The sequence below is a fragment of the Paraglaciecola marina genome (assembly GCF_004360155.1).
In the GTDB taxonomy this organism is placed as follows: Bacteria; Pseudomonadota; Gammaproteobacteria; order Enterobacterales; family Alteromonadaceae; genus Paraglaciecola; species Paraglaciecola marina.
Map to the genome: position 1 here is coordinate 403,701 of NZ_SAIS01000001.1, position 115,343 is coordinate 519,043.

Annotated in this window: 107 protein-coding genes, 1 tRNA gene and 1 other RNA gene (2 of these 109 cut by a window edge); 53 read left to right on the forward strand and 56 right to left on the reverse strand. The window is 39.4% G+C overall.

The features are described 5' to 3' along the window. The 3 genes from EOK74_RS07855 to EOK74_RS07865 all read left to right on the forward strand — a co-directional run. Positions 1 to 579 carry the final stretch of an aminotransferase class V-fold PLP-dependent enzyme gene (locus tag EOK74_RS07855; RefSeq protein ID WP_133469432.1) on the forward strand. Its footprint begins 747 nt before the window's first position, so 579 of the gene's 1,326 nt are visible here — the last part of the coding sequence; its start codon lies beyond the left edge, outside the window; its stop codon occupies positions 577 to 579. A gap of 67 nt (positions 580 to 646) precedes the next feature. Beyond that, on the forward strand, positions 647 to 1,174 hold the full coding sequence (locus EOK74_RS07860; protein ID WP_133469433.1) for a RidA family protein: 528 nt from the start codon (positions 647 to 649) through the stop codon (positions 1,172 to 1,174). A 66-nt stretch (positions 1,175 to 1,240) separates the two neighbouring features. Then, positions 1,241 to 1,750 carry a cupin domain-containing protein gene (locus EOK74_RS07865; protein ID WP_133469434.1) on the forward strand — a complete coding sequence of 170 codons (510 nt, stop codon included), beginning with the start codon at positions 1,241 to 1,243 and terminating at the stop codon, positions 1,748 to 1,750. Positions 1,751 to 1,764: 14 nt separating this feature from the next. Here the strand turns inward: EOK74_RS07865 and EOK74_RS07870 are convergent, their stop codons facing one another. Together EOK74_RS07870 and EOK74_RS07875 are read right to left on the reverse strand one after the other, a co-directional pair. Next, positions 1,765 to 2,469 (reverse strand): SOS response-associated peptidase family protein, encoded by a 705-nt coding sequence (locus tag EOK74_RS07870; RefSeq protein ID WP_133469435.1) that lies wholly within the window; start codon positions 2,467 to 2,469, stop codon positions 1,765 to 1,767. Positions 2,470 to 2,948: 479 nt separating this feature from the next. Further along, entirely contained in the window at positions 2,949 to 3,422 is a 474-nt protein-coding gene (locus tag EOK74_RS07875) for a hypothetical protein (protein ID WP_133469436.1), read from the reverse strand. Positions 3,423 to 3,806: 384 nt separating this feature from the next. On the opposite strand from EOK74_RS07875, the gene EOK74_RS07880 reads away from it, so the two are divergent. From EOK74_RS07880 to EOK74_RS07925, 10 genes are all read left to right on the forward strand, one after another. Then, on the forward strand, positions 3,807 to 4,016 hold the full coding sequence (locus EOK74_RS07880) for a class I SAM-dependent methyltransferase (RefSeq protein ID WP_205964548.1): 210 nt from the start codon (positions 3,807 to 3,809) through the stop codon (positions 4,014 to 4,016). Positions 4,017 to 4,360: 344 nt separating this feature from the next. After that, positions 4,361 to 4,672 (forward strand): helicase-related protein, encoded by a 312-nt coding sequence (locus EOK74_RS07885; protein WP_133469437.1) that lies wholly within the window; start codon positions 4,361 to 4,363, stop codon positions 4,670 to 4,672. Positions 4,673 to 4,685: 13 nt separating this feature from the next. Next, on the forward strand, positions 4,686 to 6,167 hold the full coding sequence (locus EOK74_RS07890) for a type I restriction-modification system subunit M (RefSeq protein ID WP_133469438.1): 1,482 nt from the start codon (positions 4,686 to 4,688) through the stop codon (positions 6,165 to 6,167). Then, the gene (locus EOK74_RS07895; protein WP_133469439.1) at positions 6,168 to 7,478 is read left to right on the forward strand and encodes a hypothetical protein; all 1,311 of its coding nucleotides are present in this window, start codon (positions 6,168 to 6,170) and stop codon (positions 7,476 to 7,478) included. It begins immediately after the preceding gene. Beyond that, positions 7,475 to 8,938, forward strand: coding sequence for a type I restriction-modification system subunit M (locus EOK74_RS07900; RefSeq protein WP_133469440.1), 1,464 nt, complete (start codon positions 7,475 to 7,477; stop codon positions 8,936 to 8,938). The genes EOK74_RS07895 and EOK74_RS07900 overlap by 4 nt, the downstream gene beginning before the upstream one ends. Next, on the forward strand, positions 8,939 to 10,090 hold the full coding sequence (locus EOK74_RS07905; protein WP_133469441.1) for a restriction endonuclease subunit S: 1,152 nt from the start codon (positions 8,939 to 8,941) through the stop codon (positions 10,088 to 10,090). It begins immediately after the preceding gene. 2 nt (positions 10,091 to 10,092) lie between these two features. Next, positions 10,093 to 13,074: a type I restriction endonuclease subunit R gene (locus tag EOK74_RS07910; RefSeq protein WP_133469442.1), complete on the forward strand. Its 2,982-nt coding sequence runs from the start codon at positions 10,093 to 10,095 to the stop codon at positions 13,072 to 13,074. A 21-nt stretch (positions 13,075 to 13,095) separates the two neighbouring features. Then, positions 13,096 to 14,886 (forward strand): RNA-directed DNA polymerase, encoded by a 1,791-nt coding sequence (locus tag EOK74_RS07915; RefSeq protein WP_133469443.1) that lies wholly within the window; start codon positions 13,096 to 13,098, stop codon positions 14,884 to 14,886. Further along, positions 14,883 to 15,521 (forward strand): hypothetical protein, encoded by a 639-nt coding sequence (locus tag EOK74_RS07920; RefSeq protein ID WP_133469444.1) that lies wholly within the window; start codon positions 14,883 to 14,885, stop codon positions 15,519 to 15,521. The genes EOK74_RS07915 and EOK74_RS07920 overlap by 4 nt, the downstream gene beginning before the upstream one ends. 517 nt (positions 15,522 to 16,038) lie before the next feature. Then, complete coding sequence (locus EOK74_RS07925) at positions 16,039 to 16,521, forward strand: YcxB family protein (protein WP_133469445.1); 483 nt, start codon at positions 16,039 to 16,041, stop codon at positions 16,519 to 16,521. A 457-nt stretch (positions 16,522 to 16,978) separates the two neighbouring features. Here EOK74_RS07925 and EOK74_RS07930 read toward each other — a convergent pair whose 3' ends face one another. The 4 genes from EOK74_RS07930 to EOK74_RS07945 all read right to left on the reverse strand — a co-directional run bounded on the left by EOK74_RS07930 (position 16,979) and on the right by EOK74_RS07945 (position 19,824). Next, a complete protein-coding gene (locus EOK74_RS07930; protein WP_133469446.1) occupies positions 16,979 to 17,254 on the reverse strand; it encodes a helix-turn-helix domain-containing protein in 276 nt (91 codons plus the stop codon). Continuing rightward, a complete protein-coding gene (locus EOK74_RS07935; protein ID WP_205964552.1) occupies positions 17,251 to 17,619 on the reverse strand; it encodes a type II toxin-antitoxin system RelE/ParE family toxin in 369 nt (122 codons plus the stop codon). Before EOK74_RS07935 ends, EOK74_RS07930 begins: the two co-directional genes overlap by 4 nt. 426 nt (positions 17,620 to 18,045) lie before the next feature. Next, the gene (locus tag EOK74_RS07940) at positions 18,046 to 19,143 is read right to left on the reverse strand and encodes an L-dopachrome tautomerase-related protein (RefSeq protein WP_133469447.1); all 1,098 of its coding nucleotides are present in this window, start codon (positions 19,141 to 19,143) and stop codon (positions 18,046 to 18,048) included. Positions 19,144 to 19,179: 36 nt separating this feature from the next. Next, complete coding sequence (locus EOK74_RS07945; RefSeq protein ID WP_133469448.1) at positions 19,180 to 19,824, reverse strand: peroxiredoxin-like family protein; 645 nt, start codon at positions 19,822 to 19,824, stop codon at positions 19,180 to 19,182. A gap of 140 nt (positions 19,825 to 19,964) precedes the next feature. Here EOK74_RS07945 and EOK74_RS07950 point away from each other — a divergent pair, with 140 nt between their 5' ends. Further along, positions 19,965 to 20,528: a TetR/AcrR family transcriptional regulator gene (locus EOK74_RS07950; RefSeq protein ID WP_166638733.1), complete on the forward strand. Its 564-nt coding sequence runs from the start codon at positions 19,965 to 19,967 to the stop codon at positions 20,526 to 20,528. Between the two features lie 198 nt (positions 20,529 to 20,726). Here the strand turns inward: EOK74_RS07950 and EOK74_RS07955 are convergent, their stop codons facing one another. From EOK74_RS07955 to EOK74_RS07965, 3 genes are all read right to left on the reverse strand, one after another. Continuing rightward, positions 20,727 to 21,101: a hypothetical protein gene (locus tag EOK74_RS07955; protein WP_133469450.1), complete on the reverse strand. Its 375-nt coding sequence runs from the start codon at positions 21,099 to 21,101 to the stop codon at positions 20,727 to 20,729. A 22-nt stretch (positions 21,102 to 21,123) separates the two neighbouring features. Next, positions 21,124 to 21,711: a DUF6036 family nucleotidyltransferase gene (locus EOK74_RS07960; RefSeq protein ID WP_133469451.1), complete on the reverse strand. Its 588-nt coding sequence runs from the start codon at positions 21,709 to 21,711 to the stop codon at positions 21,124 to 21,126. Positions 21,712 to 22,688: 977 nt separating this feature from the next. Continuing rightward, on the reverse strand, positions 22,689 to 23,915 hold the full coding sequence (locus EOK74_RS07965) for a DEAD/DEAH box helicase (RefSeq protein ID WP_133469452.1): 1,227 nt from the start codon (positions 23,913 to 23,915) through the stop codon (positions 22,689 to 22,691). A 252-nt stretch (positions 23,916 to 24,167) separates the two neighbouring features. Between EOK74_RS07965 and EOK74_RS07970 the strand changes: the two genes are divergently transcribed. Further along, complete coding sequence (locus EOK74_RS07970; RefSeq protein ID WP_133469453.1) at positions 24,168 to 24,968, forward strand: hypothetical protein; 801 nt, start codon at positions 24,168 to 24,170, stop codon at positions 24,966 to 24,968. Between the two features lie 166 nt (positions 24,969 to 25,134). Here EOK74_RS07970 and ssrA read toward each other — a convergent pair. The 8 genes from ssrA to EOK74_RS08010 form a co-directional block, all read right to left on the reverse strand. Next, positions 25,135 to 25,492: a transfer-messenger RNA gene (ssrA, locus tag EOK74_RS07975) on the reverse strand. A gap of 264 nt (positions 25,493 to 25,756) precedes the next feature. Next, on the reverse strand, positions 25,757 to 27,616 hold the full coding sequence (gene sppA, locus EOK74_RS07980) for a signal peptide peptidase SppA (protein WP_133469454.1): 1,860 nt from the start codon (positions 27,614 to 27,616) through the stop codon (positions 25,757 to 25,759). Positions 27,617 to 27,864: 248 nt separating this feature from the next. Continuing rightward, positions 27,865 to 30,990, reverse strand: a complete 3,126-nt coding sequence (locus EOK74_RS07985) for an efflux RND transporter permease subunit (protein ID WP_133469455.1) — start codon at positions 30,988 to 30,990, stop codon at positions 27,865 to 27,867. Between the two features lie 43 nt (positions 30,991 to 31,033). Continuing rightward, complete coding sequence (locus EOK74_RS07990) at positions 31,034 to 32,338, reverse strand: efflux RND transporter periplasmic adaptor subunit (RefSeq protein WP_133469456.1); 1,305 nt, start codon at positions 32,336 to 32,338, stop codon at positions 31,034 to 31,036. Next, entirely contained in the window at positions 32,331 to 33,737 is a 1,407-nt protein-coding gene (locus EOK74_RS07995; RefSeq protein WP_133469457.1) for an efflux transporter outer membrane subunit, read from the reverse strand. Before EOK74_RS07995 ends, EOK74_RS07990 begins: the two co-directional genes overlap by 8 nt. A 162-nt stretch (positions 33,738 to 33,899) precedes the next feature. Next, positions 33,900 to 34,565, reverse strand: coding sequence for a hypothetical protein (locus tag EOK74_RS08000; RefSeq protein ID WP_133469458.1), 666 nt, complete (start codon positions 34,563 to 34,565; stop codon positions 33,900 to 33,902). Between the two features lie 37 nt (positions 34,566 to 34,602). Continuing rightward, positions 34,603 to 35,838 carry a M56 family metallopeptidase gene (locus tag EOK74_RS08005; RefSeq protein ID WP_133469459.1) on the reverse strand — a complete coding sequence of 412 codons (1,236 nt, stop codon included), beginning with the start codon at positions 35,836 to 35,838 and terminating at the stop codon, positions 34,603 to 34,605. Beyond that, entirely contained in the window at positions 35,831 to 36,205 is a 375-nt protein-coding gene (locus EOK74_RS08010) for a BlaI/MecI/CopY family transcriptional regulator (RefSeq protein WP_133469460.1), read from the reverse strand. The genes EOK74_RS08005 and EOK74_RS08010 overlap by 8 nt, the downstream gene beginning before the upstream one ends. 156 nt (positions 36,206 to 36,361) lie before the next feature. Here EOK74_RS08010 and EOK74_RS08015 point away from each other — a divergent pair, with 156 nt between their 5' ends. From EOK74_RS08015 to EOK74_RS08025, 3 genes are all read left to right on the forward strand, one after another. Then, on the forward strand, positions 36,362 to 37,306 hold the full coding sequence (locus tag EOK74_RS08015; protein ID WP_239024048.1) for an acetylxylan esterase: 945 nt from the start codon (positions 36,362 to 36,364) through the stop codon (positions 37,304 to 37,306). Positions 37,307 to 37,412: 106 nt separating this feature from the next. Next, positions 37,413 to 38,141 (forward strand): esterase family protein, encoded by a 729-nt coding sequence (locus EOK74_RS08020; RefSeq protein WP_133469461.1) that lies wholly within the window; start codon positions 37,413 to 37,415, stop codon positions 38,139 to 38,141. A 148-nt stretch (positions 38,142 to 38,289) separates the two neighbouring features. Continuing rightward, the gene (locus tag EOK74_RS08025) at positions 38,290 to 39,066 is read left to right on the forward strand and encodes a substrate-binding periplasmic protein (protein ID WP_133469462.1); all 777 of its coding nucleotides are present in this window, start codon (positions 38,290 to 38,292) and stop codon (positions 39,064 to 39,066) included. 318 nt (positions 39,067 to 39,384) lie between these two features. Here the strand turns inward: EOK74_RS08025 and EOK74_RS08030 are convergent, their stop codons facing one another. Further along, positions 39,385 to 41,703 carry a peptidase U32 family protein gene (locus tag EOK74_RS08030; RefSeq protein WP_133469463.1) on the reverse strand — a complete coding sequence of 773 codons (2,319 nt, stop codon included), beginning with the start codon at positions 41,701 to 41,703 and terminating at the stop codon, positions 39,385 to 39,387. A gap of 153 nt (positions 41,704 to 41,856) precedes the next feature. Here EOK74_RS08030 and EOK74_RS08035 point away from each other — a divergent pair, with 153 nt between their 5' ends. Continuing rightward, positions 41,857 to 42,549 carry a glutathione S-transferase gene (locus EOK74_RS08035; protein WP_133469464.1) on the forward strand — a complete coding sequence of 231 codons (693 nt, stop codon included), beginning with the start codon at positions 41,857 to 41,859 and terminating at the stop codon, positions 42,547 to 42,549. Between the two features lie 74 nt (positions 42,550 to 42,623). Here the strand turns inward: EOK74_RS08035 and EOK74_RS08040 are convergent, their stop codons facing one another. The 5 genes from EOK74_RS08040 to EOK74_RS08060 all read right to left on the reverse strand — a co-directional run bounded on the left by EOK74_RS08040 (position 42,624) and on the right by EOK74_RS08060 (position 48,436). After that, positions 42,624 to 43,361 (reverse strand): hypothetical protein, encoded by a 738-nt coding sequence (locus EOK74_RS08040; RefSeq protein ID WP_133469465.1) that lies wholly within the window; start codon positions 43,359 to 43,361, stop codon positions 42,624 to 42,626. 85 nt (positions 43,362 to 43,446) lie between these two features. Continuing rightward, positions 43,447 to 45,330, reverse strand: coding sequence for an alkaline phosphatase (locus tag EOK74_RS08045; RefSeq protein WP_133469466.1), 1,884 nt, complete (start codon positions 45,328 to 45,330; stop codon positions 43,447 to 43,449). Positions 45,331 to 45,342: 12 nt separating this feature from the next. Further along, entirely contained in the window at positions 45,343 to 46,920 is a 1,578-nt protein-coding gene (locus tag EOK74_RS08050) for an alkaline phosphatase (protein WP_133469467.1), read from the reverse strand. Between the two features lie 226 nt (positions 46,921 to 47,146). After that, entirely contained in the window at positions 47,147 to 47,884 is a 738-nt protein-coding gene (gene lpxH, locus EOK74_RS08055; protein ID WP_133469724.1) for a UDP-2,3-diacylglucosamine diphosphatase, read from the reverse strand. Positions 47,885 to 47,941: 57 nt separating this feature from the next. Further along, positions 47,942 to 48,436 carry a peptidylprolyl isomerase gene (locus EOK74_RS08060; protein WP_133469468.1) on the reverse strand — a complete coding sequence of 165 codons (495 nt, stop codon included), beginning with the start codon at positions 48,434 to 48,436 and terminating at the stop codon, positions 47,942 to 47,944. Positions 48,437 to 48,611: 175 nt separating this feature from the next. Between EOK74_RS08060 and cysS the strand changes: the two genes are divergently transcribed. Together cysS and EOK74_RS08070 are read left to right on the forward strand one after the other, a co-directional pair. Beyond that, on the forward strand, positions 48,612 to 49,991 hold the full coding sequence (gene cysS, locus EOK74_RS08065; protein WP_133469469.1) for a cysteine--tRNA ligase: 1,380 nt from the start codon (positions 48,612 to 48,614) through the stop codon (positions 49,989 to 49,991). Positions 49,992 to 50,197: 206 nt separating this feature from the next. Beyond that, on the forward strand, positions 50,198 to 50,668 hold the full coding sequence (locus EOK74_RS08070; protein ID WP_133469470.1) for a hypothetical protein: 471 nt from the start codon (positions 50,198 to 50,200) through the stop codon (positions 50,666 to 50,668). 86 nt (positions 50,669 to 50,754) lie between these two features. On the opposite strand, the gene EOK74_RS21020 is transcribed toward EOK74_RS08070, so the two are convergent. From EOK74_RS21020 to gloB, 4 genes are all read right to left on the reverse strand, one after another. Beyond that, positions 50,755 to 50,934 carry a methyltransferase family protein gene (locus tag EOK74_RS21020; RefSeq protein ID WP_239024049.1) on the reverse strand — a complete coding sequence of 60 codons (180 nt, stop codon included), beginning with the start codon at positions 50,932 to 50,934 and terminating at the stop codon, positions 50,755 to 50,757. Between the two features lie 47 nt (positions 50,935 to 50,981). Next, complete coding sequence (locus tag EOK74_RS21025) at positions 50,982 to 51,212, reverse strand: hypothetical protein (protein WP_239024050.1); 231 nt, start codon at positions 51,210 to 51,212, stop codon at positions 50,982 to 50,984. A gap of 11 nt (positions 51,213 to 51,223) precedes the next feature. Beyond that, positions 51,224 to 52,846 (reverse strand): LysM peptidoglycan-binding domain-containing protein, encoded by a 1,623-nt coding sequence (locus EOK74_RS08080; protein ID WP_205964576.1) that lies wholly within the window; start codon positions 52,844 to 52,846, stop codon positions 51,224 to 51,226. Between the two features lie 134 nt (positions 52,847 to 52,980). Further along, complete coding sequence (gene gloB / locus EOK74_RS08085) at positions 52,981 to 53,751, reverse strand: hydroxyacylglutathione hydrolase (RefSeq protein WP_133469472.1); 771 nt, start codon at positions 53,749 to 53,751, stop codon at positions 52,981 to 52,983. A 47-nt stretch (positions 53,752 to 53,798) separates the two neighbouring features. Between gloB and EOK74_RS08090 the strand changes: the two genes are divergently transcribed. Next, positions 53,799 to 54,563: a class I SAM-dependent methyltransferase gene (locus tag EOK74_RS08090; RefSeq protein WP_133469473.1), complete on the forward strand. Its 765-nt coding sequence runs from the start codon at positions 53,799 to 53,801 to the stop codon at positions 54,561 to 54,563. Between the two features lie 5 nt (positions 54,564 to 54,568). Here the strand turns inward: EOK74_RS08090 and EOK74_RS08095 are convergent, their stop codons facing one another. Beyond that, positions 54,569 to 55,042 carry a nuclear transport factor 2 family protein gene (locus EOK74_RS08095; protein WP_133469474.1) on the reverse strand — a complete coding sequence of 158 codons (474 nt, stop codon included), beginning with the start codon at positions 55,040 to 55,042 and terminating at the stop codon, positions 54,569 to 54,571. Positions 55,043 to 55,352: 310 nt separating this feature from the next. Between EOK74_RS08095 and EOK74_RS08100 the strand changes: the two genes are divergently transcribed. Together EOK74_RS08100 and EOK74_RS08105 are read left to right on the forward strand one after the other, a co-directional pair. Beyond that, positions 55,353 to 56,000, forward strand: a complete 648-nt coding sequence (locus EOK74_RS08100; protein WP_166638734.1) for a hypothetical protein — start codon at positions 55,353 to 55,355, stop codon at positions 55,998 to 56,000. Next, on the forward strand, positions 55,993 to 56,772 hold the full coding sequence (locus EOK74_RS08105) for a DUF3307 domain-containing protein (RefSeq protein WP_133469476.1): 780 nt from the start codon (positions 55,993 to 55,995) through the stop codon (positions 56,770 to 56,772). Before EOK74_RS08100 ends, EOK74_RS08105 begins: the two co-directional genes overlap by 8 nt. A 79-nt stretch (positions 56,773 to 56,851) precedes the next feature. On the opposite strand, the gene metG is transcribed toward EOK74_RS08105, so the two are convergent. Further along, positions 56,852 to 58,879 (reverse strand): methionine--tRNA ligase, encoded by a 2,028-nt coding sequence (metG, locus tag EOK74_RS08110; RefSeq protein ID WP_133469477.1) that lies wholly within the window; start codon positions 58,877 to 58,879, stop codon positions 56,852 to 56,854. Between the two features lie 254 nt (positions 58,880 to 59,133). Between metG and dcd the strand changes: the two genes are divergently transcribed. From dcd to EOK74_RS08135, 5 genes are all read left to right on the forward strand, one after another. Beyond that, complete coding sequence (gene dcd / locus EOK74_RS08115) at positions 59,134 to 59,724, forward strand: dCTP deaminase (protein ID WP_133469478.1); 591 nt, start codon at positions 59,134 to 59,136, stop codon at positions 59,722 to 59,724. A 60-nt stretch (positions 59,725 to 59,784) separates the two neighbouring features. Further along, positions 59,785 to 60,411, forward strand: a complete 627-nt coding sequence (locus tag EOK74_RS08120; protein ID WP_133469479.1) for a flavin reductase family protein — start codon at positions 59,785 to 59,787, stop codon at positions 60,409 to 60,411. 94 nt (positions 60,412 to 60,505) lie between these two features. Continuing rightward, positions 60,506 to 60,582 (forward strand) — tRNA-Pro (locus tag EOK74_RS08125). A 259-nt stretch (positions 60,583 to 60,841) separates the two neighbouring features. Next, positions 60,842 to 62,077, forward strand: coding sequence for an NHL repeat-containing protein (locus EOK74_RS08130; RefSeq protein WP_133469480.1), 1,236 nt, complete (start codon positions 60,842 to 60,844; stop codon positions 62,075 to 62,077). 238 nt (positions 62,078 to 62,315) lie between these two features. After that, positions 62,316 to 63,197 (forward strand): alpha/beta hydrolase, encoded by an 882-nt coding sequence (locus EOK74_RS08135; protein ID WP_166638735.1) that lies wholly within the window; start codon positions 62,316 to 62,318, stop codon positions 63,195 to 63,197. Between the two features lie 82 nt (positions 63,198 to 63,279). Here the strand turns inward: EOK74_RS08135 and EOK74_RS08140 are convergent, their stop codons facing one another. Continuing rightward, complete coding sequence (locus tag EOK74_RS08140; protein WP_133469482.1) at positions 63,280 to 65,175, reverse strand: putative bifunctional diguanylate cyclase/phosphodiesterase; 1,896 nt, start codon at positions 65,173 to 65,175, stop codon at positions 63,280 to 63,282. 410 nt (positions 65,176 to 65,585) lie between these two features. On the opposite strand from EOK74_RS08140, the gene EOK74_RS08145 reads away from it, so the two are divergent. The 3 genes from EOK74_RS08145 to EOK74_RS08155 all read left to right on the forward strand — a co-directional run bounded on the left by EOK74_RS08145 (position 65,586) and on the right by EOK74_RS08155 (position 68,051). Further along, positions 65,586 to 67,088, forward strand: coding sequence for a sensor histidine kinase (locus tag EOK74_RS08145; RefSeq protein ID WP_133469483.1), 1,503 nt, complete (start codon positions 65,586 to 65,588; stop codon positions 67,086 to 67,088). Positions 67,089 to 67,126: 38 nt separating this feature from the next. Further along, positions 67,127 to 67,501, forward strand: a complete 375-nt coding sequence (locus EOK74_RS08150; RefSeq protein WP_133469484.1) for a response regulator — start codon at positions 67,127 to 67,129, stop codon at positions 67,499 to 67,501. A 208-nt stretch (positions 67,502 to 67,709) separates the two neighbouring features. Beyond that, positions 67,710 to 68,051, forward strand: a complete 342-nt coding sequence (locus tag EOK74_RS08155) for a 5-carboxymethyl-2-hydroxymuconate Delta-isomerase (RefSeq protein ID WP_133469485.1) — start codon at positions 67,710 to 67,712, stop codon at positions 68,049 to 68,051. Here the strand turns inward: EOK74_RS08155 and EOK74_RS08160 are convergent. From EOK74_RS08160 to EOK74_RS08190, 7 genes are all read right to left on the reverse strand, one after another. Next, the gene (locus EOK74_RS08160; protein ID WP_133469486.1) at positions 68,026 to 69,045 is read right to left on the reverse strand and encodes an LLM class flavin-dependent oxidoreductase; all 1,020 of its coding nucleotides are present in this window, start codon (positions 69,043 to 69,045) and stop codon (positions 68,026 to 68,028) included. The two genes, EOK74_RS08155 and EOK74_RS08160, sit on opposite strands and share 26 nt — an antisense overlap. A 71-nt stretch (positions 69,046 to 69,116) precedes the next feature. After that, on the reverse strand, positions 69,117 to 69,536 hold the full coding sequence (gene fur / locus EOK74_RS08165) for a ferric iron uptake transcriptional regulator (protein ID WP_133469487.1): 420 nt from the start codon (positions 69,534 to 69,536) through the stop codon (positions 69,117 to 69,119). Between the two features lie 126 nt (positions 69,537 to 69,662). Beyond that, complete coding sequence (gene fldA / locus EOK74_RS08170; protein ID WP_133469488.1) at positions 69,663 to 70,187, reverse strand: flavodoxin FldA; 525 nt, start codon at positions 70,185 to 70,187, stop codon at positions 69,663 to 69,665. A 57-nt stretch (positions 70,188 to 70,244) separates the two neighbouring features. Beyond that, positions 70,245 to 70,454 carry a DUF2788 domain-containing protein gene (locus EOK74_RS08175; protein ID WP_133469489.1) on the reverse strand — a complete coding sequence of 70 codons (210 nt, stop codon included), beginning with the start codon at positions 70,452 to 70,454 and terminating at the stop codon, positions 70,245 to 70,247. A gap of 103 nt (positions 70,455 to 70,557) precedes the next feature. Further along, positions 70,558 to 71,289 (reverse strand): substrate-binding periplasmic protein, encoded by a 732-nt coding sequence (locus EOK74_RS08180; RefSeq protein ID WP_166638736.1) that lies wholly within the window; start codon positions 71,287 to 71,289, stop codon positions 70,558 to 70,560. A 117-nt stretch (positions 71,290 to 71,406) separates the two neighbouring features. After that, a complete protein-coding gene (locus tag EOK74_RS08185) occupies positions 71,407 to 72,186 on the reverse strand; it encodes an alpha/beta fold hydrolase (RefSeq protein ID WP_133469491.1) in 780 nt (259 codons plus the stop codon). A gap of 119 nt (positions 72,187 to 72,305) precedes the next feature. Continuing rightward, positions 72,306 to 73,943: an electron transfer flavoprotein-ubiquinone oxidoreductase gene (locus EOK74_RS08190; RefSeq protein WP_133469725.1), complete on the reverse strand. Its 1,638-nt coding sequence runs from the start codon at positions 73,941 to 73,943 to the stop codon at positions 72,306 to 72,308. A gap of 429 nt (positions 73,944 to 74,372) precedes the next feature. Between EOK74_RS08190 and EOK74_RS08195 the strand changes: the two genes are divergently transcribed. Together EOK74_RS08195 and EOK74_RS08200 are read left to right on the forward strand one after the other, a co-directional pair. Beyond that, the gene (locus EOK74_RS08195; protein ID WP_133469492.1) at positions 74,373 to 75,122 is read left to right on the forward strand and encodes an electron transfer flavoprotein subunit beta/FixA family protein; all 750 of its coding nucleotides are present in this window, start codon (positions 74,373 to 74,375) and stop codon (positions 75,120 to 75,122) included. Then, a complete protein-coding gene (locus tag EOK74_RS08200; RefSeq protein ID WP_133469493.1) occupies positions 75,122 to 76,048 on the forward strand; it encodes an electron transfer flavoprotein subunit alpha/FixB family protein in 927 nt (308 codons plus the stop codon). Before EOK74_RS08195 ends, EOK74_RS08200 begins: the two co-directional genes overlap by 1 nt. Positions 76,049 to 76,156: 108 nt before the next feature. On the opposite strand, the gene EOK74_RS08205 is transcribed toward EOK74_RS08200, so the two are convergent. Together EOK74_RS08205 and EOK74_RS08210 are read right to left on the reverse strand one after the other, a co-directional pair. Further along, positions 76,157 to 76,465, reverse strand: coding sequence for an isoamylase early set domain-containing protein (locus tag EOK74_RS08205; protein WP_133469494.1), 309 nt, complete (start codon positions 76,463 to 76,465; stop codon positions 76,157 to 76,159). A gap of 291 nt (positions 76,466 to 76,756) precedes the next feature. Beyond that, entirely contained in the window at positions 76,757 to 77,731 is a 975-nt protein-coding gene (locus EOK74_RS08210) for a GlxA family transcriptional regulator (RefSeq protein ID WP_133469495.1), read from the reverse strand. Between the two features lie 157 nt (positions 77,732 to 77,888). On the opposite strand from EOK74_RS08210, the gene EOK74_RS08215 reads away from it, so the two are divergent. From EOK74_RS08215 to EOK74_RS08230, 4 genes are all read left to right on the forward strand, one after another. Then, a complete protein-coding gene (locus tag EOK74_RS08215) occupies positions 77,889 to 79,706 on the forward strand; it encodes an acyl-CoA dehydrogenase (RefSeq protein WP_133469496.1) in 1,818 nt (605 codons plus the stop codon). A gap of 31 nt (positions 79,707 to 79,737) precedes the next feature. Further along, entirely contained in the window at positions 79,738 to 80,502 is a 765-nt protein-coding gene (locus tag EOK74_RS08220; protein WP_133469497.1) for an SDR family oxidoreductase, read from the forward strand. Positions 80,503 to 80,790: 288 nt separating this feature from the next. Continuing rightward, the gene (locus EOK74_RS08225; protein WP_133469498.1) at positions 80,791 to 83,295 is read left to right on the forward strand and encodes a S9 family peptidase; all 2,505 of its coding nucleotides are present in this window, start codon (positions 80,791 to 80,793) and stop codon (positions 83,293 to 83,295) included. Between the two features lie 102 nt (positions 83,296 to 83,397). Then, positions 83,398 to 84,630, forward strand: a complete 1,233-nt coding sequence (locus EOK74_RS08230) for an alginate lyase family protein (RefSeq protein ID WP_133469499.1) — start codon at positions 83,398 to 83,400, stop codon at positions 84,628 to 84,630. A 12-nt stretch (positions 84,631 to 84,642) separates the two neighbouring features. Here the strand turns inward: EOK74_RS08230 and rrtA are convergent, their stop codons facing one another. The 3 genes from rrtA to cysK all read right to left on the reverse strand — a co-directional run bounded on the left by rrtA (position 84,643) and on the right by cysK (position 86,921). Continuing rightward, positions 84,643 to 85,242, reverse strand: coding sequence for a rhombosortase (gene rrtA, locus EOK74_RS08235; RefSeq protein WP_133469500.1), 600 nt, complete (start codon positions 85,240 to 85,242; stop codon positions 84,643 to 84,645). A gap of 140 nt (positions 85,243 to 85,382) precedes the next feature. Beyond that, positions 85,383 to 85,838 carry a hypothetical protein gene (locus EOK74_RS08240; RefSeq protein WP_239024051.1) on the reverse strand — a complete coding sequence of 152 codons (456 nt, stop codon included), beginning with the start codon at positions 85,836 to 85,838 and terminating at the stop codon, positions 85,383 to 85,385. Positions 85,839 to 85,955: 117 nt separating this feature from the next. Then, entirely contained in the window at positions 85,956 to 86,921 is a 966-nt protein-coding gene (gene cysK, locus EOK74_RS08245; protein ID WP_133469501.1) for a cysteine synthase A, read from the reverse strand. 318 nt (positions 86,922 to 87,239) lie between these two features. Between cysK and EOK74_RS08250 the strand changes: the two genes are divergently transcribed. From EOK74_RS08250 to EOK74_RS08270, 5 genes are read left to right on the forward strand one after another with little or no spacing between them, the layout of a single operon-like run. Beyond that, the gene (locus EOK74_RS08250; protein WP_133469502.1) at positions 87,240 to 88,076 is read left to right on the forward strand and encodes an AAA family ATPase; all 837 of its coding nucleotides are present in this window, start codon (positions 87,240 to 87,242) and stop codon (positions 88,074 to 88,076) included. After that, a complete protein-coding gene (locus tag EOK74_RS08255) occupies positions 88,076 to 89,257 on the forward strand; it encodes a vWA domain-containing protein (RefSeq protein ID WP_133469503.1) in 1,182 nt (393 codons plus the stop codon). Before EOK74_RS08250 ends, EOK74_RS08255 begins: the two co-directional genes overlap by 1 nt. Positions 89,258 to 89,274: 17 nt before the next feature. Continuing rightward, a complete protein-coding gene (locus tag EOK74_RS08260; protein ID WP_239024052.1) occupies positions 89,275 to 90,414 on the forward strand; it encodes an RDD family protein in 1,140 nt (379 codons plus the stop codon). Positions 90,415 to 90,424: 10 nt separating this feature from the next. Next, positions 90,425 to 91,459 carry an XdhC family protein gene (locus EOK74_RS08265; protein ID WP_133469504.1) on the forward strand — a complete coding sequence of 345 codons (1,035 nt, stop codon included), beginning with the start codon at positions 90,425 to 90,427 and terminating at the stop codon, positions 91,457 to 91,459. After that, positions 91,449 to 92,036, forward strand: a complete 588-nt coding sequence (locus tag EOK74_RS08270) for a nucleotidyltransferase family protein (RefSeq protein WP_133469505.1) — start codon at positions 91,449 to 91,451, stop codon at positions 92,034 to 92,036. The genes EOK74_RS08265 and EOK74_RS08270 overlap by 11 nt, the downstream gene beginning before the upstream one ends. A gap of 54 nt (positions 92,037 to 92,090) precedes the next feature. On the opposite strand, the gene EOK74_RS08275 is transcribed toward EOK74_RS08270, so the two are convergent. Next, positions 92,091 to 93,686, reverse strand: a complete 1,596-nt coding sequence (locus EOK74_RS08275) for an amidase (RefSeq protein WP_205964558.1) — start codon at positions 93,684 to 93,686, stop codon at positions 92,091 to 92,093. 203 nt (positions 93,687 to 93,889) lie between these two features. Here EOK74_RS08275 and EOK74_RS08280 point away from each other — a divergent pair, with 203 nt between their 5' ends. The 3 genes from EOK74_RS08280 to glnS all read left to right on the forward strand — a co-directional run bounded on the left by EOK74_RS08280 (position 93,890) and on the right by glnS (position 97,265). Further along, positions 93,890 to 94,570: a rhomboid family intramembrane serine protease gene (locus EOK74_RS08280; protein ID WP_133469729.1), complete on the forward strand. Its 681-nt coding sequence runs from the start codon at positions 93,890 to 93,892 to the stop codon at positions 94,568 to 94,570. 234 nt (positions 94,571 to 94,804) lie between these two features. Continuing rightward, positions 94,805 to 95,278: an EF-hand domain-containing protein gene (locus tag EOK74_RS08285; RefSeq protein ID WP_133469506.1), complete on the forward strand. Its 474-nt coding sequence runs from the start codon at positions 94,805 to 94,807 to the stop codon at positions 95,276 to 95,278. Between the two features lie 325 nt (positions 95,279 to 95,603). Continuing rightward, entirely contained in the window at positions 95,604 to 97,265 is a 1,662-nt protein-coding gene (gene glnS / locus EOK74_RS08290) for a glutamine--tRNA ligase (protein ID WP_133469507.1), read from the forward strand. A gap of 90 nt (positions 97,266 to 97,355) precedes the next feature. On the opposite strand, the gene EOK74_RS08295 is transcribed toward glnS, so the two are convergent. After that, complete coding sequence (locus tag EOK74_RS08295; RefSeq protein ID WP_133469508.1) at positions 97,356 to 98,099, reverse strand: YciK family oxidoreductase; 744 nt, start codon at positions 98,097 to 98,099, stop codon at positions 97,356 to 97,358. 192 nt (positions 98,100 to 98,291) lie between these two features. On the opposite strand from EOK74_RS08295, the gene sohB reads away from it, so the two are divergent. Beyond that, a complete protein-coding gene (sohB, locus tag EOK74_RS08300; RefSeq protein WP_133469509.1) occupies positions 98,292 to 99,329 on the forward strand; it encodes a protease SohB in 1,038 nt (345 codons plus the stop codon). A gap of 344 nt (positions 99,330 to 99,673) precedes the next feature. Here sohB and fadE read toward each other — a convergent pair whose 3' ends face one another. From fadE to purM, 4 genes are all read right to left on the reverse strand, one after another. Then, a complete protein-coding gene (gene fadE, locus EOK74_RS08305; RefSeq protein ID WP_133469510.1) occupies positions 99,674 to 102,139 on the reverse strand; it encodes an acyl-CoA dehydrogenase FadE in 2,466 nt (821 codons plus the stop codon). A 175-nt stretch (positions 102,140 to 102,314) separates the two neighbouring features. After that, positions 102,315 to 103,043 carry a DUF3108 domain-containing protein gene (locus EOK74_RS08310; protein ID WP_133469511.1) on the reverse strand — a complete coding sequence of 243 codons (729 nt, stop codon included), beginning with the start codon at positions 103,041 to 103,043 and terminating at the stop codon, positions 102,315 to 102,317. After that, complete coding sequence (purN, locus tag EOK74_RS08315) at positions 103,030 to 103,686, reverse strand: phosphoribosylglycinamide formyltransferase (RefSeq protein WP_133469512.1); 657 nt, start codon at positions 103,684 to 103,686, stop codon at positions 103,030 to 103,032. Before purN ends, EOK74_RS08310 begins: the two co-directional genes overlap by 14 nt. Beyond that, the gene (gene purM, locus EOK74_RS08320) at positions 103,687 to 104,724 is read right to left on the reverse strand and encodes a phosphoribosylformylglycinamidine cyclo-ligase (RefSeq protein WP_133469513.1); all 1,038 of its coding nucleotides are present in this window, start codon (positions 104,722 to 104,724) and stop codon (positions 103,687 to 103,689) included. It lies immediately after the preceding gene. Between the two features lie 184 nt (positions 104,725 to 104,908). Between purM and EOK74_RS08325 the strand changes: the two genes are divergently transcribed. Beyond that, positions 104,909 to 105,994, forward strand: a complete 1,086-nt coding sequence (locus tag EOK74_RS08325; protein ID WP_133469514.1) for a DUF2066 domain-containing protein — start codon at positions 104,909 to 104,911, stop codon at positions 105,992 to 105,994. Next, positions 105,982 to 106,701: a DnaA regulatory inactivator Hda gene (gene hda / locus EOK74_RS08330; RefSeq protein WP_133469515.1), complete on the forward strand. Its 720-nt coding sequence runs from the start codon at positions 105,982 to 105,984 to the stop codon at positions 106,699 to 106,701. Before EOK74_RS08325 ends, hda begins: the two co-directional genes overlap by 13 nt. A gap of 195 nt (positions 106,702 to 106,896) precedes the next feature. On the opposite strand, the gene EOK74_RS08335 is transcribed toward hda, so the two are convergent. The 4 genes from EOK74_RS08335 to arsC are packed head-to-tail and all read right to left on the reverse strand — an operon-like array spanning position 106,897 to position 108,398. Next, a complete protein-coding gene (locus EOK74_RS08335) occupies positions 106,897 to 106,992 on the reverse strand; it encodes a VOC family protein (protein ID WP_133469516.1) in 96 nt (31 codons plus the stop codon). A 38-nt stretch (positions 106,993 to 107,030) separates the two neighbouring features. Further along, positions 107,031 to 107,456 (reverse strand): DUF2069 domain-containing protein, encoded by a 426-nt coding sequence (locus EOK74_RS08340; protein WP_133469517.1) that lies wholly within the window; start codon positions 107,454 to 107,456, stop codon positions 107,031 to 107,033. A gap of 1 nt (position 107,457) precedes the next feature. Continuing rightward, a complete protein-coding gene (wrbA, locus tag EOK74_RS08345) occupies positions 107,458 to 108,051 on the reverse strand; it encodes an NAD(P)H:quinone oxidoreductase (protein WP_133469518.1) in 594 nt (197 codons plus the stop codon). After that, positions 108,048 to 108,398: an arsenate reductase (glutaredoxin) gene (gene arsC, locus EOK74_RS08350; protein ID WP_133469519.1), complete on the reverse strand. Its 351-nt coding sequence runs from the start codon at positions 108,396 to 108,398 to the stop codon at positions 108,048 to 108,050. The genes wrbA and arsC overlap by 4 nt, the downstream gene beginning before the upstream one ends. A gap of 76 nt (positions 108,399 to 108,474) precedes the next feature. On the opposite strand from arsC, the gene EOK74_RS08355 reads away from it, so the two are divergent. Continuing rightward, positions 108,475 to 108,942, forward strand: coding sequence for a TlpA family protein disulfide reductase (locus tag EOK74_RS08355; protein WP_133469520.1), 468 nt, complete (start codon positions 108,475 to 108,477; stop codon positions 108,940 to 108,942). Here the strand turns inward: EOK74_RS08355 and bepA are convergent. Then, positions 108,928 to 110,382, reverse strand: a complete 1,455-nt coding sequence (bepA, locus tag EOK74_RS08360; protein WP_133469521.1) for a beta-barrel assembly-enhancing protease — start codon at positions 110,380 to 110,382, stop codon at positions 108,928 to 108,930. The two genes, EOK74_RS08355 and bepA, sit on opposite strands and share 15 nt — an antisense overlap. Before the next feature lie 110 nt (positions 110,383 to 110,492). Next, positions 110,493 to 111,065 carry a hypothetical protein gene (locus tag EOK74_RS08365; protein WP_133469522.1) on the reverse strand — a complete coding sequence of 191 codons (573 nt, stop codon included), beginning with the start codon at positions 111,063 to 111,065 and terminating at the stop codon, positions 110,493 to 110,495. Between the two features lie 139 nt (positions 111,066 to 111,204). Here EOK74_RS08365 and EOK74_RS08370 point away from each other — a divergent pair, with 139 nt between their 5' ends. Beyond that, the gene (locus tag EOK74_RS08370; protein WP_133469523.1) at positions 111,205 to 112,281 is read left to right on the forward strand and encodes an AI-2E family transporter; all 1,077 of its coding nucleotides are present in this window, start codon (positions 111,205 to 111,207) and stop codon (positions 112,279 to 112,281) included. Between the two features lie 64 nt (positions 112,282 to 112,345). Here EOK74_RS08370 and bcp read toward each other — a convergent pair whose 3' ends face one another. Then, positions 112,346 to 112,810 carry a thioredoxin-dependent thiol peroxidase gene (gene bcp / locus EOK74_RS08375; protein ID WP_133469524.1) on the reverse strand — a complete coding sequence of 155 codons (465 nt, stop codon included), beginning with the start codon at positions 112,808 to 112,810 and terminating at the stop codon, positions 112,346 to 112,348. A 42-nt stretch (positions 112,811 to 112,852) separates the two neighbouring features. Then, a complete protein-coding gene (locus tag EOK74_RS08380) occupies positions 112,853 to 113,389 on the reverse strand; it encodes a glycine cleavage system transcriptional repressor (protein WP_239024053.1) in 537 nt (178 codons plus the stop codon). Between the two features lie 156 nt (positions 113,390 to 113,545). Between EOK74_RS08380 and dapA the strand changes: the two genes are divergently transcribed. Beyond that, entirely contained in the window at positions 113,546 to 114,427 is an 882-nt protein-coding gene (gene dapA, locus EOK74_RS08385) for a 4-hydroxy-tetrahydrodipicolinate synthase (RefSeq protein ID WP_133469526.1), read from the forward strand. 9 nt (positions 114,428 to 114,436) lie between these two features. Beyond that, a protein-coding gene (gene bamC, locus EOK74_RS08390; RefSeq protein WP_133469527.1) for an outer membrane protein assembly factor BamC crosses the window boundary here: on the forward strand, positions 114,437 to 115,343 show its 5' portion. 200 nt of this gene lie beyond the right edge of the window; the window shows 907 of its 1,107 coding nt (coding positions 1-907); the start codon lies at positions 114,437 to 114,439; its stop codon lies off the right edge, out of view.

Sequence of the window (115,343 nt, forward strand, 5' to 3'; positions counted from 1 at the left end):
GCACAATCTTGGGGCTTGTTAGACTTTAAAATTACCGACCTTAACGTAGATTGGGCAGGGTTTAATTTACATAAATGGATTGGCAGCCCTGTAGGAGTAGGGGCTCTGTATATGAAACAAGGCAGCCTCACAAAAATTTCACCTTACCCTGGTGAAACAGACCCAGACAACACCCTAACTTACAAACGTGTACACACAGCTACTACCAATTTTGCAGCCACCTTAACTGTACCTACTGCGATAGATTTTCATCAATCAATTGGGCCCGCTAATAAAGATGCACGTTTACGTTATTTACATTCGTTATGGGCGACAGAAGCCAAAAAGATGCCTCACATAGAGGTGTTGGGTGGCTCTGATGCTGAATCAGCAAGCGGCATGGGAGCATTCCGTTTAACTGGCAAAACTAGCTTTGAAGAAGTTACCCAGTTACAAAAACGTTTAGAAAACGAATTTGGCGTATTCACCGTTGTTAGAAAGGGCCTAGCCAGTGGCTGTTGTATTCGAGTTACTCCGCAGGTTTTCGTTTCTGCTGCAGAAATCGCAACATTAACTAACGCATTAAGAAAGCTAGCTTGAACTTCAAGCTAAAGAATTTCGACACTATTAAATTAACCACATTAAAATAACGATAAATAGGCAACCCATGAAAAAATTATTACTAAGCAGCGTATTGTCACTAGGACTGCTTACACCATTTTTAAGCTCTGCAAACGACATCACTCCAGAGCAAAAAATTAAAGCAGCAGGCTTCACATTGCCTGAGCCAGTGAAGCCAATTGCTAATTATGTAACCTGGAGACGCTCTGGCAATACCTTGTATTTGTCTGGCCACGGTGCCTGCGAAGGTAAAAGTGTATTAGGTAAACTAGGTGACGACCTTAACATTGAACAAGGTTACGACGCCGCACAGCGAGTTGGCTTATGTGCTTTAGCCACAATAAAATACGCTACCGGTGATTTATCAAAGGTTAAACAAGTGCTAAAAATAACAGGAATGGTTAACGCCACTGACTCTTTTACTGGTCACTCAAAAGTAATTAACGGATTTTCAGACTTGTTTGTAACTGCATTTGGTGATGACGGCAAAGCTGCCCGCGCTGCAGTGGGTATGAGTAGCCTACCGGGTAATATGTCGGTAGAAGTCAGCGCCATTATTGAGCTTAAAGACTAACTTAAAAAGTAGTATCAATAGGGGCAGGGCACACCTGCCTTTATTGATGATTAACTAAGGAGCCACATGACCAAAGACGAAGTTATCGCATTACTAAACCTAGAGGGCCACTTTGAAGGTGGCTATTTTAGGCAAACCTTCAAAGCCACTCACAGAGAGCCTGTTATTACCGAACGCGGTAAACGCACCAGCATGACGGCCATTTACTACATGCTAAGTACAGACAACAGTATCGACCATTTTCACACTAAACACTCTGATGGTATTGAGTTTTATCATATGGGCTTGCCCATTACGTATCATATGATCCACCCAGATGGCCGTTATGAAAAAGTCGTAGTGGGCCCAGATATAAAAAATGGCCAACAGCTGCAATTAGCGGTAGCCGGTGGGACCTATAAAGCTGCAGAGTTGACCCCTGATGAGAGCTCGACTGCTGAACACGATTTTGGTTTAGTGAGTGAAGCTGTTGCCCCAGGGTGGGAGCCTGAAGATATGATAGAGGTTAGTGCCGCTGAGTTACTTGAAAAGTTTCCGCAACATAAAAATATTATCCAGCGTTTAGCCAGAAGTTAAGCTCAAAGTTTAAGTTAGGTGTCCGCATCTATCTTAAATACCTTATCTATAGGCTTGTGTGTAGCGGGTTTGTCAATACGACAGCCAACAAGACGTTGCGGAATATTTGGCTTTAGTAAGTCTGCAAAAACGCTTACATCTTTTAGGTTAGGGTCTAGCCACATATCAATAGTATCGTCATCTTGACTCAATATTAGTGGGCTAGCTTTAGTATGGTAGGGCATGAGCTTTTCGTGGGGAGGTAAAGTTATCACCGAACACGACAAGGCCGTTTCACCAGTAGTAGATTTTACCCATTCTCGGCATAAGCCACCCAAGGCAATAGCCTCACCTTTAATGGCTTTAAAGTCTGTATATTTTGCATCACGGCCTTTACCTTCGGTTTCACCAAAGCCGGATGCGGGAATAACACAACGAGACTGCCTAAACGCCTCATACCCTGCGCTTTGGGGCTTGTTTAGCTTGTCATATCGGGTGTTAAAGCTCGCCCACTTAAAATCAGGTTTAAAGCTATCGCCGTTTAAAGTTTGCAATAACCACCAACTGGCATTCGCGATAGTGCGCTGCTGCGCCACTTGCCTAACAATTGAAACCTCGCTACCCGCCCGAATAAAGCGCTCAAACCTTAAAGGCTTTTGCCCTACATCAATAGGAATGCCTAAAGTACCAAGTAAATCAATTACTCCAGGCGTATCAGTAACATTTAAACGGCCGCACATTAGGCAAGTATCAGTGGTTAAGAATGCCTAATAGTTTTGCATAAAAATCACAAAAGCTCATGCCATAACTTAAAGAGTTAAAAAGTAACTGCAAGAAAAGAGACGGCCCTACCAATTAATACATTTAAGCCATGTTCTTTCTAAAAGTGGCCAAGACATACTGTGAGTCAGATGGGACAAATTCGAGCAACTAAGCCTTATGGGGAACAAATCACAACGGCCTATATTTGGTCGCTAGCGCATCCTAAACACTTGATTGGTGCAGGGCTTTCTTATGAATTTTATCACTTTATAATTAGTGAATTCTTTACTGGGTGGTTAGTATGCAACATAAGAGTTACCTTGTTGTTTTGATTAAAAGATTCGACACCTTTATCAAAACGGGTAACTCTCTCTTTTTCAAAAAAATCTCAGATTAAGTCGAGACCAATTCACCTAATCAGTTTTAAGCCTCCAATTCAGGTAGCAAAGCTGTTTTCTTAGTAAGTCTCATTAATGTATTGCTCGGTGGTTTTAACATGGGTGTATTCCCCGTTTAAATTAAAGGCAACCACCACATCTACATAAGTCCCTGTATCCCACTTTGGCCCGTCTACAGCACGAAAATCGATTTCATATACTTGCTCTGTTGACTGGGGTTGTTCTGTTAGCTTAGTAAACCAAATTTCGTCATTATTAATCACATAAATATAGCTAGTTGATAGAGTCGTTATTTCTCTGTAGTTAACGTCTGCCAGAGTGACACTTGCTCTTAAATTAGAATCTGACTCTTCGCCACCTGGTTGAAAATCTCTCCAGAGGTAGGGAGCTAAAATGATAGTGTTTTCGCCAACGTCTGTTTCTGTACTGACTGAGTTTAGCTCAGCAATAGTAAGTTGAGAGTAGTCTTTGTCAGACTCACAGCTGCATAAAGTAAGCACAGCAAGCATTGAAACTAGTAATTTAAATGTCATTTTAATCTCCTGTTAAAGATTAAATATACTTAACCTAACTATTTGAAACTGTAAACATTTGTAATGCAGTTTTTATATTGAAAGTCTTGCTAATCATTAGGTTGTATAAGCAAAGCATAAGTGAAGGTGGTGAATGACTACACCCACAAAAAAGGCTTACCTTGCTACTTAAAGTCATTGTTATTTATGAATACTGATATCAGTTAGCTTTCAGTCTGTATTGATATGCGCAATGGCCTTTTGCAAATCACCTATGGTATTTCTTTTATCCGAAAACTTGTTAGGATGGTGTCAGTTAAGTAGATTAATTCCTCAAGAACAATGGGGAAGATCCTATGAAAAGCCTTGGTTTAACGGGCTTGCTGTTGCAATAAAAGGAATACAATGTCTACGGACTATTACAACAATCAAGTGAATGAGATTGCTCAGCAGTATTTGTCTGTCAAGTTTGAAGAGGTGCACAGTACTTGGTCACAGCATTTAACGCCTATCTTAGAAAAACCTAATGCCTCTATTTTAGATATTGGCGCAGGGGTGGGCCGTGATGTAAAACGTATCGCTGAACTCGCAGCAGCAATGCAAACCCCTAGTTAACAAACCATGGCAAAACAAACGTTTTTTCGCCGAGGCCAATATCGCCTTACCGGGATTAAACTCAAGCAATGAATCCATTGACGACTTGTTTGAAGCACTGGTGGTACAGCGTGGTAGGTTGAGAGAAATGCAGCAGTTGAGGGAGTGGTAGTTATTAGAACTGTTGAATGTGCTAGGTTGATTAGGGGGATTTGGGTTTTATATTTTGGTGGTTTTTTTTGATGTGGGCATGTAATTACTTTGTATTTCTTTTATTCAATAAGTTGTTACGATGAGTGTCCCGTAATTCATTTGGAAGAAATTGAGATGAATTTCAAAAAGGGGCAGAAGGAGAGTTTGACCTAATGTTATTATCGCCAAAAGCAGGCGGGGTAGGTTTAACGATTACAGCGGCTAATCATGTTATTCATCTAACCCGATGGTGGAACCCAGCTGTTGAAGACCAAAGCACTGACAGGGCATTTAGAATAGGACAAAACAAACCTGTCTATGTCTATATCCCTATTGCCATCCACCCTAAGTATGGTGATAGCTCTTTTGATGCAAACTTGCATAGGCTATTAACAAAAAAGCGTAGTTTAAGTATTAATGCCCTATTACCAGGCACTGTCACAGACTCCGAATTCAATGATTTATATACCCAAACGATGACCTAAGATTACAAACTAAATGACAACTGAAAAAATAACCCTCTCCCAGTTAGAGCAATACCTATCAAAAGCAGCATGGATCTTAAAAGGTCCTGTAGATGCTTCTGACTTTAAAGTTTACATATTCCCGCTACTTTTCTTTAAGCGAATATCAGATGTATACGATGAAGAATACCGGGTAGCACTAAAAGAATCAGACGGCGATGAAGAATATGCTGCGTTGCCAGAGATGCACCGATTTGAAATTCCTGATGATTGTCACTGGCAAAATGTGCGCGAAACGACCACGAATGTGGGTCAAGCAATAGAAAATGCATTACGAGGCATAGAGCAAACTAACCAAGAATACTTATATGGAATCTTCGGTGATGCCCAATGGAGCAACAAAAATAAGCTTTCAGATGCATTACTGATAAACCTTATCGAGCATTTTTCACAGTACACATTAGGTAATCAAAACGTTGATCCAGACATGCTGGGTAATGCTTACGAATACCTGATTAAGCATTTTGCCGATTTAACCAATAAAAAAGCAGGTGAGTTTTACACGCCTCGTTCGGTGGTGCATTTACTTGGTATGATTTTAGATCCACATGAAGGTGAAACTATTTACGATCCGGCTTGCGGTACGGGCGGTATGTTGCTTGAGTGTGTTGACCACCTTAAAGACAACAAAGAAGATTACCGAACACTCAAATTATACGGCCAAGAAAAAAACCTAACGTCTAGCTCAATTGCTCGTATGAACATGTTCTTACACGGTATTGAAGACTTCGAAATCTTACGTGGCGATACCTTACGTCACCCAGCATTTTTTGAAGCGGATGGTCTTAAAACCTTTGATTGCGTCATAGCAAACCCGCCATTTTCACTAAAAGACTGGGGCGCTGAAAACTGGGCTAATGATCCATACGGTAGAAACATAGCCGGAGTGCCACCAAAAGGTAATGGAGATATGGCTTGGGTGCAACACATGGTTAAATCTATGAACAGCACTGGCCGTATGACTGTTGTATTACCACATGGCGCATTATTCAGGAAAGCAGCCGAAGGTAAAATTCGTAAACAGTTACTTGAGCAAGACATGCTTGAAGCCGTTATCGGTTTGGGGCCAAACGTGTTTTACGGCACGCAATTAGCAGCCTGTGTCATGGTGTTTAAGCAAAACAAACCGGCCGATAAGAAAGGTAAAGTGTTGTTTATTGATGCCTCTTATCAAATTAGAGTAGGTCGAGCACAAAACTTCCTTGAGCCTAACCACGTTCAGCAAATTTACGACTGGTATCACAACTACCAAGATGTAGAAAACTACGTCAAAGTAGCTTCAATGGACGAGTTAAAAGAAAATGACTTTAATTTAAACATTCCGCTATATGTTGAAAAAATAATTGAAGATAACCTGCCATCAGTAGAAGAAGCGATGAGCGATTTAAAACAAGCATGGCAAGCAAGCCTTGAAGCTGAAGAGAAATTTAAGAAAGTACTAAAGGGATTTTTATAATTGAATAAGCACCTTAATATCTTTACAACTTACGCGAAAGATAACCGAAGTTACCAACTAGAAAATGATCTAACCCGCTCTTTAGCGATTTGCTTACAAGAAGATGCTTTGTTTTTTCATGAAGTGCTTAAATCTATTTTTAGTGATTCTGACTTGTTTAATCAATTATTTGAAGACCTTGATGGCGAGACTAGCGTGCAAGTCGAAATACAAAAGCAGGCAAGTCAAATTGCAGAGTTTGAGAAAATTTATGCGGTTACATTGAGTGAAGCTGCAATGTCCAACTTCTGGGAGCAAACCGATCATACAGAGTACGATCCCATTTGTGATTTAGTGATAACAGTGAATAATGTATTGATTGTGATTGAAGCTAAACGAGACAATATTGATTGTACTGCACAGCTATACAATCAAGTGTTCAATATATTTAAAAAACAGAGTAAGAAAATAAGTGATTACAAAGATGATATAACGCCATTTGACCTTAATTGGAAAAAGCTAATGTTGATTGCCGTTAAAGTCGCAAGCTTTGAAAGAACTACAAATAACAGAAACCGATTTCTTACTGACTTTATCCAGCTCGTAAAGAGCCACAACTTCAGTTGGCTACCTGAAACTCCTATCGGCTCACTACACAATGAGAATACTGAATCTATAGAGAGAAGAATTGAATCTGCTCTTACTCAATTCTGTAATGATGATGAAACTGTAGATAAATTAACTTATAGCGACAGGTTAGGTACTACCTTTTCAAAAGGTTGGTCAAATGAGCTCCTATTTGAAATCGAGCCAAAATCTGGTGATTTAGTGGTTGATATATACCCTGGAAATACTAAAGGTCAGGGCTACCATATTTTCCCTAGTGACTCTCAGTTCAATAATTCACTATTAATTGATGGTGAAACTTATTCGGCAAATAAACACTATCACATCAAATTCATGGGGCAGTCATACATAGCCGGACTTTGGTTAACCGATGAAGACTTTAATAAAACACTTTTTACTAAAGATAATTTTTATAACCATACAGGCAGAATAAAAAGAGAATCTTGGGGGGCGATCGAAAGCTTACTAAATCAACATTTAAGTTCCGACTGGAAAGGTCAGTGTCACTGGCAAGATAAAATTCTTAATTCTAATAGAACACAGTTCAATCTTTCTTTTGGTTATCATATTTCAATTACTATCCCTTTTATAAAATTGACGGAACTAGATAAAAATCATAACGATATTAAACCATTGTCAAATTTGATGGAAAGCATTTATAGAGCCTTCGAAACCAGATTAATTACAGAGAAACCATCAACATGATGACCCAACAAGATTTAGAGAAATACCTTTGGGGTGCGGCTACAGCGCTCAGAGGCACCATTGATGCGGGTGATTACAAGCAGTACATTTTTCCACTTTTGTTTTTTAAACGTATCTCTGATGTTTACGATGAAGAATTCAACAATGCCTTAGCAGAAAGTGATGGTGATTTAGAATATGCCGCCTTTGCTGAAAACCACCATTTTCAAGTACCTGATGGTGCCCACTGGAAAGATGTACGTGAAACCACGACCAACATTGGTCTAGCGCTGCAAAACGCCATGCGTGAAATTGAAAAGGCTAATCCTGATACTCTCGAAGGTATTTTTGGTGACGCCAGTTGGACCAATAAAGACCGTCTTTCTGATGCCATGCTCACCAACTTAATTGAGCATTATTCACAGCACACCCTTGATTTAAAAAATGTACCTGACGATAAGCTTGGCAATGCTTACGAGTACTTAATTAAAGAGTTTGCTGACGATAGCGGTCATACAGCTGCAGAGTTTTACACCAACCGTACCGTAGTTAAATTAATGACCATGATAATGGACCCACAACCTGGTGAGTCAGTTTACGACCCCACATGTGGCTCAGGAGGTTTATTACTTAACTGTGCCTTACACCTTAAAGATGAGGGCAAAGAATACCGCACCCTTAAGTTATACGGCCAAGAGATTAACCTATTAACCTCAGCCATTGCCCGTATGAACATGTTTATGCATGGTATTGAAGAGTTCGACATTGTGCGTGGTAATACCTTAAGTAATCCAGGCTTGCTTGAAAATGATGAGCTGAAAAAATTCAATGTAATTTTAGCTAACCCACCATATTCAATAAAATCTTGGGATCGCAAAGCCTTTGAAAGTGATCCGTATGGCCGAAACGTATGGGGTACACCTCCACAAGGTTGTGCTGATTATGCCTTTCAGCAACATATTCAAAAGAGCCTTGATTTAGGTAATGGTCGTTCCATTTCATTATGGCCACACGGTATTTTGTTCCGTGATGCCGAAACAGAAATGCGTAAAAAAATGATTGAGCAAGACCAAGTTGAATGCGTCATTGGTCTTGGACCAAACCTGTTTTATAACTCGCCTATGGAAGCATGTTTGTTAATTACTAAAACAAACAAAGCAGAAAGTAAAAAAGGCAAAGTGCTGATCATAAATGCCGTGAAAGAAGTGAGGCAAGACAAAAACATCGCCTACCTAGAGCAGATCCATATTAAGCGTATTTACAATGCTTATCAAAATTATGCTGATGAAGATGGTTTTAGCAAAGTCGTTACCACAGACGAAGTACTAAAACATAAAGCCAGTTTAAATATGGCACTTTATGTCAGTAATGTTGATAGCAGTAAAGTACAAATATCATTAGATGAGGCACTCGCTAATTGGCAAACATCATCAGAGCAGTTATCAAACAGCATGGATCAGTTATTTAAGGAATTAGGTTAAATGACAGACGTTAAAACAGATTTAAGCTCTTTTGATTCGAGATTGGACCTAAAAAATTTGGATAAATCCAATTGGAAAACTTACCGTTTTGATGAAATTGCCAAAAACATTTCAGAGCGTGTTGATCCAAACAATACCGATTTAAAAGTATATATTGGCCTTGAACATATTGATTCTGAATCCTTGCATATCAAGCGTCATGGTACGCCTGATGACGTTAATGGCACCAAGTTAAAATTCTACAAAGGCGATATCATCTTTGGCCGTCGTCGTGCTTATCAGCGTAAAGCAGGTATAGCTACTTGGGACGGTTTTTGTTCAGCCCATGCTTTGGTGCTTAGGGCTAACCCTGATGTGATAGACCCAGAGTTATTCCCATTTTTCTTACACTCTGATTTGTTCATGAATCGGGCGATTGATATTTCAGTAGGCTCTTTGTCACCGACTATTAACTGGGGTACTTTAAAGCATCAGGAGTTTTTAATTCCACCTAAAGATATTCAATCGAGATTTTCTGAGTTATTTAATTCGATTGATAGCCTGATAGAAGCCGATGTGGATTTACTTTCACAAACTAGAATTACTAAAGGAATTGATTTTGAATCACTTGTCTCATCAACAAGTGGTGAATTGGTACCACTATCTAAAATTTTAAAGCAAAAGAAAGGCAAAAGTCCTGCTCCTCACAAAAGGTCAAAATATATTGGATTAGAGCATATTAAGTCAGGGGCCTATTCTTGCTCTGAATTTGGCGACTCTAATGATGCCCAAGCGCAGTGTAATTTAGTCGATAAAGGCGATTTATGTTACAGCAAACTAAGACCTTATTTAGACAAAGCTTTCATCGCTGATTTTGAAGCAGTTTCAACTACAGAGTTATTGATATACGAAACAACCTTAGCTTCTAAATCATATGTTTTACACCATCTACATAGTAAACCTTTTATTAATTATGTTACCGGTAAAGGCTTCGGTACAAAAATGCCTAGGGTAAATCATAAGATAATTGGTGAATACAACATTAAAGTGTTGAATGAAGAAAGAACTGTTCTAGATAAAATGGCGCTATATGCAAATATAGAAAAGTCGGCACTTATCAAAATAGGTCAAAACAAATGCCTCCAAAAAAGTTTAAACAATAAGGTGTTTTAGGTATGGGATTTACCGAATTAAATAGTGTGGAACACTACATCATCCATCAAATGACGGGTGTTAATTTAAACGTCTCTCATAGTCAGAATGAAGTTTCAGAACCAAAGCCAAAAACGTTTGGAGTGCAATGGCAATTTCAATCACCAGAGCAACTAGGCAGGGGTGTTAACGAGGTTTTAGTTGAATCTTTTTTGGTTAAAGCATTAATTCGCCTTAACCCTGAGATTGAAGCTAACCCCAATTTGGCTGATGAAGTAATACATAAGCTCCGTGCTATTTTAATTTCGGTAAATCAAGTTGGGCTAGTTAAAGCCAATGAAGAGTTTTTCGCTTGGATGACAGGTGAAAAGACCATGCCTTTTGGCGAAAACAATCGCCATGTACCCGTAAACCTAATCGACTTTGACGACTTAACGCGTAACGACTATGTGGTAACAAATCAGTTCCGTATTCATCACAGAGAAACCAAAATACCGGATGTGGTATTAATGATTAACGGTATTCCAGTAGTAGTGGGTGAAGCAAAAACACCTATTCGCCCCTCGGTAAGTTGGTTAGACGGTGCTCATGAAGTACACAGCATTTACGAAAACGCTGTACCGCAATTGTTCGTACCTAATATTTTGTCGTTTGCTACCGAAGGAAAAGAGCTTTTCTATGGTGCTATTAGATGCCCATTAGAATTCTGGGCTCCTTGGCGTACTGAGAACAAAGACAGTCAATTATCCAAAGCATTAGGATTGGCCGAAATTGGTAAAGAGTTAACCGACCTGTTAAGCCCTGAACGCTTGCTTGATATCTTGCGCAACTTCTCATTGTTTACCACTAACAATAAAAAACAACGCATTAAAGTAATACCTCGATTTCAACAGTATGAAGGTGCAAACAAAATAATTCAGCGAGTTATCGACGGTAGAATCAAAAAAGGACTAATTTGGCACTTTCAAGGCTCAGGTAAATCACTATTAATGGTATTTGCCGCGCAAAAACTTAGGCGTGCAACACAGCTTAAAAGCCCAACTGTAATTGTACTGGTTGATAGAACCGATTTAGATACGCAAATTAGCGGTACCTTTAATGCCGCTGATGTAGCCAACGTTGAATCAACCGATAGCATTAAAGAATTACAACGAATGCTTGAGCATGATACCCGTAAGATCATTATCTCAATGATCCACAAGTTCCGTGATGCCAAACCTAATATGAATGATAGAGAAAACATCATTGTATTAGTGGATGAAGCGCATCGCACCCAAGAAGGCGATTTAGCCCGACAAATGCGTGCCGCTTTACCTAATGCCTTTTTATTTGGTTTAACTGGTACGCCCGTAAACAAAGCGGATAAAAATACCTTCTGGGCATTTGGTGCCGAACAAGATAAAGGCGGCTATATGTCGCGTTATACCTTCCATGACTCTATTCGTGACGAAGCCACATTGCCACTGCACTTTGAACCTCGATTAGTGGATGTGCATGTTGACACCCAAGCCATTGATCAAGCCTTTGCTGAATTTAAACAAAGCGCAGCATTAAGTGATGAAGAAGCTGATGAGTTAAATAAAAAGTCAGCCAAAATGTCAGCGTTTTTAAAGTCCCCTGATCGTGTTGCCAAAATAGTTAAAGACCTATCAGAGCACTTTACCAGTAAAGTAGCGCCACAAGGCTTTAAGGGCATGATAGTTACGCCAGATAGACATGCTTGTGTGCAATACAAAGAAGAGCTAGATAACTACTTCCCAATCGAGGCCAGTAAAGTGGTTATTTCAACCACGGCAAATGATGAGTTTGAATTTAAGCAAAAGTGGGGCGTTGATAAAAGCCAACAAGAAAAGATTGTTGATGAGTTTAACGATGCTAAATCTGAGCTTAAGTTTATTATTGTTACCGCTAAGTTATTAACCGGTTTTGATGCACCGATTTGCCAAACCATGTATTTAGACAAATCGTTAAAAGACCATACCTTGTTACAGGCAATATGTCGTACTAACCGTTTATATCCGCAAAAAACATTCGGCTGTATTGTTGATTACTTTGGTGTATTTGACGATGCAGCAAAAGCATTAGAGTTTGATGAAGAAAGTGTTAAGCAAGTTATTAGTAATTTAGGCGAATTACGTTCTCGTTTACCCCAAGCCATGGCTGATGCGTTAAAACACTTTGAAGGTGTAGATAAAACACTTGATGGTTTTGAAGGCTTAGAAGCTGCACAGAATGCTATTAGCACTGATGATAAAAAAGATGCCTTTGCTAAAGACTTTAAGTATTTATCAAAATTATGGGAATCATTATCGCCAGATAATATTTTAGATCCATACAACCAAGACTATAAATGGTTAGCGCAAGTTTTTGAGTCGGTAAAGCCTGCTTCAGACAACGTAGGTAAAATGTTGTGGTTAGCCCTTGGTGCGCAAACCACACAATTGATCCACGAGAACATTCATGTAGGTGAAGTGCATACCCTTGATGAGTTTGTATTGGATGCCGATGTGATTGAAAACATCTTCAATAATCCAGATCCCAAAAAGATTAAACAACTTGAAAAAGACTTAATTCAACGCTTTAAAAAGCACGGTGGTAATGCTGAATTTAAAAAGCTCAGTAAACGCTTAGAAGAGCTTCGAGAGAAAGCCGAGAAGGGGTTAATTACCTCAATTGAATTCGTTAAAGAGCTTTGTGGAATCGCCAAAGATACGGTTTCAGCCGAAAAAGACTTACAGCAAGAAGTACAAGAAAAGTCACCTAAAGCGGCACTAACAGATTTGTTTTTAGAACTGAAGAACGATGAAACTCCAGCGGTTGTAGAACGTATCGTTACTGATATTGACGCCATTGTTCGCATTGTAAACTTCCCTGGTTGGCAAAATACCACAGGCGGCGAACGCGAAGTGCAAAAGTCATTACGCAAAGCATTACTCAAATACAAATTACATAAAGACCAAGTGCTGTTTGATAGGGCATATGGGTATATTAAAGAATATTATTAAGATGTTATATCTAAAAGGACAATGATGAATCAGATTGAATCCAAGGGCCTATTTTCAAACGAAGATATTGAGTTGGCTTGGGAAAGAGTTTGCTCAAGTGTCGGTAGTGACGTTAAAGATTACTTCGGCATTAATGTGTTTGACAGCAATATATCACTGCACCTGAGAACGACATTTGATGAACTAGAAAGTAATAGTTATAGCCCAACTAGGCCGTTTAAATACTATGAACCCAAAAAGTGTGGCACCCAAAGAACTAAAACAGTTCTTGGTATAAAGGATGCGATTGTTTATCAAGCTATCGCGGACAAAATCGGGACTGAGCTATATCAAAAGTTAGCTAAAAATAAAGATTTTGTTTTTGGAAGCGTGTTAAATGAAAATGTAAGCAAAGGGGTCGATATTCTTGATGAAGATGAACCTGATTTTTATTTTTTTGAATATTATGTAAATTTATACAATCGATTTGTAGAAGGTATTAGTGAGACATTAACCTCTGGAGAGGTTCAATATAAACTAGAAACTGATATAACAGGTTTTTTCGACTGTATTCCCCATGCGACTCTACTCCTTAAATTACACTCTTATGGAATCGAAAAAGAATTATTAGATTTATTATCTTATTGCCTCAATTCATGGTCCGGTACTCGAGACAACGTCACTTTAAATGTGGGCATACCTCAAGGTCCTCCAGCATCATTTTTATTAGCTAATATATTGTTGGATGAGTTAGATGAAATCATAATTGGCCTAGATCTAAAGTATTTTAGGTTTATGGATGATATCCGAGTTTATGCGCCAACTAGAGAAAAATTGCTAGATATACTAGTTATTATTGATAGAAATCTAAAAGGTCATTCATTGAGCTTAAATGCTAGTAAAACGGAAATAAAAATCGTTGAGGCCGGAGATAATGAAGAAGAACTAATGCTTGATGGTTCAGGGATATCATTTGATGAAGAGCTATTCGAACAGAGTGATTTTTATAGTCAGGATAGCGAATATGAATTTGACGTTTATGGACAGAATGAAGAATATCAAGACCATTTTTATGGCCAGAATAGCGAGGCCGAAGACGAACGAAAAGCTGAAATTGTCCAGATAGAAATTGAGCAACGAGCAGAAGATGAGCTTGTGGTTCAGGATGAAACACAGCTTAAAAACACTAATAAATCCGTGGTAAATAGTTCAAAAATATCATTGTTTTTATTGAAAGACACGGAATCTAATTTGTTAGAGTTATTTGAATCGAATAAAGATATAGACGTAAGTGAAGCTTTGCCAAATGATACTGTCAGAAGATTTTTAACGTTATCTCAGCGATGGAGAAGCTTGGTCACATCTCTTAAAGGTAGCGGTAATTATACCCCTGATTTAAACCTAGTTAAAGTATGGTTTTGGGGAGTGGTAAAAATTTACTGGAAGACTAACTCAATGGCTTGGAACCTAAATCTTTATGAAAGCTTGGAAGGCTACTCAGAGGAATATGAGCAAACATTATCAAAACTAAGGCGCTTTGAATGGGTGACATATCAATTGCTTAATGTTTTTTATAAGGTTTACCCTAATGATTTACAAAGACATTTAAAGGTAAGTGAAGAATTAACTTCTGAGAGTAGTCCTTTAATTCGCTTAGGGTTTTATAGTGTGTTAATAGAATCAATAAAGGAAGATTCGAGCTTATTTGACATTTATAGCAAAGCATTGGCAAATGAAAGTGATAATTATGTAAAAGAAGCAATATTAAGTTCCATTCATTATAAAAACACTCAAGTATCAATTCAGACATTAAAAGAGTGGTTCTTAAAATGAGTTACTTAGATACTATTATTGAGTCTAAAGCGACTATAGAAGCTAGTTCAGATGTGCCTACAAATCAAAAACTCTTGTTGATAGAGCTAATAGAAGAAAAACGCATACAGATTGAAGCTAAAGCAGACACTTTTCATTATTTATATTCTGATATTGTGTCAAGTTCTGATATTTTTGATTACAAAGCTCAATTGGATGGGTTTTATCCTGCTGCACAGGAGCATGCTGGTTGTTGTGTAGATATTTTTGTGAGTTTCTCTAAGTTAACTCCAACAGTGGAGCTTCAAAACTGGCTATCTAGTGCTATTAGAATGGTTAATTGTATTGTTACTCATTATCTGCAAGAAGTACTCAATGTGGAACCTGAAAAACAGGGTGATTATGGGATGGAACGCTCTAGATATAAGCAAGTAGAGAGGCTCAACGTAAAAGCCAGTAAAGCAGGTCGAATAATGTTTAACCTTTATGGTGAAAGAAATACTATGGAACATCAAATAAAAACCGACCCAAATGACACAGGCAAAAAAATTTTTGTTCCGCCAAATTATAAACGCACACTTAAACAAATAAATAAAAGGTTACCAGAAGCATTAATTAATTTTGATGAGGCTTATAAAAACCATTATTCAAATTAATGAATTACGAAGACACCTACAGACGGAAAATTCTGAGTCGGAACCTGTGGGGTCAGAGCTGATGAAACGTCCGCTTTGGGCGTGAAGCCGAAGTTACCTGAGTATTCTTGAAAAGTGATCTTCCCCTAAATCCGTAGACACTTTTTGCTTAGAAACTTAAGTGGGAATTTGAATTTATTTACAAGATAAAAAAATAATAAAGAAGTTAATAACTGCGGGGTCAGATTCGTTGAAACGATGAAATAATCACAAAGTCACCCGTCGTAATAGAATCGATTCTGTCGATATCATCTTTGATGGCATCTCCACTGCTTTTCCCGCATTTAAAGTCACAACAAAAAAATGGCTTTTTCTAGGGGCAAATGGCAAAGAAGCCATTTCAATGCGTGATCCCAATGGTTCTTTTATTTTTTCTGTGAGAATACTTGATTATGAGATTTTGTATTGCACTAGAAAATATCTATCTAGCGACAAAACTAATGGCTACACTAGGGTTTTGCTTTAGCCATAATTTCAAATGACTCAGCCTTTCGAATATTCAACCCGTTATATACTGGATAAAAGCCATTTCAGTGAAACCTTTGACCAAACCGTCACCGAAGTTGCACCTCAAAAAGCCTATTTAAAATCCCTTGTTTTAGGAATGCTGGGAGCGATATTGCTGTTAGCCACAGAGCTTAATCCATACATCTCTTGGTTTGTTGTTGTCTGGGCTGGGATAGAAGTCTTAAGTGTGCGTTTTCATAAATCTTGGTGGTTGGCGAGGCAAATGATAAGTAAGGCGGCCAATAATGAATTGACCTTAACCATAGATGAAAAGGGAATTCGTAGTCTATCAACCTCTGTTAAAAGCTTTATCTCTTGGGACGATATTATAAAAATTGAACAAACTAGCCAAGGTTGGTTGTTGCACCTTGAGGCAGGCAAGTCTTATTTATCAAGCCGTTGTTTATCACCAGAAGCACAAGCGTTTGTGGCGGCGAAAGTCCGAACTAGGTAGTTAAGTTTTACATGTCTGGGTCAAAACAAGGTTATTTTTAACAACTAGAGCAAAATCGCATTAATAACCTAGACCTGCGGCAGCAGGTTAATTCAACAGTAAAATAGTTAGATAAGGGTAGGGGCTTTTCTATCCCAATTTATGGGTTGGTTTTTTTGTTCTCTGTGTTGCGTAGCGCTTTGTGGTGAACTGCTTTTAGTCTTTTGCTTTTAAGCTCGTCGCTCGTAACTGGCGACTGTTTTCAATGGATTCCTGCTAACAACATGCAGGAATGACAGACTTTGACGTTGGGTGATGATCTTGTGCCAGATCAATCTTTAAACTATTTTCTACCTCCTATTTACTAGGACCTGCTGTTGCGTTTTCTCTGTGCAACTCTGTGACTCGCTTTAATATTTTGCTTTTTGCTGATTTAGTCTGCTCAGTCTGGGTCACTCTGCTATATTCTGCTTTTACTCTATACCAAGCGGATTTCTATCTTTTTACCTAAAGCAGACGCAAAACGTTCAAGTGTGGATAGCTTTACATCATCTGAATGGTTTTCAATTCTGGATATCGCACTCTTTTGAGTGTGTAGCATTTCGGCTAGTGCTTGTTGGGTAATGCCAGATTCTTTTCTAGCCGTTTTAAGCATGATGCCAAATTTTAAATTTTGGTAACCTTCATCATATCCTTCGGCAAAATCCTTATCATCGGCTTTGCGTTTGGATACGTACTTTTTTAGATCGCTCATTGTTTTTTCCTCTGTAGATAATCTCTACGTCTTTGTTCTGCGAGTTTGATATCTTTGGCAGGCGTTTTTTGTGTTTTCTTTTGAAAACCATGGTTAAGTACCACTAAGTTATCACCATCGAAAAAGCCTAATAATCTAAAAATATTATTGCCCACTTGCGCTCTTACTTCCCAAATGTCTTGGGTATTAACCAGCTTCTTTAAATAAGTAGTAGGAATAACATCTAGCTCTTCAACCAATTGTAATACCCAAGTTATTTTTTGAGCTTGCTTTGCTGTTAATGAATCTAAGAACTCAACAACAGGTGTTTTACCTTCTTGTGTTGTATAAAAATTAATAGTTTTCATCTCAATGTTAACATCCATGTGAACTTCTGCAAGTTTCTAATAAGGTATTTATAGATAAGTGATGTTAGATACGTCCAGTATTAAACGCGTTGAAATGAATATACTGGGAGTGTCATCAATAAATGGTGTGAGGTGAATGATTTTCTTTATGCAAGTTTGCACTATTTGCTAGCTACTACCTCTTATTTACTAGGACCTGCTGTTGCCTTTTCTCGGGGTTCTCTGTGCAGCATAGCCTCTGTGGTGAATGGATTTTTAGTCTTTCGACTAAGCCGCATCTTTAACCTCTATCATGGCCAATTACACCTGTTGAGTACAGCTATTCTATATTGATTAAGGTTTAAGATTGAAGCGTTGCACTCTTGTTGAAATAAGAGTGTAACGCTTTAATTGCTTACTTGATCTGAACTCGAGTTACTAAAATGAGCGATATTATCGGCCTAGTTATCGGCCGGTATTGGCATCGGATAATGCCTTAAAGCGTACGACTTTAAATTCGCCCTGAGTACCGTCTTTGCCGTTATTTAATGCGGGAGAGCGGTGCAGCTCATTTACGGTGCCATAGATGTAATTGTCTAAGCCAACTGCAAGCCCGTCAGGCCAAGACACATCATCGCGCTGAATAAGGGTTTTATATTGACCATTTGCTTGAGTGTAACCGATTGCGTCGTTTGTTATTGATGTGACATACACATTGCCAGAGTTATCCATTGTTATGCCGTCAGAAATGGGCTTGTCACCATAACGCTGCACTTTTTTGTCTAGCTGTTGATCGGATAGGCTTGTATCTAATAGATCTTTGGTGGCAATTCGGTACAGGCTTGTGCCAGACATAGAGCCGTAGTAAAGGTATTCAAAGTTACCATCTATGGTGATTGGGTTCACGCCCATGCGCACTGGTTGGCCGTTTAGGTAGACAGTTTTATCATCAATGACCATATCGATGTCTTCGGCTTTGGTTGACATCGACTCTTTCAATACTCGGCGAGCTATGCCGGTTTTCAAGTCAACCACAAGGATTGAGGCCGTGCCCGTATCAGCGATGTAGATTGCGTGGTTTTTGCTATCAACCGCTAGGTCATTTAGAAAGCTTGAGTCAGTAATCACAGGCTTAGCTAAGTAAATTATTTTATGGAGTTGTTCTTTCTTGGTGTTCCATCCTACTAATCGCCCTGCATGATCAGGCCCAGACGTGTCTAACAACCACAAAATGCCATTGGTATCGACATTTAACCCAAGTACCCCGTAAAGACCACCAGACTCTCGGCTTTGAGCCGCATATGCCCAGTTTTCATTGGGGTAAGGTTTGGTTGTTCCATCTGGAAGCAGCTCAACGACTCGTAGAGATTTGCCGTAAAACTGGTGAATACTGAGAAATATTCGACCATCAGAGCTCACCGCAATGTTGCCTGGAGGTGTTTCTGCACTGAGGTTGGCAACTACTTCAAGTTGCCTTGGTTTGTCGGCTGCTGCAATGTTTAGGCTAAGTGCACTGGTAGCAATCATAGCGGCCGACGCTAGTAGTTTGAATGAACGAGTCATTGTAACGCTTCCTTTTGGTAAGTTATTGCCACGTGTTTAGATTTGTTTTAACGATTCAATAACTTCGCTAGGCTCTGCGCGCTGCGTGTAATCAGCATTCACATCAGCAAATACGATTTTGCCTGATGGGGCAATGACATAGGTTGCAGCAAGTGGTAATTCGAAAGCGCCTTTGCCGTTATGAGCTTCAACGTCAATGCCAAACCCACTGTAAATAGGCTTGATTGAGTCCGGTAGAGTAAACACTAAACCTAAGGTTTTAGAAAACTCAGAGTTAGGATCAGATAATACAGAGAAGCTTAGTGCATTTTTTTCAGCTGTAGTAAGTGATGCATCAGGTAGCTCAGGAGTTATCGCCAGTAAGCTAGCACCTTGTGATTTGATATCGTCAAGCACGTTTTGGTAGGCACGCAATTCTAGGTTGCAGTATGGGCACCAACCGCCACGGTAAAATGTTAGTACAACTGGGCCTTGAGATAGCTTTTCTGACAAGTTAACTGAGTTGCCAACTTGGTCTGCAAGAGAGAATTCCGGAAATACTTCACCCACTTTAGGAGCAAGCTTTTCAAGCTCTTTTGCTTTTAGCACTTCAACTTCAGCCAGCATGACAGAAAGCTTTTCAGCAGGGATATTTTTTGCAGATGCTTCACGTACTTCAGTTAGTTGCTCTTTAAGGCTCATATGTTTTCCTTGAGATTAAATTTATTTTTGAATGAACGTTCAAAATGTTATTTCCGCGAGCGATGTTTGTCAACGTCAATTTGAATAAACATTCAAAATGTTATTAAATATCACCTGTACCCAATAAAGTAATGAGCGTTATGGCGATTAAAAAATTCGATGTGGATGTTGTGCTTGAGCAGGCAATCAACACATTTTGGCAATATGGTTATCATGGAACTTCTATGCAGCAATTGTTACAAGCCACGGGGTTACGCCCAGGTAGCTTGTACCGAGAGTTTGAAAGCAAAGAAGGCTTGTACTTGCTTGCCCTGAGTCGCTACGCAGCAGATACCATTACGACGGTAAACACCCGTATACAAGGCAGTTCAAGTGTTCTTGATGGCATTAAATCGATACTGCTGGACTTGTTCGAAGAAGCCAAAGCCAAAGATTACTGTGGTTGCTTTTTAGTTAAAACGCAATTGGAGCTGTCTGCTCACAATGAGTCGATACTGACTAATGTTTCTGAAGAGTTTGCGAAAATAGAAGCAAATTACTGCGCTAACTTAAACACAATATTCTCGCCTGAAATCAGTGCGCAATATGCCAAACAGCTTATGCTCGTCATTTTTGGTATTCGTGTTTACAGTTATCAAAGTGAGCAACCTGCAGATATTGAGGAATTTATTTTATCCATATTGCCTTGGCTGAAAACCGCGTAAGCTGGATTATTCAACAGTGATATCACTTTTATTGAAAGAGGAAGTAAGGAGTTTAGCGGTCGTTATATCGGTAAGTGCTCGTTAGTCCCGAAAAAGCATGTGTGTAGTTTTGACCATGCTGTTAAGCAAGGTAAACATCTTAGGTAACCGATTCACGGTATCTATTACTCGACGAAACGGGGCCCTCTGTAAAATAAATTAAGCTAGGTGTTGGTAGCTTCTTCTTTGGTAAGGTAGTAGTGATTTAAATGAGTATTTTAAGTCTGAATTGACTCCCCAAGCCATAGCCAATGCATCACTGGTATTCACTGATTTTGATTGGTTATTTAGTTTAAGGGTAGGTAATACATAATCTCTCACCTTTTGCTTAGACGATAAAGGTGTACATGAATAACGAGATAATTTGTCTAATACAAAGCCAGCTTGGGCAACATCATCACCCAAAAAATTATCAGTAGCAGGAACAAAATCTTCATACCAAAATGCCAAAGCGACAGCCTTTAACCATTCTGAGGCTTTAGGGTGCTCCGGGTTGAGTACTAATTGTTCAAACACTTGTTGTAGATTTTGCATTGTCTCTATTATCTTGAATAAACTAGCTATTTTCGCATTCGATTATAACGTGACTAATATTTAACCGCAATTTTTCTGGGTTGATAGAATAGCCTGACGCTTCTATTGCAAGTACTTCAAATTCATCGATTGTGAAATACCCTTTTTTATATAAAGCGACTATGTCAGTGACATCATCAGCTTGGCAGCGCTCGAGTTTAGAAATAGCAATATCAATCGCCGAAACTAAGTAAACATGTAAAATTGTGTTTCCCACTGAAAGGGGGATGACCCGTTCTTTATAATCAGGGTGTAAGGTTGGTAGGCCCACATTAAAGGTATCATCTAGACTGATTACTTTGTCACCTTCTACTGGATCTGTATAGTAAACGTCGTCCACTTCTAAAACTAATGAGTGAGTATCAAGCTTTTCAGCCGAACTAATCTCAATATCAACATCATCACTACCTCTAACATTGGTAAGCAAATGAATAGCGCACCCACCAAAAACAAACGCTGATACAGCTCCATTAGATTGCTTTTCACTTAAATGAATAACGAGTTGCTCATTAAACTTTTCGAATAACTCAAAAATAGCTGTGGCTAGGGGAGTATCAGTATATAGGTTCAAATGAGTCACTAAGGTCGTTGAAACAAATAATAAGCCAAGAGTGTAGTCCCTTGGCTATACAATTACCAAATTGTTAAATAGCAAATAATCTAGAAAACTTCTGGGGTAGACATAAAGCGTATAGCACCAAATTTTTCTCTAAAAAATTCCATTGCCAATTGGCCACTGAATTTAACTTGGTTTCTATTAAATATAGGAGTTAGAACAAGCTTATTTTTAACAACTAGAGCAAATTTATATTATTAACCTAGGCCTGCGGGAGCTGTTTAATTGAACAGTAAAGTAGTTAGGTCAGGGGAGGGCGTTAAACTGTTCAATATAGTTTGGTCTGGGTTACTCTGATGTCTCCTACTTTTTCGCTTAAAGAATGAATTCTCGCTCTATATCGTCATTCCTGCATTTAGTTAGCAGGAAATAACGGGATGGCGAGGTACTTCTTTATCTATACCCTCTCTGATTTCTGTGGTCGGTAAGCCACATTTTCAAATAGGGATGAACGGCCGCAGCCACAGTAAACTAAGCAAGGGACTTAAACACCTTGAATTGCAGTTTTAACACTATCAAATTTCATTATGGTTTAACTCACTTGTTCTTATTACTCTTTAGGCAAAATTTCGACTGCGCGCAGGCTAGATAAGTTTTGAATTAATAAGGGAGCTATGCCGAGTACGGCGGCTAAGGTACTCAATACGGAATCAAAAGCTATATTGGCGCTGAAAATAACCAGAATAAACAGTATGGCTACCAACATAAACAAAGGCGCCCGTAAATTGTGCCACAAGCTAGTTTGTATGGTAGAAAAGCTGGTAACTATTAGATCAAGTCTGAGCTAATACAGCTCAGACATAAAGAATTTAGGCGCGCCTTCAATTACATATTTGCAGCGTGTAAAGCTAACAAATTTTTAAAGCCCATTTGTATCTCGTTGTTTTTAAAATCATTAACCAACGGCTTTGTGTAAGCTTATGGTACAACTTTTATCTTCTTTTTTTCTTAGGCTTTATGCCAAGTGCTTTGTTTCTGGCCTGTTGTTTACCTTTATTACTTCTTTTGGTCGGTTGGTTTTGTTTGGTTAAGTCGGGTTCAAAACCCGGTAGCCACTGTTGTAACAGTGCGCTGTCGAGTACTTTTTCTACTGCTTCTAGCAGCCACTCTTCCTTTGGACTCATCAGCGATATGGCTAACCCGGAATTTCCCGCTCGACCTGTGCGGCCAATACGGTGAATATAATCTTCGGCAACATAAGGCAGTTCGTAATTGATGACATATTTCAAATCAATGATGTCAATGCCTCTTGCTGCTACATCGGTTGCCACTAGTGCTCTGGTTTTACCTTGTTTAAATTCTGCGAGTACTCTTTCTCTGGCACCTTGTGATTTATCACCATGGATAGCTTGAGTTGGGATGCCGTCTTTACACATTTCTTTGGCTAGGGCATCAGCCATTTGTTTGGTGCGAGTAAAGATTAATACTTGATGCCAGTTTTTTGAGCCGATGAGATAAGACGTGATTTCTCGCTTGCGATCACTATCAACTGTATACACCAGTTGTTCTACTTGCGTGGCTGCTGTATTGCGTTCATTCACTTCGATAAGTGTAGGGTCGTTGAGTAAGGTTTTACTTAATTTAAAAATTGCGTCATCGAACGTTGCTGAAAACAACAAAGTTTGTCTTTTGCTGGGCAGGCGCGCTAAAACACGGTTGATTTCATTTTTAAATCCCATGTCTAACATGCGATCGGCTTCATCAAATACAATGGTTTGAAGCTGGCTTAAATCAACGCTTCCTTTTTCTATATGGTCTAACAAGCGCCCAGGTGTTGCTATCAAGATATCTACGCCTTTCTCCATCGCGGATAGTTGCGGGTTAATGCTGACTCCGCCATATGCCACCGCAATCTTAAGGTGAGTATATTCGGCATAGCTCACAAAGTTTTTATACACCTGTTGGGCGAGTTCTCGAGTGGGGGTTAATACCAATGCACGGATAGGCCTTAGAGCATCAGTATATTTTGTTAATTGTTGTAGTATGGGTAGGGCAAATGCCGCCGTTTTTCCAGTACCTGTTTGGGCGCCCGCCATAATATCTTTGCCCGCAAGAATCTCGGGGATAGCCTGTTGTTGTATTGGTGTTGGGATCTCGTATCCCAACTCTTTGATTGCATCAGTTAGGGATTTATCTAATGCTAATGAAGAAAAACTCATATATGACGTTCACTTATTGATTACTTGGTGTCTTTATATCATTTCTGCTCTGGCATGTAAGCGGTAAACCTAGTCAGCTTTCCTACGGGGTTTTGTTTAGCTAATGTATACGTCAAGCTTTGATTTTGTTGCTCTGTATAGCGGTTGTTGTAACGGGCCTCTGAAATGGTTACGATTAAACAAGTATTTCAGATTTTGTGTGATTTTGGTCGCTTGTACTGCTTGTTTGCCAAAAAATTATAGGACTTTCTAATGAGCGAAAAGAACACTTCAAAATCATTAATATTTATTGTGTTGCTGGTTGCTGTTGGGGTGGTTTTTGCAATCATCACCATGACTGGGGGAAAAGAAAACACAGAAGGCCCAGATATCTCTGAGGTTATAATTGAGACTCAGCCTACAATCGAACCTAAAGAGGAAGTTAAGGCTGAACCCAAACCTATCGAGCCAAAAGAAGAGCTTAAAGCTGATCCAAAACCGATAGAGTCCAAAGCTATTCCAGAGCCTAAAGCTGAAATTGAAATTGAAATTGAAGTGGCCCCAGAACCTACCGAGCCCAAAGAAGAAGCTGAAGCTGAGCCAGAACCTATATTACCCACATGGGATATATTTGAATCTGAAAACGAGACAACGGGTGAAAAAACGGCAATTGCTTATTCTCCAGACTCGTATCCAGAGCCAAGAATGCAAGAGCCTTATTCGGACATAAAAGGATGGATGGTAGTGCAATGTGACAGTGGCTTCGAGTGGTCTTATTTTGGATTTTCTACCCCGCCAAGTATCGCTAAAAGCACCAAAAAAGACGGTTATGACAAAATGATCGCGAAAGTAAGCTGGGATGGCAAAGTTGAAAAACTAATATTAAACCAAAAATGGGGCGATAGGTTTCTAAGTTTTAAGGAAAGTGTTTTTGCCATTAAAAAAATTCAAGAGTCAAATTCAGTATCACTAGAATTAGATTGGGAAGGCCAATCAAATGTGCGGTTTACATTCTCCCTCAATGGCGCACCAGCTGCATTGGAGAAAGTAAGAGCCATGTGTGCTAATTACTAAACCCTATTAATATCTGTAACAGTTTTCTTTGCCTCGGGAGTGCAGGATGCTATTTCCCTATGATACGTGCAGAGACAATCTGGCAAAATTATTGATATTAATTTTCAAAAAATAAGTCACCAGAAACGAAAAAACCTCTAAGCCAGATGGCTAAGAGGTTTTAATGTGGTGGAGCTGGCGGGAGTTGAACCCGCGTCCAGAAGACGTCAACCGTCGGTACTACATGTTTAGTTTGTCTTTTATTTAACTACGTGGAACTCCGACAAACAGGATTTCGTTGCAGCTGGCCTAATACTGTTTCGCGGTTCACCCTTAGACAAGGTTCCCTCGCTATCCTGCTGGGATGACCTTCCGAACCTCTACTAGCAGAAAGAGTATGAGTGGAAGGGCTTAGCCGGTTATTAAGCGGCTAGAGCGTAGTTTTCGTCGTTTGCGACTATTTAAATGCGGCTTTTTACGAGGCAAACCGCTCCTCGACATGCACCTAAAGCGTCTAGAATCCTGTCGAATCCAAAATCAGCCCCCAAGTGTTGTTGGCTGCAAACTGCCAACGACTGCATTCTAACATAGCCTTGTTGGCTATGAATACAGTGATTTGATAAATGTAAGCTCTTCAGTCACTTACTCGGCCTGTTTGCTTATAAATTGCTCAAAATGTGCCTTGATACGCAGTTGGTTTAGTCATGGGCAAGATTTAAAAATGGGTAGGGGAGGTTTAGATAGTAAAAAGCCCAATAAAAATTGGGCTTTGGAAAAGAATTAAAGGCAATGTTTACGCTTTAGGTTAATTATTGCTCGCAAGTTAAACACATTGCATATACACCTTTAGGATCATTTAGTTTAGTGATTGTTTCAATATCCGCTGTAACGGTTTTCACTAAGTCTAATAGGGCATTATCGTTTTCTAGTGTGAAGGCCCCGTCAAAGGTTACGGCGGCGTTTTGGAATAGTTGTCTCCAAAAGATCTCACTTTGGCTTAAAGAGCGTTTGATGTATTGAGTGTCGTATTCTTGCAAGCTAGCTAATTCAGCTGCCGCTTGTATACCGTCTTGTAGATAACCTAAATCGTCTACTAAGCCTAACTCTAAGGCTTTATCTCCAATCCATACTCTGCCTTGAGCAATGCTGTCTACATACTCTTTCGTAAAGCCTCTTTTGTCGGCTACTAATGAGATAAATTGATCGTAACCATGCTCTATACCTCTTTGCATGATTTCGCCCATTTTAGGGTTAAGGCTACGGGTAACACCCATGCCAGCAAATTCTGTGGTGCCCACACCATCAGTATGCACACCTAGATAATCTAAGGTGTTCTCAAAGGTTAAGAACATACCATAAATACCGATTGAACCCGTGATAGTGCTTGGGGCGGCTACTATTTTGTCTGCACCCGCAGAAATCCAGTATCCACCTGATGCGGCATAGGTACTCATTACAGCCACCACTGGTTTACCGACTGCTTGCAGGTTTTCAACTTCTTGACGGATGATTTCAGAGGCAAAGGCGCTGCCCCCTGGGGAGTCTACGTACAGCACTACTGATTTAACTGAGTCGTCTAAACGAGCTTTGCGTAACAATCTTGCTGTACTGTCGCCACCAATTTCGCCAGGTTTTTTACTACCATTTAAAATGGTTCCTTTGGCTACCACTATACCGACTTTATCTGTATTAGTTTCGATTGTAGGTAAAGGAGGGTTGATAATGCTTAGGTAGTTTTTGTAACTAATGCCGTTGAAACTGGTGCCATCATCGTTTTTGCCAACCATAGCAATGATTTCTTGTAATACTTCATCGCGGGTTTTAAGGGCATCTACCCAACCAAAATCTAGAGCGTACTTCGCAAAGTCTCCGCCAACTTGTTCAAATTTTTGTAAAAAGACATCAAGCTCTTCATCAAAGTTGCTTTCGTCTATACCTCTAGCGGCGGCTACGGCAGTTTTGTATTGACTCCACATACCGTCTAACCATGCTTTGTTGGCTACTTTTGCTGCATCAGACATATCGTCACGAATGTAAGGTTCAACTGCTGATTTATACGTGCCAACTTTAAATACGTGGGTTTCAGCTTTTAGCTTTTCGATGGCTGATTTGAAATAAGTACCGTATCTTCCATAGCCTTCAAACAACATAAAGCCCATTGGGTTAAGGTAAATGTGATCAGCATGACTGGCTAAGTAGTATTGGGTTTGGGTGAAATAATCCCCTATAGCAAAAATGGGCTTTTCGCTTTCTTTAAAGCTATCAAGGGCAACGGCTATTTGTTCAAGCTTGTCTAAGCCTGCACGACTAAGGCCATGCAAATCTAAAACTAAGGCTTTGATCCTTTTATCTTGTTTAGCATTGTCGATTGTGAGTAATACATCTTGCAGTAGTACTTCTGGTGAGTCTTCTTCATCTTCGAAAGCCTGTTGTATGAACTCTTCGAAAGGGTCGACGGCTTTCTTTTCAATAACTACATCACCTACTAGTTTTAGCACTAAGGCTGAGTCTGTAGGAACGGTTATTTTATTGTCGTCTTTCATAATTGCAGAAATAATGACAATTAATAGTATGATAAAAATGAGGTTAAAAAATAATTTACGAGTGAAATTAAGGCCAGTCCACAGACCGACGAATAAAGATTTTGTCCAACTTTTTCCAGCTGCCATAGAAAATAGATACACTAATTGAGAAACATTAATAGCATCCTATCTAAAAAAGTGGGTTGAGGACATTTGCAAATGTAATTTTTTGTAACTTTTAGTTCTGTAGCTGAGTTTTTAAATAATTAAGCAGTTTATTGGTTGAAATTCAGACAGTTTAGAGGGTTTTGATGTAAAACCAGAGAGTGAAAAAAAGCAGCTCTGTCTAAAAATGTACAAAGCTGCTGTATTTATATTATTGAAGCAGAGCCAAGTTAAGCTCTTTGCAGTTGTTCTTGGGCTGCACCTGTTCTATCAGTTTTATTACCTTTTAAACGCTCTACCAACATATAATTTATTGGCACTAGAATCAGGGTAATGAAAGTGGCAAACAATATTCCAAACCCCAGTGATACTGCCATAGGGATTAAGAATTGCGCTTGAGTCGATTTTTCAAACAATAGAGGCATTAGTCCAATAAAGGTGGTTAAGCTGGTAAGCATAATGGGCCTGAAACGAGACGCACCCGCGACCAGTACAGATTCTAACAACGCAAAACCTTCTTCACGCTTTTTATTGATAAAGTCCACCAGTACTAAGGAGTCATTCACTACCACACCAACTAAGGCTAACATGCCTAATATACTCATTATGGTTAGGTTCATGCCCATTAGCCAGTGGCCAATTACGGCACCTATCATGCTAAAAGGTATCACACTCATAACGATTATAGGCTGAATGTAAGACTTAAATGGAATAGCCAATAAGCCGTAAATTGCAAAGAACACCATGAGTAACCCTACACCTAAAGAAGAGAATGATTCACGTTGTTCTCGGGCTTCTCCCTCCATCTTAAAGCTTACACCTGGATATTGGTTTACTAAGTCTTGCACGTATTCGGTTAGGTCAGCCTGTAGGACTGTCATATTGGTTTTTTCTTTTTCAACATCAGCGGTTACGCTAACTGTTCGGAAACGGTCAATACGGGTGATTTTAGAAGGGCTTTTACCTGGGATTAATGTGGCAACATGGGATAATGGCACCGCTCCACCTGAAGGTGTTTCTACTAGAATATCTTGTAAGTCAGCAAGTGAACGACGCTCGCCAATTGGCAACCTCACCATGACACGAACATCATCTCTACCACGCTGAATCCGCTGCACTTGGCTACCAAAAAAGGCATTACGAACTTGGTTTGAAATGTTCACACGGGTTAACCCAAGAGCTTTACCTTGTTGTGTTAATTCAATTTGTAGCTCTTCTTTACCATCTGACAAACTATCTGTAATTTCAAATACAGTGGGGTAGGTGGCTAGCCGTGCTTTAATTTTATCGGCTATTTCTTGTAATGTGCCTTGTGCATTGCCACTTAGCTGGACATCGATAGGGTCAGATGAACGGCCTGTTTCAGCTCGATAGGTGACACTTTCAGCACCGGGGATTGGGCCTATTAAGCCGCGCCACTCTCGCACTAAATCTGCTGATGTAACCGTTGACTCTCTGGATTCTGGAGGAGTAATTTCAAAGCGAACAGAGCCCACATTAGAAGTACCACCACGGCCACCTGTGGAGGCGAGTACGTTAAGAATAACGCTTTCACCGGTGTCTTCGTTGGTGTATTTTTCTCTTAGTTCTTCGGCTTTATCAGCCATTTTGACTATGAATTTGTTGGTAACTTCAAAGGTAGTCCCGGTAGTCATAGTTAAGCTGGCTCGCACAGTTTCACTTGGTACTCTTGGGAAAAATACAAACTTGGTCCAGCCACTCATTAACAAGGCTAGTATGATTGAAAAGGTGCCAATAAATACAGCTAAGGTTGATAATTTATGGCGTAAGCTAAATTTCAATAAGGGTTGATAGTATTTTAAAATAGCGGCTTCAAAACCGTCGGCAAATCTTTGTTGCCATTGCTCTAAACGATTGCCTTTGCCTTCTTTCTCGTTTCTTAATTTGATACGTTTAAGGTGAGACGGTAGAACAAACTTTGATTCGATTAATGAAAATAGTAAAACTGGGATTACCACAACAGGGATTTGTGAGAATAAAGCCCCTCTATTACCCTCAATAAATGCAAAGGGCATAAAGGCTGCCACTGTGGTTAAAATTCCAAAGGTAACAGGCGTAGCGACTTCTTGAGTGCCTTTTATGGCAGCTTCTTCACCTGATTTAGAGGTTTTGAGGTGGGTGTATATGTTTTCACCTGTGACTATGGCATCGTCTACCACTATCCCCAGTACTAAAATAAACCCAAACAAGCTCATAATGTTTAAGGTGACGCCAAAAAATGGCATGGCTAAAAATGCCCCCATAAAGGAAACAGGAATACCAATAAATACCCAAAATGCAATGGCTGGTCTTAAGAATAGAGTCAGTAATAAGAGTACTAAAATACCACCTTGCAAAGCGCTACCGGTAAGCGTGGCGATACGGTTTTTAACGATTTGCGAATCATCATCCCAGTAACTTAACTCATAGCCTTCTGGTAGTAGTGGTTGTTTTTCTTCTATGTATTGTTTGACTTTGTCAGCTACATCTACGGCACTTTGTTGCCCAATTCTGTATACATCAATAAAGGCCGCTTGTTTGCCATTGAAACGGGTACGAACAGGGGTTTCTTCAAAGCCATCTTGAATATCTGCGATATCTTTTAAACGTAAAATTGAACCGTCACTGTTGGTTTTGATAGGAATGTCGGCAAATTGATCAGTACGGTAGGCAAGGCCCTTAGAGCGAATTAATACATCACCCCCATCGGTTTTAATATTACCAGCGGATATGTCACTACTGGAGTTGGCAACTGCGGTTGACACATCAGCAAGAGTTAATCCGTATTGACGAAGTCTGTCTTGGGGGATTTCTAAGGCGATTTCGTAATCACGTACACCTGCCACTTCTAATTGGGTAATACCTTCAATGCGCAATAAATCATCGCGTATTTGCTCTGCAAATTCGTTGATTTCTTTCTCACCATAGATACTTGATATAGATACAGCAATCACTTCTCGGGTTCTTTGGGCTAGAGACACCACCGGGTTTTCAGCGTCTGCTGGAAAGGTATTAATGGCATCAACACGTGATTTTATATCTGCCAATAGCTCTCTAGCATCATAGTCAGTATCGACTTCGATGGTGACACTTGCTGAACCTTCAGAAGAGACACTCGTAATTTGCTTAATACCTTCAAGATCTTGGACTGCCTCTTCAACCAGTATGGCTACACCTAACTCTGTATCTTCTGGTGTTGCGCCCCTAAGGGTTACAGAGACACTAATGCGGTCTGTTTCAAAAGATGGAAATACTTCTAGGGGTATACGGCTAGTGAGGCTGTATATCCCTGCAAATAATATAGAAATCATCAGCAAGTTTGCTGCGACGTGATTTCGGGCAAACCATGCAATCATGTGCGCTCTCCCGTTTTTATTGGTAGCTGTAAGAATCTATTCATTAGTTTTGGCCTTTTGGTTTGGCATTTGCCCCACCGTTTTGGCGTTGAGCTCGTAACTCATCGATTGTTATGCCCATTTCATCAGCCTTCTTTTGTAGTCTTGCTAATTGCTCTGGAGAGGGCTTGCGGGTTCTTTGTGGTGGCTCTTCACCGGCAATGGTAACGCGAGTACCTGAGCTAACTTGCCCTAGCGGTGTGGTGACTAACAGATCGCCGGCTTGTAGGCCGTTTTCGATAATGGCTTGTTGGCTATTCTGCCAGCGAATATCTATATCTTTTCGTTGCAACACACCATTGTTTACCACGTATACATAGGTGCCTTGGTAAATTGCACTGTTACTGATGACTATCGCATTGTCTAAGGTTTTACCTTGTACTTCTGCGTTTACATATTGGCCGATTTTTATAGAGGCTCCTGGGTGTAATTCAGGGTTATAGGGGTCATCAATTTGTGCCACGATATAAAGTTGCTGTGAATCAGTGTCAATGGCACCTTCGGTGCGGGTAATTTGACCTAACCAAGTTTGTTTTTTGCTAAAGCTAGAGGTAAAACGGGCTTCTATTATGGGCTGTAATTGGTTGTTGGTACGAAACTCTTCAGGAAAATTGACCAAGTCAATATCACTATTATTGATAGGTAAACGAATTTCTACTACGTCAGTTGAGTAAATCTCTGCTACTTCTGTGGTAGAGGCTAACACTTGACCAAAATCAACCAGTTGCTCAAGTATTCTGCCGTCGTATGGGGCTTTAATGATAGTACGTTCTAAGGCTAGTTCGGCTATGGTTAAACCCGCTTGTGCAGATAATAAGGTTGCTTCTGCCGCGGCCAGTTGCGGTTTACGCAATACTAAATCGCTAGGTTCTTCTGAGTTTCCTAAACGTTTCCAGTCAATAGCGGCTTGCCTAGATGTGGCTTGCTCTTCTAGCAAGGCTTGTTCAGCGGAGAGTAAATCTGCTTCAGCAATTTTAACGTCTGCTACATAGTCTCTCGAGTCAAGCTTGATTAAAACATCACCTTTGTTGAAAAAGCCCCCATTTCTAAACTGCGGGCTAACGTAAGTTATTTGTCCGGAAACTTGTGCCACCAATGCATTTTGTGTTTTAGGTTGTACCGTGCCAAAGGTGTCTACTACCACAGTGAATTGCTGAGGTGTGAGCTCTGCTACTTCAACCGTTAGTTGTGAAGCGCTAGAGGGGCCGCCCCTTTTGCTTTCAGGTGGATTGTTAAGAATGATTTTTGCTACCACTAAGGTGACCACTAAAATGATTAGTGGTATTAACCACTTCTTTACGTTACTCATTGGTTAACACGTCCTCTTGATTTATTTGGGTATCAGCAAAGTCGCCACCTAGGGCGATATGCAAGTCAACTCTGTTTGCTAATAACTGATTTTTAATTTGAATAAGTGCATTTTGTGCATCGAATGAGCGGCCTTGGGCTTCTAGCACTGTTGTGTAAGTCACTAAGCCTTTTTGATATTGCTCGAAGGAAAGTGTTTCCGCTTCTTTTGCATTTTTACTGGCGTTAACAGTGGCTAGATAGCTTTGTTTTAAGCCTTTTTCTGTTGTAATAGCATTCTCTACATCTGAAAATGCCTCAAACAATGTGTCTAAATAAGCTTGTTCTTGTTGTTTAAGGGTTAGGCGTGCTGCTTCTTCGTTGGCTTTTAAGTCACCCGCTCTGAATATGGGAGCGGCAATACTGCCAATCAAAGACCAGGCAAAAGAGGAGCCCGATAATAAGTCTGAAAGCTCATCCGTAGAGTCTGAAATAGAAGCAGATAAATTAAAGCTAGGAAACCTTTGCTTATGGGCGTAAGCAAGCCCGGCATCTTCTGCCAATACTTGATACCAGCTAGCCTTAAGCTCTGGCTTACGGGTGATAACATCGGCTGGTAACCCTGTGGGAATTTGAGTATCGAGTAGTGGCAAGCTGGTGTCTGCCACTGTTGCTGCCACTTTGCCACTAGGGTAGCGTCCTAACAACCTCTCTAGGGTTCTTGATGTTTGCAATAAAGAGGTTTGCTGATCGGCTAGGTTAGATATTTCACTATTTAATTCATTTCGTGACAGGTATACGTCTAAGGCGCTGTTAAGGCCTTGTCTGTAACCTGATTCAATAATGTCTAAATTTTGTTTGGAGTTTTCAACTCTTTGCTCGGCTAAATCGAGTAATTGCTTGGCGGTAATTAGGTCAAACCAACCGCTTACAACACTAGCAACCAAAGTTTGACGACTTTGTTGATATTGAGCCACACTCGCTAAATAGTTTAAATTAGCTTGTTGTTGTGCAGCTGAAAGCTTACCCCAGATATCTATCTCGTAACCTGATTCTAAGCCAATGGAGTGACTGTTTGAGGTGACTTCTGTACTGGAACTTCTGCTGCGTCCAGAGCTAAAATCTAGGTCTAAGGTGGGCCAGAAATCAGCTTCACTTTGCAGTAAACGCTGTTTCAAAATCTCAGCGCCATAGGCTTCTTGGCGTAATGCGTAATTCTGTGTAAGAGCTTCATTGACTAAGTCAATTAATTCGTTTTGAGCAAATTGCGGGAGCCAATTGTCTTTAACTTCAATTGAAGATTGAGTTATTTGCCAGTTTTCTGGCACCTCAGGAAATTGTAGCTTTTTATCTAGTTCACTATTGGTCGCACATCCCGCTATAGAGAGGGCAATCAGTATAGGTAAGTATCGTTTCACTATGGGTAGGCCGAGTGTAAAGTGTTAAAAATCAACCACTAGAATATAAGATATAAGGGATTCTAAGAAGCACTTTACACAACTTTTACAATAAAATTTATTCACCTTATTTTATGGTGGATTCGTCTTACTATTTTCAAGTGAGGGGGATGTCAAAGGTAAGTTTTACGACCTAATGCCAAACAGTAATTGGCAATTTTCTAAAATGTCGTATGGATTCATGGGTGTAAGTTCATAAATGGTTATTTCGCCGATTTTATCCTGCTCTTTGTAATTTGTGAGCTCAAAGTAAAACCACCATTCACCAATACGTGAGCGTAATTCAATATAGGGGAAACTGGTAATTTTCCATTTGCCAGTTGCGAAACTTTTATCTTGTTTTGTGCTTGCTGGGGTATTTATTTGATAAGTACCATCTCTATTAAGCCGGAGCGATATTCTTGAATCGCATTGTTCAGAGCTATATTCATGGGCCCAATTCACTGCGTTTGATTCACTATGAGGTTCAATGCCTTTGGGCACAGGGAGTAGGGCAATTGAATTTTTCTTATAGTGATGATTACCGCTAAACATCATGTTTGTATTGTATATATCCCAACCTATGTCACTCATGATTTTAGTTACCTTGTGAATGTGTTGCGGTGAGTCTAAAAAAGGAGAGTAGATAATGGATGATTGGTTTATGGAAGTCGGGAAGTCATGGTCGTTTGCTACCACTTTGTATTGGTTTTCGCTTAATGTTACGGTGATTTCATGGGCCTGCTGTTCTGACAAGTACCGTGTATATAGATGAATGTTTGTTTGGCTGCAACCACATAATAGTATGGCCATGCTTAACAAACTTATCGAGTTAAACATGGCCATTACATTAATGTTGCACTTTTATTTTTTCAATTTTAGATGTTGAGGCTGATTGCTCATGTTTATTAGGGTCTAGTCTAAAATCTAATTGCACTTGCAGGCCGGTTTGTATTTGGGCTTTTCCCCCCTGAATTCGGGGTTTGTATTGCCATTGCTCTAAGGCAATAACCGATTCTTTATCGAATATCCGCTGAGGAAATGATTCTATTACTTCAATATTGTCAGTAGAGCCGTCTTTAGTAATATCAAACTGCAATATAACCGAGCCTTCTATACCATTTTGCGCTGCTTTTTGTGGGTATTTAGGCTCTATTCTGATGACAGGGGTAGCCATAAAAGCTTGTTTAACTTTATGGCTAGTTTCTGCCATGTTAGCCAAAGCGACTCCAGCGATAAGGCTAGTGCTAAGTGCTAGGGCTAACCCAATCATAACGGGTTTAACAGAGCGGTTGTTTTGGATGTTTTTGATTCGTTTTTGCATGCTGCTTTTTTCTCCATAGGGTGAATATATTGAAAAGCTGTGTAGTGAGTGCTCCGCACATTTTACAAGTGCTTTGCTGTAGGTGATTTTGTCTTTTTGAGCCAAATTTCTTAATACTGTCGCGTCGCAGGCTAGCTCTTGGCTTCTTCTGAAAGCGCGATATGCTAACCAGCTAAGAGGGTTAAACCAAAATAACGCCACTAAAATTAAGGCTAGTAAATTGTAGAGGTTGTCTTTACGTTGATAATGAACAAGTTCATGGGCCAGCATTAGTTGTTGCTGGCGAACACTGAACTGCGAATGGAATTCTTGTGGTAACAATAGCTCAGGTTTAAATACGCCACTTAAAATAGGGCCTGATAAATTTGAGCTAGTATAGACAGGTAGCTTGTTGGGTAGGCTTCTATGCTTGTTATGTATTTGGGCTGGGGTGCGGGGTAATTGGTGTATTTTTAACTGTGATAAGCCTGCAATATACAAGATAGCACCGCATCCCAAAGCCCATAACCAAGCCCAACTAATATTGAAAGTTTGATCTACTGTCGCTGTGTCTAAATTGACTATATGTCGGTAGATAGAGGTGTCACTTACTGTAATGACATCTTGGGGTAAGTTATTAGCGAGAAGCCCCAAGGGAACAAGTATCCAAAGGGCATAAACTGTAGTGCTTCCTAATTTATGAATGCCTTTCGTTTCAATTGTTATCATAAATAGTAGCAGTAAACTAAACACCAACTGTTGTTCTAGCAGCCAATTAATCATTATTTTGCTCCCATTTATCTATCAAGGCTTTTAACTCATCGATATCAGTTTTAGATAATGAATCGGTATTAGCAAAGCCTGCCACTAGAGGCGCTACTCGACCTTTGAATAAGCGAGACACTAAACTCTCGCTTTCTTTAGTTACGTAAGCGTCTCTTTCAAACAGTGGAAAATACATATAACTTCTTTGCTGTTTTTGGAAATCGATGGCTTGTTTTTTTACTAGCCGACTCAACAGGGTTTTTACGGTTTTGTCGTGCCAATCTTTTTTATGGTTTAAGCGTTGAATAATATCTTGGGCTGAAGCGGGAGAATCTTCCCAAAGGGCTTCAAGTACTTCAAATTCTGTTTTGGTGATATCTTTCATATTGATGATTACAGTTGTAGTCTTTGTGTTTAGATTACACTTGTAATCAATCGGGTCAAGTAATTATTTATTATTTTTAATGGTTAAGGCATTTACTTTAGGAGCGGTTCATTGTTTTATAAATGTACAAAACCTTTTTGAAAAATCTTATACATTTTGAATTCTATACTTGATAAGGATCCCTATGGATCTTATCCCCTTGACGACTTACTCGCAGTATCAACACCTAAACCACCTAAAGATTTTAATGATTTTTGGAAGCAGGCCTATGTTGAGGCCTTAGCTATAAACCCCGCAGCAGTTTTACACGATACTGGCAGACACCATAAAAACTGGAAGGTATATGATGTATCGTTTCAATCAACTGATTCGATAACCATTTGGGGGTGGTTGTTAGTACCCAAGTCCGGCAAGGTTAATAAAGCTTTAGTTATAGGGCATGGATATGCTGGGCGTAATGAGCCAGATTTTAATTTACCTTTTACTGATACTGCACTTTATTTCCCTTGTAGCCGAGGTATATCACGCAGTGCAGCACCCCCTATTTCTCAAGAGCCTTATTGGCATGTGATTCATGATATTGACAAAAAAGACCGTTATATTATTCGTGGATGTGTTGAAGATGTGTGGTTGTCTGTGTCGGTTTTAGAGAATTTATATCCCCATTTGGCGAATAAAGTAAGCTTGTTAGGGGTAAGCTTTAGTGGTGGTGTAGGTATGCTGGCACTTGCTCAAGATACTCGTATTGCACGAGCTCATTTTAATGTACCTACCTTTGGTAACCATCAATTAAGGCTACGGATACCCACCCATGGTAGTGGTAAATCGCTACAAGATTTTTATCAACGAGAGCCCTTTAAACTTATTCGAACCTTGCGGTATTACGATGCCGCCTATGCTGCCGCCAATGTAACCGTGCCTGTTCATTTTGCTCTGGCATTGCGGGACCCTGTGGTGACTCCGCCAGGGCAGTTTGCAATTTATAATCAAGTGAAAAGTGATAAACAGTTATTTGTTTTAGAAGCCGGTCACGATAGTTATCCAAATCAAGGAAAACAGTCAAAAGAACTAAAACAAGAACTTCTAACGTTTTTTAGTTAGTCTCAATTTGGGATGGGTTATAACGTTTACTACCCTTAGCTCAGGTTAGTAACTCGTTTTCTCAAATTGAATAACAGAGTTATTCAAATCTTGAGGAAAAAACTGGATGAAGCGGGAGTATCACAAGTGGTGGAGTCCTCGCTTACAGCGGGATATGGAATTGTTGGTGTTTGGGCATGCTGGCGCACGAGTGTTGGTTTTTCCGACCCGTTTTGCTCGGTTTTATGAATATGAAAACCTGCGAATTCTTGAGCAAATTCAAGACAAAGTAGAGGCTGGACAGTTACAGCTTTTTTGTGTCGACAGTATTGATGCTGAAAGTTTATATTGTGAAACTGCTCATCCTTACTGGCGTATTCAGCGCCACATTCAATACGAGGAATACATATTGAATGAAGTTTTTCCGCTAATGGATAGGCTCAACTCCAACCCTTGTACCATAAGCCATGGCTGTAGTTTAGGGGCATTTCATGCCGCTAATATAGCGCTGCGTCATCCCCATTTATTTAATAAGTTATGTGTATTTAGTGGCCGCTTTGATTTGACACTTAATGTGGAGTATTTCGCAGATTTATTTTCGGGTTTTTATAATGATGATGTGTACTTTCATACGCCATCCCACTTTTTACCTGGGTTGGTTTGCGAGCGAAAACTAAATGATTTAAGAAACATGGATATTGTGATGGTGATTGGCCGAGAAGATCCGTTTTTAAACAACAATTTGCATATGAGCTCTCTGTTTGCAGAAAAAGGCATTGAACATACTTTACACCAGTGGGATGACCGCGCTCACCAAGGTTACTACTGGCGAAGAATGGTGCGGATCTACCTTTAGTTACTTTAAAGTGCAGAATTTATTTATGCTTTTACTATTTTATTTACCTTTTGGTCCAAAAACGCTTAATTTTCCCCATGAATTTGGGTATATTTATTCCGCGGAGCGTTCAATATTTAGCAGAATTTAATTACTATTTGGGGGGAATATGACAAAAGGTCTTAGTTTTATTTTAGTCGCTCTTTTTTTATTCTTGTCGTGCCCTACATCTGCTAAAACCTTTTTAGGTCACTGCCGAAATTATCCCCCAGAATTATATTTTGAAAACGGTAAGTGCAAGGGAGTTATTCCTGACTTGGTTTCCGATATACTTTCTGAATTAGGAATTAAAGTAAAATGGCAGAAAGTACCTTGGGGGCGTTCAATTATTGATGCTCAAAAGGGCAATGTTGATTTATTGATTCGACATTCGATGACGCCAGCACGAGAGTATTACCTTAATGCAATTAAGTATACAGACGCTTCAAGAACTCTGTCATTCTTTAAATCTCCTAACTTTAAGCCTGACATAAGCTCCTATGAAGAGTTAGTTAAGGTTAATGTAGGTGCTATACGAGGAGTGTTTTACTCCCCTGAATTTTCTAAGTTGGACTTTTCGCAACTTACCCTAGTGAGTGAAACTGAACAATTGTTAGGCATGTTAGAGCTGGGTAGAATTGATGTAGTAGTGACTTCAAAGTCGCACAGTATTGATCTATTTGAATCAAACTTTGAGAAGGTAAGCTTACAAGATACCTTTGAAAATCCGTATTTTATAAGTATTCCTGACGAGTCAAAAATGATGGCGTATTTTGATGATATTTCGCGGTTAATGTTGGAATACCGGCAAAGCGGCAGAGTAGAACAGTACTTTGAAAAGCATCTAGCGCCCATACCGACACAAATTTTTGATGAGCTAGATAACCTACCGAATCCAGAAAGCTAAATACTTAAGAGTCCAGCTGTAACTCATGTAAACAACCAGAATTTCGGATAAGCAACGCTTGTCAGCCAAGCTATTTTTGCCCCTCTTTGCGTTGCTCATCATGGGTTTAGAGCGACTAGACAACAGAATGAGCGCCTTAATATGAACAAAAAGGTCCTGACTTACCCTAGGATAAATGGCTTAAAAATAGGTGGCAAAAGGTTATCTAATTGAAATATATATTAAAAGTATTCAGTTTCGAAATTTCTTAACCAAGACTCAGCTGAAATAAATTAGAGCTTGCCGATTGGCAAGCCCTACATTCCAATTTGTTAATTATTACAAACCGTTATGATATTGAACATTGGTGGCATCAGGCACCATTGTTTTTAAGGTGTTCTGTACCATATTGACCATTTCTTTGTCTGTGATTGATTCAGTGCTTAGTAGCTGTTCAAATTGTTTAATCAACAAAGCTTTATCTGGTGACTGTTTGTCTCCTGCGCCAATATTGGTTAAGTCGAGCATGAAGTCATCAAACATATGGGCTAGGTCGTTTACTACTTCTGTATTTACAAATTGATCTTGATTATAAATACTCGGATAGCCAGCTTTTTGTTTATCAATGGCGAATGACTCACCTTTAAGGTTGGTTATGCTGGTGGATTTATCACATGACAACATACAGCCGTTATCAATTCTCGGTTTTTCACAACCCACACTTTGCTGGAAGAAACACTGTCTACTGGCCATCAGCAAAATTGGATGGTACACGCTATACAGCATTTTAAAGTCTTTAGGACGAGCTATGCCGTTAATTTGCATTCTGTTTATTTCGTTGGAAATAAAAGCTCCACTACAGTCAAATTCTTGCTGCATAGCTAAGAGTGCATAGGAGTTTGTAGTATTTAAATACGGCCCTGCAATCCATTTAATGCCTAATTCATAGGCCCTGTTTGCAATACCTGTGTTGTTGGTCACGATTAACTCAGGTTTAACTTGCTCCAAAATATTCAGCGCCACGTCATAATCCTTACCAATTAATACTGACGGGAACCATGGTATTAGCCTAGGATTATCTTGCAAGAAACCTACATACTTCGTGCAATCCCGTTTGTATGCATCGGGTAGCTTAAAATAAATATCTGCATCGGTCACTTCAGCTAAAGCAATGTCTTCTTCATCACAAATCAAAATTGATAAGTTAGCCACAGTATTGGCTTTTTTAGGTGCAGGTTTAGGGTGTTTTTCTAGTTTGGGTAACATAACTTCAGTGACGGGTTTATGACCTTCATTGAGTAATGAGGCTATTTCATTTTTTAATAGGGTAAGCTCTTTAAATGAAATACTAAGGTTTTCAGCTAAGCCTTGTGTGTTTAGTAGCTCTAAATTATATGCAGCGCTGCTGAAGTTTTTAAAGCGCTTATCGATAGCTGCTTGGTCTAAAGGTGTTTTATCATTTGCAGTAAGCAGGGCACTCGACTGAACTGTAAATGTCAGTTCTTGAGGTGATGCAATCGATATGAGCGGTGTGGCTTCTTTGGCTGTAGCGGTAATAGTAAGAGGCTGCCCCTCGTTACCAGAAAAAGCTAAAGTAAGGGCTGGTTTTTCAATACTTACATGTTTGACCTTTTCTGACACCGAAGCTGACATTTGCGCTTTTTCTAAGTCTAGGGTGTCTTCGACACTTTGAATTTGTACAACTGAAATGGCGTTGCTAGCTTGTAGAGCGTGGTTCTTAGAATTGTCTCTCGGGTTCTCAGTAAACATAGACTGGTTTAAGTCACCCCGTAAAAATGCATTAGAAAAATCTCGGTTGAATACTTTATATAACCGCTCGCCGTCTTCGGTTAGCTCGCCGGTTTCTAAGTAGCCATCAATTTGTTTTCTAAAGCTATCAACTACTGTATGTACATAGCTGGCACTTTTTATACGGCCTTCAATTTTAAAGGAATGCACTCCTGCGTCAATCAGTGCCGGTAAATCAAAAAAGGCTGAATTGTCTTTTAGGTTTAACGGGAAGTTATTACCTGAAGGTGTGGTTTCGTATTCTTCACGGCAGGCTTGGCTGCAACGGCCACGGTTACCCGAATTACCGGCACTGGCTGAGGTTGAGTAGCATAAGCCGGAAAACGCGACACATAAGGAGCCGTGCACAAATACTTCGGTAAGTACGTCTTGCTCTTGGCATACTGCATTTATTGCGGTTATTTCACGCAAGTTTAATTCCCGAGACAAATTAACCCGAGACGCCCCTAACTTTTTAAGAAAGGGGATTTGCCCCACATTATGGGTGGTTAGCTGAGTTGATGCGTGAATATCAAGGGTAGGGAAGTGCTTCTTAAGAATGTAAAACATACCTATATCTTGCACTATCACACCATCTAAGGTGGTGTTAGCCAACTTATTTAGTAATTTAGCGAGTGATTTAAATTCTCGCTCTAAGATAACAATATTTAGGGTTAAGAAAATCTGGCACTGGTATTGATGTGCCAAGCGAATGATCCCGATAAGTTGCTCAAAGGATATATTTGAGGCGCGATTACGGGCGTTAAAGTTGTCTAAACCGCAGTACACCGCATCAGCGCCCGCTATTATTGCCGCTTTAATTGCGTCAACGTCACCACCAGGTGCTAATAATTCTATTTTAGGATCCATGTATCAACTTATCGAAATTAGGTAAATTTTTGAGGTTATTTTGAGCGGGGGATTTTACCCGTATATTTAGGTAATGAATACCGATAAAATACTCGGGTATTTAACGCAGTGTATATTCACAAGCTTTCACTTTTAAAAGGCGAACACTTTTTTATGGCTCTTCCTGTTTTATATTCTTTACGTAACTGCCCTTATGCTATGCGAGCTAGAATAGCCATATACAAATCTAAACAAACTATAGAGCTAAGGGATGTAGTGCTTAAAGATAAACCTGCCGAGATGCTTATTGCATCACCTAAAGGTACGGTGCCCACTTTAGTGCTCAGTGCTGATGGTCAGACGCAAAAGGTGATTGATGAAAGTTTAGATGTGATGCTATGGGCGTTACAAGAAAGTGACCCGGATAATTTATTGAGAGCTGGAGTGGTAGAGGGTGATGACGCTCCAGAAATATCTGCAAATTTAACCGAGATATTAGACTTGGTTTATGGTTTTGACCATGAATTTAAAGGTTTGTTAGAGGCTTATAAATGCGCCAAACGCTACCATGAAACTAACTTGCTTGAGTGCCGTCAAGCTTGTGAAGTCTATATTCAGGACCTAGAGAAACGGCTTAGTTCTCATGCTTATCTAATGGACGACCATGAAAGTTTGGCTGATATCGCCATTTTGCCTTTTATACGTCAGTTCGCTAAGGTTGAGCGGCAGTGGTATTTGCAATCGCCATATCCGCAACTAAAGCAATGGCTTAATAAATACCTGCAAAGCCCTATGTTTAATAAAGTCATGACTAATTACCCTATATGGCATGTGAAAAGTGAGCCTGTAGTGTTTGGTTTCAGTTAAGCTACTTATGTATAAGCAACGCCACTAGATTAAACTTACCTCTTATTGTGGCGCTATCTGTATGTCTAAATAAATTAATGGTGGTGATGGCCTTCTAGTGCTTCACCTTTATCATTATAAAAACCAGAAGCTCCTGACTCTACAAAGCCTAGAGTAACCATTTTTGTTAAAAAAGGATCGGTATGGTCGTCGCCTATGTCAGCATAATCTGTGCCTTTATAAGCATAAAGTTTTTTGAAATACTCATCTACTTTTGCTGTTTTAGTGTCCAGACTTGTTAACTGCCAATGTTCTTTGCGGCTTGGGTTGTCTAATCTGAACGATTCAACTAGTTTCATTTGTGGGATCCAGACAATTGAAAGTTCGCTCTTATCAGTTTTGTAGGTAAGAAAAACACGTTCGTCACAACCAGCCCCTTGACGCTTAGTCTCTGTCATTTTGCTTAACATGCTGGTTGATACTAGTTGAAATCTGTAGCTCCAATCTGTTTCTTTTTTACCATGAACGACTTCACCAGGTTGATATTCAATGGCGCGGTGGTAATCGTTAAAATATCTGATGGGCTTAATCAATTTGTGGTTAATATTTTGCCACATCTCAGTGATTTTGGTGCTTGGATATTGGTGAGCGACTACCTCTTTATCACGCCATAAAATAAGCGGTGTACTGGTGCTTGTGCGACCTTTTTGTTCAACTGAAATATTATATTCTGCTTTTAGTTGGTCATTTTCAGTACATGCTTGATTGGCATATGCGCTAACACTCATTATTAGTTGAGCGAACAATAAAATTGTTGTTTTTTTGAAATTCAAAACATTTTCCTAGGGGTTGCTATTGAAGGTAAGTAAAGAAAACGAGGCAAAATGACATTACCCCGTTTTCTATAACAAATTATTTTTATTCTACTGCTGCATCTGCCGCGCCTGTTAAGTCAGCAGCGAAGTCCATAACATGGAAAATCATGTTTTGTTCTTGTGTACCGTTGATTAGCAAGGCTCCTGGCCCGGAAGCAAATATTCCTACATCTTCACCAGAGTGAGTTTCAGAGCCTAGTGGCACCAAAGCTTCTTGGTGGAATCCAGATGATGCTGTATCTACATCTGTTAAGTCTTGACGACCTGTTGCGGCATCAAGCGTATAGGTTGCATCAGCGTCAGTTTCTGTGCCTAAGTCTCGGAAACCCAAACCATTGGTGTAACCTAAGGTGGTGTAAGGCATGCCATCGCTGGCTGTTGCTTCTTCTGTAGAGTTAACGCTTACCACTTTGCCTAATATTGGGTTACCACGTTTTGGATAGCCCGCAATAGTAAATACGTGACCGTGATCAGCGGTAACGATTATCAATGTTTCAGATGAGTCAGTTAATTCAACTGCTTTAGCGACAGCATCAGAGAACGCAATGGTATCTGTTAGCGCGTTATATGCGCTGCCAGCATGGTGACCGTGGTCGATACGACCTGATTCAACCATTAGAAAAAAGCCATCATCATTATTGTCAAGTATGTTGATAGCTGTTTCTGTCATCTCACTGATAGAAGGTTCGCCAGCAATATCGTTTCCACGATCGGCTTCATATTGCATGTGTGATTCATTAAATAAGCCAAACACATGCTCAACTGAGTCTGTGTCGATAGCTTCAAAACCTGATTGATCCATCACATATTCACCGTCTGGGTAGATGTCCTGCCACTCAGAGGTTAAATCACGGCCGTCTGTTCTATCGCCTTCGACGGTACTAACCGCATCTGCACTATTATAGTCAGCATCATTTGGTAAAAAGTGTCGGCGACCACCACCAAATACTACTTCTATGCCATCAATGTCTAGGTCTTCTATTTTAGCTTCAAGGATACTTTCAAAGTTAACGAGTTGATCAGCAATATCAACACAGTCATTAGAGTCTGATGGCATATCTGAGATATCTTCCCAGTTACGGTCTGCAGACTTGGCGTAAGTCGCAGCAGGTGTGGCGTGAGTGATCCTAGCTGTTGATATTATACCAGTAGACTTACCAGCAATTTCTGCCAGTTCTAATGCAGTATATAGTTCATTACCATCTACTGTTGAGCACTCTCCGCGTTCTATGTCTTCATCAACACCGATAACCCCTACGTCAGTTTTAACACCACTCATCATAGCTGTCATTGTTCCAGCAGAGTCAGGGGTTTGTGCGTCAACGTTGTAAGTTTTTGCTAAACCAGCAAATGGGAAAGTTTCAAAGCTAAGTTGGTTCTCTTCACCTTCGTTACCGTTTAGCTGTCCTTCTAAAATACGTGCCGCCGTTACAGTAGAGATGCCCATGCCATCGCCAACAAACAAGATGACATTTTTAGCTTGCCCACGCAAAGACTCGATACTTGATGCCTTAGCTGTGATAGTCGTCTTTGCTGTTTTGGCAGTAGCTGAACTAATTGAGCTTGCCCATACATCTTTTGCTGTCTCTATTTCCGCTTCACCAGCTGCGAACCAGTCATTGTTTAAGGTGGTTAGTATTTCACTGTTAGAAACAGATGTTACGCCAGCAGCACATACGTACTCTGTGGCAGTTATTTCACTATCACTTAGTGAGCCATCTGCATCATTATCTAAACCTGAGTCTATTTGAACGCCACTATTTGGGCAGTTAGTATCACCTACAGTTAGGGGTGTTTGTAATATTAGGCTGTTTAAGCCATCCGATCCGTTAGTGCCGTCTGTTCCATTTGTTCCATTATCGCCATCTGAACATCCTACAAGACCCAGAATAGCCAGCGATATGATGCTTAATTTAAAATTTTTCATTGTTAACTCCGACTATTCGTCTACTAAATCTAAAGCTTGGTTTATAAGGTGAAATACTACACTTTGCTCTACTACGCCCTGAGCGAGCTGAGCTCCAGGTCCTTGTGCATGTAAGCTAATATCTTCTCCAGAGTGTGTTTCCGAGCCAAGCGGTATCAATGCTTCTTGGTGAAAACCAGAGGTGGTGGTATCTACGTCAGTTAAGTCTTGACGGCCGGTTACTGCATCTGATGTGTAAGTCTCATCAGCATCAGTTTCAGTACCTAAATTTCTAAATCCTAATCCATTGGTATAACCTAGGGTGGTATAAGGCATATCGTCCGAAGCCATAGCAGCTTCATCGCTTCCTACTGAAACAACTTTACCTAGAATAGGGTTACCACGCTTGGGGTAGCCAGCAATAGTAAATACGTGACCATGATCAGCTGTAACGATAATTAAGGTTTCATCTGCATTAGTCATGTTTACTGCGGCTTCGACAGCATCTGCAAACTCCAAAGTGTCGGTTAGAGCATTGTAAGCGCTGCCTGCATGGTGTCCATGGTCGATACGACCTGATTCAACCATAAGGAAAAAACCTTGTTCATTGTTATCTAATTTATTGATAGCAGTGGTGGTCATTTCACTTAAAGAAGGCTCGCCAGCGACGTCATTAGCTCGGTCTGCTTCGTATTGCATGTGTGATTCATTAAATAAAGCGAAGATATGGCCGCCATTTTCAGTATCTAGTGCGTCAAAACCTGCCTGGTCAACTATGTAACTTCCGTTTGGATAAGTTTCTTGCCACTCCGCAGTGAGGTCTCGTCCGTCTGTACGATCACCCTCAATAGTACTGACTGCGTCTGTACTGTTGTATGTTTCATCATTAGGTAAAAAATGGCGACGACCGCCACCCATGGCAACTTCTATACCGTCAACATCTACGCCTGTGTAACGAGCTTCTAAATTGGCTTCAAAATTAACTAATTGGTCGGCAATATCAACGCAGTCAGTTGCATCGTCTGGCATATCTGAAATGTCTTCCCAGTTACGGTCAGCTGATTTTGCGTAAGTCGCAGCAGGTGTGGCATGGGTAATACGAGCGGTTGAAATAACACCAGTCGACATACCTTTGATTTCAGCAAGTTCTAATGCAGTTATTACTTCATTACCTGATTGAGTTGAACATTCACCTCGTACAATATCTTCATCTACACCAATAACACCTACATCTGTTTTTAAACCACTCATCATGGCTGTCATGGTGCCGGCCGAATCGGGTGTTTGTGCATCTACGTTGTAGGTTTTAACTAAAGCTGTGTGCGGAAAGGTTTCAAAGCTTAGATAACCTTCTTCACCCGGATTGCCTGCAAGCTGGCCTTGCATTATGCGAGAAGCTGTTAAGGTAGACACACCCATGCCGTCACCAACAAAAAGAATCACGTTCTTAGCTTTAAAGTTGTTACTAACGGTTGATTTTTCGACTAGCTTCGATTGGGCATCGGTATACCATTGATTTTCAGTTTGATGCTCAGGTAATACCTGTGCATTCAAGCCAGAAGATACTGCTATGGCTATTGCGCTAGCCGTTGCAATCCAGTTTTTTTTCATCTTATTGTTATCCTATTAAATAGTGCTTAACGTGCATACCTAAACTGAGTTTAGGTATATGACTGCCGATAGGATAAGGAAGGATTATGAATGGTTAGCTACACATTGGTGACAATATTATGACGTTATTATGTATTTTTTGTGATTTATATTATGTTATATCATCACGATTTTGGCGGGGTTTGAGCCTTAATAATTAACATTGCTTTAACCTTATTGATTGCTTTTATAACGCTACTGAAGTGAGGGCTATGCTAGTACTGGACACTTTTAACATACTAGCTTGTTCGTACCAATCCCCTAGCACTATCCGCTCGGCGGCTTGGTTGTTTAAGTCAAAATGATGGATAGCAGGTCTGTGGGTATGGCCGTGAATAAGCCTTTGTACATTATGGGATTGCATTGTTGCAATTACCGCTGCTTGGGTAACGTCCATAATCTCCATTGTGAGTTTGGTTTGTTTGTTTTTGCTGGTGGCTCTGGCTTTTTTGGCTAATTTGCGGCGAATACTAAGGGGTAAACTCAACATGATTTTGGGCCACCACCAAGAGCGGGCGGTTTTGCGAAATTTTTGATATTCAACATCTTGAGTGCAGAGTTCGTCGCCATGCATGATTAGGGTAGGCTGGCCATATAGGTTTATGACTTTTTGCTCCGGTAAAATGGTAAAGCCGGCTTGCTTTGCAAACTTTTGTCTGAGTAAAAAATCTCGATTACCGTGAATAAAATAAACAGGAATACCTTTGACGCTCAGTGCTTTAAATGCAGCAGCAATACTTAGCGTAAAGCTGTTTTGTTCATCATCACCAATCCAAACTTCGAATAAATCACCTAACACATATAAAGCATCGGCTTTGGTGGCTTGGTTTTTTAAGAATTCAAATAAGCATTGATTAATGTCATCTCTGTCTGCTGAAAGATGCAAATCTGCAATGAAGTAGGTAAATGGGGAAGGGGAGGTCATTAATTGAGAAAAAGTATGAGTACGGGGCAAAGCAAGTAACTAAGCCCCGTATCAAGATTAATCGATGATTTCGGCTTTTTGAATAACCACATCTTCTACAGGTACATCTTGATGGTAGCCTGAGTTTCCTGTTGATACTGCTTTGATTTTTTCAACAACATCCATGCCATCGGTTACTTCAGCAAATACGCAATAACCCCAGCCATCAGTGCTTTCGCTACGGAAGTTCAAAAAGCTATTGTCGCCTACGTTAATGAAGAACTGAGCAGTAGCCGAATGGGGCTCATTTGTTCGCGCCATAGCAACGGTGCCTAGGTTATTGGCTAAACCATTGTTTGCTTCATTTTGAATCGTTGCTTTGGTTTCTTTTTGCTCCATACCTGGTTCAAATCCGCCACCTTGGATCATGAAGCCATCAATAACTCTATGAAAAATGGTGTTGTCGTAAAACCCGTCTTTTACATAATCTAGAAAGTTCGCAACTGTAATTGGAGCTTTATCAGCAAAAAGTGTTAGTGTGATAACGCCGTAATTTGTATGGATTTTAACCATTAAATAGCCCCTTTAAGGATGAAGATAAAAATAACAGCAGCATTCTAGCCTATCTCCTACTGTTTTTTAAGACTTTAAGGGTAATTGACTGGTGCAGCTAGAGTTTCTCAATGATAGAATTCCGTTTTTAGGCCGTATGTTCGGTCTTTATTTTTAACTAAAGGACAATGATTATATGCTACATATTTACAACACCTTAACCCGAAAAAAAGAGCAATTTAAGCCATTGCAAGCTGGTAAGGTGGGTCTATATGTATGTGGTATTACCGTTTACGACTTATGTCATGTTGGTCATGCTCGGACTTACTTAAGCTTTGATCTAATGGTGCGTTACATGCGCTCTCGAGGTTTAGATGTAAAGTATGTGCGTAACATTACAGATGTTGACGATAAAATTATTGCACGCGCCAATGAAAGGGGCATAGACGCAGCAGAGTTTACCGAGCAAACCATCGCCCGTATGCACGAAGATTTTGCTGCGATTGGTTTACTTGAACCAGATATTGAACCCCGTGTTACCACTCATATGCCTGAGATTATTGACGTGATTCAGCGTTTAATAGACAAAGGTCATGCCTATCAAGCACCCAGTGGTGATGTGTTGTTTGAGGTGAGTACCTATGAAGCATACGGGAAACTAGGTCGTCAAGATTTAGAGCAGTTAAACGCTGGTGCTCGCGTTGAAGTTGCATCTGAAAAACGAGATCCATTAGATTTTGTGTTGTGGAAAACCGTCAAACCAGGTGAGCCCTTTTGGGAGTCTCCTTGGGGTAATGGCCGCCCAGGATGGCATATTGAATGCTCGGCAATGAATCACAAACACCTTGGTGAACATTTTGATATTCACGGTGGCGGCTCTGACTTAGTGTTCCCACATCATGAAAATGAAGTGGCCCAATCCTGCTGTGCTTTTGATACTAAATATGTGAATTACTGGGTGCATACCGGCATGGTACAGGTTAATGAAGAAAAAATGTCTAAGTCACTGGGTAACTTCTTTACTTTACGTGATGTACTCGATCTATACGATGCCGAAACTGTACGTTATTTCTTGATGTCGGCTCAATATCGTAGTCAGTTGAGTTATTCAGATAGCTTTATTCAACAAGCTCGAGCGTCTCTAGAACGTTTGTACACCTCGCTTAGAGATGTCACTCCTAATATGGACGTTGATATTTCTTTGGGGGGATATCAAGAGCGTTTTAATCAGGCTATGGACGATGACTTTAATACACCAGAAGCCTTTGCTGTGTTGTTTGATTTGGCTAAAGAAGTGAATAAAGCCGAAGGCCAACAAGCAACTGATTTGGCAGGTGTGATGATTAAGCTTGCTGATATTTTAGGTATTTTACAGCAATCACCTAATGATTTCTTGCAAGGAACCGCCGCCGGAGAGCAAGACGACGTAGCAGAAATTGAAGGCCTTATAAAAGCTCGCAATGATGCTCGTGCTAATAAAGACTGGGCAGCAGCAGACGCTGCCCGAGATGCTTTGAATCGCTTAAATATTGTTTTGGAAGATAGTGCGAGTGGCACAACCTGGAGACGCGGTTAATTTAATCTTTTAAGTCCCGATTTTTCTCGGGGCTGTTCTTTTTTATTGTAACCTCCTTGGTTTTGCACATTGTTTGCACATTTCGGTTGTTTATTTCTTGGTAATATATCTTCGCTTAACTTGTTAGCCGAGGTTGATTGGTAATTGAGGTGGGTTAATTAAGAAATAGCATCCATTTACTTTGTTAAATTAATAAGGAAAACAATATGGTTGATTCAATCGGTAGCGCAAGCTTTCGTCCACCGCCTCCTCCATCTGGTGCTGGTGGCCAATCGAGTCTTACAGACGACCAAACATCCCTAATTGAAGAAACGTTAGCGGGTTATGATGCAGATAACTTAACTGAAAGTGATGCTGCAAGTATCGTTGAAGCATTTGCCGATGCGGGCATAGCTCCAAGCTCTGCTTTTGCTGATAAGCTTGCTGAAGTTGGCTTTGATGCTCAAGAAATTGGGGGACTTGCAGGTGTAGGCTCTGCTGAGTCAGGTCAGCGTCCACCCCCACCACCTCCAGCAGACAGTTCAAGCAGTTTAGATTTAACTGATGCTGTGGATTATTTAGAGACTTTATTTGAAGAAAAAGCAGAAACTGAAACAGATAACTCAAGTATTACTGCACAACTAGCAGAGCGTTTTGGTTTAGCTGAAGGCGAGTCGTTAATTAATATCACTGTTTAATTTTACTGACGATATATAAACCAATACGGTACAAGGCAATGTAGTTTAAAGCTTATTGCCTTTTTTATTGCCTTAAAGGTGACGACTTAAAGCCAGCGTCTAACTTTGGCTTTATAACGGTTGTATTCTTCACCAAAGCGCTTCTCTATTGCGCGCTCTTCTGGTTTTATTTGGAAATAGGTAAGGTACAGCACAAAAATCGGAAGGTTCATTAATCCCAATGGGCTTCCAAGTTTTAAAATTGCAGCCAGTAATACTAGTGCCATTCCTAAATACATAGGGTTGCGGGTGAAACCATAAATACCCGTTGATACTAAGTACTAGTGTTATGTGGTTTGTGAGGATCTAGTGTGGTTTTAGCCTGTCTAAATTGCCAAACACCAGCTAATGCAATAAAAACACCCACAGTAGCAAAGTAAATATAACTGTCTTGAAACGCTCCAGGAAACAAAATAACCGAAAAATAACGGTTACATAGATAAGTGCTGACCAAAGTTATACACAACACGACTGGAGGGTGAAGCTTGAGCTCAAGGAACTTCAAAGCATTGCCTTTTAAGTTTGAGTTACATCAACATAGATTTTAAGTTTTTGGCCAGGTTGTAAGTATTTTTTCAATTTACTTTGATTCCACTTTTGTAAATCACTGACTTTGACTTTGAACTTGCCTGCTATGCGGGCCAAAGAGTCACCGTTACGAACCGTGTAAGTTAATGAGCGCATAACCCCATCAGAGTTTTGATTACTACTAACTTGGTTCACCCATATAACTAATTCTTTACCGGGTCGTAATGTATCAGTGGGAGCCATACCATTCCATTTGGCTAACTGACGTAAATTGACTTTGTATTCACGACTTATATCCCAAAAAGTATCACCACTTTTGACTGTATGTTTTAGCTTATACGCGCCACTTTTTGTAGATTGGGTTTTAGCTAAACGTTGTTCTTGAGATAGTGAGTATGAATCTAGGGACTTTAAAGCAACAGGCACAATTAAGTGTTTACCAACCACAATAACGTTGCTTTTAAGCTTGTTAACTTTACTGATGATATCAACTGTAGTGTGGTATTTAGCTGCCAACTTAAGCAAACTATCACCACTTTTTACTTTATGCCTCACCCAATTTAATCTGTCTTTGTTATCAGTTTTTGCAAGTTCAGCTGTGAAAGCAGTAACTTTGTCGATGGGTATTAGTAGGGTATGAGGACCATCAGGGTCGGTGGCCCAGCGGTTGTAACCTGGGTTTAAGGCGTGCAGTTCTTTTACTGTTAAGCCTGCCATATCAGCCGCTAATGCTAAATCTATTTGTGACTCAACATTTACTTGTTGGGTGAAAGGGATATTTTCAATGCTGGGCCATTCAAAACTATATTGTTCACTGTTGCTTAATATATCAGCTAGGGCTAAAAGTTTTGGTACGTAAGCTCGGGTTTCTTTGGGTAAATCTAAGTGCCAAAAGTCCGTTGCCTTACCTGCTTTCCTGTTTTTTCTAATCGATCTTAAAACACGACCTTCGCCACTATTGTAGGCTGCTAATGCATGAAACCAGTCACCATCAAACATTTTAACCAAATAGTTTAAATAGTTGATTGCACCCTGGGTTGATGCCATGACATCGCGACGGCCGTCGTACCACCAAGTTTGTTTCATGCCAAATCGTGTGCCTGTTGATGGAATAAATTGCCACATGCCAGCTGCGCGGCCATGAGAGTATGCAAAGGGATCAAAGGCGCTTTCAACTATAGGGAGCAATACCAATTCTAGTGGCATATTCTGTTGTTCTAGTTGTTCGACTATTAAATATAAAAAAGGCTTAGCTCGTTTAGCAACACGCTTCATGTAGCTAGGGTGTTTTAAATACCAATTACGTTGTGCCTGTATACGGCTATTATCTTCATACTCGAAGTTGAGTTGGTGACGGATTCGTTGCCATACATCTTTAATCTCTACTTCTGCTGCGGCTTCTAAAACCTCTTCAGGTACTGCAACGGCCACTTCAACGGTTTCTATGGGATGAGTAATGGGAATAATGCCAGCCTTAGCCGACTCACAATCAAAATGACCTTCTGAATTTTCGTGATCTTGCTCACAAGACTCCACTATTTTTTCGGCTATTTGATGCTCTTCTTCAAGCTGACTATTTTGGGTACTGCTAGTGGTTGTTTGGCAGCCCATAAGGCTAGTAAACACCACCACAGGAATAACTTTATATAGACGCAATGTATTCTCTTTATATTTTTAGTTTGTTGTTTGTCGCTTTTAGCCTGCTAGTTTGTAATATGAATACAGGCAGCTAGTTATGTTACTAATTAAAAATTGTCTTTCCAATGCCTTAGTGATGCAAATACTGCTTCTTCTGAAGTTAATTGCTCTGCTTGCTTGTCATTGACACTTGCTACCACCGTTTCAATATTGCAACGTAAAAATGGATTAATATTTTGCTCCTTTTCTAAGGTTGAAGGTAAGGTTGGCAAGTTATTGGTGCGTTTTTGTACTGCCCAGTTTTCGTATTCGACAAGCGCTTGGTTGTCTGGTTCCACAGCTTTTGCAAACTTAATATTTGCTAATGTGTATTCATGGGTGCAATAGACTTTAGTTTTACTGGGAAGGGCTTTGAATTTTGCTAACGATTGATACATTTGTAAGGGAGTGCCTTCGAATAATCTGCCACAACCGGCAGAAAATAAGGTATCGCCACAAAATAAGCTGCCTTCGCCATAGTAAGTAATATGATCTAAGGTGTGCCCGGGTACTTCCATAATAGACAAGTTAATTTTTAAAACAGGTAGTTCAATCCGATCGCCGTCTTTTAATTTATGAGTTATTTGTTGAATTTTAGGGTTTTGAGGGCCGTATACAGGGATATCGGGGTAAGTCTCTAATAAAGTATTTATGCCGCCAGTGTGGTCGCTATGGTGGTGTGTGATGAGTATAGCTACTAAGGTTAATCGTTTATTTTTACAATATTCAATGACTGGAGTTGCATCACCAGGATCAACAACTACACAATATTGTTGATTGTGTATGCTCCATATGTAATTGTCTTCAAAGGCCGAAATGGGGTGAACATTTAAACTCACGGTGTAACTCCTAAACAAATTAATATTTTTAGAGTACCATAAATTGTATGAAATCGGCGTTAATCACAACTAGCCCCAGTCGTCCAGAATCATGGCGTGACTTACCAGTGGGTGACAACATAAAAACTTTGATTGAATTAGAAATCGAGGAAGCTAGCCGCAAATTTTTTGGTTATCACTTGGTACGCCTTGGCAATTTAAGCAGTGAAATTGAGCTTAAATCTTGCCCTATTAAGCATCAGGTGAATATCACACCAGACAATCTTAGCCATTCCAGTATTATTGCTAAAACCTCGTCATTACCTATTACTGAAAACAGTGTTGATGCATTCATTTTAGCTAATGAATTAGATTTTTCTCGGGATCCTCATCAAGTATTACGAGAGGTAGATAGAGCAATCATACCTAATGGTTATGTGGTGATAACAGGTTTTAATCCTTTTAGTATAAGCGGCCTATGTAAGTATTTACCCATTAATAAGGGGAGTGTTTTGCATGATGCCCGTTATTTCAGTTGCGCTAGGGTGAAGGATTGGTTGCAGCTTTTAGGGTTTGAAATTATGGATGTGAAGCATTTATTGTTTAATGAGTTGTTTTTAAATCGCAAACTAAACGCCTCATCTAAGTTGAGTTTATGGTGTCAGCAGTATTTATCGGCATTAACCACCATGTATATCATAGTGGCTAGAAAGCGAGAAATCCCACTCACTATGATTAAACCTAAATGGAAAGCCTCTAAGTTTTCTACTGTTGGAGTGAGCGTTAGTCGCGGTGCGATGCAAGTCGAAACACCCTTGAAAAGAGAAAAGTGAGGGGGTTATAACCCCAGTTCACTTAGGCTTGGGTGGGTATCTGGCCTGCGTCCTAGAGGCCATAAAAATTTTCGCTCAGATTCCTTTATAGCTAAATCATTAATGCTGGCATAACGTTTTTGCATTAAACCTTGTTCATCAAATTCCCAGTTTTCGTTACCGTATGAGCGATAGTATTGACCAGAATCATCATGCCACTCGTAAGCAAATCTCACTGCAATGCGGTTGTCTGTAAATGCCCATAACTCTTTGATAAGTCTATACTCATGTTCAGTTGCCCATTTTTTGGTTAAAAATGCATGGGCTTGCTTGCGGCCAACTGGAAACTCATTTCGGTTTCGCCATTGTGTATCTTCGCTGTAGGCTAAAACGACTTTGTCCGGATTTCGGCCATTCCAACCATCTTCAGCCATACGAACCTTTTGTTTAGCTGTGTCTTCGGTAAAAGGAGGCAAAGGTGGACGCGACTGTGTTTTCATTAGTAAGCTCTATTTGTGATTGATTATTATCTTTAAACAATAGCGGATCTCTACTGACTGGGCTAGTCAGTTATTCATGCCATTATGAAACCTAATATAACTTCTAGTCATGCTGGGTTTAGATTTTACATACAGGAATATCTCTTAACTGATGTGACTGTTTTCGGTAACATTGATAAAAGTGAGCTCTAGGAGTAACATTTGTAAAAGTGACCTTTAGGAGTGACATTGTTGAAAGTGACTTATATGAATCACTATTTTTTGGGTGATTTTTTTAAACAGCTAAACTGGATAACCATAAAGTGGTGAGATGAACATGAATGAAAACATAGTTGGTGTGATAACGGGAGACATAGTAGCTTCTCAAAAAATTCACGCTGAGGATTATGACTGCATGCTTTACACCCTAGAGCGCACCCTAACAATGTTAAAAGCTAGCCGTAATATGAAGTTTGAAACCTATCGAGGGGACGCTTTTCAAAGTGTATTTGCAGAGCCAGTGGAAGCTATTCACTCTGCTGTCATTATTAGGTTGGCGTTAAAAGCTACCACTCCGTCTTTTGATGTTAGGCAGAGTATTGGAATTGGTGCCGTTACTTCTATGCGTGGGGATATTGCAACCTCAACCGGTGAAGCCTTTACCTTATCAGGAAAAGGTTTGGATACCATTAAAAATGACTTGATTAAGGTGTCATCAAATAATCTAGCTTTCCAGTCTAAGGTTAGCGTGTTGACGAAGTTTTTAGATGCTCATTTAAGTAGTTTAACTGGGATTCAGTCAGAAACATTATTGTGTTATTTAACGTCTGAAGATAAGTCCCATGCTGATATAGCTGAATCGTTAAATAAAACAAGGAGTAATACCACTAAGCTACTCATAGCTAGTCGTTATCAGTTAGTTGAAGAGTATCTGAATTACGTTAAGTTATGTGTTAGTGAGGAGTTCAAACATGTCTGAAATAAGCATTTTAGTAGCTTTGGTTTTGGCTCATATACTAGGAGATTTTTATCTACAGCCTAGTAAATGGGTGGCAGAGCGTAATATTAATCACCATAAGTCTAGTGCTCTATATAAGCATATCCTTGTCCATGGAGTATTATCTTTTGGTGTATTTACGTTACTTAGTCATTATGGTTGGGTTACCAGTTTGATCTATTGTGCTGTGATTATAGTGAGCCATTTTGCCATTGATATGCTTAAGTCATATGCGCCTAAAACCACTTTAAGTTTTTTGATAGATCAAGGGGCTCACATTTTGATTTTAGTTTTAATATGGAGTTTTGCTACTGCTAAGCTAGATGATATTGCAGCTTTGTGTAAAAACATTACCTATAAACATTTAGCCTTAGTGATTGGCTATTTAATTATCTTAAAACCCACTTCAATCGTGATTACTATGGTATTGGCCCCGTGGACAAAAGAGCTTAATGAGAAGGCTTCACAAACGGCTCAAGCAGCCTCTAGTAAAAGCTCTTTAGAATCGGCAGGTAAGATGATTGGCTATCTTGAGCGGTTATTGATTTTAACCTTTATAGTGTTGAATCAGTTTGCGGCAATTGGTTTTTTACTGGCCACTAAATCTGTTTTTAGGTTTGGAGACTTAACTAATGCACAAGGTAAAAAATTAACGGAATACGTGATGCTTGGCACCCTTACTAGTTTCACTATTACTATTTTTGTGGGGCTTGCGACTAGTGCGATTGTTACCCATTTACCTATTGGAAAATAAACAGGGCTTTTAGAACGTTAAAAAGAACTGGATCCAATCACTAGGGGTTACATAGTGATTGGATTGTTCAATTATCGGCTTATTTAACTTTCATACCTGGTTGTGCGCCTTCTTCTGGATTCAGTATCCATAGATCTTCACCGCCGGGACCTGCTGCTAACACCATGCCTTCAGACATGCCAAAACGCATTTTACGAGGAGCTAAATTAGCCACCATAACTGTCAATTTACCCTCTAAGTCTTCTGGTTGATACGCTGATTTAATGCCTGCGAAGACTTGACGGGTTTCGCCACCTAAATCTAGCTCTAAGCGCAATAATTTATCGGCTTTCTCTACGTGTTCTGCTTTAGCTATACGGGCAATACGTAAATCAATTTTAGCAAAGTCCTCAAAGCTTATTGTGTCTGCAATAGGATTTTTTGCTAAAGGACTATTTGGATCTAGGGTTACCGTAGGCTCTAAATTTTCTTTTGAGTCATCAATCATAGCGTTGACTTTGTCCATATCTACCCGTTGCATCAGAGCTTTAAACTTATTGATGTTGTGAGCTGTTAATACATGTTGAGAACTTTTCCAGCTTAAGGTGTCATTCAAAAATGCTTCAGATTGGTTCGCTAATGTGGGCACAACTGGTTTCAAATAGACGACTAAAATACGGAATAAATTAATGCCTAACGAGCATACATCATGGGTAAACTGCTGTTTGCTCTCATCTTTGATGGTAACCCAAGGGGCATTAGCATCAATGAATTGGTTAGCTTTATCAGCTAAGGCCATAATTTCGCGAATTGCTTTATGATATTGGCGCTTTTCAAATGCAGTGGCAATGCTTGCCTCTGCTTGATGAAATTCAGCCACAAGCTCAGGTTCAAGTACATTACTTGATAATTTGCCATCAAACCGTTTTGTGATAAAGCTAGCGCAGCGACTGGCAATATTGACAACTTTACCGACTAAGTCGGAATTCACTTTTTGTGCAAAGTCTTCAAAATTTAAGTCAATGTCGGTTACAGCATCACTTAATTTCGAGGCAAAGTAATAACGTAAGTACTCTGGGTTTAAATGGTCCAAATAAGTACGGCCTTTGATAAAGGTACCTTTAGATTTTGACATTTTGGCGCCGTTAACGGTTACAAAGCCATGTACATTCACCCCTGTTGGCTTTCTAAAACCAGCGCCTTCAAGCATGGCTGGCCAGAATAAACAGTGGAAGTAGGTAATGTCTTTACCAATGAAATGATATAGCTCAGCGTCTGAATCTTTACCCCAATATTCATCAAAGTTAAGGCCATTTTTATCACATAGGTTTTTGAAGCTGGCCATATAGCCCACTGGCGCATCTACCCATACATAAAAGAACTTACCTGGGGCATTAGGAATTTCAAAACCAAAATAAGGCGCATCACGGCTGATATCCCACTGCTGCATACCTTCTTCAAACCATTCTTTTAGTTTGTTGGCGATTTCAGGTTGAACAGCATCGCTTTGTAGCCATTCTTGCAACATACCTTCAAACTGAGGTAGGTCGAAAAAGTAATGTTCAGAATCCCGTAACACAGGCTCGGCACCTGATACTACTGAGCGGGGATTTTTGAGCTCGGTAGGGTCGTAGGTGGCGCTACATACATCACAACTGTCGCCGTTTTGGTCTTCGGCACCGCATTTAGGGCAGGTACCTTGTACAAATCGGTCTGGTAAAAACATTTCTTTTTCAGGGTCGAACAACTGGCTGATGGTGCGTTTACTAATAAAACCTGAATCGTTTAAGCGGTTATACACTAACTCACACAACTCTTTGTTTTCGTCAGAGTGAGTTACATGGTAGTTGTCGTACTCAACGCCAAAATCGACTAAATCTGCATGATGCTCATCACGGGTTTGGGCTACCATTTGTTCTGCCGTAATACCTAACTGCTGGGCTTTAAGCATAACGGGTGTGCCGTGGGCATCGTCTGCACAAACGCTATAACAATTATGACCACGCATTCGTTGAAATCTAGTCCAGATATCGGTTTGAATATGCTCTAAAAGGTGGCCTAAATGGATTGAGCCGTTAGCATAGGGAAGGGCGCTGGTTACTAGAATTTTGCGAGTTTGTTCAGACATGGTCACTTATGTTTATTAAGTTTTAAAAAAGGCCGCAAATAGTAGCGAAAATAGTGACTCTTTGCATTACGAAATTGCATCACCAGTGAATAATTTTAATCATTTTTCAATAACAGCTAAAAAATTTTACTTAGTGATAAAAATGTCATAAAAATTATTACCTTAAAGCCATGTAAATGGCGTAAGCTTTGGTTATAACGTGAAGATGGCTAAGTAGCCTAAATATCCACCATAAAATAAAAGAATCCATTGCTATGCGCTTATGTGATAAAGATATCTACCAGTATTTACTAGATGGAAAAATTAAAGTTTCTCCACAACCTGCATACGAAGAAATAAGCGGTGTAACCGTTGATATGCGATTGGGCAATAAATTTAGAGTGTTTGAAGATCATCAAGCTCCTTACATTGATTTAAGTGGTCCTAAGGCCGAAGTTCAAGCCGCATTAAATAATGTGATGAGTGATGAAATTGAGATTTCTGATGACAAAGCTTTTTTTCTGCACCCCGGAGAGTTAGCTTTAGCTGTTACTTATGAATCAGTTACCCTGCCGGCTAATATCGTTGGCTGGTTAGACGGGCGCTCATCATTAGCTCGATTAGGACTAATGGTGCATGTTACTGCCCATCGAATTGATCCGGGGTGGTCTGGTAATATTGTGCTCGAAATATTTAACAGCGGTAAATTACCACTTGCTTTAAAACCTGGCATGAAAATAGGCGCCATAAGCTTTGAAGTTTTATCTGACTTTGCTGAAAAACCCTACAACGCTAGACTCGACGCTAAATATAAAGATCAATCTGGTGCTACGGCAAGCCGTATCAGCGCAGATGATAAATCTTAGGAATGGTGGGTAGGTTAAGGGGGCGAAGTGTGTCTCAGACATTGGATTTAGGAGGGTGAAATGGCGGATAATTCACATTTTTATGAACCGAAAAATGGGCATCAATTACCCCATGACCCCTTTAACGCCATCATTGCGCCAAGGCCTATAGGGTGGATTTCCACAAAAAGTAAAACGGGGGCGGTAAATTTAGCGCCATATAGTTTTTTCAATGCTTTTAATTATTCACCGCCCATAGTTGGTTTTTCAAGCCTAGGCTATAAAGACAGTGTAAAAAACGCGGTAGAAACAGGTGAGTTTTGTTGGAACCTAGTCACTAAACCTCTTGCTGAAGCAATGAACCAGACCAGCGTGGCTGTTGACCCTGATGTAGATGAATTTGAACTTGCACAGTTAACTAAAGGCCAATGTAAAATTATCGATGTACCTAATGTTGCAAAAAGTCCTGTTGTGATGGAGTGTAAAACCTCGCAGGTTATGCAGTTAAAATCAGCTAAAGGAGAAAATAGTCAAACTTGGTTAGTGCTAGGTGAAGTGGTTGGAGTGCATATTGCTCAAAAAGCATTGAAAGATGGAATTTACGATACCGCAGCGATGGAGCCTGTAATGCGAGCTGGTGGTGCGGCCGATTACTTCACTGTAAGTGAAGAACAAAAGTTCGAATTATTTAGGCCTAAATCAAATTAAGTACATTCTTGGCTAAGGATTGCGCAAACAATACTGAAAACAGTGATTTAGCATTGCAAATTTAGTCAAATTACGTAAACTGCGCAGCTTCGGTCGGTGTGTAGCGCAGCTTGGTAGCGCACTTCGCTGGGGGCGAAGGGGTCGTAGGTTCGAATCCTATCACACCGACCAATTAATATATTTTCCCCACTTTCTTAATTAGTAAACTTCAAATAAGACTCAAACATAGGTTAGTTTTTGTTTCTATCTACTTTTATAGTAACTGCTTCAATTGATTATTTCCGGCTATTTTGAACTAACTCCAACTTTTTTTATGTGTAACTCATCGCAGATTGACTATTGGGCGGTGTAATCTAATTTTAGCTGTCATATTCTTGGGATTGCAATGAGATTGATTTTTAGTCAATTAAATAATCAGGAGTGTTTAAGCATGTTTACTGTTCAAAATTTATCAATTAATGTCCGAGTATTTGGGTTTTTCATGTTCTCACTTTATAGTGCTGAAACCTTGGCTGAAACCACTAAAGTGAAGGTGAATAAGCAGTCTAGCTTAACTTCTGTTGAGAGTTATCCTATAGAAAACGTGAATCATGCTGTGCCACAATTCAAGGTTGATACAGGATGGCCAGACATGCCAGCTACTTGGTTAATAGGGCAAGTGCCTGGCTTAGCATTAGACAAGCACGATAATGTGTGGGTGTTACATCGTCCTAACTCTTTGAGCAGAATTGACCTAGGTCTAACGAATAACTCCGCTCTTTGTTGTGAGGCGGCACCTCATGTGCTGCAGTTTTCACCTGATGGACAACTTTTAAATGCTTGGGGCGGTCCAGATAAGGCTCCTGTTATTGAAGGACAAAGTCAATGGCCGTCTACTGTCCATGGTTTGTATGTGGATGATGAAGATACAGTATGGTTGGGTGGTAATGGTAAAGGCGATCATGTGGTGCTCAATTATACCCAGAAGGGGGAGTTCATACGTCAATTTGGTCACCGTGGTGAGACTGACGGTAATTTAAGTGAAAGTACTTTAGGAAATCCTGCTGATATTTTTCATGATACTGAATCTAATCGTGTCCTTATTGCAGATGGTTACATAAATAAGCGAGTGACGGCTTTTGATTCTAAAGACAATACTTTTGAGCAACTTTGGGGAGCTTATGCTGGCTTGCCCGATGGCGGTACCCGTGATGGCGCATTTGATGTATCTCAAGCTGTAGCAAGTGCTGATAAAAATAGCGTTACAGCAGAAAATTTCGGAGACATTGTACATTGTGTGGTGCAGTCAGATGATGGCAGAATTTATGTATGCGATAGAAAAAACAATCGACTACAAGTATTTAAAATGAATGAGTCAGGCAAAGTTGAATTTTTACAAGACGTGATTATAGCCAAAGATACCGGTGGAGTTGGCAGTGCTACCGATGTAGATTTTTCACCGGATAACAAATACATGTATGTGGCTGATATGATGAATGGGCGCATATGGGTATTGTGGCATGATACTTACGAAGTCTTAGGGAGTTTTGGTAGACCTGGGCGCTATCCAGGGCAGTTTACTTGGTTACATAGTGTGGTAGTAGACAGCGAAGGGAATCTGTATACATCTGAAGTAAATACAGGTCGAAGAGTACAAAAATTTGTACTGACGGGCTTTACCAAGTAACTATTTTATCGGATAAGCCACAGCGGAAAGGTAGCTTTTTTGACCCTGTGGTTTATGAACCGATAAGTTCAAATTTCACTAAAACACTTGAGTTATCAATTAAAAAATAGTTTTCTATAGGTCTTATCCAAAACTGAGATTTAATAATAATAATAATAATAATAATAATAATAATAATAATAATAATAATAATAATAATAATAATAATAATAATAAAAATAAAAGGGTAACTATGAAAATGAGTAAATTTTATAACGCTTTATTAGCAGGGCTTAGTCTGAGTATTGTGTTTTCAAGTTGTGCCGCGCCTATGGAGGCCATACATTCAACTACTGAGCCATCTTCTGGGGTCACTAAAGATTTTGTTTTAAATACTGGCTCATCGGCAATAATTGAACAACCAAAATGTAAGGCTAAATCAGCGGTTTTGTTGATCCATGGTTGGGTTGGGCAAAAAGATGAAGTGGGTGATTTATATAAAGATTTATCTGCGCAATTAAGAGGAAGTTGTATAGCTTCATTGCGGTTTGATGTGCAGGGAGAAGCAGAGCGAGAAAAAAGTAACTTTACTTTAACGAGTACGTTTAAAAGTAGAATGGAGGATACAGAGGCTGCCTTAGAATATTTAAAGAAGCAGTATCCTACATTACCATTAGTGGTAGTTGGTTTTAGCCTTGGAGGTGCAACGGCTATGGAGTTAGTTAGCCGTCATCCTAAAACCTTTGAGGGAGTAGTGTTATGGTCTAGTGCTTTAAATCCTAATGAAATTGTTACGCAACCTAGTTACTACGAAGCGGTTAGAGGTGCAATTGATGAAGGTGAAAGTGTACTTAAGGAAGCTTGGGCAGATTTAACCTTTACTCGACAACATGTAATTGGGATGTTGGGCTATAACCCTATTCGTAACTTAGGTGAGTTTAAAGGGCATTTGTTAGCCATACGGGGTACAGATGATTATCTACCAGCCCATGAAAAGGTGATTTTTAAGGCAAGTAGTGCTGTTAGTGAGGATGCATACTATTTAGGGGGAGCAGACCATATATTTGATGTTTTTGACCCCGAAAACAGTCAAAAGGCTAAAGTGTTAGGTTTGACTTTGAATTGGATAACTGGCCTGTAATCAATTATTTATTTTAGGCGGGGTAAGATAAACCAAAAACACTATCACTAATCAAGTTCATATCTTGTTTTTGATAATTGCATTAGGTCTTATTTAAATACCCTGTCAAAACGTTTTCTGGTAAAGGTTTAGACCAGTAGTAACCTTGTCCAATTTCACAGCCCAATGCAATTAATTTATTGAGTGTAGCTTTATCCTCTATACCTTCAGCTACTGTCTTTAAGCCTAAGCTACTAGCCATATTAATAATAGCTTTTACTATTGAATCGTCTTGCTTATCACTCACCAAGGAATTGATGAATGAACGGTCTATTTTTAACTTACTAGCGCTAAATTCTCTTAAATACCCTAAGTTTGAGTATCCTGTCCCGAAATCATCAATAGCAATTGATGCTCCTAATTGACTCAACCTATTAAGTTGTTTTTCTATCTGATGGGTATCATCTATCAATAGTGATTCTGTCAACTCTAACTCTAAAGCCTCTGCGGGTAGCTTTGCTTTGCGTAATGCATCTTCAACTGTATCTTGTAAATGCCCATCTTTGAACTGCATTACGGAAAGGTTGATGGCGACCCGTAGTTTAGGATGTCCTTGCTGTCTTTGTTTAGCACAAAACCTACAGGCTTCCTGAATGACCCATTGGCCGATTTCATTTATTAAGCCGCTACTTTCTGCCAGTGGAATAAATTGATCGGGTGTAATTGTACTGCCATCAGGTTGTGGCCAGCGCAATAAAGCTTCTACAGCTGTAACACTACCACTTTTTAGATCTACCATGGGTTGGTAATAAAGTTGAAATTGCTTTTGACTAACAGCAGGTCGCAATGTTTGTAACAACTTAAATTTAGCATCGCTAGCTTTGTCCATATAGCTGTCATAGAAATGGAAGGTACTCTTGCCTGCTTCTTTAGCTTGATACATAGCTATGTCTGCCTTACGGCAAAGTTGTTTAAAGTTAGTGCCGTGTTGAGATGTACAAGCAATACCCAATGAGGCTGAAACCGCTACTTGTGTTTGTTGAATAGTAAATACGAGGGAGCATTGTCTTATTAGTTCATGGGCTAATTTATTGAGATGGGCGAGATCATTGGAATGAGGAGCTAACAATAAGAATTCGTCTCCACCAAAGCGGATTAGATATTGATTTGCTTCTAAAATACTAGTCAGCCTTTGTGCAAGCTCTTTTAAAAGTAGATCTCCGGCTGCGTGCCCTAACACATCATTCACTGGTTTAAAGTTATCTAAATCAAAGAATAATAATGCTAATTGTTGATGATTTTTGAGGCTATCAGCCAATGATTGTGTAAATAGTATTTCACCATAATAACGGTTAGGAAGATCCGTTAATGGGTCGTGGTGGGCGAGGTGTTGAATTTGAGTTTGGCTTCGTTGTACCTTGGTATTTTCTTTGTGTAATGACAACATCAAGCGTTTTATATCTCTTACTAAGATATAAACGCTGAAGCTAGTTACAATAAAAATAACCAAAATGAAAACTAGATGGGACCAACTCAAGCTTGGAATATTAGGGGTAATTGAGCCATTTAATGTGAGCCAAGCTAGGATTGTGCATTGAGAAATAACAAATATCAGAATTGAAATAAATAACCCAACTCCACCTAGGATCGCGGCGAATATAAATAAACTTGGGTAACCTAAAATAGCTAGGTCAAATAAACCGGCTCCTGTAAATGCTAATGCAAATAACATAGTCGTTAAAGAGCCCAACAATATATAGGCAGATACCGTTATTTTGTGTCTATATGCAAAAATGAATGCAACAAGTAAGCAACTAAGCCCAATTGAAAAAATGACTAAAGTCAGGCTTCTAGCGACTAGAAGGGACGCTATCAGAGCAAAAGAAGAGACCATACATATTTGCATTAGTCTTTGACGGCGAATGCCACTAAATACATCCTTGTCATTTAAAATATGTTTATGTTGATGATTATCCTGAAGATCTTGATTGTGAGTCATTATGTCTAATTTGAGTAGTTTGACTACCGAGCCTAGCGCCCTGAATTAAGGGTGTTTGCAGAAATTACAGCACAAACTATTAATCTGCAATATTCAGATTGCTTGATGTTGATACGCATGTTTCAGGACACATAACTAAATTTAGACCTATACGGTAAATTTACTTTCTTCCAAGGTTCATCCTGTTAGCGCTTCTGTTTTTATCAGCCCTTAATTCGGATACTAGGTTAGTGGGTTTTATCGCTTATTGCTAACAGTCTTGCTTAGTGAATTTAATGTATTGATCTATAAAGCATACAAGAGTGTGATTCACTACCTTGTATAAGCTAGATGTCTGATCTTTTATAGGGTGGTTAATTAACCGTAAAAGTTGCTATCATTGCTGAAACAAAGAACTTGGGTGATCTGCCATGCCGACGATACCTTTTAATTCTTCATCTCCAAAAATAAATAGTAAAGCTCACTCATCCCGGTTAGAAGCGGTACTAAATACTGTTATCGACGGTATTATTACCATTAATAATCGAGGGGACATTCAAAGCTTTAACCCATCCGCAGAACGTATCTTTGGTTATGCTCCAGAAGAAGTTATTGGTAAAAATGTAAAAATGCTAATGCCAGAGCCTTACCATAAAGAGCATGACGGTTATCTTCAAAATTATTTTAATACTGGCGACAAACAGGTTATTGGAAAGGGGAGGGAGGTAGAAGCTCAACGAAAAAACGGTACTATCTTTTCTATGGAGTTAGGCGTTAACGAGATGAGTATTGCAGGTGAAACCATGTTTGTGGGGACAATTCGAGATATCTCAGATCGCAAAGGCGCAGAACAAGCGCTATTGGAAAATCAAGCAAAGCTTCAAGCCATTGTAGATAATACGGTTGATGGGTTAATAACTATTAATGAAGTTGGAAAAATTGAACATTACAATAAAGCATGTGAAGGCATATTTGGTTTTACGTTTGCTGAGGTGGTGGGTAAGAATGTAAAAATGTTAATGCCTGAACCTTATTACAAGGAGCATGACGGATACTTACAAAATTACCAGAATTCAGGTACAAAAAAGATTATTGGTATTGGGAGAGAAGTTAAAGGGAAACGAAAAAACGGTACTTGTTTCCCGTTAGATCTTTCGGTAAGTGAAGTTCATATACATGGTCGTAAACTCTATAGTGGCATTGTAAGAGATATATCAGAACGAAAAAAATCGGAAGATAGAATAGAACAAGCTAACGCTGAGTTAGAAGAGTTCTCATATCGTACGTCCCATGATTTACGGTCACCATTAGTTTCGTCTATTCGCCTCTTAGATATAGTCCAAGAGGCTATTGAAAATAATGAGAAAGACCATGCTTTAATGGGCATTGGTCGTATTCAAAAGTCGCTGAATCAACTGGAAGAGTTGGTTAAAGATATTCTTACTTTAACTTTAACCAAAAATGAGAAAGAAGACTACGAAGCAGTAAACGTAGACACTGTAATTAATGATTCATTAAATAAATTAAAACATATGGAAAATTATGAGCGCTTAAGTATTCAATTAGTTCCTCAATTTGAACAATCACTAATCACTAAAAAGAATCGGTTTGTGTTAATTGTTGAAAACTTATTATCAAATGCTATTAAATATCAAGATGTTAGCAATGATTCTTCATTTGTAAAGGTGACTACTTACCGTCAGGAAAATAAGTTTATACTAACTGTTAGCGATAATGGTTTGGGTATTCCAAAGTCACTTCAAAAGCAGTTATTTCAAATGTTTAAACGATTTCACCCTAAAACATCATTCGGGTCTGGTTTAGGGCTATATATGATGAAGAAAAGTGTGGACGTACTTGGGGGAAGGATTGAGTTTGATGATATGGATAACCTCAGTACCTTTAAAGTTACATTACCACAATCTCTAGAATGAACTATATTCAAGTCTAATATTAATCAGTGGAGTGCATAATGCCGACATCGTCAGTATTAGTTGTTGAAGATAGTGAAATTGATCAAGTCATAGCTAAATACATGTTTAATAAATTTGATGAAAATTTAGAAGTACTTCAAGCGTTTGATGGGGTAGAAGCATTAGATATTTTAAAAGGCACACAGCCACAACCTATTTTTATATTTTTAGATATTAATATGCCAAGAATGAATGGCCACGATTTTTTGAAAGCCTACGAGTCGAGCGACCTGAATTCAACCTCTATCGTTATGCTCACCTCGTCCTGCCAGCCTGAAGAAAAAGACAAATGCCTCGCCTATAACAGTGTTAAACGCTATTTGACTAAGCCTCTTGAGATTGCAGACTTAGAAGGCTTATTTAAGACTTCTTAATAAATCTAGCTTTGTTATACCTTAATAAAAGTCAGAAATGTTGGGGGTATCAATTGTGGGATCTGCATTTTTTAATATTTAACGTCTGGGATGTACTGTTTGGCTTATAGATTTATTTAGTACTTTCACTTTACATAATTACTTATTCTGACGCTCGTTACGATATAATAGCCCAAACAAGAACATTCATTTAAAGGAGTTTTTTAAAATGCCAAATTTTGTAATTGAGCACAGTGGCTCATTAACTAATCAAATTGATGCTGACACTATTATGGATAAAGTGTTTGCTGGTGCCAAAAACAGCAGTCACTTTCCTCCAGAGGCAATCAAAATTCGTGTAGAGCCTCGCCCTCAGTTTAGATTACACGATGTTTCGAAAGATTTTTTGCATGTGTCTGCTCATATTCTAAGTGGCCGTACTGATGAGCAAAAAAGTGAAATTTCGAATGCGGTACTGAGTGAGTTAAAAGAGTTGGCTTTAACGAGTGTGTTTGTTTCCGTAGAAATTGTGGACATTCACCGAGCTAGTTTTGTTGACCATACTTTTTAAACCCTGTGGCTTTTGATAAGCCAGTATTAGCAAGTAATGAAACGCTTTTTAATCGGGCCTGTATATCATGTATGGGCGTTGATATGATTAGTTCATCTATTTTTGTCGCTTCAATGAATTTTTCTAATTTATCAGTTACTTGTTGTTTTGAGCCCACTAATGCATAACGTAATATGTGTGACAACATTGCTTTCTCTGAGGCCGAGCAGTAGTTTAATAAGTCCTCCGTAGGTTTAGAAAAGGGCTTATTGATACCTTTATGCAAATTTATAAACTGTTGTTGTACCGACGTAAATAAGTAGTTTGCTTCTTCATCTGTATCAGCCACAACCGCCATTACTCCAGCCATTACGTACGCACGCTCACATTGTATTGATGATTTAAACCCTGCTCTATAGAGTGAAAGGGCGTCAAATAGTTGATCCGGTGCAAAGTGTGATGCAAACGAGTAAGGAAGACCTAGTTTAGCTGCGAGCTTTGCACTATATAAACTTGATCCTAACATCCATAGTGGGACTTGGGTATTCTCTCCAGGTATCGCTATGACCTTTTGCGCGGGAGTAGGGGGGGCCAAATATCTCTGTAACTCAAGAATATCATTTTCATAAGTATCAACTTTACTAGTGTTTCGTCGCAGTGCATGAGCTGTTGCCATGTCTGTACCTGGCGCTCTGCCTAAGCCTAAGTCTATTCTGTTTGGAAATAGAGACGCTAATGTTCCAAATTGTTCTGCTATTACTAACGGAGAATGGTTAGGAAGCATGATGCCCCCTGAGCCAATACGAATATTTTTAGTGGCAGCTCCAATATGTCCTAAAACAATTGCTGTAGCAGAACTTGCTACACCGCGCATACCATGATGCTCAGCTAACCACACTCTATGATAGTTAGTTTCCTCCGCCAAAATAGCCAATTTTCGAGAGTTTTCTAGGGCAGTTTTAACATCGCTGTCTTCGGTAATTGGTGCAAGATCAAGAATTGAGAAAGGGACCATATTGGAAGTTAACTTTTACTTTTTATGCTGCTTATAGTAAAACGCCGCTTGTAAGCGGCGTTTTGGGAAGTTTATTCGTCGTCACACTCTTCATTGCATTCACCATACAAATAAAGACTATGGTGGGTTAATTTCATATTGTGGCGCTTAGCGACTTCATCTTGGCGTTTTTCAATTACCTCGTCTTCAAATTCGATAACTTTTCCGCATTTAAGACAAACTAAATGATCATGATGCTCTTTATGGCTTATTTCAAAGACTGATTTACCACCTTCAAAATGATGGCGGTTTAATATTCCGGCATCATCAAATTGGTTGAGTACACGATATACTGTTGCTAAGCCAATTTCTTCGCCTTGATCAATCAGAATCTTATAAACATCTTCCGCACTAATATGTTGATTCTGTGGTAGTTGTAATATTTCGAGTATTTTTAAGCGTGGTAAGGTTATCTTTAAACCAGCTTTCTTCAATTCTTTATTTTGTTCCATGCGCATTCTTACAGAGAGAGTATGAGGACATTATAGGTGACCTATTTTGATTTAAAAGGCATTCCTGAGTATTTGTGTTAAGTATTTAACAAAACATTAAAAAAGGAGCTTTTGCTCCATTTTTATTTAACTTAATTCTGCTAAACATAATTCTTCGTGAATTTGTTTACACCAAGCCTTTACTCGTTCTTCAGTGAGTTCAGGTTGCCTATCTTCGTCTATACCTAATCCTACAAAATGATTCTCGTCAGCCATGCCTTTAGATGCTTCAAAATCATAGCCTTCAGTAGACCATTGTCCAACTAAAATTGCACCTTTAGCTTCAACAATATCTCTTACCATACCCATGGCGTCAAGAAAGTACTCAGCGTAGTCTTCTTGGTCACCACATCCAAAAATGGCAACGAGCTTGTCTTCAAAATCGATTTGTTCGAGTTCTGGGAAAAAGTCATCCCAATCACATTGGGCTTCTCCATAATACCAAGTTGGTATTCCAAAAAGCAGGAGGTCAAATTCAGCAATGTCTTCTTTACTGCTTTTTGCTATGTCATGAACATCAATTAGGTTTTTGCCTAATTCTTTTTGGATCATTTTTGCTATATGTTCAGTGTTACCTGTGTCGCTACCAAAAAATAGACCTACACTTGCCATCAGTGATTTTTCCTCTACGTCAATCTTATCAATATGTTAAGTCGGTTGTGTGCAAAATTAGTTTTCTATAATCCACTGCATCACACCTTTAAAAATGAAGCCTAGTGCTCCTAAAAACAACACGAAGTACACTACTACTTTTCCGATTGTAGGTACGTTATTTTTCTTTAATACGTCATGAACTACATAAGCCATAAGTAAAAATAGTCCTATAAGCGTGGCGTCTAGGGCAAAAGCTTCTATTTGTTCATAATATTCGCTTAGCATAACTCTTACTTGTTCCTGCTCACTATCCGATTTTTCCGGCGCATACTAGCATAGAGTCACTTTTTATGAAAATGATTCAAAGCTAAGTCAAACTTTAAAGTGGTTAATTCTTTGGGGAAGAGCCCATTTTTACATGGAATTGAAGAGACTCACTTAAGCTACCGTCACTTTGCATTGCTGCAATAGTTTGATCAAGCTGAGTTTTTAGTTTAGTGAGCTCTGGTCTCAAAATTATTTCTGTATGTGTTTTATCACTTGGTCTAGGAGACATGTAAAATGTGTTATCTTTAAATTCACGTAAATCGAATACTTTAGCGGCATTAAATTCGTTCATTATGGCGTAGTCGCATCGACCTGCCACAAGCATATTCATGACTGATATTTTAGAGCTGGAGTCTACTCGGTTGATAAATCCATTTTCTGTCATTTTTGTTAGGCTCGGGTAGATATAGCCATCACGGGTACATATTTTGTGACCTTTTAATTGGGATAAGGTAAATGAGTCTTCAAATGGTTTCATTTTGTATAAAAACATTCTGTGACTAAACAAAGGAATACTCGCAATCGCTTGATTTGGATTTTTGAGCCAAACTTTACTTAACAAGAAGGCGTCTATTTTATTTGTATTCAGTAAGGTTTCGTTTCTAACCCGGTTAGAATCTAAAAACTCAAAGTTTAAACCATGCATATGAGAAGCTTCTTGAAGCACATCATTAAGCAAGCCAACATAGGTGTCAGATTTTGGGTCTATGTACAAATAGGGGGGGGCCCCCGGGCTGTTTACTGCAAACTTATAGGTTTTATTAGCAAGTGCACTTTTACAAAAAATAAGCATTAAAAAGCTGACACAAAGCCACCAAAATATTGTGTTTTTTATGAGCATTGTAAAAATATTCACATTATTTTTTGAATTAAATTTGAGTACGAAATACTGAGTTATTTTACGTAAAGGTTATTTTTGTGCAAGGGTAAAGGACATAATCATCTCGTGGCAAACTTTCGGCTTTTCAGCATGTAACCAGTGACCTACACCATTGATCACTCTTGATTTGCTGTTTGGAAATAATGTTAATGTGGCTTCTTTGTGTTCGGCTAATAAGTAGTCTGATAGCTGTCCTTTGATGAACAATACGGGTTTATTAAAGGAATGTTCAGACTCAATAGCCCTTGATAGTTTTATATAATCACGCTGCAATAGTTTAAGGTTGAATCGCCAAAACCATTGATTTTCTTGGTTGTACAAACTTTTCAGTAAGAATTGTCGTACGCCACTTTCTTGAATATGTTGTGCGAGTGATTCTTCAGCTTGCTTTCGGTTTTCTAAGTGTGCTAAATCCACCGCATTTAAACCTGCTAATACCTGATTGTGGCGAGGGAGATACTTAACAGGGGCAATATCAATAATCACTAAACGTTCTACTAAAGATGCGTTATCCAGAGCAATTTGCATCGCCACTTTTCCACCTAAAGAGTGACCGACTAATGTTGCGCTATGGATATTTAAATCAGCTAAGGTTTGAGAAATAAGGTGAGCGTAGTGTTTAAAACTAAATTCTTCAGTAAAACTTGATTGGCCGTGATCTGGTAGATCGATAGATAAGACTTGAAATTGCTCTGTAAACAGTCTTCTTAGACCAGCTAGGTTATCTAAACTCCCAAATAAACCATGGATTAGGATTATCCATGGCTTTTGTGAGTCGTCTGAATGGATTTGGTAATTAACTGCGGACATAAACTAGCCTCAAATTTTACTTCTGACAATGGCCAAGAAGCATAATTATGAGGCTAGCTAAAAGCAATGAGTCCAATGTATAAAATAAGCTTTTTAGTTAAAAAGCTTTGTTAATAAATTTACATGTTGGGATAGTTAGGACCTCCTGCGCCCTCTGGCACAACCCATGTGATATTTTGACTTGGGTCTTTGATGTCACAAGTTTTACAATGAACACAGTTTTGTGAATTTATTTGAAATTGTTTTTCATCGGCTTCGTTTTCTACAAATTCATATACTCCCGCAGGACAGTACCTTTGTGCTGGCTCGTTAAACTTAGACAAGTTAATAGTGATAGGTATGTTCGGGTCTTTTAATTTTAGGTGGCATGGTTGGCCCTCTTCATGGTTAGTATTAGATAAAAATACTGAAGACAGCTTGTCAAAACTAAGAATACCGTCTGGTTTTTGGTAATCAATTTTGTTTGCTTCATCGGCTGCTAACATCAAGCTGTGATCGGCTTTTTCATCTTTAAAGTCAAAGGGTAGGCGTCCGCTAAACCAATTTTGATCAATGGTGTTATATGCCCCTCCAATAAAAGTCCCCAGTTTGTGTAATACAGGACCAAAGTTGCGGGAGCTATATAACTCATCATATAGCCAAGAATTTTTAAAGTTATCTTCAAAGGCTATTAAGTCTTGGTGCTCTTTAGTGTCTGCTTGGCTTAGAGCTTCTATTAAGGATTCTGCGGCCAATAGGCCTGACTTCATTGCGGTATGGTTGCCTTTTATTTTTGCAAAATTCAAGGTGCCAGCTTCGCAACCGACCAACAATCCACCTGGAAATGTCATTTTAGGAAGTGAGTTAAAACCACCTTTTGCAATTGCTCTTGCACCATATGAAACCCGTTTGCCACCTTCTAAATATTGCTTGAAGACAGGATGATGTTTGAGTCTTTGGAATTCATCAAAAGGACTTAAATGTGGATTCTCATAATTCAAATCTATGATCAGGCCCACAAAAACTTGGTTGTTTTCGCCATGGTATAAATATGAGCCTCCAGTTGCATCACTCAAAGGCCAGCCTGCTGTGTGAACAACTAACCCTTCTTGATGTTTTGCAGGGTCTATATCCCAAATTTCTTTGAAACCAATACCGTAGTGTTGGGGCGACTTACCTTGGCCTAAATCAAATTTTTCAATGAGCTGCTTGCCTAAATGCCCACGGCAACCTTCAGCAAAAACCGTATATTTTGCTTTTAGCTCCATACCCGGCATATATGAGTCTTTTGGTTTTGAGTTTTCATCGAGACCCATATCACCTGTTATTACACCACCTACGCTACCGTCTTGATTGTAAAGAACCTCAGAAGCTGCAAACCCCGGGAATATCTCTACACCTAGTTGTTCTGCTTGTTCTGCTAACCAGCGGCACATGTTACCCATGCTTGTAATATAATTGCCTTCATTGTGCATGGTTTTTGGTGTCATAAAAGCAGGAATTTTGGTGCCCTTATTTTCATTGTTTAACCAGTAAATATCATCTTGAATAACAGGAGTATTGAGGGGGGCGCCTTTTTCTTTCCAATCTGGAAACAGCTCATCCAGTGCTCGTGTTTCAAATACGGCTCCAGATAAAATATGAGCACCGACTTCAGAGCCTTTTTCAACAACACAAACCATGAGATCTTGTTCTTGTTTTTGAGCTAGCTGCATTAATCGACAAGCTGTAGACAAACCTGCAGGGCCAGCACCGACTATAACTACGTCAAATTCCATCGATTCTCGTTCCACTAATATGTCCTCTTTTATATTTAACTATTCATGAAAAAAATATTTAAAGCAGTTAACTATAAGCCTTATTTACTGGTGTTTAATTGTAATTTTAAGCTCATCTTCATTAAAACTGACTTCAAGAAATAACGAAAAAATCATTCAATACGTTAATGTTAATAATTCAATGATTTCAATTAAGTTGTTAATAAACAATGCTTTAACTGTTAATTTTAGGGGCCTAAATGTTTTCAAATTAACGTTTTAAATTTGTTTGTAATGTTATGATACCTGTAAACATGTTGCGCAAATACTATATTTTTGATGCTCAATAGTTAATTTGACGTGAAGAGGTGTTCAAAGTAAATTAATCACATCCTAATGTGGGAGGTATGACCACTCACTTAACACTGACATCCTGATATAGAGGTCAACATGAAAATATTAGTGCCGGTAAAACGAGCCATTGATTACAACGTGAAGGTAAGAGTAAAGCCTGATAACAGTGCTGTAGATCTTACAAACGCCAAAATGTCTATTAATCCATTTTGTGAAATTGCGGTTGAAGAAGCGGTAAGACTTAAAGAAAAAGGCGTGGCTACTGAAATTGTTGTGGTATCAATAGGTGACAAGGCTTGCCAAGAACAAATACGTACAGCCCTTGCGCTAGGCGCTGATAGAGGGATACAAATTGATACACCTGATCTCTTGGGTTCGTTACAGGTGGCCAAATTACTCCAGAAGGTTGTTGAAGAGGAAAGTCCAGACTTAGTGATTTTAGGAAAGCAATCTATTGACTCTGACAATAATCAGACAGGGCAAATGTTAGCAGCTTTGACCGGCATGCCTCAGGGGACGTTTGCTTCAGAAGTTGAAATTACAGAAGGTAAGGTGAAAGTCACAAGAGAAATAGATGGCGGCTTACAAACGGTTGAGTTGACCTTACCTGCTGTAGTCACTACCGACTTAAGACTAAATGAACCTCGCTATGCATCATTACCCAATATTATGAAGGCTAAGCGTAAGTCGTTAGAGGTTAAACCTGCCGCTGATTTTGGTATTGAATTGTCATCAGGTGTCAAGGTCTTGAAAGTAGAAGCGCCAGCACAGCGCCAAGGTGGGATTAAGGTAGCTGATGTTGCTGAACTAGTAGATAAATTAAAGAATGAAGCGAAGGTGATCTAATGACTATTCTTGTATTTGCAGAACATGATAACGAGCAGCTAAAAACAGAAACCCATAAACTAGTCCATGCAGCTACACAAATAGGTGGAGAGATTCATTTATTGGTTGCCGGTGCAGGATGTGATGCAGTGGCAACACAAGCATCAAAATTAACCGGAGTCACTAAAGTCTTAGTTGCGGATAGCTCAGAATATGCCCATCAAATGGCTGAAAATATCGCCGAATTAGTGACTGAATTAGGTAAAGAAGTAAGCCACATTCTTGCTGCTGCTACCACTACAGGTAAGAATTTCATGCCACGGGTCGCCGCTTTACTCGACGTATCGCAAATATCTGACATTATTAAAGTAGAGAGTGCAGATACCTTTGTACGCCCAATATATGCTGGTAATGCTATTGCAACTGTACAATCTTCAGATGCCATTAAAGTTGTCACCGTCAGAACCGCAGCTTTTGATGCGGCGTCACAAGACGGCTCGGCACCAGTTGAAGTTTGCTCAGTAGTTAAACCTTTAGAAAAATCAGCATTTGTGTCGGCTGAGCTAACTGAGTCAGAGAGACCTGAACTGACGGCTGCTGATGTGATTATTTCTGGAGGCCGAGGCATGCAAAATGGAGAAAACTTTAAACTATTAGATGGAATTGCAGATAAACTCGGTGCGGCTATGGGGGCTTCTCGTGCGGCAGTTGATGCGGGGTTTGTTCCTAACGATATGCAAGTTGGACAAACTGGAAAAATTGTTGCGCCTAATCTTTACATTGCAGTCGGTATTTCAGGGGCTATCCAGCATTTAGCGGGTATGAAAGATTCAAAAGTCATTGTTGCTATAAACAAAGATGAAGAAGCTCCTATCTTTCAAGTTGCTGACTATGGTTTAGTTGGTGACTTGTTTGATGTGTTACCTGAGCTTGAAGCTGCACTGTAGTTTTTCTAAGTTAAAAAAGCGATGATAGCTTAGTTATCATCGCTTTTTTGTTTGTGGAATATGTCGCTAGAAAGGGCAAGTTACATACACTTTCTCATCTTGTTTTGATTAAACAGCTACAACTGAGTTGTCTTCTAAAGATACAGGAGAAGGAATGTAAGCATCAGCTTCCCAGTCATTTTCCCATTCAGTATCATCTAATAAATACCTAAACTCATAGTTTGAATCTTTGGGTAAGTTAACAGTGGTTGTGAAGCTACCATTTTTAAGCTTTTTCATCGGCGTTGAGGCCGCATCCCAATTGTTAAAATCTCCCACTAAACTTACAGTTTCTGCTTCTTGTGCTTCTTCTTTAGATAACTTAAACGTTACCTTACAAACAGCTTTAGATTTTAAATATTGTTTTTTAAATGCCATGGTTTATCTCCTGAAGTAACAAAATTGAATGTGTACAATTAAAACAAATTAAAGTTATCTTCAGTTGCTTCGTCTTGGTGCGGTATGTTTTTGTTAGTGCAACTGTTTTTTCACTTTTTTATACTCTCTATTATTAGTTAAGTTCTAAAAACTTCTTTAAATTCATAAAATTAACTATTAATAATATAAATATACCTAATTTACTCTGCCACACTTAGGGTAACTTTAGATATGTATAATTATTATAGTGCAAAAAATATGCAAAGTTAAACCATTACAATGGATAAGGGTTCAGCGTTTGAATTTTTTAGCATATTGACTTGGAGATAAGCCCGCGTGTTTTTTAAAAAGCCGAGTAAACGAACTCAAGTCTTCGTATCCCACTTGGTTAATGATCCTTTCAATACTGTCTTGGGTGGTTTCGAGAAATCGTTTGGCAGCTTCGATACGTAAAGTTTGAATATAGTTTAGTGGTGTTTGGTCTGTTGCTTTTTTAAAGCGTCTATTAAATGTACGGGCGCCTAGATTCACTAATGGAGGAAGCTGGTTAACTGATATGTGCTGATTAAAGTGCTCTTCTAGCCACTCTTGAACAAATAATATATCTGGATCTTGATGGTACTTTTTAGCTCTTAGGGTAGCATAGGCCGCTTGGTCACCTCGGCCTATATCAATAACATGGGCTTTTGCTGTAGTAGTGGCTACGTCATGCCCACAATATCTTTCAATTAACAATAAGGCTAAGTCAAACCAAGCCATGCCCCCACCAGAACAGTAAATGTTTTGGTCAGACGTTATCATTTTTTCAGGACATAGGTTAACGTCCGGGTATCTTTGTTTAAACTGCTGCGCATACCCCCAATGAGTCGTTGCGTCCTTGTTTTGTAAAACACCTGCTTCTGCTAATAAAAATGCACCACTGCAGTTACTCGCTATATCGGCATTGTTACTAAAGTGCTTTTTAATATGGGGTAGTAAAGCCCGGTTATTATTAAGGACTGTAATTAACTCACCTCCTATAGTTGGCACCAGTAATAGGTCTGTTTCAGCTACCTCTTCAATGGCGATATGACTAGTCAATTCAATTTGGTTAATACATTTTACGGGCCGCTTTTTTATCGAAGCAATTTGTACATCAAAGAAAGGCGTTGGTGCTTCCCCAGACATACGTTGCCAAGTTACTCCAGCTAAAGCAAACAAGTCTAAGGCTCCAGTTATAGCACTGGCATAAGCTTGATCGAACCCCAAAATAGTTACTTTAAACACCCTTAATAAACCTCTTGATTAGTCATAAATAATGATGACTTATAGCTGGCTTAAATGACCATTAATATGTCATATGTGCCAATGATAGCCAACTCATAATTTTGCGATTCTTTAACAAGTTAAATTTAATCAGTTTGGTGACAAACAAGGTTTTTATATGAGTAATGAGTTGGTAAAACGTAGAGAGTTGTCTTTTCAATTGTTTGAATTGTTAGATACGAATGCGCTGTGTGAGCGAGAACGTTTTAGCGAACACAATCGTGAGACTTTTGATGCGGTTATGGATATAGCCGAGAAGATAGCCACCGAAAAATTTGCAACACACAATGCGAAAGCTGATGCTAACGAGCCTACCTTTGATGGTGAAAAGGTAACTATGATCCCCGAAGTCCAAGAGGCGTTTGATGCGTATGTTGAATCGGGCTTAATTGCTGGCAGATTTGATTTTGATGAGGGCGGAATGCAACTTCCTGAAACCATCATGACTGCCTGTGCAGGCTACTTTATGGCTGCAAACCCTTCAAGCACGGGTTATCCATTTTTAACTGTGGCCGCCGCCAATGTAATACGTAACTTCGCTTCAGAGGCTCTCAAAAATGCTTTTATGCCTCGCATGTTAACCGGTGAGTTTACTGGGACTATGGCACTAACTGAGCCCCATGCGGGTTCGTCACTAGCTGATATTCATACATCTGCTAGAAAACATGCAGATGGTAACTATCGTATAAAAGGTAACAAAATCTATATATCCGGCGGTGATCATGAGTTGTCTGACAACATAGTGCACCTAGTTTTAGCGAAAATCCAAGGTGCACCAGCTGGCGTCAAAGGTATTTCACTTTTTGCTGTTCCTAAGTTTCGTTTAGATGATGCTGGAAACCCAGCTGAACGCAATGATGTGTCTCTTGCTGGCCTTATTCATAAAATGGGATATAGAGGAACCACTTCTACCGCTTTAAGTTTTGGTGAAAAAGAAGATTGCCACGGTTATTTAATTGGAGAAGAGCATCAAGGGTTACGTTATATGTTCCTGATGATGAACGAAGCTAGGTTAGGAGTCGGTTTTGGCGCTGCAATGATTGGCTATAGCGGTTATCAATATTCTTTAGAATACGCAAAAGAGCGAACTCAAGGTCGAGTAGCTCCTCATAATAGACCTACTGATGCGCCTGCTACCATTATTCAACATGGCGATGTAAAACGTATGTTGTTAGCACAAAAATCCTATGTGGAAGGAGGCATGGCTTTATGTTTTTACGCCGCCCGCTTGGTGGATGACGCGCACACTTTGGTTGATGAGAGTGTGAAAAAACAAGCATCTGAATTACTCGATCTATTAACTCCTATCGTAAAAGCTTGGCCCTCTGAGTTTGGCCCTAAAGCGAATGACTTAGCAATACAGGTACTAGGAGGCTCAGGTTATACCCGTGAATATCCAGTGGAACAATGTTGGCGAGACAACCGTTTAAATCCGATTCATGAAGGTACTAATGGCATTCAGGCTTTAGACTTACTCACCCGTAAATTATGGCAAGCAAATGGTGCGGGGCTGGCATTATTACAAGGGCGTATGCAACAGGACTTTGAGGCGGTTACAGGGCAAGTGAGCAAACAATTAATTGCCAAGTTGCAACCATACCTACAAAAAATGCAGGGTTTGATACCTAGTTTAGGAGCAAGCTTACAGTCTGAACAACAAGCTGTTTTACTCGCTAATGCTACATGCTTTATGAACATATTTGGTCAGATAGTGATGAGCTGGATGTGGATACGTCAAGCAAATATTGCGGAGGTGGCATTGTCCACTTGGGCAAATAGCAAAGAAGAAAATCAACAAGATGTGGATTTCTATAATGGCAAAATCCAGGCTGCAAAATATTTCGTACATTGGGAGTTACCCTTAGTACAGCGAGACATTACGCTTCTTATTGATATGGATGATAGCTGTAGTGATATGCAAGCCAATTGGTTTTAACAAATTAATAAAAATACAAACAGGACACGTTATGAGAAAAGATATGTTTGATTTAACAGGAAAGGTTGCATTAGTCACAGGTGCAAGCCGCGGTATCGGTGAGTCAATCGCCAGACTTTTAGCGGCCTATGGGGCTCGGGTTATTGTATCGAGTCGTAAAATTGATGGCTGTGAGGCTGTCGCTAAGAGCATTCGAGAAGAAGGCGGTGACGCTTTTGCTATGGCCTGTCATGTGGGAGAAATGGCGCAAATAAATAATATATTTTCGGAAATCAACGAGCAATTTGGTCGCTTAGATATACTAGTCAATAATGCGGCTGCTAATCCTTATTTTGGTCATATTTTAGATACCGACTTGGCGGCATACGATAAAACAGTTGATGTGAACATTCGTGGTTATTTCTTTATGTCTACCGCCGCTGGTAAAATGATGAAACAGCAGGGGGGAGGTGTAATTTTAAATACGGCTTCTGTAAATGGTATTTCTCCCGGTATGGGCCAAGGAATTTACTCTATTACCAAAGCTGCTGTTATTAGCATGACTAAAGCCTTTGCAAAGGAATGTGGTTCACTAAATATCAGAGTAAACGCGTTATTACCGGGGTTAACCGAAACCAAGTTCGCATCTGCTTTAACGGGTAATGATAAAATATTAAAAACAGCATTGATGCAAATACCTTTGGGTCGAACTGCACAGCCTGATGAAATGGCAGGAACTGTTTTGTACTTAGTGTCAGATGCATCAAGTTATACCACTGGCACGACTGTGGTGGTTGATGGTGGTTATCTAAGTTAATTTACAATATAGAAATAAAAACAGCGGCTTTTAGCCGCTGTTTTTATTTATGGGTTAGCATAATGAATCCTACTTTATCTAAGGGGCGAGTTTTAGGGGACAAAGGATAGGTGGCTCGCTGCACAAAAATTCGCCCAAGGTCAACGGACCCCAGTCTTAAGCTTTCACTATCCTTTTGTATAATTTGTAACAAAATATACCTAGGATAAATTTTAGCTAAGATTGCTTAGTGCATAGCATTTACGGTTTAATAGTTGAAAATAGTATTCTACATCAAAGGTTTATTGAATGTTCAAACTGCGTCCCCGAGGCCTATTGGTCGCCAGTGTTACTTTATTATTTGTATCTTGTTCTGCTACACAGACTGTGAGCACACCACAAGAGTCTTTGGGAACAAACGTTGTTCCAGCATATGAAACCCTTACTACTAGTACCCAAACAGTCTCCAATACTTCAGGAGAAACGTTAACCTTAAAGCAGATTATGGCTGATCCTGACTGGATGGGGCGACAACCTATTAGTCCCTACTGGGCTGATGACAGTGCCGGTGTTTACTATCAGCAGAAACGCCTAGGATCACCATTAAGAGATTTATGGGTTAAAGAGTTAAATGATGCAAGCAACGGAAGTAAGGTTAGTATCAGTGGTAAACACCAAGAAGCATATCAACGCAGGGTGTTAGATAAGCATAGAGAAATGGCAGCTTGGGTATTCGAAGGAAACATTTTTTATAAAGATTTAAAGACTGATCAGTTAAAGCAGCTCACCAAAGACAACAAAAAACCATACAACCTTAGGTTCCTAAATGATGGTCGTTTAAGTTTTCAAAGTGGTGATAACTTTTATGGGATTGATCCTAAAACAGGGTTCTATGAATTATTAGTTACTTGGAAGTTTGCCGATAAACCTAAAGCGGTTAGTGCGCCAGATGATTATATTGCAGAGCAACAGCAAGGGCTGATCGAGGTCGTAGCCTTAAAACGGCTATATAAGCAGCAAGAGTTTGAACAGCAAAAAGTATTAGAGAAAAATAATAGCTCTGTTGCTCCCGCTAGCTTTTATTTTGCTAAAGGTAATGAAACAGTAGAAGCGAGTTTGTCGCCAAATGGAAAATGGTTAATCATTGTAGAAACTAAACAGTCTCCATGGCGTGATGACGGCGATATCATGCCAAATTATATAAATGAAAACGGCCGAATTTCACCTGATAAAGTACGCCCTCGGGTGGCTGATGTCACTCCAAAGACAGAAGATTTGTGGTTACTCAATATTGAACAACATTCAAAAAAGCCATTAAGCTACGGTAATTTACCTGGTTTTAATGATGATGTGCTAGCGTCAGTTAAACGAGAAAATGCTGCTGCAAAAGGCAAAGAATACTCTGTTAATCGTCTTCCTAGAGATATTGTTTTGTTACGTGACTGGTCATGGTCTCAAAGTGCAATTCAATGGCACAGTAACGGTGATAACGTGGCAGTCATGCTAGAAGCTTGGGATAACAAAGATAGATGGTTAACCACTGTCGATGTATCTGAAGGTAAGTTAGAAAGTCAGCATAGATTGCACGATGATGCTTGGATAAATTACAAATTCAATAGTTTTGGTTGGTTGCAAAATAGCAAAGCGCTTTACTACCTATCGGAAGAGTCGGGTTATGCTAATTTATATTTAAAACCTATTGCAGGGGCGGCTACTGCCCTTGTTTCAGGGGCATTTGAAGTTGATAACCTTACCCTAAGTCAAGACGATAACTTTGTATATTTTAAAGCTAATATTAAGCACCCAGGTATATATGAAATCTACCGAGTAGGCTTACAAAGTGGCGACGTTGAAACCTTAACTAATTTGAACGGTATGACGGATTATCAACTTAGTCCAAATGAGCAGTCTTTGTTATTAACCCATTCTAAACTGACTCGCCCACCTGAGCTTTATGTCAAAGCGTTAAATGATAGCGCCGCTAAACAGATTACCTATACCACTAGCCAAGCCTTTTTAGATATAGATTGGATTGCCCCTGATATTGTTCCTATTAAGTCTAGTTATACAGATAAACCTATTTTTTCTAGGGTGTATGCACCTAAAAACGCAAACTTTGAGTTTGATGAAAAAAGAAAAGCTGTGGTGTTTAGCCATGGTGCGGGATATCTGCAAAACTCCCATTTAGGGTGGTCTGGTTATTTCAGAGAGTATATGTTCCACAATATGTTGGTGCAGCAAGGTTATGTTGTGCTAGATATGGATTACCGCGCGTCTGCTGGTTATGGCCGAGATTGGCGAGCGGCGATTTACCGTCAAATGGGCACACCTGAAATTCAAGACTTACAGGACGGAGTGAATTGGTTAGCAGAAAACCAACATGTTGATGCCAGTAGAGTAGGGACATACGGCGGCTCATACGGTGGTTTTATGACGTTTATGGCCATGTTTAAATCACCAGATTTGTTTAAAGCTGGCGCAGCACTTAGGCCTGTATCTGACTGGGCACATTACAACCATGGTTATACATCTAATATTTTGAACACCCCTGACATTGATCCTATTGCCTATGAAAGAAGCTCGCCCATATACTTTGCAGAAGGGTTACAAAAGCCACTTCTCATCAATGCACCTATGGTAGACAGTAATGTATTCTTTGTAGATGTGGTTAGATTAGTTCAACGTTTTATTGAGCTTGAAAAACAAAACTTTGAAACAGCTATTTACCCCGTCGAATCCCATGGTTTTGTGCAGCCTAGCTCTTGGTTGGATGAATACCGCCGCATTTATAAGTTGTTTGAAACCAATCTCTAGTTAGTCTTATATTTACGGGAGGCAAATTTAGCCTCTTTTTATTGTTTGTACTTTATTTGGGCTGTTGCTTTAGTAATGGTTTCTCTCAGTTAGGAAAGACCAATGTTCTCTTCTCGTTTAGTTTTAGGCCTATGCTTAGTTGCCGTTAGTATCAAGGTTTTTTCTGGGCCTTTAGTTATGCTGGAGATGCAGAATTTAAGTAGTGTTAAAACTGACTTACAGTCTCAAACTGCTACTACAGATACTCTAAAAGCTTATGAATTATTAATAAAACGGGCTAATGACGCTTTATATTTAGGTGGGTATTCAGTGGTAGATAAGTCTATTTTGCCACCCTCAAAAGACCCCCATGATTATTTAAGTATCAGTCGTTATTGGTGGCCAGACAGCAGTAAATCAGATGGTTTACCTTGGATAAGAAAAGACGGCATTACCAATCCTGATACACAAACTGATAGTGTTGACCGGAAACGTTTAGGGGCAATGTCACAAAGTGTGCAGGTTTTAGCGCTGGCTTATTATTTTTCTGGATATGAAAAGTATGCGCTCAAAGGTACTGAACTAATTAAGAGGTGGTTTTTAAAACCTGAAACAAAAATGAACCCACATTTAGAATTTGCCCAAAGTGTACCTGGTAAGAATATTAGACGGCGCTCGGGTATTTTAGATGGGCGGCTAATACCAGCAAATCTATTAGATGGAATTACTTTATTGAGTTCATCCAGCCACTGGAGCGAACAAAATGATAAGGAAATGAACCTTTGGCTGCATTCTTACCTTAACTGGTTAACAAATAGCGAATTGGGGCTGGAAGGGGCTAAACAAACTAACAATCACGGTTCTTGGTATTATTATCAGGTGGCGGCATTGTCTTGGTATTTAGGCGACAACACTGGGTTAGTTAAGGCAGTGCAAAATACCAAGGCGCATATGTTGCAGCAGTTTGACGAGCAAGGGGCGCAATATCATGAATTAGTGCGAACTCGACCTTATTTTTATAGTTGTTTTAATCTTGAAGCGCTGACAAGTATCGCGGCCATTGCAAAAAAGGTAAATATTGATCTTTGGGAATACGCTACAGCTAACCAAGGCATTTTAAAAACTGCTGTTGAATACCTTATTCCTGCTGCTAAGGGAGAGCCATGGACCCATGGAAATAAAGCAATTAAGGCCACTGATTTAATAAAGATATTAGACAGGTATAATCAGTACAGCGGCGAACCTTCACAACAAACATTACTTACACAACTATTACAACAAGCGAAATCAAGTAAACGTAGCAGTACTATGTATTACCGTTTTGTATTACTAAACCCTAAAGCACTTTTAGAATAGTTTAGTAAGAGCCTATGTTGTTTTAGACGAGGTTAATTTATGTTTACCAAATAAAATTAGAATAACTACCAGCCCAGAGAGAGAGCCAAATAGGTGTGCATCTATGGCGACATTTGCATCAATTAATTTGGCTACTTGGCCACTTGCACCATACATTTGTTCATTGAGTACTTTCACGGCAATACCAACTAGCATGACCCAGCCGGTTTTGAAATGGTGCTTGATATCAAAGTATGCTCCTACTACAAATAATCCATGCAAGACCCCAGATAAACCCACGTACCATTTAAGTTGAGGGGCAAACAGATATAAGCTTATAGATGTGCTCAAACATAGAAATATAAATAAAGCTAAGTAGCGGCTCGTAGTGGTGTAGTGTCCATGTAAAGCCCATAATAACGCTGTTCCAAACAAATTCAGTAACATGTGGTTAGTATTGGTATGCAAGAAATGCCCACTGATTAAGCGCCACCAATCACCTCTTGATATTTCTTCATATTCATAGGCAAATAAGCTGCTACTTGATGGCTCATTAATAGCCATTAATATACTCAGGGCGATGATTGCTATTGGACCTACAACATATTGTTTTTGTAATGGTAAATTTAACATTTTTATTCTTGAAGAAAATACTACAGCCATGTTACCTAAATCTACCTTAAATATGGTTATAAATTATCAAAGGTGATAGTAGGCATTTGTGTTGAGCTTACGCTAGTGAAAGTGTGACCATCAGTTAAACTATTTGATGCTTAATCTAGGCTTACTGAATTGACCTTCCACTTATTATCAATTCTCAATAGCTCAACCACTCTCATATCTTTAAAAATATCACCATCTAGTTCGCCCTCAAAAAACAGTGCTATTTTGGCGTCTTTTGCAAACTCATTTCTTCCGGCGCTGCGGGTACTAGGTTGGATTTTTACTGTATCAAAACGCATGTTCAGTACGTGTTTTTGAACGCTTTTATTGGTGTGATACGAACGTAATAAACGCTGCATTTTTGGGGTGCTGAGTTGAAATGATCCATCTAAGGTTTTATCGTGGTAGATATGATCAAAAAATTGAATGGCAGCAAATTCTGGAATGTCACTATCTAACATACCAAACTTTCCTCCTCCTTTTTTAGGCTCACTTGGGTTACAAGCATTAAGCACTGTTAAAATTAGGGTTAACCAGTAAATTTTCTTGTATATAGGTTTAAACACATCTATCAACTATTATTAATTTTCTGTGGACTAATCATACCTTCTTTTGTAATAAGACCAAAAGAAAAGGGAGGCCTAAGCCTCCCTTTTTAGTAATTATTTAAACCTTGCAGTCAATTATTGAACGTTCTCAGCGTCAGAAAACTCACCAGCAAACATAGGGCTACTTAGGTAACGCTCAGAAGCACTAGCTAAGATTACAACCACGTTTTTATCTGCGTTTTCAGGTTTTTCAGCCCAGCGTTTTGCTGCGACAACAGCTGCACCAGAAGAAATACCGACTAAGATACCTTCTTCTTTCATTAACCTGTGAGCCATTTCGATAGACTCTTCGTTGGTCACTTGCTCAACAGCGTCGACTAAATCTAAGTCTAGGTTACCAGGAATAAACCCTGCGCCTATACCTTGTATTTTGTGAGGACCTGGTGTTAATTCTTCACCTGCTTTAGCCTGGGTAATCACGGGAGAGTCAGTTGGCTCAACCGCTACAGTAGTAATCGCTTTGCCCTGTGTCTTTTTGATGTAACGGCTGGTACCTGAAATGGTTCCACCTGTACCTACACCCGCTACAAAGATATCAATCTTACCATCTGTATCATTCCAGATTTCTGGGCCTGTGGTTTTTTCATGAATTTCAGGGTTTGCTGGATTTTCAAATTGGTGCATTGGAATGTATTTAGTTGGGTCTGAAGCAACGATATCGTTAGCTGCGTTTATCGCGCCTTTCATACCTTTAGGAGCTTCAGTTAACACTAGGTTTGCTCCCATAGCTTTCAACAGTTTACGACGTTCTAAACTCATAGAACTAGGCATAGTTAGCGTGATCTTATAACCACGAGAAGCGGCAACAAACGCAAGGGCAATTCCGGTATTACCACTTGTTGCCTCTACTATTTCACAACCAGGCTTAAGAATACCCTTTTTCTCAGCATCCCAAATCATGTTTGCGCCAATACGACACTTAACACTAAAGCTGGGGTTTCTTGATTCTATTTTAGCAAACACGTTGCCGCCTGTTACACGATTCAGTTTAACTAATGGGGTTTTGCCGATTGCTAATGAATTGTCGTCATAAATTTGCATAAAAATTTCCTTGCCTATTATATATTTTACAAACGGTTAATCGTGGAAGTTAACCATTAATGAATTGTTCTGTAAATAAGGGATGCGCTCTCTTTTTTAGTAGACCGTACTTGAGGTCATTAATTTCAGTTTATTGAAAAAATTTAAATCATATAAAAAAGAGTGAGTTCCCCAATAAATATTATTGATGCATAAAGCGAATGAATCTGTTTTATCATAATGATATTACTTCTATAGGTGTGGTGAAGTCGCTAAATTCAAAGTGCTTTTTCGCTATATCTTATGGTTAAACTTATGTTAATACAGTTTGAGGTCTAAATGTCATTTAGTGGAACAGATAAATATATAGTGGGTCGCGAGTTACAATTAGCTGTTAATGCAGCTATTACCCTAGAAAAGCCTCTACTTATAAAAGGGGAACCCGGTACTGGAAAAACCATGTTGGCTGAGGAGTTGGCTAAAAGCTTAGATGCAGAGTTGATCCAGTGGCACATTAAATCTACAACTAAGGCACAACAAGGTTTGTATGAATACGACGCGGTTTCTAGGCTCAGGGATTCACAACTAGGGGATGAAAAAGTTCATAATATTGCTAACTACATAGTGAAGGGCAAGTTGTGGCAAGCTTTTGAATCAAATAAGCGCAGTATATTGTTAATCGATGAAATCGATAAAGCTGACATCGAGTTTCCAAATGACTTGCTGTTAGAAATCGACAAAATGGAGTTTTTTGTATACGAAACCCAGCAAGTCGTAAAAGCCAAACAAAGGCCAATCGTTATCATCACATCTAATAATGAGAAAGAACTTCCTGATGCCTTTTTACGTCGTTGCTTTTTCCATTATATTCAATTCCCCGAAGTAGAAGAGATGCGACAAATTGTAGATGTGCATTTTCCAAACATTAAAAAGGAACTGCTTAATCAAGCATTACAGTCATTTTTTGATTTGCGAGATGTACCTGGCCTACGTAAAAAGCCCTCTACTTCAGAGTTAATTGACTGGCTGAAACTGCTGGTTGCTGAAGATATTCCTATTGAAGCCTTACAAAATAAAGACGGAAAGCAAAGTATCCCGCCTTTGTACGGAGCCTTGCTTAAAAATGAGCAGGATATTCATCTATTTGAAAAATTGGTCTTTATGGCGCGCCGTTAATGTTAGTTGATTTCTTTTTTAAACTTCGGGAATACCGTTTAAAAGTAAGTCTTAGGGAGCTTCTTGATTTGATTCAAGCTCTCGAAAAAGGTGTTGTGTTCGGCAGTATCGAAGACTTTTATTTTTTATCAAAAATGGTCATGGTGAAAGATGAAACTCAGTTTGATAAGTTTGATAGAGCCTTTGCTGATTATTTTGAAGGGGTACAAAGCATTGATTTATTTGGAAAAGATATTCCAGAAGAATGGTTGAAAGATGCGTTAAACCGCTATTTCAGTGACGAAGAAAAAGAGAAAGTCAAAGCTTTAGGTGGCCTTGACGAACTAATGAAAACCTTGAAAGAGCGTTTAGCTGAGCAAGAAAAGCGGCACCAAGGGGGCAATAAATGGATTGGTACAGGAGGCACTTCACCTTTTGGCGCCAATGGCTATAACCCTGAAGGCGTAAGAATTGGGCAGCAAGGTAATCGTAATTTTTCAGCGGCAAAAGTATGGGACAAACGAGAGTTCAAGAATCTTTCTGGTGATGTAGAGCTTGGTACTCGAAATATCAAAGTCGCTTTGCGCAAATTACGAAAGTTCGCGCGAACCGGTGCTTCTGAAGAGTTAGATATGCCAACCACTATAGGTGCCACAGCCAAAAATGCCGGTATGCTTGATATTCATATGGTGCAAGAAAGGCACAATGCCGTAAAGGTTTTAATGTTTTTTGATGTGGGAGGCTCTATGGATGCTCACATAAAAGAATGTGAAGAGTTGTTTTCTGCAGTACACACAGAGTTCAAATATTTAGAATATTTTTATTTTCATAATTGTGTGTACGAAGGTGTGTGGAAAGACAACAAGCGCCGCAGTAGTGAAGTTATTCCCATTGCAAATATCATTCATAAATATGGTGCTGATTACAAATTGATTTTTGTAGGTGACGCCACTATGGGCCCATATGAAATTACCTACCCAGGTGGAAGTGTTGAACACTGGAATGAAGAGCCTGGAAGTGTTTGGATGCAACGTTTACTTAATCATTTTGAACATGCAATATGGCTTAATCCACAGTTAAGTCAGTATTGGAATTATTATGCTTCTATCAGCATAATAAAAGACCTGATGAAAAACAGGATGTTTCCCTTAACACTTGATGGCATAGGGGAGGGTATAAAGCATTTAACCAAAAAAATATAAACTAGCGGGATAAGCTAATGGAAAATAATAACAGAGTACTGGACTCAAGCGAGCCACAGGTAACCAATAACGTAAAACAATCTACAGCTAGCCATTCTAAAAAGGAAACCCGCGAAATAGTTACTCCATATGCCTTTTTTGTAGCAGATGATTTATTAGGTACGCGGCTCGCCAGCCCTGTAAAACGCGGTATAGCTTTATCGATTGATCTATTTTTAGTCACGTTATTAACGCAAGTAAGTAGTTTGATATTAGCGATTGTGGCTGCAGCTACATTTTTTAGAGCGGGTAATCGTCTAAAAACAAAGAAACGTTTTAATATGGTGCGTATATTTTTGCGATTTTTAGTCACTATATTGCTTTTTTTTATTGCTCTAGCTGTGTTTGATGATGTTAGTGATACGGTGGATACTGATAAAAGTGGCGAAGCAATTAAAGGCATTGAGCTTTCAGCATTAACGGCAAAATATTTGATCCAAGTAAAAAGTGTTAACAATAAAATCGATAACAACCAATGTACTCCTGTTTATAATTGCTGGTTAACCTTAGGTCAGTTATTAGTAGAGGATGTTGACCAATTAAACCTTAGCGCTGAAGATCGTCAAGGAATCCTCGAGGTTTTCGCTGATTTAACAGTAAGTGAACACATGACAGAGGCCAAAGCTCAGCAATTATTGGAAGAGTTAAAAACTCAACCAGCAAAGGAAATTGCACTATCCGAATCAGAAAGCATTGAACCCTTGTTGGCTGAGACGTCTAAGAATAACCTTGACCAAGTTATCAATACAGACACCCCTAACACCCCACCAGGATTAATCGCATGGGCTCAAACAATTGCCGAAGATTTAGGGTTAGGTTTTGGGTGGGCAGCCTTTTATTTTAGTATTTTTACTGCCTGGTGGAATGGTCAAACACCTGGTAAAAAGGTCGTGGGTATTAAGGTACTACAACTTGATGGCAGTGGCTTAAATTTATGGGAAAGTTTTGGGCGCTATGGTGGCTATGGTGCTGGGCTTGCCACAGGCTTATTAGGGTTTTTACAGATATTTTGGGATCCTAATCGTCAGGCCATTCAAGATAAAATTTCTGAGACGTTAGTCATCGATTTACGTTACCCCAAAGTCACTCTAGGCACTTCAGAAAACCAACAAGAATAAATTACTATTTATGGCAAACAGAATTAACCAGTTGTTAAGTTATTGGTCAGATAAGCGTGACAGCCAAGCTTGGGTCTTAGCTACAATTATTGAAACTGATGGCTCCTCTTACCGTAAGGCAGGGGCCATGATGATGATAAATGATATGGGGCAATATTTTGGTTTGCTCAGCGGTGGCTGTTTAGAGTCCGATATTATGCGTCAAGCTAGGCGCTGTTGGGATAACCTTCAATCCCGTATTGTTGAATATGATATGCGTGAAGAAGAAGACTTAGCGTGGCAATTAGGTATTGGATGTGGTGGCATGGTCAAAATTTTACTGCAGCCAGTAAATGCCAGTAATCATTATTTAAGGCTCGACGAACTTCATAACAATATCGCTGAACGTAAACTAGTCGAGTATCAACAGCTAATTGATGAACTGGTCCCTCAAAACTCTTTAGTGCCGGTGAGTTCAATAAAGGCCACGAGTAAAGTTGGTATTAAAACTCAAGCTGGTGCGAATGTGTTTTCGCAAGTTCTTGGCCCAGCGCCGCTAATCGCTGTGTTTGGTGCAGGTGTTGACGCTAAGCCTGTAGTGGCGATAGCTGCTGAATTAGGATGGGATGTGTTATTGCTAGACCCTAGAATGGGGTATGCCAAACCAGAGCATTTCCCAAAGGCAAATCAGATTATTCGTGAACCATTTGATAATTTACCAAATGGGAGTTGGCTATCTGAAATTGATGCTGCCTTGATATTGACCCACAATATAAAGTTAGACGCTGCTGCGTTAAAACTGTTACAAGTAAGTCGTGCTAAATACATAGGCTTGCTAGGGCCAATACATAGAACCGATAGAATTTTAGAACATATTGCGATGAGTCGAAATGATTTGGTTAAGCCATTAGCTAACCCTGTTGGCCTGAGGTTAGGGGGCGAATTGCCAGAGTCTATCGCTTTATCTATGCTCGCTGAAGTTCATGCCGCATTAGAGCAAACCGATGGGCTATCTATTAGTAATTCATTGAGTTCATTTATTCCAAACTCACACCATGAAAACTGAGTTGCTGCTGTTAGCCGCAGGAAAAAGTCGCAGGTTTAATGGGATCAAACAGCTAGCTGAAGTAAATGGCCAAGTCATGGTTTGTCACTGTCTTTCGGCTTATCAGCAAGATGGTAAGTGGCTTGAAGATATTGCTTTTGGCACTGTGATTTTAGGGGCCAATGCAAAAGCCGTAGCTAAGGTGCTTCCCATTACTGTTAATGCATATATCGCTCAGTCATGGGAGCAGGGCATGGGGCATTCCTTAGCTGAGTCTATCGGTGTGTTATCTAGATCTACAACTCATGTTTTAGTTGGGTTAGCTGATCAAATAGCCATAAGAAGCCTGGCTATCAAAGCTCTTTTAGAAGCGTCTAAACAGCACCCTCAAAAGATAATTGCTGCGGAATATCAAGACAAAGCCGGTGTGCCGGCTATTTTTCCTAAAGCTTTTTTTTCTCAGCTGAGTAAGCTTCAGGGTGACAAAGGGGCGAGGGATATTCTGCAAAATCACAATGGTAATGTGATTAAAGTCACTATGTCTGAGGCAGTCATTGATATTGATACCCAAGACGATTTGTTAAGATTGGTTCGGTAAAATCTCACGAGCCAACTTGTATTGCATTTTGTCTGTTAGTGAAAAGAGTATTGGCTAGGGGAATAATAGCGGAGCTCTTCTATGCATGGTGGCTTGCTCATAGGCGTAGGCATATTGAAATAATTTATCTTCTGTAAAGGGTCTACCTAATATCTGTAAACCAACCGGCAAGCCATTTTTTACATAACCCATTGGCACTGTAATCGCTGGTTGTCCAGTATGTGGGGCTATTTTGCCACTGTTATTGCCACTAGGGCTCTGTGAATCGCCTATTTTTCTGGGTGGGTTACTCCAAGTGGGGTAAACAATGGCATCTAACTTTAAGTTATCCATGGTATTTACCACTGCGTTTAACAGTGCTTTTCTCCTAGGATCACCTTGTACGTCTACACAAGGTGGTGTTTGTTCAGCAGGCGTTATATTTGCAGGCACTTTCATTGCCCAATTCATAGAGCCGGCATTTTCTGGACGATGTTTCTTTTGAGCTACCACATCTTGTAATGTTTTAATCTCATTACGACTGGTTAGGGTGGCCAAATAGTTATTTAAATCATACCGAAAACGGCTACAAAAACCTGTCGCTTTAGTGAGTTTTTCAAACTCTGGAATAGTGATGGGATCCACAATAACCGCCCCTTGGGAAGCAAGATCTTGTAAAGCTTGGGCATAGACTTTTAGAGTGTCTTTGTCTGCAGTGGTTTCATCGACAATTTCCCTTAAAACGCCCAGCCTCACACCTTCTAATCCGTTTAGGCTTAATTTAGCTGTGTAATCAGCCACTTTATGGTCTAAATATGCTTTGGTTGTTGGGTCTGCTTCGTCGTAGCCAGCAATAGCGTTGAAAACACGAGCAGTGTCTTTGACCGTCCTGAGCATAGGGCCGCCTACATCTCGGTTGAGTAATAATGGAATGATCCCGTCTCGGCTAGTGGCTCCTATGGTTGAACGCATACCCACTAATGCTAGATGTGATGATGGTCCTCGTATTGAGTTACCCGTATCTGAGCCTATTCCGATAACGCCAAAATTGGCAGCGATAGCAGACGCAGTGCCGCCACTGGAGCCTGCGGGGACACGGCTTAGGTCGTAAGCATTATGGGTTTCACCATGGGTGGAGCTAATCGTATTATTTGGGCTGAAAGCCCATTCTCCCATGTTTGATTTTGCAATAATTATTGCGCCAGCGTCTCTTAATTTTTTAACTATAAAAGCGTCATCTGGTGGTATGGAGCCTTTTAAAGCAATGGATCCTGCTTCGGTAGGCATATCTGCGGTATCAAAGTTATCTTTTAAAATAACTGGGATGCATTGTAGAGGTTTGAGCTTTGGTTCCTCAGTGAATTGCAGGTCCATTTGTTTGGCTTTGCTTATGGCCTTAGGATTTATATAAATGATGGCGTTTAGATTACTTATTTCATCATATTTGGTAATACGGTCAATAAACCCTTGAGTAATAGCTTGGCAGGTTATTGCTTTTGTTTTTATTGCCGAGTGAATGTTCTCTATTGTTGTTTCTGTGAAAGTAAATTCAGGCAAATCTTTTTCAGGCATTGGTGCCGAGCTCATAAAAAGTAGGCTAGCTGTTATAGAAGCTAGTAACTTTAATGAAGTGTTTTTGAGGTACTTGGTATCGCAAGCTTTAGTATGCACGTACTACTTCCTGTTATTTAATTATTGTTTTTAGGATGTATAAATCTATATGTCGTGAATAGTTAAGCATTTATGTTTTGTAACTGCAATTACTAGTACTAGTACTAGTACTAGTACTTGAATCTTACGGATAGCTGCAAGGTCGCAGTGTTCTATTTTATTTTGCACCTTTAAATCAAGCTAGGTTACCCAATATCTAATTGATGAACCGAAATAATCGTTTATCTCAAAGTATTATATATGCGGTTTTTGCCGTTGCCCTATTGTGGTGTATTAAATCTGCTGAAATCTTATTTGGCTGGAATTTATCCTTTATGGGATTAGTGCCTCTGCACGCTAATGGGCTGTTAGGTATTGTTACCGCGCCCTTAGTTCATAGCTCTTTAGAGCATCTATTCAATAATAGTTTGGCCATTTTGCTGTTAGGTGCCATGGTGTTTTATGGTTACCCAAAATCTTGGTTGAAGGTTGTAGGATTAATCTGGTTGCTTTCAGGCATTGGCGTGTGGTTATTTGCAAGAGAAGCCAATCACATTGGCGCCAGTGGCTTAACCCATGGTTTGTTTTTCTATTTGTTTGTGGTGAGTATTTTTAGGCGAGATAAAATGTCCGTGGCTATTATGATGATTGCTTTCTTGATGTATGGGGGTATGACAATGACGATTTTCCCTAGAGAGCAATACATATCCTATGAGTACCATTTTTTTGGTGCTGTGGCGGGGTTTATCGCTGCTTTAATATGGAGAAACACTGATCCTAAACCCCTTGTTAAACAATACGATTGGGAAGATGAAGAGGTTCTTGACGAAGAGGAGTGTCACCACAATGAATGGCAACTACAAAATAGTGAGTCTTCAGATTATGATCAAAAGAAGTTTCACTAGTGAGTGATTATTTTAATTATGGCAAATTTTTTCCCATATTTAGGGCTAAGTCTGGCTTTTTAAATCCAAAGTGGCAGTGTGTTTCCGATTATTAGAGCTGATAATGCAATTTAGAACCAAGAATAAACTTAACTTTTTGAAATATATTAGTTTATTTCGTTTCTCTCTAGGAGATTTGAAGTTGGGCTGTAACTTGCAGTAATTGTTTTGCCAACAGTTGCTAAGGAGAAATATATGAATGCAATATCAGGGGGGTATCAACAAGGAGTCGAACCCGTTCAAATGAGACAGATGATGCAGCAAAGAGCACAGGAAAACTTTCGTGATGCTGATGCTGATGGAAACAAAGCATTGTCCAGGTCTGAAGCGATAGATGTCATGATTGAAAAAGGTATCGATGCAGAAAACTTTTCAAAAATTTTTAAAAAGGTTGACTCAGATAAAAATGGAGAAATTAGCATCGAGGAAAATATGCAGGCACAAGTTCGTCGCCGTCAAGCAATGCTATCTGAACATCTAGAAAGTAAAACTGAAAGTCAAAGTACACTACCATCTGAGTTGGAAGCACTTCGTGCCCATCAAGCTCACAAGGCTCAAATACATGTTTATAGAGAGCAAATGATAAACAGGGGAACTCAAGATAGTTTTCTATCTGATACCCCCCAGGTTGATGCTAAAGAAGTATCGCACATAGAAACCACTGTATAACGATTATTGAACTGTCAGTATTGGCAGTAAAATTTTTATTGATTAAGTAATGTTGAAGCAACGTGGCTAATTTATCGATCACTTTCTGCCGTAGTGATCGACAGATTCAAATTCCTTGAAATCTAAAATAATTACAATTTATTGTTACCCTTTGTTCTCGTTGAAGACAAAATGAATTTCTTTTTATTGTGAGGCTTTTTATTGTCGGATTTGTTTGCTCGAATGAATTTATCAATGCTCAAATCAAAAAGTCTTATGCTCACCTTTGATACTGGTATAATATCCTTCTTCGTTTTTTTTCAATTTATATATAGAGGGTGCATTAATGGCCGAGACTGATAGTCGTCCGACCAACTTTATTCGTCAAATAATCGATAAAGATCTACAGGAAGGTTTACACACTAAGGTTCAAACCCGTTTCCCCCCAGAGCCAAATGGTTATTTACATATCGGCCACGCTAAATCTATTTGCTTGAATTTTGGTATTGCCCAAGATTATCAAGGGGCCTGTAATTTAAGATTTGATGATACTAACCCTGAAAAAGAAGATATTGACTACGTGAACTCCATTCAAGAGGACGTCTCTTGGTTAGGTTTTCAGTGGAGTGGTGAAGTTAGGTACTCTTCTAACTATTTTGATCAGCTTTACGGGTTTGCCGTTGAGCTGATTAATAAAGGTTTAGCTTATGTTGATTTTTCTAGCCAAGCAAAAATGCGTGAGCTTAGAGGTACCTTAAAAGAAGCGGGTACTAATAGCCCATATCGTGATACTTCAGTTGAAGAAAACCTAGCTCTTTTTGAAAAAATGCGAAATGGTGACTTTAAAGAAGGCGAGTGTTTGCTTCGAGCAAAAATTGATATGAGCTCAGCCTTTATGTGTCTACGAGACCCAGCCTTGTATCGTGTTAGATTTGCGCACCATCACCAAACTGGTGATAAATGGTGTATTTACCCTATGTATGATTTTACCCATTGTATTTCTGATGCAATAGAAGGTATAACTCATTCATTGTGTACTCTTGAGTTTCAAGATAATCGCCGTTTGTACGATTGGGTACTTGAGAACATCACCATAGACGTAACGCCTCATCAGTACGAATTCTCTCGCTTAAATCTCGAATACACAGTGTTAAGTAAACGTAAGCTCATTGATTTAGTAGAAGGCAATCATGTTGCTGGGTGGGATGATCCACGCATGCCAACCATTGCTGGCTTGCGCCGCCGTGGTTATACACCTGCATCTGTACGTGAGTTTTGTAAACGTATCGGTGTGACTAAGATGGATAACATAGTTGAAATGTCTATGTTAGAAGCTTGTCTTCGTGAAGAATTAAACGCAGATGCACCTAGAGCTATGGCTGTATTGGAACCTCTTAAACTAGTCATTGAAAACTATGAAGAGCAAGATGAGGTGTTGTCTGCGCCCAATCATCCTTCTGATGAGTCTATGGGTAAGCGAAGTATTCCATTTAGCAAAGAGATTTATATCGAGGCTGAAGACTTTAAGGAAGAAGCTAATAAAAAATTCAAACGTTTAGTGTTAGGTAAAGAAGTACGCTTAAGAAATGCTTACGTAATTAAAGCCGAACGGGTAGAGAAAGACGAGCAAGGTAACATTATTACGGTTTACTGTAGTTATGATAAAGATACCTTAGGCAAAGACCCTGCAGATGGTCGTAAAGTAAAAGGCGTTATTCATTGGGTATCAGCAACACATGGAATACCAGCAGAAATACGTTTGTATGACCGTTTGTTTAATGTACCTAACCCTGCGGCAGAAGAAGACTTTTTATCTACTATTAATCAAGAGTCATTAGTTATTAAGCAAGGGGTGGTTGAACCAAGCTTGGTCGAAGCCGAATTAAGTGCCCCTGTGCAGTTTGAGCGAACAGGTTACTTCTGCAAAGATAAAGACAGTGCCGGTGATAAATTAGTGTTTAATCGAACTGTTGGCTTAAGAGACACTTGGGCGAAAATATCAAGTTAGTAAAACTTACTGTTTAATAAATAAAAACCGGATCTACTATCCGGTTTTTTTTATGTTTTTTTAATTAAATATTCCCCCAGGCTACTTGGGCTATTTAGGTTGTGCGTGAAAGGTTTCTCCATTTTCTTGGCTTTCCGAGTTGTCCATCAAATATAGATATAAGGGCATGATTTCGGCTGGCGTTTTAAGAGTCTCAGGATTTTCAGCTGGGTAAGCTTTAGAGCGCATCACGGTGCGTGTTGCCCCTGGGTTTAAACTATTAAAACGAATGCTGCTATTATCGTATTCATCTGCTAAGACTTGCATCATACCTTGGGTCGCAAATTTTGAAATGGCATAAGGTCCCCAATAAGCTCTACCAGCTATGCCTACACTAGAAGTGGTAAATATCACAGAGGCACTTGGCGCTTTTTTAAGAATAGGTATTAAAGCCTGTGTCATTAAAAACTGGCTGGTTAGGTTTACTTGAAACACATTTTGCCAATCATTTTCGCTAATTTGAGTAAAGGGGCCTAAATGCCCAAGTAGGCTAGCGTTGTGTAATAAACCATCTAAACAACCAAATTGATCACTGATGGTATTCGCCATATCACGATAATTCTGGGCTGTAGCGCCCTTTAGATCTAAGGGCACTATGGCAGGTTCTGGCCCACCTAGGGCAATGATTTCATCATACACAGTTTCAAGCTTAGCAACGGTTTTGCCAAGTAAAATAACGGTAGCACCATGTTTTCCGTATTGGAGTGCCGCTTCTTTACCAATGCCGTCTCCTGCACCGGTTACTAGTATGGTTTTGTCTTTTAAATAATTGTCTGTAGCTTGGTAGTTATGCATAGTGATTGATTAAGTCTAATAATATCAAAATGTTAACATTTAATGACTGATGTTCGATAGTTGTATGCCTTAAAAAACACAGATTATTGTTTTCAAAAACTTGTCACTTGCTTTATCTAGATATAGCTGTGGCTTTTATTTTAGGTATTTATCCCCATAATAAGTAGAACGAAAGAAATAGGAGTATACCGGTTGGAATTTTTATACGAATACGGATTGTTTATCGCAAAAGCCGTAACGATAGTGATCGCAATTTTGCTCGCTTTAGGTGGCATAGTTGGGATTGTCAGTAAACAAAAACAAGGGAAAGGTCATTTAGAAATTGACTCATTGTCGGAAAAACTTGACGCCATTACTGATCTTGCTCGTGGTGAGTTGCTGACAAAAGAAGAATTAAAGCAATATCAAAAAGATCAAAAGAAAAAGCAAAAAGCTGAAAAGAAAGATAAGAAAAAGTCTGATGGCAGCAAAGCTGATAAAGGTAGGCTATTTGTTATTGATTTTTCTGGCTCTATGGATGCCCACGAAGTGGAGTACTTAAGAGAAGAAGTCACTGCAATTTTGTGTGTCGCTAAGCCGGAAGATGAAGTTTTAGTTCGGTTAGAAAGCGGTGGTGGCGTAGTTCATGGATATGGATTAGCCGCTTCGCAATTGCAAAGAATTAAAGATAGCAATATCAAACTAATAATCTCAGTTGATAAAGTGGCAGCAAGTGGTGGCTATATGATGACCTGTGTGGCTGACCATGTGTTAGCTGCTAAATTTGCCATTATTGGTTCAATTGGTGTGATTGCCCAGCTCCCTAACTTCAATAAACTATTGAAGAAAAGCAATATTGAATTTGAACAACACACAGCTGGCGCCTTCAAGCGTACCCTAACTATGTTTGGTGAAAACAATGACGAAGGCCGAGAGAAGTTCAAAGAAGAGTTAGAAGATGTACATCACATGTTTAAAGACTTTGTACAAGAGCAACGCCCTGATTTAGATATAGCTAAAGTGGCAACTGGAGAATATTGGTATGGCATCAGAGCACTAGAGCTTGGATTAATTGATGAAATTAACACATCAGATGATTACATTTTGACTGCCAATAAAGATAAGAATATCTTTACTGTTAAGTACAGCATGAAAAAAAGCCTTCCTGAGCGTTTAGGATTGGCGGCAAGTTTGAGCTTTGAATCGCTTATGATGAGATTGTGGAGTAAAGGAACGAATAGCTTTCGCTAAGTTTTTATGACCTGTTTTAGATATTAGAAAGCCAGCTTCAGCTGGCTTTTTTGTATCTGGCTCAAATACTCAGTTACAGATTAATATTTATTCCATTTAGTCTTAGACGGCAAGACTGAAATACTTAGTAATAATATTACAAGGGGGAGTTGAGCGTTTGTGATTAGGTAGAACAAGAAACGAGTGGGAGTAATAGTTGCTAGCTGTATACTTGTGCAGTCTTTTTATTTCCGCTACTGGACTCGGTATGTAGAGATTATGAGACCCATTATTATCGAAGGCTTGAGGATATAAAGTGCCAGATAATAAAAAGCCCTGAATCTCAGGGCATTTGCAGTATTAATTTAGGCTGATTTTACTGTCCTAGGTTTTCGTTTTGGCTTTGGCTTCTCTACACTTTGAATTAACTCAGCTGGGTCAAAATCATCAACATTGATAGTGCGCAAGCGGCCTTTCTCGGTTTCCCTTAAGAGTTCGGCTTGCTCTTCTGAAATAACACCTAACTCTAAGCCTTTTTCAGCTACAAGGTTTAATTCTGTAAAAGGTAAATATTGGCCTGCTGCTTTACAAACTGTATTGTAAATAGGTTCTGCTGCTAATACATTTTCTAGAGTTTGCTCAAGATCACCTAGTAAACAACCTGGCTCACGAGATAAGAACTGGCCTTTACCTAAACGGTCACGTGCTTCACAAGGCGTTTGTAAAATTCCTGCTATCTTGTGCTCAAGTTTATCTGATGGGCGTTTATAGCTTTTACCAAATGGCATGATGATTAGCTTTAAGGCTTTACCTAAAATCTTAGATGGGAAGTTATTCAACAACTCTTCAAGTGCTACTTCAAGCTTATATAGACTGTCTTGCATAGCCCAGTGAACTAATGGTAAATCAGTAGCTTGACGGCCTTCATCATCAAAACGTTTAAGTACACATGAAGCTAGGTAAAGATAACTTAAAACATCACCTAGTCGTGCTGATAATCTTTCACGACGCTTTAACTCGCCACCCAACATAGCCATAGACACATCTGATAGGAAGGCTAAATTGGTGCTATACCTCTGCATAGTGCGGTAGTACCTTGCAGTATCATCTTTAAATGGAGCACTTGCTAAATGTGCGCCTGATAATGAAAACCAGATACTGCGAAAGAAGTTACTGAAGGCAAAACCAATATGACCAAATACTGCGCGATCAAATTGTTCTAATGCTTCATCGTCGTCTTGATTATTAGCTGCTAGAAGCTCGTCCAATACATAAGGATGACAACGCATAGCACCTTGGCCGTATATCATCATGTTACGGGTAAGGATATTCGCGCCCTCAACCGTTATAGCGATAGGTGCCCCTTGATAGGCACGGCCCAAATAGTTATTTGGACCAAGCATAACACCTTTACCGCCATGGATATCCATAGACTCGGCAACGGTTTGGCGCATTTTTTCGGTTAAGTGATATTTACAGATAGCACCAATAACCGAAGGCTTTTCGCCAATATCTACCCCCTTAGTTGAGAACGAGGTTACAGCTTCCATTAGATATGCGTTACCCCCAATACTGCCTAACTTCTCTTCTATACCTTCCATTTTACCAACAGGTAATTTGAACTGGCGACGAATTCTGGCGTAAGCACCTGTGGCTAAAGCGATGCTTTTTGCTCCACCTGCTGAAGACGAGGGTAGGGTAATTACACGACCAACTGACAAACATTCAACTAGCATACGCCAGCCTTGCCCCGCCATTTCAGCACCACCTATGATGTAATCTAAGGGGACAAAAATGTCTTTTCCGCGTATTGGGCCATTATGGAATGGAACGTTCAGTGGAAAATGGCGATTACCAATTTCCATACCTGCAGTATCTCTAGGAAGTAATGCACAGGTAATACCTAAATCTTTTGTATCGCCAAGTAAACCGTCTGGATCAAACATTTTGAATGCCAAACCTACAACTGTTGCCACTGGCGCAAGAGTAATATAGCGCTTGTTAAATGTAAGGCTAAGCCCTATTACTTCTTCGCCTTGCCATTGTCCTTTACAGACGATGCCGGTATCGGGAAGAGAGCCTGCATCAGAACCCGCTTCTGGTCCAGTTAAGGCAAAACAAGGGATTTCTTCACCGGTAGCCAACCTAGGCAAATAATGATCTTGTTGTGCTTTGGTACCATAGTGCTGCAATAACTCGCCCGGTCCTAATGAGTTAGGCACACCTACTGTCGTGGATAATACGGCGCTGATGCTAGATAACTTCTGTAATACCCTAGATTGTGCGTAGGCTGAAAATGCTAAACCGCCATATTCTTTTTTGATGATCATGGCGAAAAACTTATGATCCCGTAAAAATTGCCAAATTTCTGGTGATAAGTCGGCTTTCTTATGGGTAACTTCCCAGTCATCACACATTTTGCAAACTTCTTCTACTGGGCCATCAAGAAAAGCTTGCTCGTCAGCTGTTAGGCGAGCTTGAGGTATATTGTGTAGGGTTTGCCAGTTGGGGTTACCACTGAATAGCTCACCATCCCACCACACCGTACCTGCGTCGATAGCATCTTTTTCTGTGCTAGACATTTCGGGCATGATTTTGCGGAAACTGTTTAATATAGGCGTAGTGAGATATTGCTTACGAATAGACTCAATATTTAACGGAATAGCTGCAATTAAAAACAACAACCAACTAAATTCGCCAATAATGCCAAGAATGCTACCTACTACAAATAGACAGAATACCGCCACTGTGCCATTGAAGAGTTTCATTCGAAAATAACTAGCAACGGCTAGCGAAGCTAAAACGTATATAAACCAAATAAATAATTGCATTTAGTATTTCCTTTTTTAGAGGTCTGACCACAATAGGTACGTTATATTTTTGTTACATTAAAATCAAGTATTAGCGCAAGCGATAGGTAAATAAAGGGAGAGAAATGTAAATGTTTTGTTATGGGGTTTCGATGCGTAAATTTAACTGTTTAAAATCTAGATAAATTAGATTGGTCTATGAGGCTGGTGAGATAGCATCTGATTTGAAGCTTTTTAAGCGAATATCCCCTTGCTCATTATCGTCTTTAAATTGCTGTAACTTAACAAGTTGATAATTTAGTTGTGGTGAAAACCAAGCTATGGTTTCACGAGTAGAGTTTTCCCTCTTAAATAAGACTTTCACACCTTCTATCATGCCAAAAGGTAGGTCTAGTTGCTCAGTACCAACTACGACTAAGTTATAGTGTCGTAATTGTCCGCGACTATTAATAATATCATAGGAAAATTCAGTTTCGCCTGCGGCCAATTTTAATTGGACATCAAGACGATACAATTGGTTATCTAACTCGTCCTGCCAATTGATGGGCTCACCCTGATTAATGATAATATTTGTATCTTTCGAATCGAAGTCTATTTTGGTACTTTTATTTCTTCCGGTACCACTACGGCTGTAGGCGTATGAAATAGGGTGTAAATCACCATCTTTTTTAACTGAAAATAGGCTGGTTTCAGAGCGAATATCAGATAAAAAGAAAGCTGATACTTTTGAGTAATAATTGAGCCGGTAATTTTCATCTTCTGCAGCCAGACTTAACTTTGCAATGCCTAGACTTCTGCCAAATCTATTAACTGTATATTCAGCTTCAAACTCAGCTAGCTTGCTCTTTTCGGCGAAGGTGACATGGCTAACTAACGTAGAGCCTAAAACAATAACCGACCATAAGATTAATTTAACCAACTGCATATCCCATTTCATCCAATAATTGACCATCTAACTCTGCGTGGTTATCGATCATTTTTAACCTATCAGCACAAAACCAAGAAATCACTAAAGGGTACATTTGTCGCTCTTGCTGTTGCACTCTATCAGCTAATTCTTCGGCGTCTTGTGATGCGAAGATTGGTACTTTGGATTGTAAGACAACAGGACCGCCGTCAAGTTCTGCTGTTACAAAATGAACCGACGCGCCATGTTCATCATCTCCAGCGTCAATAGCCCGCTGATGAGTGTCTAGCCCTTTATATTTAGGCAATAAAGACGGATGAATGTTTAACATTTTACCTTGGTAATGTTCAACAAAATTTGCAGTTAGAATACGCATAAAACCCGCTAAGACAATTAAGTCAGGAGAGTATTGGTCAATACGCTCCATCATTTCATTGTCATATTCTTCACGACTTGCAAATTCTTTATGATCAATAAAGACCGCAGGAATATCGGCATTCTTAGCTCGAGTTAAACCGTATGCATTTTGTTTATTCGCAAAAACGGCTACGACTTTGGCATTTATTTTGCCCTGTGCAATGTTGTCGATAATTGCTTGTAAGTTAGAGCCATTACCGGAAACTAAAACGACTATCGACTTTTCAGGTTTTGAGTTTTGCACCTAGTTAATCTCTACCTGTTGTTCGTTATCACCTTTTTCAATGTGGCCAATTTTCCATACGTTCTCACCTAAATCGGCAAGAATTTTTATTGCCTCTGCTGCTTTTTCTTCAGGTAGAGCAATGATAAGTCCAACACCACAGTTAAAGGTTCTGTACATTTCATGGGTAGTGACATTACCTTTATCTTGAAGCCAGTTGAAAATCGCTGGCCACTGCCAACTGCTTCCATCAATAACCGCTTTTGTACCTTCAGGAAGCACTCTTGGTATGTTTTCCCAAAAACCGCCACCTGTTATGTGTGAAATTGCACTCACTTTCACTTGTTCTAATAGCGTTAAAACATTTTTCACATAAATACGGGTAGGTTCAAGCAAGTGGTCGGCTAAAGGTTTACCTTCAAGCAATTCGGTTGTGTCACTATTTGATACTTCAATAATTTTACGAACGAGTGAGTAACCGTTAGAGTGAGGACCTGATGACCCCAAAGCTAGTAGGGCATCACCTTCGGCAACTTGGCTACCATCTATCACATCATCAGCTTCAACCACACCGACACAGAATCCTGCTACATCATAGTCTTCGCCGTGATACATACCTGGCATCTCAGCCGTTTCTCCGCCAATTAATGCGCAGCCAGATAATTGGCAGCCTTTACCAATACCCGTTACCACTTCAGTAGCCGTATCTACATTAAGTTTACCGGTTGCATAATAATCTAGAAAAAATAGTGGTTCGGCACCCTGAACAATTAAGTCATTCACACACATAGCAACTAGATCTATACCAATGCCAGAATGTTGTTCCAAGTCCATGGCGAGTCTAAGTTTTGTACCTACACCGTCAGTACCAGAAACTAAAAGTGGTTTTTTATATTTTTCAGGTAGCGAACATAGTGCTCCAAATCCACCCAATCCCCCTTTAACCTCGGGTCTGTGAGTTTTTTTTGTGACCGATTTTATTCTTTCAACAAGCTGGTTTCCTGCGTCAATATCTACTCCAGCGTCTTTGTAACTTAATGATGAATTCTTCTCGCTCACGGGTGTTCCTCGGTTGGCCCTAAAAAAGAGCGCAGATTTTAACAGCTTGCTTAATTAATACCAATCACAGATCACTCTTTTATGTAGAACAGATAATTTACTAAACAATAGGTGAATTTTGTTGCTAAATAAAAGACAATACTTTCTGATTAGTACATATTTGCTTTGAGGAGTGTTGGCCCAGATGCCAATAAAGATTAAATCTGCGTTTTTGGTTGTAGTGTTCTGGTGTTTCAATGCTTGGCAACCGCTACATGCAGCTGTTATTGAAGATTTGTTTGATGCCACGATAGCGGTTTCTGATCAATCAAATAAAGCGCAAAGTGCTGCATTTACGTCAGCGATTAAACAGGTTTTAGTAAGAGTTCGCGGCAATAGTGATATTTTGTCTGATGCTCAAATTAAAAATGCTATATCTAAGCCGACTAGGTTTATTCGTTCCTATAGTTACGAAAACCGGGAGTCTCAGCTGTATCTTCTTATTAATTTTGAACCCCAACGTATCGAAACTCTTATTCGCAATTCAGGCTTTCCTATATGGGATAAAAGACGCCCAGATACTATAGTGTGGCTGGTAACAGAGTCTGATAATGGTGCAAAAGAAATCATTAATGCTGAGAATTTTCCTGAGCTATTTGATGAGTTACATCAACAGGGGCGATTGAGAGGGGTTAGGTTTACTGAGCCTTTATGGGACTTAGATGATCGACAAGCGCTAAATGTTTATGATGTTTGGGGGGGCTTTACGCTAAACTTAAATCGAGCTAGTGAAAGGTATGGTGTTAAGTCTGTGTTGTCTGCCAGAATCTATAAAGCGAAAGATTTGGATAATGAAAACAAACTAAACAGTCTTTGGCTTGCAGATTGGACAATGCTTGGTGATGGTAAATTATTGTCAGGACAGGTTTCTGCAGCGCAGCACAACTCTATAGCAGTTAAATTAGTTGATGTATTAGCAGATAATTTAGCTCTACAATACGCAGTAGACCTAGCGTCAATCAACCCTAATGAAAATAAAATAGAGTTAAAATTTAATAACCTTAAATCATTGACTGATTATGCAGAGGCTTTAGAGTTTTTGGAAAGCTTAAGTGTAGTGAGCCGTGGTACTTTAGTTAGCCAGGTTGGAGAACAAGCTACTTTCGAACTAGCCTTGTTAGGAACTGAGGAAGATTTGAAAACCGTATTACGACTAGATAAACATGTTCAAGCTGTTACGGATGAGTTTGGGCAACCAATCCTTGAGTTGGAGTTCTTTTGGGTCAAGTAACTAGTCAGTTGTTGTTACCTGTAGGATTGAAAGATACTGAATCTTTTGAGAGTTTTATCCCAGGGAAAAATCAACAAGTCTGCCATCATTTATTAAATCTATTTGAAGAGCATACAAATAAGAATATTGAGCATTGGTTGACGTATTTGTTTGCTGATACAGGGGTGGGGAAAAGCCATTTGTTGTATGCTTCATGCCTGCAGGCTGAATATGTAAATGTGACCTGTGTTTATTTTAGTTTTAAAGAAAAGCAACAAATGTCTCCTGATGTTTTACAGAGTCTTGAGCATTATCAATTAATTTGTTTTGATGATATCGAATATTTAGATGGCGAACAGGATTGGCAAGAGGCAATATTTAATTTAATAAATCGCGTCAAAGAAAAAGGTGATAGTTGCATGGTGATTACCGGCAATCAAACCCCTCAAAAGTTAACGTTGCAACTTCCTGATTTAATTTCTCGATTATCTTGGGGGACTAGCTTTCAAGTACATTCTCTGACTGATGAGCAACGCCAAGAAGCCTTAATAGTAAAAGCAAGCCATCGGGGGCTTAATATGTCTCGGGATGTTGCTAGGTATTTAGTGACCCATTGGCAAAGAGATATGCCTGCGCTTATACAATCTTTAGATATTTTGGATGAAAAATCTCTGCAACAACAACGAAAACTTACTATCCCTTTTGTAAAAGATACTCTCTTACTATAGTAAAACTGCAAGGTTACCGGTTATAACGGGGTTACCAAGAGCCTGAATTATGCATATTTTCCTATTGATTATGTTCAGGCAGGTCAGCTCCTTTTTGTAACCACTCAATTAGTATTCCAATTATGAGTTAATTTAATTTCAGGCTCTCCCTCTGAAGTCGCCAGGTAATACAGAGAAAAACGGCCTCTTTTATTTTCAATTTTTTATAAGGGTTAAGCCAAGTAACTCTTGGTAAAAATGTAACGATTTCGCTATATCTCTGACACGTATCATGGCGTGTAAATACTTCATGTCTCACCTTTTTTATTAGTAAAATAATAAGCTGAATTTTATTTGGGCTTTTGGCCTTCAAAGGCTTGTTTTTCTTCTGCTAATTCCTCTTTTAACTTGCGTATGCCCAAGCCTAACTCTCGGCCTCTTAAACGGGCATAAACACTACATCCTGTGAATAATAAACAACATAAAACAATTTCAATAAAAGCATATAACCTCTCTCCTTCAACAGCGTAAATTGCCGTTAGGCCATGAAGTAAATAGTACATCACGATGAAGTTGGTCCAAGCATGGGTATAAGGTTTTGCTTTTATTAAGCCTACAGCTGGCAGCAATATAGGCACAATCCAAAACAATATAGTGAAGGTTGTCGAGGTTGTTTTATCTGGTGTTAGATAAAAGTGCCATACCGGAAGCCAAATCACCAAAGGAAAGTAACTGAAAAGGGTGAGTTTTCGAAAAAATGCGCTATTAAAAGTCATGTTATTTCTCTAATTTACTGGCAAATATTGCAAGTCTTTTGCCTTGTTGGATACATAGAGCTTGCTCATCTTCACTCAATTTATTACCAAGCTTCCCTTGGGACAAGTGAGTAACACCATAGGGACTTCCACCTGTTTGGGTGGTATGTAGCTGTGGGCTCGAGTAGGGTAAACCACACAAAAACATACCATGGTGTAAAAGCGGTATCATCATTGTAATTAAGGTGGTTTCTTGGCCCCCATGCATACTAGATGTTGAGGTAAATACACAGGCTGGCTTGTTTTCCATGGTTCCGGCTAACCACTGGGCACTAGTTTCATCTAAAAAGTATTTAAGGGGGGCGGCCATATTTCCAAATCGGGTGGGGCTACCTAGCGCTAAAGCGCAACATTCCTGTAAATCTTCATGGGTTACATATGGGTCGCCAGTAGCGGGTACTGCAGCTTGTTGATTATCTATATTAGTATTGACTTCAGGCACGGTGCGCAGTCTAGCTTCAAGTCCTTGCTGCTCAATACCTTGAGCTATTTTTTTAGCCATAGCAAGGGTAGAGCCATGACGACTGTAATACAGTACTAAAACTGGGCGACTCATAGAATATCCAATACGGATTCAGGAGGGCGTCCAATGGCAGCTTTACTATTGGCTAAAACAATCGGCCTTTCTATGAGTTTGGGTGTGTTTACCATAGCTTGAATTAACGCGGCTTCGTTTTCTTCTTTTGCTAAATCTTGTTCTTTATATGCATCTTCACCTTTTCGCATAAGTTGCCTAGCGCTAGAAAAACCTAATAATTCGATGATATTTGCAATTTGCATCTTATCTATTGGTGTTTTTAGATATTCTATGACCTCGGGTGTATATCCTTTGTCTTGCAGCAGTTGCAATGTTTGGCGGCTTTTAGAACACCTAGGGTTATGTAAAATTTTTAGTTCTGACATAAATTTAATTTTCAGCTTAGGTTAAAAGTCGTATTCTACCGTTAATTTGGCTGTTTTTGTTAAGGAATATCTCACCTTGAAGAAGCTTTTAATTGTATTTGTCTCCTTAATTGCTCTGTCGCTGGGGTTTGGTTTGAACCAATATCTAGCAACTGACTTTGAAGTATTAAACGGCAAGGCACACAAGTGGCGCAGTTCTGAAGGGAAATGGACTGTCGTAAACTATTTCGCAGAATGGTGCGCACCATGTTTACGGGAGCTTCCTGAGTTAAATGACTTTCATCATCAGTATGGAACTTCTATAAGACTGTTTGCCGTGAGTTACGACACTCTTTCTGTTGATGAGTTGTTGGGACTAAAGCAAAAGTACGATATTCATTTCCCAGTCATTAGTCTTCTAAAAACCCTGCCGTGGCAACAAGCACCCAGTAGCTTACCTACCACTTTTATTTTAGATCCTAAAGGGGCTGTGGTTACTCAATTGAAAGGTGAACAAAGTGCAGCAAAATTAAAACAAACAATAGATAAATTACAGAGTTTGTAATCTTTCCTGTGCCGTTCTGAATTGGTCTATTCTGGCTCTAATTCTTTGCTTTTCGATTTGCCTATCACCTGCAAAGTTATAAGCGGTATGTAGCTCATCAATGGCCCTAGGGTAGGAAGCAACTAAAGAGTATAACTCTGCCTTAGCTTGATGCATTTCTAACTTTTGCTCGCTCATGCGAAACGCTTCAGATAATAATTCATAGGCAAGCATGCTTTCTGGGTTAATCAATAAGAAATCTTTCAGCAAGGCAACTGCTTTTTCTGGTTGCTGGCCTTGAATCAGTACGTTGGCTAGATTCAATGTAACCACTTGGTTGTATGGGGTTAATGCGCTTTGTCTCGAGAGTTTTTCAATTGCCTCTGGGTATTGTTTAGTCTCAATGGCAATATCAGAAAAGGTATCTAAATAGAACAAGTTATTAGGGTCCTTTTCGAGTAGCTCTTCGATCAAGACACGGGCCTTTTGGGGTTGTTCATTAGCTAAATAAGCTAGGGCAAGGCCATATTGTGGAGCCTGCTTGAAAACATAACTTTGCTTGTCTAATAAAGAAGAAAAATAAGCGATATTATTTTTAGGGTTGCCGTAATACCGAGCTAAGATCCTTGATTTTGCTAAATGAAAATTTAAGCTCGGGGGCACGTTTCTTGGTCTGTATGAAGCTGCTCGGGATCGAGCGTCAGCAATTCTTGATTCAGGTAATGGGTGAGTTTGTAAAAAAGCTAAACGAGTCGATTTTAAGCGACTTTTTTCGGCTAAAATTCCAAAAAAACTACTCGCTCCATTTGGGTCAAATCCGGCCTGTGCCAATATGTTAATACCAACCCTATCTGCCTCTTTTTCATTTTGTCTGGTGTAGTTTATTGACGATTGGGCAGACGCTGCATTAGCGGTAGATAGTGCAGCAATCCCTGCTTCTGGATTAACTGCAGCTAGTAAAATTGAGCCTAACATTGAAGCTATTTGCAGCGGTGACGATTTTTGCTTGGCCTCAATACTACGAGCTATATGCCTTTGAGTAACATGACTTACTTCATGGGCTAACACTGAAGCAAGTTCTGATTCGTTTCTAGCGTTATAAATAAGGCCTGTATGAATACCGATATGGCCACCAAAAAAAGCAAAAGCGTTTATATCTGGGCTGTTCAAAATAAAGAAAGTGTAAGGAAATTTCACATTTTCAGCTTGTGCAACTAGTCGGTTCCCAATGTCTTGAATATATTCATCAAGTAGAGGATCACTAATTACTGGCCCTTGACCTCGCAATTGCCGCATCAGTACATCACCTATTAGTACCTCTTTATCTAAAGTGATAGCACTTGAGGCCACTACACCTATTTCGGGTAGCGCATTTTTTTTATTTGCAGCGTCCACTGAAGCGCTGCTTATTAACACAGTCAAAAGTGCTGACAATAAAGTGGTCAAAATTTGTTTTAGCATAAATTTATTCTAGGTTTTGCTCTTGTTTGTGACCAATCACTGGATAATTTCAAATGTTCTGGTTAGTGCCTAAGAATCATTTTTGTATTATTAGTTCAATTATATCGGCTTTAACTACCTTGTTCATGGAGTTGCGTCATTGATTCAGTATAAATTTCTTCAATAGACGCCCCAGCGTTTTCAATAACTAAAATATTTTGCTTCAATAACGTCACAAGTTGCTCTACTAACATATGGGTATATTTTAAAAGTTCCAAGTCTGCCTCATCACCAAAGCGTATCGTTATGTTAATAAATTCCTGTAGATTTGGTATCCGTAATAATGGACCGAGAACAGCAGGATTAAATTCTTTAAAAGGCGACAAGGGGTCGTAAGGTTTCACAAGCATTTGTGGTTCATCATTAATGATGGGGAAACAATGCAAGTCAAAAGAATAGGCGTTTAAGTGTTTGATTAAACTAACTTGAGGTTTGCCATTAATTAAATTGCCTGTTTGCCAGTTATCTTTTTTTAATAAATACTTAATATTGTTATCAAAGCCATCGGTGAAGGTACCTTCTAATTCAGAAAGCTTATTAGCCACCAAGCTATAATAATTAGGGATTTCCCCCATATTTATAGTTTTTTTTAACTGTGTTATGGTTTTTATACTGCCAAATCGACAGTTCCAATTTTGTAGCAAAAATTGCCTCCCTTTGACCTATTTGATTATTTTATCAGGATGACTTTGTGCAATAATGTCATTCTCACATACATTAACCATAAATGAGAAGTATCAAAGGTGTTAGCTGTTGTTTTTCATGGAAAAAGAAGGGATCTAAATGTTAAGCATTTTTGAACGTTGGTATAAACGCAAGTTTTCCGATCCAGATTCAGTCATGTTACTCATGCTACTAATAATAACATCTTTGTTGTTAGCTGTGTGGGGAGGCATTTTAATGCCTGTAATTGTGGCTGCGGTGATAGCCTATTTATTAGATTGGCCAGTGACTCAATTAGAAAAACTGGGGTTATCTAGAAGTTACGTGACTGTTTTAGTTTTGTTTGGTTTTTTAAGTATATCAATATTAGCTTTTATAGGCATTGTGCCTGTAGTTACGCAACAAAGTATTAATCTAATAACAGAAATGCCTCAGATTTGGGAAGAGGGGCAAACCTGGTTATTAGAATTGCCAAAAACATATCCAGATTTTGTAGAAACCTCTCATATTCAAAATATGCTAGTAGGCGTGAATGAAAAGATAGTCTCTTTAGGTGAGCAGTTTCTCTCTGCGTCATTTAGTTCTTTAGGGGGATTAGGTGCGTTATTAATATATGTGATCCTAGTACCATTAATGGTGTTCTTTATGCTAAAAGATAAAGTCATTTTGTTAGGCAATGTTTCTTCATTGTTGCCCGCAGAGCGCCGCTTGATAAAACAAGTTGGTACCGAAATGAATTCGCAAATTGCCAATTACATTCGAGGTAAGGTTATTGAAATTGTGATTGTTGGGACAGTTTCAGCAGTTACTTTTGCATTTATGGACTTGCGATATGCGCTGTTATTAGGGGTTTTGGTTGGGTTTTCGGTATTGATCCCTTATATCGGTGCTGCTGTAGTCACTATACCCGTTGCCATAGTGGCACTGTTTCAATGGGGGCTGACCCCAGACTTTTGGTACTTGATGATCGCATATAGCATTATTCAAGCATTAGACGGAAACGCATTGGTGCCTATATTGTTTTCGGAAGCAGTAAGTTTGCACCCTGTATATATAATCATCGCAGTGCTGTTTTTTGGCGGTTTGTGGGGATTTTGGGGAGTGTTTTTTGCTATCCCATTGGCAACATTAGTAAAAGCAGTAAGCACTGCTTGGTCTAGTCCCAAAATATACAACAAAAATATGGAAGCCAACTAAGTTGGCTTTTTACACAACTAGCGCTACATGCTAGTTGTGTTATTACTTCACTAAATAAGCGTTATTAGCTGTTTAAATAATCAAGCACTACTTCATGATGGTCTTTAGTTTTAAACTTATCGAATACATGTTCAATATTGCCACTTTCATCAATCAGAAAAGAGGTTCTTACTACACCCATATTTTCTCTTCCCATGAATTTTTTTAACTGCCATACCTTGTATGCTTCGCAGACTGCATGGTCTTCATCAGCTAATAGAGTGAAGTTTAATTCTTGCTTGGTAATAAAATTAGTAAGTTTCTTTGGAGTGTCTGGGCTGATGCCTAATACCACAACGTTTAATGCATCTAACTCAGATTTTGTATCTCGTAGAGCGCAAGCTTGCACGGTGCAGCCTGGAGTTGAAGCGCGAGGATAGAAATATACCAGTACTTTCTTGCCGCTAAAATCTGTTAGAGAGACGGTTTTATCATCTTGATTTGAAAGTGAAAACTGTGGTGCTGGATCGCCAACTTTAAGTGTTTGCATTATGGAAGCCCTTAAAAAATATTATTGTTTAAAATATAAAAATTAATGATTTAAGGTAATTGTACCTTGTAAATTATGCTCTGATAACAAAGCTTGAAAAGACTGTTCAATCATATTTACGTCTAAATCATGTGGAATTGAAATAACCATTTTACATTTCATTTGTTTATTTGATGCGTTGGGCTCGTCTTCATCATTGACAAATTTTAACCTGAATGCACTTACTGAAATATTATGCTGGTCGAAGAATTGTGTGGCTTGATCAATTAATCCACGGGTTCTAAGACCTGTCACTACCACATCTGCAATATGTTCCAAATTTTGTTTAGAATGCCCTGTAGTCCGCTTCATAATGGATAACAAGTTATACTTTTGACAGGTTTGTGGTAGTAAACATTCGGCTTGAGTAATTGCGCTTTGGCTTCCTTCTACAATCATAGTGAGAGAGAAATCTTTACCGTATACGGCTTGTCGGCTATCTAAAATATTGCATCCAATACTAAACACCGTATCGACTAAGTCGCTTAACACCCCAAGTTGGTTGGCGCCTAAGATGGTGATTATCAATTGTTGACTCATTTTTAAGCAAATTCCATTGTTTAAATTGGCTATAACATACATGATTTTAGGGAGGTTGATCCAGTTTCCCTTATAAAGTGTGTGTTTAGTTATTCAATGCTTGTTTTTAATGGACTAGGTCTTTACCATTAGGCGCTAATTTTTTACGGAGAGACCATGTTTACTGGTAGTTTTGTGGCGCTGATCACGCCTATGTTTGATAATGGTGAAATTGATTACCCTTCATTAAAGCATCTTGTTGAGTTTCATATCGAAAATGGTTCCCATGGTATAGTAGCAGTTGGTACCACTGGCGAATCTGCAACTTTACCTTTCTCTGAGCACATTGAAGTTGTGCGCAAAACGGTGGAATATGCCCAAGGTAAAATTCCTGTGATTGCAGGTAGTGGTGCAAACTCGACTGAGGAAGCCATCTTTTTAAGTACGCAAATGGCGGAAACAGGCATTCAAGGTTTTCTAAGTGTGGTGCCTTATTATAATAAGCCGCAACAAAAGGGAATGGTTGCTCACTTTAAAGCAATTGCTGACTCTACTGATTTACCGGTTTTATTGTATAACGTACCTAGCCGAACTGTGGCTGACATGTTACCTGAAACTGTTGCTGAACTTGCTTCACACCCTAAAATTGTGGGCCTAAAAGATGCGACCGGCGACATAGGCCGCTTGAAAGAAACCCAAGCTCTTGTCCCAGACGATTTCGTGTTGTTAAGTGGTGATGACGCAACGGGCTGTGAATTTCTTTCAAATGGTGGCCATGGAGTGATTTCAGTGACCGCAAACATTGCACCAAAACAAATGGCAGATATGTGTAATGCTGCCAAAAATAAAGAGTTTGACTTAGCAAAAAAAATCGACAATCAGATTGAAGGTTTACATTCAGCCTTATTTGTTGAACCTAATCCAGTGCTTCCAAAGTGGGCTTTATACAAAATGGGTAAAACTAATTCAGCTTTTTTACGTTTACCTATGGTTGAGTCGGAACTTGAGAGCCAAAAACATATCGAAGATGTCATGCGCAGTTCTGGCGTACTTTCTTAAGGAGAATGCATGACCTATAAGTATCAAGTAACAGGTGTTGCTCTAGTAAGTTTACTAGCGGCCTGTAGTTCAGTTGAAGAACGAGAGTTAGCTAGTGGAAGCTTTGAATATACCCAAGAAACACCGGGGCAACGTATTAATATCCCTGAAGGGATTGATTCTCCAAAATTTAGTGAGAGTTATAAGTTACCAGAATTAGGTGCTGCCGCACCGACAGATACTTTGGGAAAAGAGCTAAGTGTTTTGTCTCCATCGTTAGTGTTGCCTGTTGTAGCTGGCTCACATATTGATGAAGGTTCAAGAGTTGCTAGAGTATGGTTTGATCAAATGGATGATGATGAACCATTAGAAGTCTCTATTTGGAATCAGCTTATTAGTTTTGTTGAAGAGCAGGGCTATGGTATACAAGAATTAGACAAAGAAAATTTGCGCCTAGTAACAGATTGGATTGTTTATGATGCAAGTTTGGAGAACAGTTGGTATACCATTTACGGTTCAGAGCGCGTTGTAAGTAAACGTTTTGAATTTAAAATCGATAAAAAGCCACATGGTAGAACGGCTTCGTTAAGTGCTAACTTAGTGGCTTATAAAGAAAAGTTAACCCCTGAAAGTCCTGAAATTTTGGTCCCCAAAGATCAAAGACGATTTGAAGTTAATGTTTTGAATGAAGTGGTAGCACATTATGAATTCAATACTCGAGTTCAATCTGTTAAACGTTTCCGTCAAATTCGCCAAGGGTTACAAACAGAGCTAGGTTTTGATGCTGATGGTGAACCAGCATTTATAGTAGATGCAGATTATGACATAGCTTGGCCTCGACTGTTGTTAGTACTTAAGAAGCTTGGCTTTGATGTAAAAGATCTCGATAAATCAAGTGGTATGCTCTTCACTAGTTACAGTGATGGGGAAGGTTCTT

Bases quoted from the DNA above. Each gene is read 5' to 3' on its own strand.
- EOK74_RS08130 (WP_133469480.1), top strand. From the start codon at position 60,842: ATGTTTACTGTTCAAAATTTATCAATTAATGTCCGAGTATTTGGGTTT.
- glnS (WP_133469507.1), top strand. From the start codon at position 95,604: ATGGCCGAGACTGATAGTCGTCCGACCAACTTTATTCGTCAAATAATC.
- cysS (WP_133469469.1), top strand. From the start codon at position 48,612: ATGCTACATATTTACAACACCTTAACCCGAAAAAAAGAGCAATTTAAG.
- EOK74_RS07905 (WP_133469441.1), top strand. From the start codon at position 8,939: ATGACAGACGTTAAAACAGATTTAAGCTCTTTTGATTCGAGATTGGAC.
- EOK74_RS08255 (WP_133469503.1), top strand. From the start codon at position 88,076: ATGTTAGTTGATTTCTTTTTTAAACTTCGGGAATACCGTTTAAAAGTA.
- EOK74_RS08310 (WP_133469511.1), bottom strand. From the start codon at position 103,043: ATGCAGTTGGTTAAATTAATCTTATGGTCGGTTATTGTTTTAGGCTCT.
- EOK74_RS08325 (WP_133469514.1), top strand. From the start codon at position 104,909: ATGCCAATAAAGATTAAATCTGCGTTTTTGGTTGTAGTGTTCTGGTGT.
- EOK74_RS08260 (WP_239024052.1), top strand. From the start codon at position 89,275: ATGGAAAATAATAACAGAGTACTGGACTCAAGCGAGCCACAGGTAACC.
- EOK74_RS21020 (WP_239024049.1), bottom strand. From the start codon at position 50,934: ATGGCACTAGTATTACTGGCTGCAATTTTAAAACTTGGAAGCCCATTG.
- EOK74_RS08020 (WP_133469461.1), top strand. From the start codon at position 37,413: ATGAAGCGGGAGTATCACAAGTGGTGGAGTCCTCGCTTACAGCGGGAT.
- EOK74_RS08380 (WP_239024053.1), bottom strand. From the start codon at position 113,389: ATGAGTCAACAATTGATAATCACCATCTTAGGCGCCAACCAACTTGGG.
- EOK74_RS08160 (WP_133469486.1), bottom strand. From the start codon at position 69,045: ATGGTCCCTTTCTCAATTCTTGATCTTGCACCAATTACCGAAGACAGC.
- EOK74_RS07990 (WP_133469456.1), bottom strand. From the start codon at position 32,338: ATGAGTAACGTAAAGAAGTGGTTAATACCACTAATCATTTTAGTGGTC.
- EOK74_RS08000 (WP_133469458.1), bottom strand. From the start codon at position 34,565: ATGGCCATACTATTATGTGGTTGCAGCCAAACAAACATTCATCTATAT.
- EOK74_RS08045 (WP_133469466.1), bottom strand. From the start codon at position 45,330: ATGAAAAATTTTAAATTAAGCATCATATCGCTGGCTATTCTGGGTCTT.
- EOK74_RS08005 (WP_133469459.1), bottom strand. From the start codon at position 35,838: ATGATTAATTGGCTGCTAGAACAACAGTTGGTGTTTAGTTTACTGCTA.
- EOK74_RS07860 (WP_133469433.1), top strand. From the start codon at position 647: ATGAAAAAATTATTACTAAGCAGCGTATTGTCACTAGGACTGCTTACA.
- EOK74_RS08200 (WP_133469493.1), top strand. From the start codon at position 75,122: ATGACTATTCTTGTATTTGCAGAACATGATAACGAGCAGCTAAAAACA.
- EOK74_RS07965 (WP_133469452.1), bottom strand. From the start codon at position 23,915: ATGAGTTTTTCTTCATTAGCATTAGATAAATCCCTAACTGATGCAATC.
- EOK74_RS08095 (WP_133469474.1), bottom strand. From the start codon at position 55,042: ATGAAAACACAGTCGCGTCCACCTTTGCCTCCTTTTACCGAAGACACA.
- EOK74_RS08230 (WP_133469499.1), top strand. From the start codon at position 83,398: ATGTTCTCTTCTCGTTTAGTTTTAGGCCTATGCTTAGTTGCCGTTAGT.
- EOK74_RS08180 (WP_166638736.1), bottom strand. From the start codon at position 71,289: ATGCTTATTTTTTGTAAAAGTGCACTTGCTAATAAAACCTATAAGTTT.
- EOK74_RS08100 (WP_166638734.1), top strand. From the start codon at position 55,353: ATGAACATGAATGAAAACATAGTTGGTGTGATAACGGGAGACATAGTA.
- EOK74_RS08145 (WP_133469483.1), top strand. From the start codon at position 65,586: ATGCCGACGATACCTTTTAATTCTTCATCTCCAAAAATAAATAGTAAA.
- EOK74_RS08120 (WP_133469479.1), top strand. From the start codon at position 59,785: ATGGCGGATAATTCACATTTTTATGAACCGAAAAATGGGCATCAATTA.
- EOK74_RS07865 (WP_133469434.1), top strand. From the start codon at position 1,241: ATGACCAAAGACGAAGTTATCGCATTACTAAACCTAGAGGGCCACTTT.
- EOK74_RS08010 (WP_133469460.1), bottom strand. From the start codon at position 36,205: ATGAAAGATATCACCAAAACAGAATTTGAAGTACTTGAAGCCCTTTGG.
- EOK74_RS08205 (WP_133469494.1), bottom strand. From the start codon at position 76,465: ATGGCATTTAAAAAACAATATTTAAAATCTAAAGCTGTTTGTAAGGTA.
- EOK74_RS07945 (WP_133469448.1), bottom strand. From the start codon at position 19,824: ATGAGCCTTAAAGAGCAACTAACTGAAGTACGTGAAGCATCTGCAAAA.
- EOK74_RS08190 (WP_133469725.1), bottom strand. From the start codon at position 73,943: ATGGAATTTGACGTAGTTATAGTCGGTGCTGGCCCTGCAGGTTTGTCT.
- EOK74_RS08030 (WP_133469463.1), bottom strand. From the start codon at position 41,703: ATGGATCCTAAAATAGAATTATTAGCACCTGGTGGTGACGTTGACGCA.
- EOK74_RS07885 (WP_133469437.1), top strand. From the start codon at position 4,361: ATGTTATTATCGCCAAAAGCAGGCGGGGTAGGTTTAACGATTACAGCG.
- EOK74_RS07925 (WP_133469445.1), top strand. From the start codon at position 16,039: ATGACTCAGCCTTTCGAATATTCAACCCGTTATATACTGGATAAAAGC.
- dapA (WP_133469526.1), top strand. From the start codon at position 113,546: ATGTTTACTGGTAGTTTTGTGGCGCTGATCACGCCTATGTTTGATAAT.
- EOK74_RS07930 (WP_133469446.1), bottom strand. From the start codon at position 17,254: ATGAGCGATCTAAAAAAGTACGTATCCAAACGCAAAGCCGATGATAAG.
- EOK74_RS08340 (WP_133469517.1), bottom strand. From the start codon at position 107,456: ATGACTTTTAATAGCGCATTTTTTCGAAAACTCACCCTTTTCAGTTAC.
- EOK74_RS07955 (WP_133469450.1), bottom strand. From the start codon at position 21,101: ATGCAAAATCTACAACAAGTGTTTGAACAATTAGTACTCAACCCGGAG.
- EOK74_RS08140 (WP_133469482.1), bottom strand. From the start codon at position 65,175: ATGACTCACAATCAAGATCTTCAGGATAATCATCAACATAAACATATT.
- EOK74_RS08335 (WP_133469516.1), bottom strand. From the start codon at position 106,992: ATGAAGTATTTACACGCCATGATACGTGTCAGAGATATAGCGAAATCG.
- fur (WP_133469487.1), bottom strand. From the start codon at position 69,536: ATGGAACAAAATAAAGAATTGAAGAAAGCTGGTTTAAAGATAACCTTA.
- EOK74_RS08370 (WP_133469523.1), top strand. From the start codon at position 111,205: ATGTTAAGCATTTTTGAACGTTGGTATAAACGCAAGTTTTCCGATCCA.
- EOK74_RS08060 (WP_133469468.1), bottom strand. From the start codon at position 48,436: ATGGTTAAAATCCATACAAATTACGGCGTTATCACACTAACACTTTTT.
- EOK74_RS08175 (WP_133469489.1), bottom strand. From the start codon at position 70,454: ATGCTAAGCGAATATTATGAACAAATAGAAGCTTTTGCCCTAGACGCC.
- EOK74_RS07880 (WP_205964548.1), top strand. From the start codon at position 3,807: ATGTCTACGGACTATTACAACAATCAAGTGAATGAGATTGCTCAGCAG.
- EOK74_RS08090 (WP_133469473.1), top strand. From the start codon at position 53,799: ATGAAATCGGCGTTAATCACAACTAGCCCCAGTCGTCCAGAATCATGG.
- EOK74_RS08185 (WP_133469491.1), bottom strand. From the start codon at position 72,186: ATGTCCGCAGTTAATTACCAAATCCATTCAGACGACTCACAAAAGCCA.
- EOK74_RS07920 (WP_133469444.1), top strand. From the start codon at position 14,883: ATGAGTTACTTAGATACTATTATTGAGTCTAAAGCGACTATAGAAGCT.
- rrtA (WP_133469500.1), bottom strand. From the start codon at position 85,242: ATGTTAAATTTACCATTACAAAAACAATATGTTGTAGGTCCAATAGCA.
- sppA (WP_133469454.1), bottom strand. From the start codon at position 27,616: ATGGCAGCTGGAAAAAGTTGGACAAAATCTTTATTCGTCGGTCTGTGG.
- EOK74_RS07950 (WP_166638733.1), top strand. From the start codon at position 19,965: ATGGCGATTAAAAAATTCGATGTGGATGTTGTGCTTGAGCAGGCAATC.
- EOK74_RS08265 (WP_133469504.1), top strand. From the start codon at position 90,425: ATGGCAAACAGAATTAACCAGTTGTTAAGTTATTGGTCAGATAAGCGT.
- EOK74_RS08270 (WP_133469505.1), top strand. From the start codon at position 91,449: ATGAAAACTGAGTTGCTGCTGTTAGCCGCAGGAAAAAGTCGCAGGTTT.
- EOK74_RS08225 (WP_133469498.1), top strand. From the start codon at position 80,791: ATGTTCAAACTGCGTCCCCGAGGCCTATTGGTCGCCAGTGTTACTTTA.
- EOK74_RS07915 (WP_133469443.1), top strand. From the start codon at position 13,096: ATGATGAATCAGATTGAATCCAAGGGCCTATTTTCAAACGAAGATATT.
- EOK74_RS08250 (WP_133469502.1), top strand. From the start codon at position 87,240: ATGTCATTTAGTGGAACAGATAAATATATAGTGGGTCGCGAGTTACAA.
- EOK74_RS08215 (WP_133469496.1), top strand. From the start codon at position 77,889: ATGAGTAATGAGTTGGTAAAACGTAGAGAGTTGTCTTTTCAATTGTTT.
- bcp (WP_133469524.1), bottom strand. From the start codon at position 112,810: ATGCAAACACTTAAAGTTGGCGATCCAGCACCACAGTTTTCACTTTCA.
- dcd (WP_133469478.1), top strand. From the start codon at position 59,134: ATGCGCTTATGTGATAAAGATATCTACCAGTATTTACTAGATGGAAAA.
- EOK74_RS07900 (WP_133469440.1), top strand. From the start codon at position 7,475: ATGATGACCCAACAAGATTTAGAGAAATACCTTTGGGGTGCGGCTACA.
- EOK74_RS08080 (WP_205964576.1), bottom strand. From the start codon at position 52,846: ATGGGCTGCCAAACAACCACTAGCAGTACCCAAAATAGTCAGCTTGAA.
- EOK74_RS08220 (WP_133469497.1), top strand. From the start codon at position 79,738: ATGAGAAAAGATATGTTTGATTTAACAGGAAAGGTTGCATTAGTCACA.
- metG (WP_133469477.1), bottom strand. From the start codon at position 58,879: ATGTCTGAACAAACTCGCAAAATTCTAGTAACCAGCGCCCTTCCCTAT.
- arsC (WP_133469519.1), bottom strand. From the start codon at position 108,398: ATGTCAGAACTAAAAATTTTACATAACCCTAGGTGTTCTAAAAGCCGC.
- EOK74_RS08295 (WP_133469508.1), bottom strand. From the start codon at position 98,099: ATGCATAACTACCAAGCTACAGACAATTATTTAAAAGACAAAACCATA.
- EOK74_RS08195 (WP_133469492.1), top strand. From the start codon at position 74,373: ATGAAAATATTAGTGCCGGTAAAACGAGCCATTGATTACAACGTGAAG.
- EOK74_RS07985 (WP_133469455.1), bottom strand. From the start codon at position 30,990: ATGATTGCATGGTTTGCCCGAAATCACGTCGCAGCAAACTTGCTGATG.
- EOK74_RS07875 (WP_133469436.1), bottom strand. From the start codon at position 3,422: ATGACATTTAAATTACTAGTTTCAATGCTTGCTGTGCTTACTTTATGC.
- lpxH (WP_133469724.1), bottom strand. From the start codon at position 47,884: ATGACCTCCCCTTCCCCATTTACCTACTTCATTGCAGATTTGCATCTT.
- EOK74_RS08280 (WP_133469729.1), top strand. From the start codon at position 93,890: ATGAACCGAAATAATCGTTTATCTCAAAGTATTATATATGCGGTTTTT.
- EOK74_RS07890 (WP_133469438.1), top strand. From the start codon at position 4,686: ATGACAACTGAAAAAATAACCCTCTCCCAGTTAGAGCAATACCTATCA.
- EOK74_RS08135 (WP_166638735.1), top strand. From the start codon at position 62,316: ATGAGTAAATTTTATAACGCTTTATTAGCAGGGCTTAGTCTGAGTATT.
- fldA (WP_133469488.1), bottom strand. From the start codon at position 70,187: ATGGCAAGTGTAGGTCTATTTTTTGGTAGCGACACAGGTAACACTGAA.
- EOK74_RS08150 (WP_133469484.1), top strand. From the start codon at position 67,127: ATGCCGACATCGTCAGTATTAGTTGTTGAAGATAGTGAAATTGATCAA.
- EOK74_RS08070 (WP_133469470.1), top strand. From the start codon at position 50,198: ATGGTTGATTCAATCGGTAGCGCAAGCTTTCGTCCACCGCCTCCTCCA.
- EOK74_RS07970 (WP_133469453.1), top strand. From the start codon at position 24,168: ATGAGCGAAAAGAACACTTCAAAATCATTAATATTTATTGTGTTGCTG.
- EOK74_RS08035 (WP_133469464.1), top strand. From the start codon at position 41,857: ATGGCTCTTCCTGTTTTATATTCTTTACGTAACTGCCCTTATGCTATG.
- cysK (WP_133469501.1), bottom strand. From the start codon at position 86,921: ATGCAAATTTATGACGACAATTCATTAGCAATCGGCAAAACCCCATTA.
- fadE (WP_133469510.1), bottom strand. From the start codon at position 102,139: ATGCAATTATTTATTTGGTTTATATACGTTTTAGCTTCGCTAGCCGTT.
- EOK74_RS08285 (WP_133469506.1), top strand. From the start codon at position 94,805: ATGAATGCAATATCAGGGGGGTATCAACAAGGAGTCGAACCCGTTCAA.
- EOK74_RS07940 (WP_133469447.1), bottom strand. From the start codon at position 19,143: ATGACTCGTTCATTCAAACTACTAGCGTCGGCCGCTATGATTGCTACC.
- EOK74_RS07910 (WP_133469442.1), top strand. From the start codon at position 10,093: ATGGGATTTACCGAATTAAATAGTGTGGAACACTACATCATCCATCAA.
- EOK74_RS07935 (WP_205964552.1), bottom strand. From the start codon at position 17,619: ATGGATGTTAACATTGAGATGAAAACTATTAATTTTTATACAACACAA.
- EOK74_RS08025 (WP_133469462.1), top strand. From the start codon at position 38,290: ATGACAAAAGGTCTTAGTTTTATTTTAGTCGCTCTTTTTTTATTCTTG.
- EOK74_RS08155 (WP_133469485.1), top strand. From the start codon at position 67,710: ATGCCAAATTTTGTAATTGAGCACAGTGGCTCATTAACTAATCAAATT.
- bepA (WP_133469521.1), bottom strand. From the start codon at position 110,382: ATGCTAAAACAAATTTTGACCACTTTATTGTCAGCACTTTTGACTGTG.
- EOK74_RS07870 (WP_133469435.1), bottom strand. From the start codon at position 2,469: ATGTGCGGCCGTTTAAATGTTACTGATACGCCTGGAGTAATTGATTTA.
- EOK74_RS08050 (WP_133469467.1), bottom strand. From the start codon at position 46,920: ATGAAAAAAAACTGGATTGCAACGGCTAGCGCAATAGCCATAGCAGTA.
- wrbA (WP_133469518.1), bottom strand. From the start codon at position 108,051: ATGAGTCGCCCAGTTTTAGTACTGTATTACAGTCGTCATGGCTCTACC.
- EOK74_RS08105 (WP_133469476.1), top strand. From the start codon at position 55,993: ATGTCTGAAATAAGCATTTTAGTAGCTTTGGTTTTGGCTCATATACTA.